This window comes from Sphingobacterium sp. MYb388, from assembly GCF_037479535.1.
GTDB classification, from domain to species: Bacteria; Bacteroidota; Bacteroidia; order Sphingobacteriales; family Sphingobacteriaceae; genus Sphingobacterium; species Sphingobacterium anhuiense.
This window is the reverse complement of sequence record NZ_JBBGYV010000002.1, coordinates 865,071-980,413: the sequence shown is the minus strand read 5'-3', so window position 1 is coordinate 980,413 and position 115,343 is coordinate 865,071. Positions and strand designations below refer to the sequence as shown.

General features: G+C 36.9%; 66 protein-coding genes (2 of these 66 cut by a window edge). 20 read left to right on the top strand and 46 right to left on the bottom strand.

The window, feature by feature from the left end; genetic code table 11:
• From WH188_RS09865 to WH188_RS09840, 6 genes are all read right to left on the bottom strand, one after another.
• Nucleotides 1–1,714 carry the 5' portion of a SusC/RagA family TonB-linked outer membrane protein gene (locus WH188_RS09865; protein WP_237682804.1) on the bottom strand. The gene continues 1,436 nt to the left of window position 1, outside the view, so 1,714 of the gene's 3,150 nt are visible here — the first part of the coding sequence; it begins with the start codon at nt 1,712–1,714; its stop codon lies off the left edge, out of view.
• 12 nt (nt 1,715–1,726) lie between these two features.
• The gene (locus tag WH188_RS09860; protein WP_206368482.1) at nt 1,727–3,190 is read right to left on the bottom strand and encodes an IPT/TIG domain-containing protein; all 1,464 of its coding nucleotides are present in this window, start codon (nt 3,188–3,190) and stop codon (nt 1,727–1,729) included.
• 952 nt (nt 3,191–4,142) lie between these two features.
• Nucleotides 4,143–5,246: a family 43 glycosylhydrolase gene (locus WH188_RS09855; RefSeq protein WP_168127437.1), complete on the bottom strand. Its 1,104-nt coding sequence runs from the start codon at nt 5,244–5,246 to the stop codon at nt 4,143–4,145.
• Nucleotides 5,247–5,345: 99 nt separating this feature from the next.
• Nucleotides 5,346–7,823, bottom strand: a complete 2,478-nt coding sequence (locus tag WH188_RS09850; RefSeq protein ID WP_339423895.1) for a glutaminase family protein — start codon at nt 7,821–7,823, stop codon at nt 5,346–5,348.
• A gap of 99 nt (nt 7,824–7,922) precedes the next feature.
• Complete coding sequence (locus tag WH188_RS09845; protein WP_132770150.1) at nt 7,923–9,767, bottom strand: glycoside hydrolase family 2 protein; 1,845 nt, start codon at nt 9,765–9,767, stop codon at nt 7,923–7,925.
• Between the two features lie 430 nt (nt 9,768–10,197).
• Complete coding sequence (locus WH188_RS09840) at nt 10,198–11,358, bottom strand: aldose epimerase family protein (protein WP_168127435.1); 1,161 nt, start codon at nt 11,356–11,358, stop codon at nt 10,198–10,200.
• Nucleotides 11,359–11,584: 226 nt separating this feature from the next.
• Between WH188_RS09840 and WH188_RS09835 the strand changes: the two genes are divergently transcribed.
• Together WH188_RS09835 and WH188_RS09830 are read left to right on the top strand one after the other, a co-directional pair.
• A complete protein-coding gene (locus tag WH188_RS09835; RefSeq protein ID WP_168127434.1) occupies nt 11,585–14,740 on the top strand; it encodes a ligand-binding sensor domain-containing protein in 3,156 nt (1,051 codons plus the stop codon).
• Complete coding sequence (locus WH188_RS09830; protein ID WP_206368480.1) at nt 14,737–15,513, top strand: response regulator transcription factor; 777 nt, start codon at nt 14,737–14,739, stop codon at nt 15,511–15,513. Before WH188_RS09835 ends, WH188_RS09830 begins: the two co-directional genes overlap by 4 nt.
• 87 nt (nt 15,514–15,600) lie before the next feature.
• Here WH188_RS09830 and WH188_RS09825 read toward each other — a convergent pair whose 3' ends face one another.
• On the bottom strand, nt 15,601–17,073 hold the full coding sequence (locus tag WH188_RS09825; protein WP_168127433.1) for a glycoside hydrolase family 76 protein: 1,473 nt from the start codon (nt 17,071–17,073) through the stop codon (nt 15,601–15,603).
• Between the two features lie 343 nt (nt 17,074–17,416).
• Between WH188_RS09825 and WH188_RS09820 the strand changes: the two genes are divergently transcribed.
• Nucleotides 17,417–19,993 carry a Kelch repeat-containing protein gene (locus WH188_RS09820; RefSeq protein ID WP_168127432.1) on the top strand — a complete coding sequence of 859 codons (2,577 nt, stop codon included), beginning with the start codon at nt 17,417–17,419 and terminating at the stop codon, nt 19,991–19,993.
• A 78-nt stretch (nt 19,994–20,071) separates the two neighbouring features.
• Here WH188_RS09820 and WH188_RS09815 read toward each other — a convergent pair whose 3' ends face one another.
• The gene (locus WH188_RS09815) at nt 20,072–21,412 is read right to left on the bottom strand and encodes a sulfatase-like hydrolase/transferase (protein ID WP_168127431.1); all 1,341 of its coding nucleotides are present in this window, start codon (nt 21,410–21,412) and stop codon (nt 20,072–20,074) included.
• Nucleotides 21,413–22,081: 669 nt separating this feature from the next.
• On the opposite strand from WH188_RS09815, the gene WH188_RS09810 reads away from it, so the two are divergent.
• The 4 genes from WH188_RS09810 to WH188_RS09795 all read left to right on the top strand — a co-directional run bounded on the left by WH188_RS09810 (nt 22,082) and on the right by WH188_RS09795 (nt 27,550).
• A complete protein-coding gene (locus WH188_RS09810) occupies nt 22,082–23,287 on the top strand; it encodes an MFS transporter (RefSeq protein WP_168127430.1) in 1,206 nt (401 codons plus the stop codon).
• Between the two features lie 119 nt (nt 23,288–23,406).
• Nucleotides 23,407–23,826 carry an SRPBCC family protein gene (locus WH188_RS09805; RefSeq protein ID WP_168127429.1) on the top strand — a complete coding sequence of 140 codons (420 nt, stop codon included), beginning with the start codon at nt 23,407–23,409 and terminating at the stop codon, nt 23,824–23,826.
• Between the two features lie 311 nt (nt 23,827–24,137).
• On the top strand, nt 24,138–26,387 hold the full coding sequence (locus WH188_RS09800; protein WP_339423894.1) for a TonB-dependent receptor: 2,250 nt from the start codon (nt 24,138–24,140) through the stop codon (nt 26,385–26,387).
• 2 nt (nt 26,388–26,389) lie between these two features.
• Nucleotides 26,390–27,550, top strand: a complete 1,161-nt coding sequence (locus tag WH188_RS09795) for a PepSY-associated TM helix domain-containing protein (RefSeq protein ID WP_206368478.1) — start codon at nt 26,390–26,392, stop codon at nt 27,548–27,550.
• A gap of 179 nt (nt 27,551–27,729) precedes the next feature.
• On the opposite strand, the gene WH188_RS09790 is transcribed toward WH188_RS09795, so the two are convergent.
• From WH188_RS09790 to WH188_RS09780, 3 genes are read right to left on the bottom strand one after another with little or no spacing between them, the layout of a single operon-like run.
• Nucleotides 27,730–29,154, bottom strand: a complete 1,425-nt coding sequence (locus tag WH188_RS09790; RefSeq protein ID WP_168127427.1) for an L-dopachrome tautomerase-related protein — start codon at nt 29,152–29,154, stop codon at nt 27,730–27,732.
• A 21-nt stretch (nt 29,155–29,175) separates the two neighbouring features.
• Entirely contained in the window at nt 29,176–30,009 is an 834-nt protein-coding gene (locus tag WH188_RS09785) for an acetolactate decarboxylase (RefSeq protein ID WP_168127426.1), read from the bottom strand.
• A complete protein-coding gene (locus WH188_RS09780) occupies nt 30,009–30,992 on the bottom strand; it encodes a polysaccharide deacetylase family protein (protein ID WP_168127425.1) in 984 nt (327 codons plus the stop codon). The genes WH188_RS09785 and WH188_RS09780 overlap by 1 nt, the downstream gene beginning before the upstream one ends.
• Before the next feature lie 90 nt (nt 30,993–31,082).
• Between WH188_RS09780 and WH188_RS09775 the strand changes: the two genes are divergently transcribed.
• From WH188_RS09775 to WH188_RS09750, 6 genes are all read left to right on the top strand, one after another.
• Nucleotides 31,083–31,919, top strand: a complete 837-nt coding sequence (locus tag WH188_RS09775; RefSeq protein ID WP_168127424.1) for an AraC family transcriptional regulator — start codon at nt 31,083–31,085, stop codon at nt 31,917–31,919.
• A 536-nt stretch (nt 31,920–32,455) separates the two neighbouring features.
• On the top strand, nt 32,456–33,433 hold the full coding sequence (locus WH188_RS09770) for an L-histidine N(alpha)-methyltransferase (protein ID WP_168127423.1): 978 nt from the start codon (nt 32,456–32,458) through the stop codon (nt 33,431–33,433).
• 7 nt (nt 33,434–33,440) lie between these two features.
• The gene (gene egtB / locus WH188_RS09765) at nt 33,441–34,631 is read left to right on the top strand and encodes an ergothioneine biosynthesis protein EgtB (RefSeq protein ID WP_317166833.1); all 1,191 of its coding nucleotides are present in this window, start codon (nt 33,441–33,443) and stop codon (nt 34,629–34,631) included.
• 260 nt (nt 34,632–34,891) lie between these two features.
• Nucleotides 34,892–35,983, top strand: a complete 1,092-nt coding sequence (locus tag WH188_RS09760) for a zinc-binding dehydrogenase (RefSeq protein ID WP_168127422.1) — start codon at nt 34,892–34,894, stop codon at nt 35,981–35,983.
• Between the two features lie 6 nt (nt 35,984–35,989).
• On the top strand, nt 35,990–37,243 hold the full coding sequence (locus WH188_RS09755; RefSeq protein ID WP_237682802.1) for an MFS transporter: 1,254 nt from the start codon (nt 35,990–35,992) through the stop codon (nt 37,241–37,243).
• Between the two features lie 144 nt (nt 37,244–37,387).
• A complete protein-coding gene (locus tag WH188_RS09750; protein WP_339423893.1) occupies nt 37,388–38,386 on the top strand; it encodes a metallophosphoesterase family protein in 999 nt (332 codons plus the stop codon).
• A 345-nt stretch (nt 38,387–38,731) separates the two neighbouring features.
• Here WH188_RS09750 and WH188_RS09745 read toward each other — a convergent pair whose 3' ends face one another.
• Nucleotides 38,732–40,513 (bottom strand): RagB/SusD family nutrient uptake outer membrane protein, encoded by a 1,782-nt coding sequence (locus WH188_RS09745; protein ID WP_132842113.1) that lies wholly within the window; start codon nt 40,511–40,513, stop codon nt 38,732–38,734.
• Between the two features lie 5 nt (nt 40,514–40,518).
• Nucleotides 40,519–43,728, bottom strand: a complete 3,210-nt coding sequence (locus tag WH188_RS09740; protein ID WP_206368476.1) for a SusC/RagA family TonB-linked outer membrane protein — start codon at nt 43,726–43,728, stop codon at nt 40,519–40,521.
• 1,055 nt (nt 43,729–44,783) lie between these two features.
• Here WH188_RS09740 and WH188_RS09735 point away from each other — a divergent pair.
• The gene (locus WH188_RS09735; protein WP_168127420.1) at nt 44,784–45,500 is read left to right on the top strand and encodes a helix-turn-helix domain-containing protein; all 717 of its coding nucleotides are present in this window, start codon (nt 44,784–44,786) and stop codon (nt 45,498–45,500) included.
• 124 nt (nt 45,501–45,624) lie between these two features.
• On the opposite strand, the gene WH188_RS09730 is transcribed toward WH188_RS09735, so the two are convergent.
• Together WH188_RS09730 and WH188_RS09725 are read right to left on the bottom strand one after the other, a co-directional pair.
• Nucleotides 45,625–48,531 (bottom strand): glycoside hydrolase family 2 protein, encoded by a 2,907-nt coding sequence (locus WH188_RS09730; RefSeq protein WP_168127419.1) that lies wholly within the window; start codon nt 48,529–48,531, stop codon nt 45,625–45,627.
• 253 nt (nt 48,532–48,784) lie between these two features.
• Nucleotides 48,785–50,452: a glycoside hydrolase family protein gene (locus WH188_RS09725; protein ID WP_339423892.1), complete on the bottom strand. Its 1,668-nt coding sequence runs from the start codon at nt 50,450–50,452 to the stop codon at nt 48,785–48,787.
• Between the two features lie 493 nt (nt 50,453–50,945).
• Between WH188_RS09725 and WH188_RS09720 the strand changes: the two genes are divergently transcribed.
• Nucleotides 50,946–54,062 carry a SusC/RagA family TonB-linked outer membrane protein gene (locus WH188_RS09720; RefSeq protein ID WP_132842107.1) on the top strand — a complete coding sequence of 1,039 codons (3,117 nt, stop codon included), beginning with the start codon at nt 50,946–50,948 and terminating at the stop codon, nt 54,060–54,062.
• Between the two features lie 17 nt (nt 54,063–54,079).
• The gene (locus WH188_RS09715) at nt 54,080–55,642 is read left to right on the top strand and encodes a RagB/SusD family nutrient uptake outer membrane protein (protein WP_132770190.1); all 1,563 of its coding nucleotides are present in this window, start codon (nt 54,080–54,082) and stop codon (nt 55,640–55,642) included.
• Nucleotides 55,643–55,902: 260 nt separating this feature from the next.
• On the opposite strand, the gene WH188_RS09710 is transcribed toward WH188_RS09715, so the two are convergent.
• From WH188_RS09710 to WH188_RS09665, 10 genes are all read right to left on the bottom strand, one after another.
• Entirely contained in the window at nt 55,903–58,818 is a 2,916-nt protein-coding gene (locus WH188_RS09710) for a glycoside hydrolase family 2 TIM barrel-domain containing protein (RefSeq protein ID WP_339423891.1), read from the bottom strand.
• Between the two features lie 429 nt (nt 58,819–59,247).
• Entirely contained in the window at nt 59,248–59,934 is a 687-nt protein-coding gene (locus WH188_RS09705; RefSeq protein WP_168127416.1) for a DUF4998 domain-containing protein, read from the bottom strand.
• A gap of 9 nt (nt 59,935–59,943) precedes the next feature.
• Nucleotides 59,944–61,137: a DUF5000 domain-containing lipoprotein gene (locus WH188_RS09700; RefSeq protein WP_168127415.1), complete on the bottom strand. Its 1,194-nt coding sequence runs from the start codon at nt 61,135–61,137 to the stop codon at nt 59,944–59,946.
• 12 nt (nt 61,138–61,149) lie between these two features.
• A complete protein-coding gene (locus WH188_RS09695; protein ID WP_206368474.1) occupies nt 61,150–63,087 on the bottom strand; it encodes a RagB/SusD family nutrient uptake outer membrane protein in 1,938 nt (645 codons plus the stop codon).
• An 11-nt stretch (nt 63,088–63,098) separates the two neighbouring features.
• Nucleotides 63,099–66,269, bottom strand: a complete 3,171-nt coding sequence (locus WH188_RS09690; protein WP_168127414.1) for a SusC/RagA family TonB-linked outer membrane protein — start codon at nt 66,267–66,269, stop codon at nt 63,099–63,101.
• 953 nt (nt 66,270–67,222) lie between these two features.
• Nucleotides 67,223–67,981: an HpcH/HpaI aldolase family protein gene (locus WH188_RS09685; RefSeq protein ID WP_168127413.1), complete on the bottom strand. Its 759-nt coding sequence runs from the start codon at nt 67,979–67,981 to the stop codon at nt 67,223–67,225.
• A gap of 18 nt (nt 67,982–67,999) precedes the next feature.
• Nucleotides 68,000–69,148, bottom strand: a complete 1,149-nt coding sequence (dgoD, locus tag WH188_RS09680; RefSeq protein WP_168127412.1) for a galactonate dehydratase — start codon at nt 69,146–69,148, stop codon at nt 68,000–68,002.
• A 3-nt stretch (nt 69,149–69,151) separates the two neighbouring features.
• A complete protein-coding gene (locus tag WH188_RS09675; protein ID WP_132842080.1) occupies nt 69,152–69,940 on the bottom strand; it encodes an SDR family NAD(P)-dependent oxidoreductase in 789 nt (262 codons plus the stop codon).
• Nucleotides 69,941–70,055: 115 nt separating this feature from the next.
• Nucleotides 70,056–71,366 (bottom strand): sugar porter family MFS transporter, encoded by a 1,311-nt coding sequence (locus tag WH188_RS09670; protein WP_132842078.1) that lies wholly within the window; start codon nt 71,364–71,366, stop codon nt 70,056–70,058.
• A gap of 66 nt (nt 71,367–71,432) precedes the next feature.
• Nucleotides 71,433–72,341: an AraC family transcriptional regulator gene (locus WH188_RS09665; RefSeq protein ID WP_168127411.1), complete on the bottom strand. Its 909-nt coding sequence runs from the start codon at nt 72,339–72,341 to the stop codon at nt 71,433–71,435.
• A gap of 291 nt (nt 72,342–72,632) precedes the next feature.
• Here WH188_RS09665 and WH188_RS09660 point away from each other — a divergent pair, with 291 nt between their 5' ends.
• Nucleotides 72,633–73,544 carry an AraC family transcriptional regulator gene (locus WH188_RS09660; RefSeq protein ID WP_168127410.1) on the top strand — a complete coding sequence of 304 codons (912 nt, stop codon included), beginning with the start codon at nt 72,633–72,635 and terminating at the stop codon, nt 73,542–73,544.
• Between the two features lie 71 nt (nt 73,545–73,615).
• Here the strand turns inward: WH188_RS09660 and WH188_RS09655 are convergent, their stop codons facing one another.
• The 7 genes from WH188_RS09655 to WH188_RS09625 all read right to left on the bottom strand — a co-directional run bounded on the left by WH188_RS09655 (nt 73,616) and on the right by WH188_RS09625 (nt 85,099).
• Nucleotides 73,616–74,455, bottom strand: coding sequence for an SMP-30/gluconolactonase/LRE family protein (locus WH188_RS09655; protein ID WP_168127409.1), 840 nt, complete (start codon nt 74,453–74,455; stop codon nt 73,616–73,618).
• Nucleotides 74,456–74,634: 179 nt separating this feature from the next.
• Entirely contained in the window at nt 74,635–75,423 is a 789-nt protein-coding gene (locus WH188_RS09650) for an SDR family NAD(P)-dependent oxidoreductase (RefSeq protein WP_132842074.1), read from the bottom strand.
• A gap of 8 nt (nt 75,424–75,431) precedes the next feature.
• On the bottom strand, nt 75,432–76,598 hold the full coding sequence (locus tag WH188_RS09645) for a mandelate racemase/muconate lactonizing enzyme family protein (RefSeq protein ID WP_168127408.1): 1,167 nt from the start codon (nt 76,596–76,598) through the stop codon (nt 75,432–75,434).
• Nucleotides 76,599–76,758: 160 nt separating this feature from the next.
• On the bottom strand, nt 76,759–79,659 hold the full coding sequence (locus WH188_RS09640; RefSeq protein ID WP_339423890.1) for a glycoside hydrolase family 2 protein: 2,901 nt from the start codon (nt 79,657–79,659) through the stop codon (nt 76,759–76,761).
• An 86-nt stretch (nt 79,660–79,745) separates the two neighbouring features.
• Entirely contained in the window at nt 79,746–80,453 is a 708-nt protein-coding gene (locus WH188_RS09635; RefSeq protein ID WP_132770214.1) for an RraA family protein, read from the bottom strand.
• 32 nt (nt 80,454–80,485) lie between these two features.
• The gene (locus WH188_RS09630) at nt 80,486–82,117 is read right to left on the bottom strand and encodes a sodium:solute symporter family transporter (protein ID WP_168127406.1); all 1,632 of its coding nucleotides are present in this window, start codon (nt 82,115–82,117) and stop codon (nt 80,486–80,488) included.
• An 18-nt stretch (nt 82,118–82,135) separates the two neighbouring features.
• Nucleotides 82,136–85,099, bottom strand: a complete 2,964-nt coding sequence (locus WH188_RS09625) for a glycoside hydrolase family 2 protein (protein WP_206368472.1) — start codon at nt 85,097–85,099, stop codon at nt 82,136–82,138.
• Nucleotides 85,100–85,343: 244 nt separating this feature from the next.
• On the opposite strand from WH188_RS09625, the gene WH188_RS09620 reads away from it, so the two are divergent.
• Both WH188_RS09620 and WH188_RS09615 read left to right on the top strand, forming a co-directional pair.
• Entirely contained in the window at nt 85,344–86,210 is an 867-nt protein-coding gene (locus tag WH188_RS09620) for an AraC family transcriptional regulator (RefSeq protein ID WP_132770220.1), read from the top strand.
• 130 nt (nt 86,211–86,340) lie between these two features.
• Nucleotides 86,341–88,584: a glycosyl hydrolase family 95 catalytic domain-containing protein gene (locus tag WH188_RS09615; RefSeq protein ID WP_132842070.1), complete on the top strand. Its 2,244-nt coding sequence runs from the start codon at nt 86,341–86,343 to the stop codon at nt 88,582–88,584.
• Between the two features lie 167 nt (nt 88,585–88,751).
• On the opposite strand, the gene WH188_RS09610 is transcribed toward WH188_RS09615, so the two are convergent.
• From WH188_RS09610 to WH188_RS09550, 13 genes are all read right to left on the bottom strand, one after another.
• Nucleotides 88,752–90,779, bottom strand: coding sequence for a GDSL-type esterase/lipase family protein (locus WH188_RS09610; RefSeq protein WP_168127404.1), 2,028 nt, complete (start codon nt 90,777–90,779; stop codon nt 88,752–88,754).
• A 150-nt stretch (nt 90,780–90,929) separates the two neighbouring features.
• Nucleotides 90,930–93,170, bottom strand: a complete 2,241-nt coding sequence (locus WH188_RS09605) for an alpha-L-fucosidase (RefSeq protein ID WP_168127403.1) — start codon at nt 93,168–93,170, stop codon at nt 90,930–90,932.
• Nucleotides 93,171–93,438: 268 nt separating this feature from the next.
• Nucleotides 93,439–95,415 (bottom strand): RagB/SusD family nutrient uptake outer membrane protein, encoded by a 1,977-nt coding sequence (locus WH188_RS09600; protein WP_168127402.1) that lies wholly within the window; start codon nt 95,413–95,415, stop codon nt 93,439–93,441.
• 11 nt (nt 95,416–95,426) lie between these two features.
• Entirely contained in the window at nt 95,427–98,654 is a 3,228-nt protein-coding gene (locus WH188_RS09595) for a SusC/RagA family TonB-linked outer membrane protein (protein ID WP_206368470.1), read from the bottom strand.
• A 283-nt stretch (nt 98,655–98,937) separates the two neighbouring features.
• Complete coding sequence (locus WH188_RS09590; RefSeq protein WP_339423889.1) at nt 98,938–101,736, bottom strand: sugar-binding domain-containing protein; 2,799 nt, start codon at nt 101,734–101,736, stop codon at nt 98,938–98,940.
• A gap of 348 nt (nt 101,737–102,084) precedes the next feature.
• Nucleotides 102,085–102,855 (bottom strand): SDR family NAD(P)-dependent oxidoreductase, encoded by a 771-nt coding sequence (locus WH188_RS09585; RefSeq protein WP_168127401.1) that lies wholly within the window; start codon nt 102,853–102,855, stop codon nt 102,085–102,087.
• An 84-nt stretch (nt 102,856–102,939) separates the two neighbouring features.
• Complete coding sequence (locus WH188_RS09580) at nt 102,940–105,363, bottom strand: glycoside hydrolase family 95 protein (protein ID WP_168127400.1); 2,424 nt, start codon at nt 105,361–105,363, stop codon at nt 102,940–102,942.
• 152 nt (nt 105,364–105,515) lie between these two features.
• Entirely contained in the window at nt 105,516–105,956 is a 441-nt protein-coding gene (locus WH188_RS09575) for an L-rhamnose mutarotase (protein ID WP_237682801.1), read from the bottom strand.
• Nucleotides 105,940–107,580, bottom strand: coding sequence for a sodium:solute symporter (locus tag WH188_RS09570; protein WP_168127399.1), 1,641 nt, complete (start codon nt 107,578–107,580; stop codon nt 105,940–105,942). The genes WH188_RS09575 and WH188_RS09570 overlap by 17 nt, the downstream gene beginning before the upstream one ends.
• A gap of 11 nt (nt 107,581–107,591) precedes the next feature.
• Nucleotides 107,592–108,812: an enolase C-terminal domain-like protein gene (locus WH188_RS09565; RefSeq protein WP_168127398.1), complete on the bottom strand. Its 1,221-nt coding sequence runs from the start codon at nt 108,810–108,812 to the stop codon at nt 107,592–107,594.
• Nucleotides 108,813–109,393: 581 nt separating this feature from the next.
• Entirely contained in the window at nt 109,394–110,410 is a 1,017-nt protein-coding gene (locus WH188_RS09560; protein ID WP_168127397.1) for a zinc-binding alcohol dehydrogenase family protein, read from the bottom strand.
• A gap of 46 nt (nt 110,411–110,456) precedes the next feature.
• Nucleotides 110,457–111,215, bottom strand: a complete 759-nt coding sequence (locus tag WH188_RS09555; RefSeq protein WP_168127396.1) for an SDR family NAD(P)-dependent oxidoreductase — start codon at nt 111,213–111,215, stop codon at nt 110,457–110,459.
• Nucleotides 111,216–111,264: 49 nt separating this feature from the next.
• A complete protein-coding gene (locus tag WH188_RS09550) occupies nt 111,265–112,752 on the bottom strand; it encodes an alpha-L-fucosidase (RefSeq protein ID WP_168127395.1) in 1,488 nt (495 codons plus the stop codon).
• Between the two features lie 189 nt (nt 112,753–112,941).
• On the opposite strand from WH188_RS09550, the gene WH188_RS09545 reads away from it, so the two are divergent.
• Nucleotides 112,942–113,841 (top strand): AraC family transcriptional regulator, encoded by a 900-nt coding sequence (locus tag WH188_RS09545; RefSeq protein WP_168127394.1) that lies wholly within the window; start codon nt 112,942–112,944, stop codon nt 113,839–113,841.
• Nucleotides 113,842–113,911: 70 nt separating this feature from the next.
• On the opposite strand, the gene WH188_RS09540 is transcribed toward WH188_RS09545, so the two are convergent.
• A protein-coding gene (locus WH188_RS09540; RefSeq protein ID WP_168127393.1) for a RagB/SusD family nutrient uptake outer membrane protein crosses the window boundary here: on the bottom strand, nt 113,912–115,343 show its 3' portion. The gene runs 98 nt beyond the window's last position; the window shows 1,432 of its 1,530 coding nt (coding positions 99–1,530); its start codon lies beyond the right edge, outside the window; its stop codon occupies nt 113,912–113,914.

Genomic DNA, 115,343 nt, shown 5'->3' with positions numbered 1-115,343 from the left:
CGAGTGCTTGATTTCTTCTCGATATACCATTCTTAATATCATCACCAATGTTTACGGTTTTTACTAAGGCGTCACGCGTAAAACGGATTACCCCACCTATATTATGATCGCCAATGCTTCGATCATAATTGAACATTAAATCCAGAAATTCACGTCTTTCTCCCTCAGCTCCACTCATTTGAAACATTTCACTGGGATTGGATACATGCGTAAAAATCAGATTTCCATTTTCATCGCGCGCACGTTCAGCACGCCATTGCTCAGGCCATTTACGACGGGATATATTACTTTTATTGTTGGTATCAAAACCGACGATTCCCCTAGCCCGAAGTCCTTTAGTAATGAAATCGAAATTTTGTTCTATAGATACATTTGTCTGGATACTATTGGTCCAATTCTCATTAAAGCCCGTCTGCGTAGCTACTACCCAGGGATTAGTCTGATTCCCTGTACCGATCGCAGGTACGTAACCATTCGAATACATAACAGGTGTACGGATGGGCGAATACCCAAAGAGTACCCCCCAGAAATCATCATCCCCCATTCCTGGGCTGTTTCGTTTATCTAACGATCCTGCAACACCAATTTTAGCTACCGTAGTTTTTGTGATATTAAAATCAGTATTCAAACGATAATTCCAACGTTTGTAATTTGCATTGGTATTATAATCATTACGTAATGTTTCATCGATCTTATACATCCCACCTTCTTCAACATAACTCCCTGAAGCAAAATAGCGCGCTGTGGGGCCACCGCCACTCATATTCAGATTGGCTCTATAGGTCATCGCACCATCTTTGAGTAACAGATCTTGCCAATCTACATTTGGATATAAATCTGGATCCAGTCCTAATCTCAAAATTTCTAATTCTTCAGGTTGATAAATGGGTGCCTGATTACGCGTGATCCGCGATTCGTTTAAGAGATTAGCGTAAGTAACTCCATCTTCAAATTGAGGAGTTATCGTTCGGGTATTATAAATTGTTTCATCTTTAAAATTGATATTAATTTTACCCTCCTTACCTCGTTTAGTCGTAATGAGAATAACTCCATTTGCACCTCTAGAACCATATATTGCAGTAACTGCAGCATCTTTGAGCACGGAGAAGGATTCAATGTCTTCAATATTGATATCGTTGATATTACGTTCAATATTATCAACCAAAACGAGTGCACCTGTGCCACCACCAAAAGTTGAAATACCGCGAATCCAGAATTCAGAAATATTTTTACCCGGTTGTCCAGATTGCATCATGGCCATCACACCCGGTACATTTCCTGCTAATGCATTGGATAAGCTCGAAGTTGGATTGGATTTCAAGTCATTGACATTTACACTGCTTACAGCTCCTGTAGAAGTCAATTGCTTTTGGGCACCAGTTCCTGTGATTACAACTTCATCCAGAACACTTGTTTCTGATTTTTCCAATGCCATATTTATAACAAAGACATCTTTAATCAGCAGGTCTTGTTTAATATATCCGATATAAGAAAATGTTAATCTTTTATAGCGTTCTACTTTGATTTTATACCGACCATTATTATCGGTAACCGTACCTAATCCAGGTGAATCGGTTACAAAAATACTAACCCCTACTAAAGGTTGTTTTTGGGCGTCCGTGACGACACCAGTTACTTCGACGATCTCTTGAGCCAAAAGACTACAGGTGAAGCCGAACAGCAACATGCATATTATTAAGAATTTTTTCATCATTAAAACCACTGATTATTCGTTAATACTTTGATCCATTTCTTCAAGTGCGATTTTACGGATACGGCGATTTGATTGATCTCCTATATAAAATGCACCTTCTGTTTCACTGTAAGCGATACCAGAAGGTCTGTCAAAACGTGCTTCCTGTCTCAGGTCTCCATCTACATAGCCATATGGATTAGCATTGATACTGGAACTGCCCCTTCCTGCAAAAGTCGTCACACTCCCATCGGGTTTCAAGATACGGATAGCATGATTCTGCTGATCTGTGAAATAAAAATCGTATTCATCTGTCTTACCATCAGCGACGTATTTCGGATTTTTAACAAAGACTCCCTGATAAGGATTTCGCAGTCTTGCAGAAGAACCTACCGCATCCTCATAACCAGCTCCTCTAAGTTGACCACAAACCAAATACGGTTGATTAAACTGTTTCTTTTCCCAATTATAATCGACACGAAGGATATAGTGCTGGTTAATGACAACAATGTATGCGTAGTTTCCCGTAGGATGAATCAAAATCTTATATTCCCATTGCGGATCATGCACGACAAATAATTGTTCGTAGCCTTTAACATCAAGACCTTCATTAAAATATTTATTCAGATCGAAACGAAAAAATTGTCCTTTCTCATAACTATTAAAATACATCTCCCCATTAATAGGATGAACAGAGGCACCATTACACTGCCTATAGGTGGTCAGCACCTCCCTATCCTGCCACTGTCTATCACGCGATAATCGATAAGTTGCTCGATCATTTTCTCCGCCGCGGTCTTCTGCGATAATCATATATTTATGATCAACCGTGAAATCAATACTACGGGGACGGTCAAAATCAGAACGTTTTTTTGTTACGGTACTATCTGCAAAATTGATCAAGTAAAGTCCATTGTTATTATCGAATGTCATCCAGAGATGCTTCGGATTCACAGGATCAAATTTCATAAAAGAAGGCTCCCAGAATCCACTTGCCATTTTACTTTGGTCTGCATCCTTAAATTTTCCGTCCCTCCACGGTTCATCCCCCCGCGAGTTTCGGTATCCTATAATGGTAGATACAACCATTTTGCGCTGGTAGTCAAAAGGTTTTGCAGATTTACCAATAGTTTGTTTATTTGGATCTCCGACCCGCACTTCAATGTCCCCATTAAACGCTTGCCTTGGGACCAAGCAGTATAGTGATTCTCCGACGGCACTAATGACTTTTGCTTGCTTTCCTCCAATAAGCACATTTATCTTTGTGGGATCATTTCCAAAATTTTGTCCATAGATAACAAGGCGCTGCCCCATACCTCCCGCTTTTGGACTAAAATCAGATACAACCACAGGTTTAGCTGGATCAAAAGGCAACGCCTCAGTGACATTTTTAATATCATCCTTACAGCCCCCCAATCCAAAAATAAGTACAAGAAATGTCCATAGCATATTGCTTAGGAGACACCTATTGCTGTTAATAAACTGTTTAGTTATCATAAAATATAATTTGGTTAAAATTTATTCTCAGTATTTAAAGTATTATCATCGATACAAATAACATAAGTGAATAATATCACCACAGCTAAATGGTATTAGCTTTTTAAATTAAAAAAAGGACCTCAATACGGTCTCCACTTTTTAACGATATATAAACTGCTACATTTTTAATTTACTTCTTGTAATTTAGATCTTTTAAAAAACCAGGTGAAGACATTTATAACTGCTATACCAGTATAGAACTATATGATAATGGTCAAAAAAATAGTAGCTATAATTTTATAAAAATCGCTATTTCCCTAACCTCAGAATACATGTGGTTTCAAATAAAGTCTCTAATTATATTAGAAGGTTTAATGCTATAATTGATTAATCAAAATTAATCAATACAAAAAACATGACACTACCAATTCATCTCAACAGTCTGCTAATTAGTATCATAAATAAACAAAACGACATGTTGAATATATTTTCAAACAAGATTTCCGAGGATAAAAACTTGGTTAAAAAAAAGAATAAATGAATAAAGACCATCCAAAGGAAGTAAGTTTATCGATTTTTACACAAAAAAGAATTCTATAAAAGGCAGTAAAGAATAGCTTCTCGTACATGAGAATATATACATCAGATAAACACAAAACCGCTCTTTAACGGTCTCAAAAGAGCAGTTGAAATTGTGAGTATGTACGAAACAAAATGGGTAGATTTATCAATTGCGAGTTCGTCTTAATCTGCATCCATCACCTGGTCAAAACAACTCATTACTTCAGTAAAATTGAATTTATCAAATTTTACCAAAAAGTGTAATTATTAATTTTAAAATTAACTCAACTGATCTTCAAGTGAATATAACGAGACAAAAAACTAGATATGAAAGGAGCTTAACAGCTAGTGATTGTTAAGTGCTAGTATTACGAACTCTATAGATTAAAAATTTAGATAGTGCTGTCGACTATTGTACTGCTCTAAAAAATGGTGCTTCCTTAGTTAAATGGCTACTGGTATTATTTTCTACTATAGGCCAGTCGGCGACCCATTTAATTTGATCTAAGAGCAGAACGCGTCTGTTACCTCCTGAAGATACACGGCTTTGCTTTGGGTTTATTCCATGATACAGCATCCAATCAATGCCATTCTCATCGGTCATGATACGAGAATTATGCCCTGTACCTACAAAGTTGTCATTACCCTCTAGCAACAGCGTGCCAGCACCCCTCATTTTCAAATCTCGCCCCTCTCTATCAAAATATGGGCCTTGCAATACTTTTGCACGCCCCACCATAATATGATAAGTACTCTTGGCTCCTTCACAGCAAGAACCCTTTGAACCAAATAAATAATAATACCCTCTACGTTTATGAATCATAACAGCTTCAAAATCTCCTGCGGCCACTTTAAACTTTTTCTGTAAACTGGAAATAGCTAATCCATTATCTGTCAACGGTATTCCATATGTACCTTGCGTATCAGCATCACTAAAACTTCCCCAGAACAGATAATTAATGCCTTTATCGGAGAAGAAATGGGGATCTATAGAATTGGGAACTTGAATTTCTTGACTATCGAATAATTTACCTTGATCTAAAAATGGACCAATAGGTTGATCTGCAACCGCGACACCTATTCCTGGATTGGAATCTCCCCAAGTGGAAAATGCATAGTACAGCAAATATTTGTTCTTTAGCTTGATAACATCAGGTGCCCAGATTCCTCCAGCCATTTTCCATGATGGCTTCTGTTGAAAGGCTGTCCCTATCCATTTCCAATGAACAAGGTCTTTAGATTGTAATATAGATACGAGACGTTCTCCGTGTTCATCTCCCCAATTATCAGCAGTACCATACGCATAGAAATAGGCTGACTTCGGATCTTTAAGTACTGTTGGATCCGCAAGTATGGGCTCAAATACTGGATTCAAATACGTGTTAGATCCAGTAGTAGCATCACTGCCACCGGTCAGATTGCTCTTCCGCAATCCTAAACTACTACACGAAATCGAAAAATAAACAGTACATATAAGTACTAAAAAACGACCGGTTACATTTAATTGATACATGATAAATGAATAATATGTCCGTAGGTTGAGCCTGCATTAAAAAAAGGGCCTTGTTGCATACAGGTATACACAAGGCCCTACAAACCAACCTATCTAAATCTACTTTACTTTTTCCATTTTTTCTGACAGCATTTTGATAAAATAACCACCTACTACAGATCTAGCTTTAAAACCTGAGCGTTTAGGTTTATCTGTATAGATCCAATCTGACATGGGTACACGATCTACTGTCTCATTCATAAAACGATATACTGGGCTAATGAATTTTTCAAAGGTTTCTTTGTCATCGGCCATTGTTGCAGTCCAAGAAATCCAATCAGTTTTTGTATACTGTTGACGGTTATCCAATGGAAGACCATAAATGTTCTGCTTTGTGAGATAGTATTTGATCTCAGTTGTACGAATATCTTCATCAAAAATTTTCATTTTTAATATTTTGTCCCAGACCATGTTGTATTTTTGACTCCACGTACCAGATTGATCAAAGGTAAGTTTATAATGATCACCGTCTTGTGCCATTGTCTTCCATTTCTTAGCCATTGATTTTGCTTGATTGAAATACTTATCAGCGGTTTGCTGATCACCCATCATCTCCGCTAAATAACCATAAGAAGCAATTCCTAAAATCGCTTTAATCGATAAGTTGGCATTATGAGCAAAATGCCCTGCAAAGTCATCTGTACATAACTGATTTTCTGGATCAAGTCCTTTCTCTACCAAATAATCTACCCAGGTAGATAAGACTTTCCAATGTTTCTTTGCATAAGCAGCATTGCCTTCTGCTTTAGCAATAGCATAAGTTAATATTAACATATTGCCAGACTCTTCTACTGGCATATCTCCGCCATAGGTTTGCCCATTTGCTATCGGATAGGTACCCACGTCATGTGCCGCAAAAGGTTTTGTCCACTTATTGCTTTCACTGTAATAGAAAATAAAATTCATAAGACCTTTTGCCAGTTCAGGATTATAGTATAGAAATAATGGTGCTGAGGGATAAGTAATATCGACGGTGCCAATAGATCCATTGCTATCATTTTCCTTCGATAACAAAAGTAAATCACCATTTGGTGCTTTTACCAATTTATGTGCAGCTATCGCTTGACGATACGCAAGTGCGCATAATGCTGCATATTCTTTACCACCAGCCTTGATCGCGCTTTGCATCAATTGGGCATCAAATTGATCTGAGGCTTTTATTAATTTGCTATATTCTTTATTTGCTAAATCAAATTGCTTTTCAATGGTACTTTGGCCATCTCTATTCCAATAAGGACGTAAGTTTTCGTTAAAATACTGAATCGCATATAAATCGTCGTAACCTAAAAGTATCTTATCACTATATTTGGACGTTACGGAGAATGACTGACGCAGGGCCAGTTGCTTCCCTGAAACAGAGCTTTGAATAACGTGATTTGATTTTAAGAATTGTTTCCTTAAATCATGGCTATCACCAATCATTGCTTTGGTATTTTTTTGATCTCCAGCCATATAAAAATATCCCCAATCAATACGCAAGTCATCACCTTTATTACCCAGTATCTGTTGATTCTTACTTCCTGTTTTTACGTATTGTAAGGATCCATTTTTAAATTCACTACTTTCAGATTCTTGTAATGGCGAATTTAATGCCCAGTTTGGAGATGCTTCAAGATAGAATTCGATTTGATGTTTTTTACCATCTTTTGATTCAACTTGATAAGATAAATAATTGACAGGTCGTGTCAGTAAATCCAAATTATCCAAAAACATAGGAGCAGTAAAACTTACTTTCACTTTTACCGGCCCACAGTCAAAAACATAATGAGTTTGTGTTGCTTGCACATCAACGCTTTCTTGCTTTGCTTCCTGATCAAAATGATTACTCCCCTCTCTTTCTAAAAATAAGCCAAAATCAAAAAAGCCATTTGCAACTCTGTTGTGGCAGTAACCTCCAATGATATTTTTCCCTTTCCGAAGGGTTTTAACAACTTCATCTGAGAGTTTGACGCGATTATTTTTACCGGTTCTATTTCCGGTATTAACGACTTCTATTCCATTAACATATAAAATTGCATCATCATCATGGGTAAATTCAATATAAACAGACTGTCCCGCTAAATCTTTTTCTAAGTTGATAATCCTTCTAACCCATATCTTAGGCTCTTGCCAATCTGTTTTCGCATGAGATTCTTTATCTTTTGTACCAAATGGCGCAATCCCTGTTTTCCAGTTCGCTTCATCAAATGCCAAGGTATTCCATCCGGCAGAAGGTTCCTTCTCTGTGTATGGCGCTTTCCAGTGATCATCTTCTCCCATTCGTGCGATAGGTTCTAATTCTATTTCCTCTTTACCTAAAAAACGATAGGCTTTACCATCTACTTTTATGACGCCAAGCAACGGAAAAGTTTTTCCGGTCCAATGCCGCACAACATCACCATAAAGTTCATCACTATACGACCACGCACTGGTATTGGGGTCAATGGTGACTAGAGGAAAAGCAGGTGCGCGCAAATTATTTTTGACTGGATTATGTTGCGCCGACGAAAAAAGCGATTGACACAACAGAACAGCTATAGCGACATATTTTAATTTCATTATGAATATATTGATGGATTACTTAAATAAATTTTCAATTTATTATCTTCATGAATCAGGTTACTCCACTTGCACAAAAGTAGAGCAACCTAATACACACTAACGTTTAATTAAAAACTCAAATAAAGGTTTGTGAATTGCCTTCAGTTCACTTTCAGGCATTTTTATTACTTTTCGATCGTAGGTCATTAGTCCATTTGTTTCAACTTCCACATCTGTGGTTTGCGTATAAACTGCCGCTGATAATCCCATTGGAATCAAACGGTTTAGATCATGAATAAGTCTTTTATAACGATCCAATAACTCCGTTTTATTTTTAAAACTTTGATAACCCCAGTTGTCTTTTTGTTGCCAAGAATGCCCCTCAACCGGTAAGCCTAAACCTCCAAATTCACCTAATGCTAAAACCTGATTTGCACCAAATAAAGAAGGATCAGGCATAGCAGCATCTGGATAATTATGAATGTCAAGAATATGTCCAGTTTCCATGAAATTCCCTCCACTGGCACTGTTCACTAAACGAGATGGATCATTTGCAATTGTCCATTCTGTAATTTCCTTAGTTTTAAACTGTCCCCAAGCCTCATTGAAAGGCACCCAGATGACGATGCTTGGGAAATTATGCAAAACTTCCATTATCGCCTTCCATTCTTTACGATAATACTGTTCTGATATTGCCGAACGCGTCTTGTCACGATCACCTCCTGAAATTTTTCCGGGTTGCATATCCCAATTATTTCCACCAAGATCACCGCTTGGCATATCTTGCCAAACTAACATACCGATACTATCGCAATGACGGTACCAACGTGCAGGTTCAACCTTAATATGTTTCCTGATCATGTTGAAACCCATTTCCTTAGTTTTGATCACATCAAATTTCAACGCTTCATCTGAAGGAGCTGTATGCAGACCATCGGGCCACCAGCCTTGATCCAATGGACCATACTGAAATGTAAACTTATTATTAAGCATTAATCGTTGAATACCATCTTTATCTTGCTGCATCGATATCTTACGCATCGCAAAATAACTTTTAGCCTGATCAATTACTTTACCCTTACGTAACAATTGAATTTCCAGATCGTACAATTTAGGATTAGAAGGAGACCACTCCTCTGCATTTGGAACAGCAATCTTAAAAGCCACATTTGGCTCACCTAATTGCTCCTGCAGAATACGACTGCCATCCACAGCTTTCACCTTGATCTGATCGCCAGGCTGACCTCCGGATACCAAAGCTTCAAAGGTTAAGCTTCCCTCATCCAATTGCGGAGTTTGCTTAGTACTTACAATATGACTTTGAGAAACGCTCTCTAGCCAAACTGTTTGCCATATACCTGTCACAGGTGTATACCAGATTCCATTAGGATGCTTTACTTGTTTACCGCGTGGCTGTGGCCCATCATCGGTAGGATCCCATACCCGAATAGCAATATCCTGCTTCGATCCCTTTTTAAGAAATTTTGAGATATCCATCGTAAAGGGATCGAATCCCCCTTCGTGCCTACCGACCAGTTGGTTATTGATAAATACATCACATTGCCAATCTACGGCACCGAAATGAAGTAAAATCTTATTTTTTTGAACTGCTTTATCTAAAGTAATGCTATTACTATACCACAACGCTTTATCTTTTCCCACTTCTTTCCCTACGCCAGACAAAGATGATTCAACAGCAAATGGTACCAAAATATTACCTTCCCATTGCGTTGGAATAGCCTGAGCATCGACAGGTGTAATGGCATATTTCCAAAGTCCATTCAAATTTTGCCAATTGTTCGATCGGACGAGCTGTGGTCTCGGATATTCTGGATGTGGCTTTTCAACATTTACTTGTTCCCCCCAAGAAGTTAAAATATGCGAACCTGCGGGCTTCCAATCTTGAGCAAAGTTCATCTGTATGGTCATTAATAAACCTGCAAACAATAAAGTTCTCTTCATAATAAAAAAACGTATAATCATTAATATCTATATCACTATATTTAAAGATGGGACGACTACAAACCATGAACTTAGGCTCCCATCAAAATCAATTCAATTCTTATTTTGTAATCTCAATATTTTCCACACGAACCTAAAATGCTGTGATCAGTATCATTCTCTTTTAACCCCAAAACGATCATATTTTCTAAGATTAAACCATAATTCCTCGAAATAATTATTGAATGATTATTAGGTCGTTGTGCTTAATTACTGGTTACTCAAATTTATGATTTAACAAGCTACTTTAACTTGCTAATTTTCTCAAAAATGTGCGCATTTGTATCATTTAATTAAGCTTAGCAAAGGATTCTAAATTATTATTAAAGAAAAGCCCATTACCTAAATAAGAAATGGGCTTGATTATATTTGGATAATATGAAAATAACAATTACAGAACTGAGAATCGATATAGTGATTTAGTTTTATAGATCTGACCAGGAACTAATACGGTTGTTGGAAAATTCGGTTGATTAGGGGAATCTGGATAATGTTGTGGTTCTAAACAAAATGCAGTTCTAAAAGAGTCTTTTTTACCATTTTTCAATTGGACCTTTTCACTCATAAAATTACCACTGTAAAATTGAATCCCCGGTTCCTGCGTCAAGATATCCAGGACAATTCCGGATTGATCACCCACAATATGAGCAGCTTTATACCAATCACCTTCTCTTTTTTTATTTAAGACAAAATTATGATCATATCCCTTACCATAAGACAGTTGACGATCATTAGCATCAATATCTTTACCAATTGCCTTAGCGGTCGTGAAATCAAAAGCTGATCCGCCTACTTTCTCAAGTTTTCCAGTTGGAATCAATGTACTATCAACAGGCGTGAATTCATCGGCAAATAACTGAAGCTGGTGATTCAATATTGAACCACTACCTTCTCCGTTTAAATTAAAATAAGCATGATTTGTTAGATTTACAACCGTTTTTTTATCCGATTGCGCCTCATATCCAATTGTTAGTTCATTTTGGTCATTTAAACCATATGTAACTTCCATCGCAATATTTCCTGGAAAACCTTCAGCTCTATCTGGCAAGGTATATGCAAATGTAATCGATGAATCGCTCTTCATTTTCAAGGTCCAATTGGCAAAATGAACGCCATTAAACCCACCGTGTAGTGTATTGACACCATTATTAATAGGTAGTTGGTAAGTTTGTCCATCAAGTTGAAACATTCCCTTTGCTATACGGTTTCCAAAAGGACCGACAATCGTTCCAAAATAGGGCTCTGCCGGGTTGTTGTAATCGGTAGCTTTTGTAAATCCCAAAACCACATCCCTTAAATTACCTTGTTTATCCGGAACCCACAAACCAACTATGCGTGCACCAAAATTTGTAAAGTATGCATGCACACCCCGTTTATTTTTCAATTCAAATAACTGGACATCATGATCATTTATTTTAGCATCAAATGCAGCGCTATCCATATAGGAAATCATTCCAGATTGATCCTTATTTTCTGTGACATTCTTTTGCTGACATCCTAATCCAACGACAAGGATACTAACAATACCCATACACTCCATTTTTCTTTTCATTTTTAATTTATTTTAGGTCCCTTATAAAGGTTCATAATTTTGATCATATTGATCAACTTAAGCGATTTAGTTGACAGATAAATGAAATAATTGAACTTAAAAGTTACGATTTACTTTTTAATTTTTTATCTTCAACCTTACAAGTACTAAAATCCTAAATTTAGAAAATATTGATTAGCAGAATTGTTTCATAATACTGCTCTTTTGTATCAATTACCAATTAGACATGATAAAAATTAAATTGTTGCTTCTTTATTTTGCTTATCTTTTATTTTCTGCTCATATCCATGCACAACCTTATTATTTTAACCATTATCAAATAAATGAAGGACTTTCTAACAACGCAGTTATCTGCAGTATGCAAGATAGCTACGGATTTCTATGGTTTGGTACCAAAGATGGATTGAATCGCTTTGATGGAAATTCTTTCAAACACTTTACAAGTAAAGAAGATCATCGAAGTTTAGGAAGTAATTCTATTATATCTTTAAAAGAAGACTATCAAAAAAAAATGTGGATCGGTACAGATCAAGGGATCTACTCTTATGATCCCATTCATGAAAATTTTGAAATATTAGATGAGAAATTTAGAAGCACAGAAGTTCCTGTTATTACGACAGATGGAAAGCACAACCTATGGTTTATATCCAATGGAATGCTTTACCTGCACAACCTTACAAATAAAGTAACAAGACAACTTACAAAATCAAATCTGTACATCACATCACTATGCAGCACAAAATCCGGAAAACTCTATTTTGGAACTCCAGAGGGTATTATTTACCTCGTTAACGAAAAGTATCAGATTACTCCATTTCTTGATTTCACAAAATCATTTGAAAAAAAAGATTGGTATAGCATTGAAAAAATAGTAGAAACAAAGCAGGGACAACTCCTAATTGGGACTTCCAAAGCGGGTGTATTCTCTTACGAAAAGAGCACTGGAACACTTACTTCCATTCTTGGTCAAAAACAGTTGAAACAATTTTTATATGTAAGGGATATTCTTCAACCGAATGACCATGAATATTGGTTTGCAACAGAATCTGGCTTGTTTGTTTATCAAATCACCACTAAAAGTTTTCTCCATTTACGTAAGGAGAATCATAATAAATGGGGTATTTCCGACGATGCAATTTACAACATATTACAAGACAAAGATCAGGGCATCTGGTTAGGTACTTATTTTGGTGGACTAAATTACTATCATGCACATAACAGCATCATCGAAAAAATTTTACCGGGCGACCAACCAACAAACCTACAAGGATCGGTTGTAAGGGCCATTAAAAAAGACAAAGAAGGTAATATTTGGATGGGTACCGAGAACGGCGGAATATCAAAATGGAACCTCTCAACCAATAAGATCCAAAGTTTTACGAGTCAAAATAGCTCATTAGCTAATAATAATATTCATGGATTACTAGCCATTAAAGACAAATTACTAGTCGGTGCTTTTGTAAATGGACTCGATATATTCGATTTAAAACGTTTACAGGTGACACAACATTTGGATAGAAATAGTTATCATAATTCAGAACTTGAAAGTAATTTCATATTCCACCTCTATCAAACAAAAAAAGGTGATATTTTAGCCGCTTCTACACGAGGATTGTACCGCTTTAATTTGGATACCAAACAATTTTTCTTAATAAAAAATGTACCGGCTTATATTTTTTACACCTGTATATTAGAGGACTTCCGGGGTAATTTGTGGATTGGTACGTGGCGTGATGGTTTAATTTGTTACAATCCAGAGACCAATTATTTTAAACATTATAAGCAGCAGACACATGATCAACATGCGCTACCCAATAATCGAATTAACAGTTTATTTGAAGATTCAAAAAAAAGATTGTGGATTGCAACTGAAGGAGGAATGGTAAAAAAAGAATTTGAAAATAACAGCTTTAGCTCTATAAGTATAAAAGACGGAATGCCCAGCAACGTTATTCTCTCTTTTTTAGAAGACAAAGAAAATAATATCTGGGTGGCTACTTCCAAAGGTCTTGTTAGGTATAACCCCGTCAACCACAAAATACGGACATTCAATATGGAATCGGGTTTACCAACATTACAGTTCAATTACAACTCTTCCTTTGATGATAACAACAATAATTTCTACTTTGGGACTATCAATGGTTTGATCCGATTTAAGCCAGAACAATTAAATCAAATCAAATACAATGCAAAAACACCTATTTTTATTACAGATTTAACTGTCAATAATCGAGAAGTGAGTCAAACTGATGAATCAACCATTCTCAAAAAATCAATTCTCTTTACCGAAAGTATTAAACTTAAGCACGATGAATCCTCATTTAGCTTAGATTTTGCTGCATTACATTATCAAGCTCCTCATTCTGTACGCTATAGTTATAAAATGTTAGGAATAGATGAAAAATGGAACCCTATCAATGGTATCCCCCGCGCATACTTTACCAAACTGGCGCCAGGAAATTACACATTCATAATTAAAGCTGAAGATCCAAATGGCACTGCGATTCCACAAATCAAGACCTTGAAAATAGAAGTATTACCGCCAATATGGGCAAGTCTTCCTGCATATCTTATCTATGGATTTATTATTATCGGGCTTATCGCATTTATAATTCATCATTTTAATGAAGCAATAAAACAGCGGAATCGTCAACATATCTTAACAATCCAAAACTTAAGAGATCAAGATTTATACCGTTCAAAAATCAATTTTTATACTGATGTTGCTCATGAAATCCGAACTCCGTTAACATTAATAAAGGCCCCTTTAGAAAAATTGATGGATAGAGTCGAACGCAGTCCGGCAGTAGATAAATTACTGCTAACGATGGAAAACAATACCAATAAACTTATTGAATTAAGCAATCAATTACTGGATTTCAGAAAGGTAGAAGCCGAAGGGTTTAAATTAAACTTTGCTCCGCATAACATAAGCCATATTTTACAAGAAATTATCAATAATTTTGCCATAACCTTAATTGCTCAAAATCGTGTTTTAACACTAGATATCAGTCAGAGCATTATCGCTTTAATAGATCTGGACGCTTTCGAAAAAATCTGTTATAATCTGCTTAATAATGCATTAAAATATGCTGATCATCGAATAGAAATAACATTAAAAACTGATGAAAACACAAAAACATGTGTATTGATCATAAAGAACGACGGGGCAATAATTCCGCCAACAGAACAGCAAAATATTTTTGAACCTTTTAATCGCTTAAAAAGAAGCAAAAGTATTTCAGGTAGTGGATTAGGTTTAGCCCTTACTAGATCATTGACCTTAAAACATCAAGGGACATTAATATATGAAGTAGACGAATCCTCCTTCAACGTATTTAAACTCATACTTCCTCTAAATCAAAGCTCACTATCATCATGAAAAATGCAAAAGCCAATATCCTCTTAATCGACGATCATCAAGAATTACTTGAATTTATTGCAGATGATCTCTGTGAAGAATATCATGTTCAAACCTGCAACAATGGTATAGAAGCATTGAAATTGATGGAATCGGATAATTTTGATTTAATTATTAGCGATGTCATGATGCCGGAAATGGATGGCTACGAATTGTGCCAACATATTAAAGAAAATATGGCATCCTCCCATATTCCGGTAATTTTACTTACGGCGAAAAATAGTATTGAATCTAAAATCCAAGGCTTAGAATTTGGCGCTGATGCTTATATTGAAAAACCATTTTCACCGGCATTTTTAAGAGCACAAATTGCCAGTCTTTTAAAAAACAGATTAAAAGTAAAAGCTTTTTTTGTTAGTAACCCTTTATCACAGATACAGAGCATTGGGCAAAATCAAAGCGATCAAGAATTTCTTCAAAAAGTGGATGAAATTATTCAGAATCATTTAGATGATCCGAAATTCAATGTTGACCGTATGGCTGATATTTTGTGTATGAGCCGACCAACACTCTATCGAAAAATTAATGTTGTTTCGAGCCTATCTCCTAATGAATTGATTAACCTGACCCGGTTGCGAAAAGCCGCAGAATTACTAGCACAACGAAAATTCAAAATCTATGAAATATCCAACTTACTAGGCTATAGCTCGGCCACGCATTTTTCACGGAACTTTCAAAAACAATTTGGAGTAAGCCCTTCTGAATTTTTAGAACAACAAAAACTACACTCCTAAAATAACTAAAAGACCCCATGCTAAATACATGAGGTCTTTAAAATCAATCTTTAATTTTTGGCTAAAATCACAACCTGCTATTTAGGTTTATTTCGATTTGTCTAATTCGTATTGCGATAAAATAGCATATTGCGCGGCATATGTAAACATGAACATACCTTCCAGATTATTTTTATTTTGATCGGTTTCCCATCCCTTTAATAAATCTGTTGGTAAAAACCCATCCTTCAAGAAATGGTCATATCCATAATCAAGATTCTTTTGAAAAGACTCCATGTAACTTCCTACTTTTCTATAATTAGGATAAATATTAAAGAATCCCCGAAGTAGGATACCGTTAAACCAATTGTTGAATCCGGAGGATTCGTAAGTGTAATATGCCGGAATCTGCTTTCCCAATTTTGCAAAATACTCGAAACTAGCATGAGATAATGACTGTGCATCTTCCCTATATTTTTTTGATTTTGTTACGCGATATAGATCTGCAGCTCCAGAAATCATCGTCCCGCTATTATAGGAAAATGAGGGACCTACAGCAGTTTTCAAAAATGTATTAGCACGGTATCTCGTTCCATGGACAGTTTCATATGCGATAGTACAATCTGGGGAACAATCTCCCATCATATCTGTATAGACACCTTGATTGTTTAAAAGATAACGTTTTTGCCAATCGTAAACTTTTTGTGCAAAATTCAAATAATAATCACCTTTATTGATCATTTTGGAACGGCGTGATTGTTTATCTTTTTTATCGACATAGCGATGCTCGATCTGATCAGATTTATGCTTATAGATTTCGTGCAGCCATACCAATGGGCTAACCATTGGACCGTTGCTACAAGCATGCTTGGTCACATAACCTGGGCCCCAGGGAATACCGCCATGCTCTTTATTTCTGTCATCTAGTGTACTATCCCAACCATCAAGAACATAGGCCGTCAAATACTCAGCCTTTTCTAAAAAGACTTGATCATTCGTTAGGTGATAGGCGTCTAATAATTCACGTACAAGCCACATTTGGTCATCGTAAACATTCAGTATCCCAATAACATTCGCTTTCCCCTTTTCTCGAACACGGTCTACAGCATAGACTGCCCACTCTTTTTCTTGTGTAAAGGAAGTCAGCGTAAAAGTGCCTAGATAATAATCAGCATTATTAAATAGTTTCTTTAACAAATCGACATAACGCTTATAATGTTGATTAAACAATAATACATTGCCATTTTCCTTTTGAAGTTTAAGACTTGTTAAAATTGCATTAACAGCTTCTATCGAAGCTGTATACATCCAAACACTCCCCCTTTCAGAAGATAGTTCTTTGGTATCCGGGTTGTAAAATCTAGCCATGGTCATCTCATCACCTGAAAAATAGGTGGCAATGGATTTATCAACAAGCTGAATGGAACGCACTAAATTCTGATTTTGTAGATCTAAAACAATCTTACCATCCCTGCCATTTCGAATCGTGGCATGGGTAGGCGTTAAAAAACAAAACTGTACAAACAGTAATAGTGGAATAGCATGAATAAAAATGCTTTGTAGCTTTCTTAAAAATTTCATAAGAAGAATCTGGTTTATAATTAGTCAGAATTTTGCCCATGATTAAGGCATTAAATTCTGGAACAAGATAAGTAGAGTCGATTAATTTTAGGGTTAAAAAGGGGTTAATAGGCAAAAATAAAACAATAACCCGGTTTTATTTTAATACTATTGCGTGTTAAAAATCAGAAAACATGTAACAACGTCTTTATTTCATTTGATTAATTTTTTGTATACTTTTAAGGTATTAAGATGTTGAAAAATTAGTTACTAACCATTAAATCATCTACGAAGGTTTATACGCTCGCCTTTTAAAGGGAATGATGCGTCCATACTTCTGGATTTAAGTTTTTGATTGCCCTGTATGAAATTCTATTATATATATTTTGCTATTTACTTATTCCTGCCGACGCTATCCTTTTCACAAGGACTTAAATTTAACGGAGGTCATCACGCAATCGATAAACGTACTTCTTATGAAGTTTTTGGAGAAAACACAATTTCATTTGAAGGACTATTTGATATTGACTTTCAACTTGCAATCTATGGCACCAACTCACTGGGGAATATCCTTAGAGTTCAAAACAAGGAAAATAATACCATCTATAACCTGTTTTATGACGAAGAAAAAGATCAGTGCATCTTCAGACTAAATGAAGAAGGAAAAAGTAGTTTGATCATAGCCAAGATAGATCGTCGATTATTGGACAACAACAGCTGGTTTCCGGTTAAATTAACCTTTAATCTAACACAAGGAATTTTTAAACTTCAAATAAAAAACAAAGTTTTCGCATCCAAAAAAATTAAGCTCCCTAACCCCTATTTTCCAATCATTACTTTCGGAAAAAGTGATTACCTGATCGATGTCCCAAATATGGGAATTAAAAACCTATCCATTGGAAATAAAAACACCAAATATGTGTTCCCCTTGAGGGAAAATGAAGGTAATATCGTTCATGATTTTGAAGGAAATAACTATGGTTTAGTAAGCAATCCCGAATGGTTGATCAATGATTCTTACAGATGGCAATTAGTACAGACCTTCAATTCGTCAATTCAAGCAGGCTCTAATTACAATGAAAGCAGAAAAGAAATTTATTATTTCAATCGCGATTCTATATTTATTCATAATATCAAAACGAATGACACTCGGAAAGTTGCTTTTCAAAAAAAATGCCCTGTCGATCTGATCCAAGCAAGCAATTTTCTCGATGTAAAAGCAAATAAGCTTTATGTTTATGAATTGTATCATAATTATCCCTATGAGGGCCCCACCGTCGCCAGTCTTAATCTAGATAGTTTTACATGGACTATTGAAAGCTATGATCGTGTCCAAAAGGAACTGCATCACCATGGATTCTTTTTTGATCAACAAGCAAAGCAATACTACATCTTCGGAGGATATGGAAACATGTCCTATAGTGACAAATTCTATCAATATACCGTTGATTCTACCAAATGGCAAAAACTTGAAGATTTTACCGGAGATAAGCTCTTCCCACGATATTTTCTATCTGCGGGCTATATGGAAAACAATCGTACAGCATATATTTTTGGAGGAATGGGAAATGAGTCTGGAGAGCACATTGTTGGAAGAAAATACTATTATGATCTACACAAAATTAACTTAGATACTAAAAAGGTGACAAAAATGTGGGATATTCAATGGAAAGATAAGCATGTGGTACCTGCACGCGGTATTGTATTCCCAGATCAGTCACACTTTTATGCCTTATGTTATCCCGAGCATCTCACCCGATCAGCAATCAAGCTTTATCGGTTTTCAATCCAAGATGGAAGCTATGAAATATTAGGTGATTCTGTAGCCATATATTCGGACAAGATTTCAACACGGGCACAGCTTTATTATGACCATCAACTTGGACGTCTACTCGCTTTAGTACAAGAGTCAAATGATGATGTTAAGTCAACATTAAAAATCTATTCCCTAAACTCCCCTCCTATCTCAGAAACAGAATTAAGCAATTATCCAAAAAAAAATAATAAAATTAAATATCTGATTTTTGTATTATTCGGAGGAACTGTTGCAATAGGAGCTTACATCATGCTCAAAAGGATCTCTAATAAAAAAACAGGGCGACATATGATCTTACCAGTACCTGCAGGTGTAGCTGATAGCAATAAAGAACATTTGTTGATCAAGACTAAAAAATTAGCACCCATCGATAAATTAAAACCAAGTAATAACGAACCCGCTGTCTGGAAAAATAACTTACGAGCCAATGCAATCTATTTATTTGGAGAATTTACGGTATTAGATCGCAATCAAAAAGATATATCCCATTTATTTAGTACACGACTGAAACAAGTTTTTTGTTTGATTTTAACCCACGCAGGTGAAGCCGGGATTTCATCAGCATTATTAAGTCATCTGGTATGGCCAGACAAATCTGAAGATAAAGTCAAAAATTCAAGAGGCGTTACAATCAACCATTTAAGAAAAGCATTAAGTGAATTGGATGGGATAGAATTACGCTATGAGAAAGGGCGTTTTAAAATTGAACAACATGCCGATTTCTATTGCGACTATACGAGATGTATGAAACTCACTTCGTCTATTAACAACACTGAAAACAGAGATGAGTTAATTCATCTATTACGAAGGGGAAAGTTCTTACAGGGTACCAATCAACCTATTTTCGACTCAACTAAGGCTGATCTAGAGAAAAATATAACACCTCTTTTAATCACTGAAATCTATCAATGTATGGAGAAACATGCCTATAACGATAGCATAGCATTGGCTGAAGTTATTTTTCTATTTGACCCTCTCAATGAAAATGCGTTATTTATCGAAATTAAAGCAATGATTGCTTTAAACATGCTCCAAGAAGCTCGCATACGTTTTCAAAACTTTGCTAGCGAATACAGGAAAATCATGGGGGAAGACCTCCCTTTCAACTTTGAAGATATAGCCTAATTTACATCTTAAGGGTTTAAACCTCCAATCAAATGGACCTTATCATTTGATTGGAGATTCTCTTGAGTTGCTGAAAAACTATTCCTTTTCATCGAAAGAATTAAATACCCTTTTTAGTTCCGTCAGTTTTTCAGGATATTCATGAATCAAATTTGTTCTTTCACTCGGATCCCAGGCAATATTAAACAATTCCTCTACCGTCTCCTCCGTTTTCCCTGAGATTAAATTTGTTCGTTGTTTAATAATACGATATTTCCAATCACCAACTTTCACAGCTTCTGGTTTACCATAATTAACCAAAAAAATTGGTCTATGGACATAGTTTAAATCAGTCTCTTTACCTTCCAGTAAATTACGTATTGATTGTCCATCCAGTTTTCTGTCTGGTAAAGAAGATCCCGTCCAAGAAGCAATAGTTGGTAAAATATCTAAATTACTGATAGAAGAGCGAATAACTTTTCCTTCCGGGATAATTCCCTTTCCGAAAACAATAAAAGGAACTCGGGCACCGCCTTCATAAGTCAGCGCTTTCGAACCTTTAAATACGCCAGCAGTTCCAACATGCCAATTTTTCGTCTCGCCGTCATCTGACATACGAGCAGGATACTCAATCCAAGGTCCATTATCACTAGAAAACATCAAGATGGTATTTTTATCCAGACCTTTAGCCTCTAATGCGTGCCATAATTGGGCAATATACTGATCCAACTCATACAAGACCGCCCCAAGAGGACCTGCTTTTTGTGCACTGGCATAAGGATTTTTCTTGTTTGAAAATGCCAATGGAAGATGTGGGAAATTATGTGCATAATACAAAAAGAAAGGTTTGTCTTTTTTTTGCTTATTGATAAAATGTAGTGCTTCACGGTGATAATGCTGACTTAGATCCGAATCATCAGGAGCAAATACTTCAGGACTGCGATTTCTAAAAAGTTTAATAACAGTATCTGTTTTCACATAAGGTGCACGGTAATCATGACTATAGAGCATACCATAAAAGAAATCAAATCCTTGTGCATTGGGTAGCGATTCTGCTTTATCACCAAGATGCCATTTTCCTACCAAAGCTGTCTGATAGCCCTTCTGCTTTAACATTTCAGCGATCGTTACCTCAGCATCAGGTAGACCTAATTCCGAGCCAGGACCGATCGGTTGAGGCAAGTTATAACGAGAAGCATAACGTCCGGTCAATAATGACGCACGGGATGGCGTACATGAAGGAGTGGAAACGACATAGTTTGTAGCCCGTACACCTTTACTCGCTATCGAATCCAAAAAAGGTGTTTGAATATTCGGACTACCATAAGATCCCAAATCCGAATACCCCATATCATCCGTCAATATAAAAATAATATTAGGAGGTTGTTTTTGAGCATATAATAAGGAACAAAAACTTATACCCGTTAACAATAACAACATTCTTTTTTTACACGACACGATACTCATAATAGTAATTTCTTTTTTTAAATTAATCAATTAGGATTTATAAAAATTAAAAACTGTTGCATGTTTATTAAAACCTTTGCAGGGACTACATTTTCGATCTTCCAATATTAAATAAATGGCATAATCAATTTCAGAACTGCAGGATTGATTTATAATTGCAGACCAATATAATTAATAAATTGTGCGACCTACAATAAAAAATCTAGTAAAATACGAAAACGATTTCATTCCATCAATTTCAATAACATCATTTAAATGTAAAACATAGCAGTAAAAATAACATTAAACCGTTATGAGATTATAAAAAAAATCATGTAACATCAGCAAGACAGTAAATGAAAAATAAAACATAACCAACTCATTACAAATACTATAATAAAAAAACAAAATTTATTTTCGGAAATTAAATAATCAAAGAATTATGTAAAATCTAAAATTATATACCATCCACGTTCTGTAAATATTAAAAAACAAGTATTCATCTTTATTGAATTTTATACCTTTGCCACATGAGTACATTCAAAAAATAGGTTACATATGTCATATGTAACTTTTGCGACATTTCAGATATCCTCAAGAACATTCGCTAGCTAAAGAAATCCTATTTACGTCTATCTCATTTGTTTTCAATAAACAATACACATGCAAGAAAATACTTTAAATTCACGAAAATCATTTGCTCCGACACTAATTGCATTCGCATTGGTTCCAATTTCGGGCTTAGCAACAGACATTTACCTACCATCCATGCCACAGATGGCAACAGAGCTAGGACTGGCAGAAAGTAAGATTCAACTCACCTTATCCCTGTTTTTAATTAGTTATGGTATTTCACAATTCTTTGCCGGTGCCCTTGTTGATGCATGGGGAAGATATCGGATTACCTTAATTTCCCTTTTTCTATTTACAATCAGCTTTTTTATTACAGCCACAACTGATAATATTATTGTCATTTATATGATGCGCATACTGCAGGGAATACTATCCGCTTTTGTTGTAGTATCAAAACGCGCCTATTTCGTTGATGTGTACGAAGGTGAAGAGCGAAAACGATACCTGAGTGCCATCACTATCGTTTGGTCATTAGCGCCAATTATTGCTCCTTTCATTGGCGGATATTTACAGGCACAATTTGGATGGCGCTCTAATTTTATGTTATTAGCAGCTTACAGCATTGTGCTCTTCATATTAGAACTCATTTTTTCCGGTGAAACAATCCGTCAGAAAAATCCACTTCAATTTGAATATTTAGTCACTGAATTTAAGACCATGCTTCAAACGAAAGACTTTACGTTTGGAGTGCTCATGTGTGGAATAAGCTATGGTTTAGTTATGTTCTACAATCTAAGTGGACCATTTTTCATTGAACACAATTTAGGTTATAGCTCCATTACGACCGGATACATTTCCTTATTAATGGGACTTGCATGGATGTCCGGGGGATTTATCGGTCGTGCACTAATCAAGAAAGCGCTATTGCCAAAATTAAGATATGCTAATTATTTACAAATTGCTTTCATTATTTTAATGATTATAATATCTCCGTATATCACAAATCTCTTTACATTATCACTATTCGCCTTCTTGATCCACGTTACCGCAGGATTTATATTTAATAATTATTTCGGTTACTGCTTAGGTCGTTTTCCTTTATCAGCAGGAATTGCAGGTGGCTTAGCAGGTGGTATAACTTACCTCGTCACTTCTGCATTAAGTTATATTGTCGTGAGTCTCGTTAACCCAGAAACACAGACTGAGATAGGTATTGGTTATGCAGTATTTGCTGTTTTGGGTTTCGTTACCCTAATGATAATTAAGGCGAAAAAAGCGTACAAACAATGGACGTAATCACTAATTTTAGATTATTCTAAAAACAAATTGGCGAAATTATACGTTTTACCTTAACATTTTAGACAACTTAAAATAAGCTTTTGTTTCAACTTTTTTAAATATTTCACCAAGGTATCATGATTACATCTTCAATAGTAATACAAAAAAAAGCATCAATTATCTGGGAGGTACTGACCGATAAGAATCAATTCAAGCAATGGTATTTTGACATTCCTGATTTTGCTCTAGAGAAGGGGTTAACATTTCATTTTTATGAGCCTGGTGGTAAAAATAAATTTTTACATGAGTGTACAATACTTGAAATTATTCCTAATAAAAAATTAGTTCATACCTGGACTCACCCCACCTTTAGTCAGGGTGTAACAACAGTCAGTTGGTTGCTCCAGGAAAATGAAGGACTAACAACTGTTACTTTACATCATGAAGGTATCGAAAACCTTCATGATGCAGGCCCCGAATTTGCTTCAGAAAACTATCAAACCGGATGGGATCAGATTCTCAGCAATCTCAAAAAGTTTGTTAACGAAAAAGATTAATAAATTTCCCAAAAGCGGGTATATTTTACAAAAAGCAATTGTAATCTAATTCATAAACTTTTTAGAGCAGTAAACTCACAATAAGACCTGTAGAGTTTATGTCTAGTAACTAATTACTGCTAAAAAAAATCAAATAATAATTTCACTCGAATTAAATAGATTGTATATTTGCCTATTGTTTAGAACAAATCTAAATCAACATAAGAATATTACAGATGCCTATTTCATTCCCTTCCATCTCTAATAGATGGAAATTTCTAATTCTAATAATACCATTACAGGTATTCGTTTTCATTTGTCAAGCACAACAAATGACTATAAAAGTCAAAACAGAAAAAGATCTTCCAATTGCTGGAGCGACGGTACGTTTAAATCAACAACTATTAGGAAGTACAGATACAGCTGGTGTGTTGATCACAACAAATGAAAAAATAGCAAATCAAAAAATATCAGTCTCCGCGATAGGATTTAAAGAAAAAATCATCAGTTTATCCAATAAACCCAGCAATAATTTAATCAGCGTCACTTTATTGGCAAGTACAAATGTATTGGATGAAATCGTTGTTACGGCCGGAAGAAAGCCAGAAAGTATTTCAACGATACCATCCTCTATCACAATCTTGAATCAACAAGATATACAAGCACAAACCAACATTACGAACAATTTAGCTACGGTACTTGGTAATGCAATTCCGGGTTTGGGTACCTCGACCAATAAAGCTACAAATTCTGGACAGACCCTTCGTGGACGTGCCGTACTTGTTTTGATAGATGGAATCCCGCAATCAACACCGCTTATGAATGGAGCACGTGACCTACGCACCATCGACCCTAGTGTGATTGAACGTATCGAAGTAATAAAAGGTGCTACTTCAATCTACGGAAATGGTTCAGGTGGAGGTATTATCAATTATATTACCAAGAAAAACAAGGACGGTAAAAAGATTAGTGGTCAGACCATTTTGGGAACATCAATAAATCCATTTGACCCTAAGGAAACCTTAAGTTACAAACTTTCACAACAGCTTTCAGGACAGGTAAATAAATGGAGTTACACCGTTTCGGGTTCGGCAGACTACACCGGTTTACAAAGAGATTCCGATGGTTTACCTCTTGGACAAACTGATGGTCTTTCCAATTCCTATCAGTACAATGGCTTTATTAAAATAGGTTATCAAATTGATTCAAGCAGTACATTGACTGGATTTTATAACTATTATGGAAGTACACAACGTGCCAAATATATCAGTAAAAACGGCATCTATGGTCAGTCGCCTACAATTGGAGTTAGAGGAGAAGAACCAGGCAAACCCGCAGGTACACCTTACAATCACAATGCGATGTTAACCTATTCAAAAAGTAATCTTTTTCATTCAACCCAATTGGATGTAACAGCTTATTTAAATTCCTTCAGTTCAATGAACAGATACGTTGCCAGTGGAACGGCGTGGTATGGTCCAGGACAAACCATGATCAACTCTGAGAAAAAAGGATTGCGCTTAAATCTGAATACTCCATTTCAGCTTTTTTCTATTCCAACTGAAGTAACTTACGGTTTAGATTTATTAAAAGATGTAACCTATCAAGATTTAACAGATGGACGTGTATACATACCAAAAATGAATATGGTTAATTTTGCCCCCTATGCGCAAGTAAAAGCCGACCTCATTGAAAATTTGATCTTTAAAGCTGGGCTTCGGTATGAAAATGCAACCGTTAAAGTCAACGATTACAATACCATAGCTACTGGTCCGAATGGAGAAGGAAGTATATTGGTAAGCGGAGGAAATATTCCATATAAAGCGACAATGTTCAATGCAGGATTACGCTATACTAAATACGATTATTTCAACCCTTTCGTTAGTTTTTCGCAAGCATTTGCGATCAATGAATTAGGTCGTATTTTACGCCGTGCTAAAGAAAACACAATCGGTAATTTAGAAACAGACCCGATCATTACCAATAACTATGAAGCTGGTTTTTCAAGCCGTTTTAGTATCTTCAATATTTCAGCCTCTTACTACATCAGTACTTCGGATTTAGGTGTTAATTTAGTAGATGTAGGCGGTTTTTTAATGCCTCAGCGTGAACCTGAAGAAGTAAAAGGATATGAAGTTACTCTTGATGCGCAACTGAGTCAAAAATTAAGCGTCGGTGGAAGCTATGCATATGTAGAAGGAAAAGCAAAAATGGATGATGGTAGCAAAATTTATCTTAATGGATCTCGGATTGCACCACCTAAAGCAACAGGTTTTTTAAGTTATAAACCAAACCAACAGTTAAATCTGCAATTGTTTTGGATACACACTGGAGCAAGAGATCGATTTGCGCTCAATGACAAAGGAAAATATAACAATAGTGAAGGCCCAATCAGTAATGTAGACCTCTTCAATTTATCAGGTAACTACAATCTGAATAAAAATTGGAAAATAGGCTTCGGAATAGAAAATATATTCAACACATCTTACTACCCTACAGTTAGTCAATACCGTGCATTGGATGCCGAGTACGTAAAAGGTAGTGGTACTGTCACTTCATTAAACCTTCATTATCAATTTTAAGAATGATTAAGGCAGGTTTATTATGGCTACATAAATGGCTAGGCCTCTTTACAGGCCTAGTTGTTTTTATTGTTAGTTTATCGGGTTGCTTTTATGTATTCTATGATGAGCTTAAACTAATAGTCTATCCTCAAAAATACTACACTCAAGATTCAGTTGGAGAAAATAATAAGTTACTCCCACTAACACAGCTGATTGATATTGCTCAAAACGCTTTACCTAAAGGTGAAAAAATAAGTAGAACAGATCTGTACCTCTCACCAGACAGAACTTGGATATTTCGTGCGCTAAAAACGGATGAACATGCTTTTGGTAATAATCAATATTATATTTACCATAAACGAGTTTTTATTAATCCTTATTCGGGTAAAGTACAAGCGGTAGAAAACTCCAAAACAGAATTTTTTCAGATCGTCTTACAACTTCATATGAACTTACTATTGGGCGCCATGGTAGGACATTGGGTAGTAGGAATTTCGGTCATCATATTCATAATAATTTTAATAACAGGAGTGATCCTATGGTGGCCTAAAAAATGGACCATCAAAAAATTAAAAAGACAGCTTTGGTTTGATTTTAAAGTTAAATGGAAACGATTAAACTATGACCTGCATCAAATCTTAGGACTTTATAGTGTCATTTTCGCCTTATTAATTGCATGTACAGGTATTGCATTTACATTTCCCGCATTTAAAACTTTTTATGTAAAATCGCTCAATGGTTTCGATAGCACAAAAGAAATTGAACAACAGGAAAAGTTCGAATATGTACCACAGAATCAGTCTAAAATATTAGATAATGCGCTCAATTTCACCATATCAAAACACCCAAATGCAGATATGATGTCGATTCGTTTACGTAAATCTCCAACAGATCCACAAGATATTCAAGTGCGGTTCATTAAAGATCGTACCGGCGAATTTATTTGGTATTATTTTAACAGAGGAAATGGTCAGATTGAAAAAATAAAACAATCAGAAAATGCTCCCATAGGGGATAAAATTGGCGCGATGAACTATGATCTTCATGTGGGTAATTATGGAGGTATAGCCACTAAAGTTTTACATTTTTTCATCGCTTCAATATGCGCATCACTTCCTATTACAGGAACAATCATTTGGTTAAACAAGAAGAAAAAGAAAACCAAAAAAAGAATTAAATAATTTCAATTATATAATAACATAAAAAGAAAAGCCATCCTAATAGATGGCTTTCCTTTTTTAATAAGAATTTATTTTTTGTCTTTTCTATTTTCAATATTTAATAACAATTTTACCAATTGCAGTACCACTTTCTAGAAGCCTATGCGCTTTCATATTGTTCTAATTATTACTACTAACTACTATTTTTTTTTAAATCTATAAATGAAATAAGGAGCGACTCCACTATCTTTACCACCTGTAAAGGCTGGCGCTGTATTCAATTGATTTATCGAAATATACATCCAGTCATCAGGCCCCTGATAAACATTATCTGGCCATAAAAGTTTATCATCATCCTGTATTATATGACTCAATTTACCTTTCTTGTCCATTTTAGTGATCGCATGCTCCTGTAGATTCGTAAAATAATGATTCCCCTCCCAATCTGTAAGAGCTCCGTCACTGAATGGTTTATCCCCGACCTTAATAATCTGATCAAATACCAATTGACCAGGCTGGTGTCCCCGTAATACTTTTGTCGGGATACTGTACCATCCCGTGCCATTCATAGCTCCGTAAAATAAAGTTTCACGATCATCCGATAAGGTGATAGGATCGATACCCACTCGCGCAGGTTTTCCTCCAAAATGAACTACCTTCCCGTCAATAACCATATCTTTATCCTCGGCATCAAACGAAAAGTGCTTACTAAATCTTGTTGCCTTCTTAGTTTTTAAATTTAAGACGATGATACCTGGATCGGCAATATCTGCTAAATAGGCAAAACCATGCTTTTCGTCAATGGTCACATCCTGAGCAAATGTCCCCTTAGGAGCAATACGACTTGGCAACGTTATTTTCTCTATAACTTTATTTTGCTGTATATCAAATGCCCATAGTCTGGTCTTCCCAAGTTTCAACCCCATATCAACAACCCAAAGCCTATTCTGTTTGTCAAAAATGAGACCCAACATCGCATCAAAAGTTGTATCACTTGCTTTAGCACCATTCTTTTGCATTTTAAGATTAGGATAAGGAACTGCCTTACCATCCACAATCTCCACCAATTGTAATTGCTGACTACCCAATGGATGAATCGTTGAGAAAATGCGTCCTTCAGCAGATACAGCCACATCACCAGGGCGAACGTCCAATTGGGCGACAGCTTCCAGCTCTCTCTTATGTTCTTGATCATTTCCAAAATAACTGGCAGTTCCATCAATCCAATCTTTTCTTGGAGGAGCAAAAAAATCAATGTCCAATGTGCCGTCTTCCAAACATTCAAACTCATGAGGTATATTACCTGGTATAATAAGCACCTCTCCTGCTTTAACAATATAATCTTTGTTCTGCATAGTCACTTTAACACTTCCCTTCGTAATATAAGTCGTTTGTTCATTCGAATGCTGGTGCAAAGGAACTTTCGCTCCTTTATCCATTTTGAACAAGGCTAGCATACCTTGTTCACCAAACACATATTTCCGGTAAAGTCTGTCAGCTAATTTTTCCCAGCCCAAATCATCAAATTTAATATGCTGAATTTCCTTTGGCAGTTGAGCGACAGCAAAATTCATTACTGCAAATGTAAACAGTACAAGTACAATGGACTTTTTTAATAAAAACATAATATAAAAATTTATAATTATTTAATAAGCGCTTTGAGAAGCGCGACCTGTATTCCATTCTTTTTGAAACCTTGGACTTGACTCAGGAAAGAGTAATTCATACCCCACTTTAGTGTCCACACTGACTTTTATTTTTGTTGTACCAGACCTTCCCGATATAACATGTCCACCAACAGATCGGTCATCAGAAATAAAGTGCAGATGAAAAGGAGTTAGATCAATATTATCCATGAATGTAGGATTATAAAATCCCACCAGTGTACCCGATATACCCGAAACATGATAGACCGGTCGTGTTTCCATTAACTTGGCAAGACCGGTAGTATCATTTTCAGCAAGCTTTAGGGCTCCTCCCAATTGAATTTCTGCCATTAGTCCATGTATCTGAATACCGAAAGGCTTGTTAAAAGAAGGTAATCGCTTAACGATCTCTTCCTGCATCCGTGCTAGTGTTAGATCACCATCCATTTCAAATACCATATCAGGCGTGAATTGTGCAACAGCGGCGAAAGGTACCTTCCTATCATCTTCAGCTTGAACAACTTGACCGGTAGGGATAACACGGTAATATATACCATCCAAAGCAACCATTTCACCATCCAAGTGATTGAATGTACCTAATCCAAAATCCCCCTTCTCTCTTAGCTTACCAACAGCTAAATCTCCTGTATAAACACCATGGCGCATAGCATCCATGACAGAATAATGAAATACAGTCTCCGTCGACTGCGCCCAGACGTCAAAGTTAAATCCACTGATCAGAATCGATAAAATTAGAATGGTATACTTTTTCATCAAAGCATAATTCAATGATAGATCATGGATCAGCAAAACATTAGTTTTTATAGTTTTCATTATTGATTATTATATTTTCGTTCGGAATCATCTCTTGGTGTTTTAGGATCATGGAGCACCATCTTCGCAATGTCATCCTTACGCATAAAAACAACCCCATCTTTATCTTTGACATATGTAATAAAATCATCCATTGCTTTTACAACAGCTGGAGTTCCCCCAATACGATCATGAAAACTTATACTCATCATTCTTCTTTTTGATTTACCCTCCTCATACAGTTGATCGAACTCCATCTTTAACTGCGAAAGAAACATTTCTGGAGTCCAATGATTGCCTGCTATATTGACAATATCATTGTTACGAAGCGTGTAAGGCATGACCACAAAGTCCTTTCCATTCACGGTTGTTAAAAAAGGTTCATCACGGCTCAAGTCATCGATATGATAAAGAAACCCCAATTCTTGTAAAATCTTTAAAGTATTAGGACTTCTACGTAACCAATTTGCATTATATCCAACGGCTCTTTGTCCCGTAATACGCTCCACAGTATCTACACCTCTTTTAACAAAATCTAGTTCCTCATTATAATCTTTATTCCATTGGTCATCCCATGAAATTCCATGGGCAGCTATCTCATGTCCATCTGCAGCAATTGCCTTGGCGACTTCGGGATATTTCGATGCGGCTGTCCCAACGACATGAGAAGTCACTTTGATATCGTATTTTTTCCAAAGATTTAGCATGCGATAAACGCCTTCTACAGCCCCGTACCTATACCAACTTTCAGCAGGTAAATCGGGGTTTCCCACCGGTAAGGGATTGCCTGAAAATGGACTTTCAGCTCCAGCCGGCTGTCCCCCTGTTTCAAATTGCATGGAAACAGATATCACCAGCTGAGCGCCATTTGGCCATTGCTTGGTACTAGAAATAGAATCAGAAACTGAAGATTGCACATCAGAACTTTGTCCATTATTTTTGCAAGAAGCAAAGACGAGTATAATTGCTAAAATAGCAACAATAGAAATTGATGATTTATACATAGTAATTATTTGTTTTTACAAAAATATTATGAAGCAAGCGCTTAAATCTGTAATTTTTCATCGTATGTTTGTACAAATCAATTACTATGTATGCAAAGGTTTAATAGCTATTACTCATTAAATGTATTTGCTCTGGAGCTGGATAAATGGGATTTCCCAGAACATAAGCACAATTTTTATGAAATTATTTTCGTTGAAAAGGGAACCGGTGATCATATCCTAAATGATGCTCGTATGTCCTATGAGGCCGGAGATGTTTTTATCTTAAGGCCTGAAGATGGACATTATTTTGAAATAAAAGAATTTACAAAATTCATCTTTCTAAAATTTAATGAGCAATTATTTACAGAAAAGTTGGCAGGAAGCAAAACAGCCAAATGGTTAGAAACGACCCAAACTTTACTTCAGACAGCCTCAACAATAAATGGAAACATAGTAAAAGATGAGGTTGACAAAATTCATCTCCACTATTTGTTTCAAATTCTATTGCGTGAGTTTTCAAACAATTGTGCCTATAGTAGAGAGTTGCTTCTGGAACTGTTTGGTGGTGTCATGATGCTGTTGGCCAGAGCGCAGTCTACAGTCCAATTTGGACTAGAATGCCCCTCTAATACTGAAATAGATAAATTAAGCCAAATACTGAGTTTTACCCGGATGCATGCCTTGAATCCTGAAAAGATGAAAATTGACAATATAGCATCCCAATTTAATATGTCTCCAAACTACATCAGTATCTATGTCAAAAAGCATAGTGGCCAATCCATTCAGCAACATATCATCCAGACCAAAATAAAAACAGCTAGTCAACTATTAAAAAATGGTCGGTACAACATTAATGAAATTGCGCTAAAACTTGGATTTTCCGATGCAAGTCACTTCAATAAAATTTACAAGAAATATACAGGAGCAAGTCCTAAACAAAAGTAAAGACAATTGCTTTAAACGGTATAAGATATTGCATTATATAATTCATCAATGAAAACTGTTTACAAAATATCCTCTCTCTTGAATATAATAGCATGGACGCTAATGTCTCTCGTTATTATTGGAAGCGCATATCATGATATGAGGCACCTTATTCTCAATAGCTCAGTAGGAATAATGGTCCTGATTATACCCATTTTCACCTATAAAAAAAGACAGAATATCCTAAGACTATGGGAATATTCTGATAAATCAAACAGTCAATCCTGGAAAAACTTTTCAATACTAAACATCATAGAGTCTTTTTTCGTTTTATTAATTGGATTTGCTGGTTTATCGGCTGTAATATCAAGAGCATTTGGAGAAAATTATCCAGTCTTTGGATAGCAGTATAAAAGTTAAAAAATCTTTCACAATTCCGCAATAAAGAGTTATTTATTTTCATACTATAACAATAATAGATACAAGTAACATGCTCCCTCAAACAAACAACTACTAGCCTTTAACTGTTATCTTTCAAGAACAGTTAAACAAGAAAGATGAACAGCAGTCTCCGCAACGAAAAAGAAACAATAACTAATCATAAATTCCAAAAAGAGGTATTGGATGATTTAAAAAGTAATCCGAAGAGATTATCCTCTAAATATTTTTATGATAGCAAAGGAGATCATCTCTTCCAAAAAATCATGGCACTGGAAGATTATTATCTGACAAAATGTGAACTTGACATCTTCAAAAATCAGACAGCTGAAATTGCTAATTTAATAAGCACAGATGGCAAACCATTTGATCTGATAGAATTGGGAGCAGGCGATGCAATGAAATCCACCTTTTTACTGCAACACCTTGTTCGTAGAGAAGCAAACTTTACTTACATGCCGATCGACATATCTGGTAATATCCTTTCAGTTTTAAAAACAAATCTTAACGATGCAATTCCAGCTTTAAATATCATCTGCCTCAAAGGTGAATATTTTGAGATGATCGAAAAAGCAATGACAATATCGTCAAATCGCAAAGTAATATTATTTTTAGGGAGCAATATTGGTAATATGGAAATTGCGGATGCTGAACAGTTCTGCTCCAAATTGAAGAGTAAACTAAATCCTGGAGACAATGTATTAATAGGTTTTGATTTAAAAAAGCATCCTAAAACGATACTTCGTGCTTATGATGATCCAACAGGTATAACTGCAAAATTCAATCTTAATCTTCTCCTTCGCATTAATCATGAACTCGGGGCTAATTTCAACATAAATCAATTTGAACATTATCAAACCTACGATCCCTTAAATGGCGCATGTAAAAGTTATCTCATTAGCCTAACAGAACAGCAAGTGACACTCGGCGAGGAGCAGATCTCATTTGTGAAAAATGAACCCATTTACATGGAGATATCACAAAAATTCTCACCTTCTGACATCCGAGATCTCGCCAATAGCTCAGGTTTTAACTTTGTCAGCGAACTATACGATTCGAAAAAATGGTTTATGGATGTAATATGGGAAATCAAGTAAAAAAACGATGATGAATACAAAACATACAATAACCGATCACATTACAGATTTAGAAGAACAATATTGGACTATTCGAAATCACTCTGTACATATATGCGCACCTTTAGCCATTGAAGATTATGTTGTGCAGCCAATAGTAGATGTCAGTCCTCCAAAGTGGCACTTAGGGCATACAACTTGGTTTTTTGAAACATTTTTATTGATCCCTTACTTTCCTGAATATCAAGTTTTCGACTCACAGTATAATTATGTCTTTAACAGTTATTATGAAACTGTAGGCGCGCGGGTCATCCGAACCGATCGTGGAAATTTAAGCCGTCCATCCGTATCTGATATTTACAAGTATAGAGCTTACGTAGATGAGCAAATGCAGTTATTTTTTAAGCAGAAACGACATCACTTACAGGAAGTATTAACTTTGCTCGAACTGGGACTTAACCATGAACAGCAACATCAGGAATTACTGATTTCAGATATCAAATATATTTTGGGCCACAATCCGCTTTTCCCATGCTACAATAGCGATCCAGAACCTTCAAAATCAGAATTCGTAAATAAAGAAATGATTACCTTTCCAGCCGGAATATACGAAATCGGATTCGAAGGAAAGGGGTTCTGTTTCGATAATGAACTTGGGAGACATCACGTCTATTTACAAGAATTCGAAATTGCTACACAAGTTGTCAGCAACGGGGAATACTTAGAATTTATAGAAAACGGAGGGTATCAAGACTTTCGCCATTGGCATGCTGAAGGTTGGGACTGGGTAAAAGAAAATGATGCTCATGCACCACTATATTGGTATAAAATTGACAATCAATGGATGCACTATACATTATCAGGTCTAAAAATATTGGATCTCAATGAAGCACTCAATCATATCAACTATTTTGAAGCGGTTGCTTATGCAAATTGGAAAGGAATGCGTTTACCAACAGAGGCCGAATGGGAAATCGCGGCTGATAACATGCATTGGGGCGACCGATGGGAATGGACAGGAAGTGCCTATCTGCCTTATCCAGGTTTCAAAAAAGAAGCTGGTGCGGTAGGCGAATATAATGGAAAGTTCATGGTCAATCAAATGGTTTTACGAGGTGCTTCGGAAGCTACGTCAAAAGGACATAGTAGAAAGACATATCGAAATTTCTTTCATACACAGCACCAGTGGCAATTTACGGGTATTCGACTAGCACGATGATATCGATCACAACGAAATCAGCCCTATAATATCAAAAAATACGATAATAAATAACGGTGACATGGATTATCAAGCCGTGGCTAATAATTTGAAAAGAACGTAACTGATAACAACTTATGTGACCAAACAAATTTTATAAAAAACCAAATCATGTACCTTAATTTCCATAAATTAATATAAATTTAACATTTAAAAGATATAGTATTTATAAACAATGTTTAGCATTGTAAAACATTTTATGTTATATTTACAATACAATTATGGCTAAGCAAGGAAAATTCTTGGTTTTTGAAAAACCTAAATCTCCTCTTCAATCAGTATCGAGTACGATACCAAATCTGGAAGAAGGAGAAATACTCGTCAAAATAAATTACGCTACACTTTGTGGCAGTGATCTTCATACTTATTGCGGTCTACGTCAAGAACCTTGCCCAACTATACTTGGACATGAGATAGTGGGGACAATAATGGAGACAAATTCAAATTCAGTTTTAACAGATGCTTCCGGACAGGAACTCAAAGAAGGAGATGTTATCACCTGGACCGTATTTGCTAGTGATCCCGAAACAGCTAGTTATAATGCAGAAACACCTCAAAAAAATGAAAATCTATACAAATATGGACACAGACAAATTACAGATCGTGACAGTTTTCATGGAGGATTAGCGTCACACATTATATTAAGACCACATACTTCCATTCGTATTCTTCCAAAAGAATTACCTGCACCTATTGCAGCAACGATCAATTGTGCCATTGCTACATCAGCTGGAGCTATTCGGTTAGCTGGAACCATCAAAGGTAAAAAAACACTTATTTCCGGAATGGGTTTATTGGGTCTCGTATGTGTAGCGATGTGTAAAGAAGCAGGTGCATCCGAAATTATAGTAACAGATATTGATGACAAACGCTTAGCGCTTGCTAAAAAATTCGGCGCTAACGAAACTCTAAATTCTAAGGTAACTACACTTGATGAATTAGCAATTGTTAAAGTAGGAAATGGGATTGATCGCTTTATTGACATGAGTGGCTCACCAGATGCTATGGAAGCAGGAATAGCACAATTGGGTATAAATGGAGTTGCCGTATTTATTGGAGCAGTGTTTAAACAGCGTAAACTTGAGATCGATGCAGAGCAAATGATCCGACGCATATTAACAATTAAAGGTTTACATAATTATAATTATGAAGATTTTTCTACTGCAGTAGATTTTATTGTACAGAATTTCGAGAAATATCCATTTCTTGATCTTGTTGAAAAAGAATTTTCTTTAGATGAAGTGAATGAAGCTTTCGACTACGCTGTAATAAACAAACCAATACGTGTCGGCATCAATATGGACATCAAATAACAGAAGATGCAGATTCAAAAAAACTTCAGAAAAGAGCAATGGAAGATGCTATTTATCACCATGTTCTGTTATTTATTTTTCTATACAGGTAGACATAATTTTGGCTGGGCGGCAAAAGGAATGTCAGCTGAATTAGGTATAAGTTACCAGCAAATCGGATGGATTAGCTTTTCCATGCTGATGGGGTATGCCATAGGACAATTAATTAACGGTAATCTTGCAGATCGTTTAAGCCCCAAAATCATGATCTTAACAGGTGGTTTTCTATCTATTGTCTGCAACCTGTCTATTAGTTATGCCAATACCTACGCTGTAATACTTATTCTTTGGACGCTGAATGGTTATTTTCAATCTATGGCCTGGGGATCGGGAAGTAAATTAATCTCCAATTGGTGGGATAGCAATGAACGAGGTAAAGCTTTTGGTTTTTATACCATGGCAGCAGGTAGCTCATCTGTGCTTACATTTTTCATGGCGTTACTTTTAGTACAACAAGAACAAAGCTGGCGTACACTTTTTAGATACCCCATACTCTTTCTTCTTTTTGCCTTAGTCTTATTTTTAATTATTGCGAGAAGTCATCCGTCTTTAAAAGGATTTACGCTACAATCAGATAGTGCACAAAACGATTCAACATCAAAATTAGGTTGGAAAGAGTCTTATAAGCTCGTATTCGGAAACAAAAAATTTCTGATCGCATCCTTTGCCATCGGATTTCAAAGTATGGCAAGATATGGACTTATTTTCTGGGTACCGATCCATTTCTTAGGGAATAATTACAAGGAATCAAATGGTAATTTATGGCTTACTTTATTCATTCCTATCGGTATGGCTGTAGGTGCAGTTTCATTTGGTTATATTTCAGATTTATTATTTAATAAAAACAGAAGTAAGTCGATTAGAGCCGGAATGCTGATTAGCAGTGCAATTGCACTGCTAATTTATTTCATTCCTACTCCACATCATATACTTGCTGCAGTATTGATGTTCACTTCTGGATTTTTTGTTTATGGACCTCAAGCTAATTTTTGGACCTTAAGTCCAGATATCTTAGGTACCAAACTCGTCGGTACCGGTATCGGTGTTATGAACATGTTCGCATATGTGTTTGCTGCAATCGGAGAACCCATATTTGGGAAAATTATTGACTACACTGGTGATACATCAAACATCTTTCTTGTAGTAGCTGTAATTTGCGCTTTGTGCGCTACAGTTATATCATTTGTAAAGCCGGCAACACCTGTTAAAAATGATCAGTAAAACACAGCAGTCGGTGCGTAATTAAAATACACGATATGCAATTAAAAATAGATACCCATATAATAAATTCATAATATGGGTATCTATTGCATTTACAGCTAATATTAATAAGCAATTTATCAACCGAATTATATATTGTCAATTATGATAAACAGAAAATCATTCTTAAAAATTGGAGGACTTAGTCTATCAGGACTACTAGTAAATAAAACCATGGGAGCTCCACTAGTTGAAAGTACTGAAGCAAGTACCCTTAAGAATCAAGGAGTTAAATTTGGAGTCATATCAGATCTCCATTATGACCTTATGCATGATAGCGACCGAAGAGCACAATTATTTATTGATGCTATGATCAAAGAGAAGCCCGATTTCATAATTCAATTAGGTGATTTTTGTGTACCTAAACCTCAGAATAAACCCTTACTAGATATTTGGAGTAAATTCGAGGGAGAAAAACATTACGTATTGGGAAATCACGATACCGATGGTGGATTTTCCAAAGAGCAAGCTTTAGCTTTTTGGGGTGCGACAAATCCTTATTATTCATTTGATAAGAACGGTTTTCATTTTGTCGTATTAGATGGCAATGAAAAAAGTGAAACGAAGAAAATAGATGGCTATCCACGCTCTATTACAAAAAAGCAACTTAACTGGCTAAAAAAAGACCTTCAAAACACATCCTTACGCACAGTTATTTTCTGTCATCAAGGACTTGAAAATACATTAGGAGGATTAGATAATGGCATGGAGGTACGTTATCTATTCGAACAGATAAACCAAGAGGCAGGCTTCAACAAAGTAGTACTTGTGTTAACAGGTCACCATCATATGAATTATCACAATGAAATCAATGGGATCCATTATGTTCAGATTAACAGTTCATCATACTATTGGGCAGGAGAAGACTTTAAAAGTACGGCGTTCTCAGATGATTTTTACAAAAAACACGGCATCCTTCGCTATACACTCGTATATGAAGATCCAATTTGGGCAGTAATTGACCTAGATCATAAAAAGAATATTCGTATTCAAGGTACGAAAACCAAAATGGCTGGAGTACCATTAAGCGATGCAGGAATTGATGTTTACAAAGATGTATATCCAATAACTTCCGAAATTGATTCGAGAAAATTGAAATATTGATTTCATAATAAAGGCCTCTTTAGAGGCCTTTATTATGAAATCAATATCATTACCATATCTGGAAACAATTAACATTACCAGAAAAATCATCCACGTAAATATAATTAACTTAGATATTCTCTTCTTAAAAAGATAACTGCAACGGAAGCCATCGATGCTAAAAATATTCCATTGCGATCCAATTTCTTACCTCCTTTAACATCTAAATATACACCACAGGCATGAGTTTTAAAGCGAGCTATTGGTAGCAAAAAATCTCAAAAGAATTATTTGCGTCATCTACTATAATAAAAGTTAGCCCTCGAAAATCAAGGGCTAACCATATTCAAAAAAAATTAACAGCTATTATCTCCAACCTAACGGCTGTATCAAATTTGGATTCAAGACAGTCTGTCCAATTGGAATCGGACGGTAATAATATTTAGGACCATCAACCCACTGACGCGGTTGATTCTTATCTTTAAAAAAGACAATATGACCTGAACTACCGTTACTCAAATAAATATTATTTTCACTTACATAATATCCAGGTAACGCTTTGTATTTTTCAGGTAATGAAGCTTTATCAGATTCTTTCTCTAAGATAACAAGATCGGGTTCGCCATCTCCTGTTACATCAAGTGCTCCAAAGCCAGGCACATAAATACCTTTAGGGTTGACTGCAAATAACTCCCCAACATACCATCTGTTTAGATCATTAAACCTAAAACCTTCAGAGGCTAATTCTATTCTTCGTTCTCTACGAATTTCTAAAACAATTCCTTTATTAGCATGTTTTACATTACTATATTTTGAAGCCATAATAGGATCAATATTACTCTGTGCTTCTGCAAGTTTTAAAGTAGGCATTCCTACCCGTCTTCTTAATACTCCAATAGTTAAATCCAGGTCACCTTGAGTTATTTTCCCAAGTTCTGCTTGCGCTTCTGCATAGTTTAAAAGTACCTCAGCATAACGCATCATTGGAAGATCCGTGTAGTTTAAGTTCCATCCCTTACGCTGATTCGGGTCTCTAGGATAAAATTTAATCTGAAGATATCCACCATAACTTGGTTTCAATACATAAGGAATATTAACATCAGGATTCGTTTTAAAACCAGGCTCCATAATATTCTCTGCTAAACGAGGATCGCGATTTTTAAATATTTCAGTCACCTGTTTTTTATCATAATCAGGTAATGAAGTAAAACGGGAACCATCCTTCATCAAAAATTCCTCCATCAAGTCTTTACTCAATGCCCATTGGTAATCAAATACAGTATGCGTATTATTAGCTACCCCATCCGCTTCGCCATTCTTCCATAAATAAATAATTTCTTTATTAGCTGACAAATCTTTGCTAACAAATAAGTTCCTGTAATCTTCTTCAAGCTTACCTGTATTAGTGATACTAAATCCTCCTTGATCCATTACTTGCTTAGAAGCACTTGCCGATCTTTCCAAAAATTTATGAGCAGTCTCTTCTAAATTAAGATATGTGTGATACTTACGATATGTCCCTTCATAAAGAGCAATACGAGATAGCAAGGTCAATGCGACCCATTTCGTCACTCTAGTATTTGTTCCTCCAGGTTTAATATGCGCGACAGCATATTCTAAATCGGCCATAATAGAATCGACAACTAAAGTCCGGCTATCTTGCTTTTTCATCAGCAAGTCCTCATCCGTATCTTTGATCACCTGGTTGTACCAAGGCACATCACCATAAGTCATCACCATATTATAATATAGGTTTGCTCTAAAAAAACGAGCAATACCTACATAATGATTAATCGAAGCTTGATCTCCCGTCGTGTTTGCAACTCTTTGTAGCATAAAATTGATTCTACGCACGTTATCCCATCCTCCCCATCCACCAGCATTAGCAATTGTTAGATTGCCTCTAACCATTGCATCTGTTGTTGACGATCCACTCATACCCGCAATATTATCCGTAAATCCATCGCTATAATTAGGACCAATCATGCCGTAAAATCCATTCGTATATGTTTCTAAATCCGCAGGAGTCTTAAATGTGCTATTCTCAGTCACACTCGTTTGAGGAAATCGATCCAAAAAATCTTTTTGACAAGAAGTGAGTGCCAATACGACTACACATGCCAAAGAAATAATTATTGTGTTTTTCATAATCATTAAAAATTTAAATTCATACCAAAAGAGTAGGTACGTTGAAATGGATAAATCTGTCCTCCTAATCCTTCTGGATCTAACGAAACTTTAAGATTAGATTTTTCAAATAGATTCTCTCCACTAAAATAAAAATACACTCGTCCAAGACCAGCTTTCTCAACCCATTGCTTAGGTAATGAGTAACCAAAAGTTATGTTCTTAACTCGCAAATAACTCGCATCTTGCATATACTTTTTATTTGGAACAGCTAATGAACGATTAGAAACTTCTGCAGCATAAGCTCGAACCGCAGGGAAATAACCATCTGGATTTTCCGGAGTCCAGTGATCCAGATTTTGTACAGTTACATTAGTCCATGGCTGGGCATAAATTCCCCAAAAGTAAACATGAGCACCACCCGGATACCAATCCTTTTTACCCACTCCCTGAAGGAAAACGCGCAAATTAAATCCTTTCCAATCACCCCCTAAATCTAAACTATACGGATACTGAGTACTCGAGTTTCCGACAATGACACGGTCACCATGATCTTCTAAGGTATTTTTACCAAAATTAATACGCTTATCACCATTTAAATCTTTAAACTTAATATCTCCGATATAAGAGTTATTACCTTGATTACCATTTCCGATATCAACTTGATTTAAAGCGTCCAACTGTGCTTGGTTTTCAAAAACACCATCATATTCCAAACCCCAAATTTCACCAAGCTTCATTCCTGTATAGTAGTCACCCAAATTCCCGGCAGGATTACTAAACTTTGTTATCTCAGCTTTACTATTTGCGATAACAAAAGTGATATTATATTTAAATGGCGAATTAGATAACTCAAATTGATCATTCCAACCCAAACGTAACTCCCAACCTTTGGTTTTAAGATCTGCAGCATTTATCTTTGGTGATGCTGTTCCAAAAACGCCAGGTAGGGTCCTTCCTGCAGAAAGCATACCTTCAGTTTTTCTCACATATGTATCAAAATTTAAATTCAATCGATTATTGATCGCAGCTAGATCTACACCGAAATTCGTCGTAGAAACCTTTTCCCAAGTTAAACTATTTGAAACTTCACCTGGAGCTCCAATTGACATTGGTCTCTCGTTTCCTAATATCTGTCCGATTTTCGACGCCGACATTGTGGGTACAAACGAATAATTTGCAACGCTTTGATTCCCCAATTGACCATATGATCCCCTAAGCTTAAACATATTAAGTACAGGTTTAATCGGTTCAAAAAACTGCTCTTCCGAAATTACCCATCCTGCTGATGCAGAAGGAAAAAAGCCCCAACGATCACCTTTTGGAAATCTTGACGATCCATCATAACGACCATTAAACTCAGCAAGGTATCTTCCCTTGTAATTATAACCCAGCCTGTAAAAAATCCCCTGAACAGCCCAGTCATCTATAGTATGACGCGTCGTCATGGTGCCAGTAGCCAGTTCGACAGTTGGTAAATCTCTTGATAATAGATCATTCCTACGCAACGATGCCCATTCATTTTTTCTATATTCTTGATTGTAACCAAGTAGAGCACTTAAATTATGATCTCCAAATGTTTTATTAAAATTTGAATAAATATTGATAACATCATATCTGTTATTATCATTGCTTTTACTTGCATATGAGGTAGTCGAACCGGCATACTTAATCTCTGTCTCAGGTCCAATTTTATAAGGAATTGGCACATCGTATGAATCAGTATTTCCACTTGTACGCCGCAATGTAACATCAGCATTGATATCCCAAATATTTTTTATTACTGCAGCTTTAGCATTAAATGTTGTTTGAAACTCATTTATATTACGTGTCGTTCGTCCTCCTTCTTGCATACGCCCCAGCAAACCTGCTCCTGCCGACGTCCAACTTCCATCAGGATTTTTAGGCACATCCAAGGAGCTTGTACGATTGACATTCCAAAAGAAGTCACCATCCATAAAAACTGGAGAATTAAAATCTCGAATAGTCAATAAAGTATTATTACCAAAAGAAAGCCAATCATTTACTTGAAAATCAGCTTTACCGCGCACGTTATATCTTTTTAGAACATCTTCACCATATTTTAACATCCCATCCTGTTTATAATATTCGCCTGAAAATAAGTATTGTAGCTTTTCTGCTCTTTTGCCAACACTCATATTAACAGTCGTAGTAGGGGCAGTTTTTTTATATGCTTCATCCATCCAATCCGTCGAACCATAATACATATAATTCAATTTATTGGTAGGATCCAGAATAACATTGGGCAATGACGGATCTTCCTGCATTTTCTTTGCATAGTCTCGAATTGCATCAGGAAACAAATCATAAAGTGGAGCCGCGGCCATACGCTTATATTCCATAACAGTAAGAGGGTCTGTTACAATATCTGGCATTTTACCTACAGTACGGACCGAAGTGTTGATACCTAAATTTACTTGAACATCATCACTTTTAGCTGTTTTAGTAGTGATTAACACAACACCGAATGCGGCTCTTGCACCATAAATAGCAGCTGCGGCTGCATCTTTTAAGACCGTATAAGTTTCGAAATCATTAGGATTTAATCTTGCCAATTCATCTTCCGAATGTGGAACATTATCTACTAAAATCAATGGACCACCTCCATTTATAGATGTAGTGCCCCTAATATTAAAGGTTGCAGCTGCAGTAGGGTTTCCACTAGGATTTGTAATATTTAAATTAGGGATTAATCCTTGCAATGCAGCTCCGATATTGGTGACAGGGCGATTTTCCAATTGCTTGGCAGAAATCTGATCTACAGCACCAGTTAAATTAATCTTTTTTTGTGTTCCAAAACCTACCACAACAGCTTCATCAAGAACTGAAGCATCCTCCTGTAATTCAATACTTAATAAAGAAGTAGCTAAGATTTCTTGTTGTTTATAACCTACCGAAGTAAATACCAGCGTTGATCCTTTTGGAACTTCCATAACAAACTCTCCAGCACTATTCGTTTTAGTACCTATTGATTTCTTTCCTTTAACAAAGACAGATACATCTTGTAAACCTCGTCCTTGATTGATTACTTTACCCCTGACAAGGATTTCTGACTGTACAATATTGTGAAGTGGTGAAGCAAATATTTCATTCTGCTTCACATGCATTAGGGATAGCACTAAACCTAGGGATAATGCTTTTTGGGTAGTTGAAACTCGATACAATGGGCAATAAAATTTACCTTTCCATTTTGAAACGAGGGAAAACTTATTCATATTTGAACAATTAAGGTTAATTAAAATTTTTTTAGACTTTTTGGTTTCCTTACACTTGAAGGAGATGTTAGCGCATCTCCTTTCTTTTTAAGGATGTTGTAACTAGTTATCCATAGGCATTTTTATTTTAGATGATTTAAATAGTGTTATTAAAAATGTCAATTTTCAGCTATTATATTATGATTTATCTGTTTACAAATAGTAAAACAATGAATTAAAAACAACATTAATTCCCCAAATATAAGGCCTCAAGTTTAGCATTACTTAAACTCAATATTAAATTAAAAATTTTTTTATTCATATTAAGTAGACTTGTGAAGAACATTTATATTCTACAATCTTTAAATAATTAGCAAAAAATGGTTTTTATCAGGTTTTATATAGTAAATCACGCTCGGTATAAATAACAGGGTAAGATATAAATGATCAATTTGAAACTTGTCTCAAAAAGAATAATTTGCAATATTATTACCAACAATTATTTAATATAGCTTAACATCAATAATAGATATTATAATTCAAATATCAAAGATAATTTATATAAAAATGACAAAATACACAAATTAAAACGTTTAGAGCAACATGAAAGAAGAAAACAAAAGAGAAATGAAAAAAAATTAAAAGTTTAGCATTAATTAACAAAAAAAAAGGAATAATTAAAAAATAACACTGACTTATGAGAACTTTTAATCATAAAATATTGGATAAACTCGTAATTGACTAAGATAAATTGAAAAATTCGCAGCCTAATTTTTCATTAAATAAATATCTAACTATATCTTCGAAGCAACTAGAATGTAACAACCCTGTGAATTACAATATACGAGACAGGAAATACTTGTGACTACTTAAAACTAATCTTATATTAGCTATGTACATTTATAGAACCTAAAAAACCATCAATATACATGAAGCCCGTATTTGCAAAAGTTTTAGAAGGATTTGAAAACAATATATTTGTAACACGTGAAATAAACCGACCTTTTTTTTCAACAGAATTTCATTTTCATAAAGAATGTCAATTCACATACATTGTCAAAAGCGAAGGTCGTCGCATGATTGGAGATAGTTTAGATACTTTTACCAGTGATGAACTGACTTTCATCGGATCAGATTTACCACATGTCTGGCACAATGACAGTCAAGATTTAAATATTAACCATGCGGCATCTTCGATGGCATTATACTTTGAGCCGGATAAGTTAATTAGTACACTTTCCCTTTTTTTTAACACATCCAAACTCGAGCAGTTCTTTGCCCTATCTCAGAGAGGGCTAATATTTCATGGTAAATTAAAAAATGACCTGAAAAGTATTTTACAAAAAATGATAAGCAGTGAGGGTATCCCAAAAACGATTCTCTTACTTGAGCTTTTCCAAAAAATGTTAAATTCTCAGGAATATAGTTTTCTTTCAAGCCCAGGATATACAAATACTTACATTGCTAAAGACAATGAAAAGATCGATAAAATTTTCCGACATGTATTCGACAATTTTTCTAAAGAAATAAATTTAGAGGAAGTTTCCAAAATAGCGAATATGACCAAACATGCTTTTTGTAGATATTTTAAAACCCGCACGCAAAAAACATTTATTCAGTTTGTCAATGAAGTCCGTATTAGTCAAGCATGTAAACTCATTAATGAAGATAAAAACCAGATTGGAAATATCGCTTATGATTGTGGTTTTAACAGTTTATCCAATTTTAACAAGATTTTTAAAACTACAAAAGGAATTACTCCAAGCGAGTACAAAAATGAGTTGCTGAAATAAAAAATAATGCTTCATTGCTAGTAAATATCGATAAATTGATACTCGAAAAACCATTAATAAATATAAAGTCCAGTCGAAGTTAATCTGTCTGGACTTTATATTCTCATTTATAATTTTATTTCTTTTATTTTTCAAACCGTAACATTACTTTTCCAGTTACACGGTCCCCCCTCTTTAAGGGACGATAGTCAACCTCTGCATGAGAGGATAGAAAACCTTCACGTCCAGCATTATTGTAATCTGCGACCAACATATTAATACTATTTTTATCCGTGCTTATCCAAGCTCTAAAATGTTGTTTACCATTACCTAAGACCTTAACCTTATTCCCATTTAAATTCGACAAATCAGCAGAGTAAATATTTTCTTTCGTTGCCCTAAAGAGGTTCGAACCTGCATCTGTCTGATCAAAAGACCAACCTAAGTGGGGTAAAGCAGATGGTCCTGCCGAAGCAGAAACGGGTAGATCAGGATTAAAAGCGACAGCATGACCAGTCAATGACCCGAGATGATCCTGCGGATACATATTCCAATATCCATGACGTTTCCATTCTAAATTATTAAATTCTTTAGGTATTTCAAATACCAATCCAACCTGCCTTGGTGATACTGCAGTTCTCAATTCAAAATCATAGCTAACCGTTAATACGCCATTTGCTTTAAACACATAAATATATGCTCCTTCAGCTTCTTTGTATGCTCCCTTAACACGTATAGTTAAACTATCTTTCTGTATGTTATAGACCACCGACTGACATACCCAGTTCTCACAAACAGGGTTAAAAGGTTCAAAATTTTGATCTTTACCAACCATTTGAATACCCCTGCCTTCCGAATTGAGCGGCAATAACATCAATGTAGCCCCTTTATTGATCAGATTGTTACCATGGACATCATAAACTTTTAAAAGCCCATCAGACTTATTGATTTCAAACACCTTGTTCTTGTCCTTAACAAGGATAGCTTCATTTTTTTCTTCAAAACTGACAGAACCTTTCTTTTCAACCTCCGCGACCATTACTTTCGGTTTCAAGGAATATAGATATTCATCTATTACAAAACCTAAAGGAGAAATTATTCTCAAATAAATTTCCTGATCCAAGTGTTTTTCATTCTTCAGATCGATATCAAAATGACCTTTACTTCTGGCAGGTAAATTCACTTGCACAACCCCACTATCCTGACCAGAGCGCCATTCAAATCGACAAGCAGACAGATCCGTAAAATTATGACGATTCTCGACATCAAAAGATACTACACCGTCCTTTGATAAATTTCCACGCTGTTCTAATTTTACTGGACTGTATGACTTTTTCATATTCCAATACTCGGGTTTCGCCCTACGCCAGCCATCCAACGGACCCCATGTTCCATATCCGACAACCTTGTTGTTAGGTAAGAAAAAAGTATCATCTATTCCAGCCCAGATTGCACCACCAAGCACACCTTGACTGTTGTACATAGCTGTCCACATTTTATCCAATAACGGTCCCCACATATTTCTTACACCCGGATCTGCCGATAGTTCAAAACGATTGTAAGAATTTACATGGATATATTCGTCAAAAGTTACCGGACGTTTACTATTGCGATACATATCTGGACCAGTTGGACCAGGATAATGATGGTTCGTCACCTCAAGCTCGCCATTATCAGCATCCGGGCCCCATTGACTGAATATGCGGGGACGGGATGGATCCATCTTTTTAATAACTTCACCAGCTTCCTTAAAATACTCTTTATAAAGATTAGACTCATTTCCTAAAGACCACATAATAATAGAAGGATGACTCCTGTCCCGGTTAACCATCTCAATATGTTGATTCACCAGAAGAGGGTACATATCCTCTTTTTTAATAGCAGTCTCATGTGCCCAACAAAATGGAGCCTCAACCTCTACAAACATGCCAAGCTCGTCACAAGCCTCAAGCAATCTCTCATCAGGAGGATAATGCGATGTACGAATATAATTTACATTGGCTTCTCTAAATAACTTAACATCTTTAGCCCAAATATCACCTTCCAAAGATCTTCCTCGCAGTGGCATCACTTCATGTCTATTAACGCCTCTTAACTTGATCGGTTTTCCATTAACCAAAAACTGGTTTCCTCTTACTTCAAGCTCTCTAAAACCAACTCTTCGCTTTGTGCGATGTAAAACACCCGATCCATCACTTAATTCACAAATTAACGTGTACAAATAGGGAGACTCAGATGTCCAATGATGAGGTTTACGAATCTGAAACTTTAGACTACGATTTAAATTTACACCATTTTTCAACTCATCAACTAGATATTCCGACTTTCCTAAATCAACGGATCTTCCCTCTGTGTCCAACAAACTAAGTGCTAGTTTAAGAGTACCTTTGGCTTTAATAGATTCATTTGACAACTGCACATCCGCAGACAAAACCGCATCTGTATAGCTCGCATCAAAATCAGTAACCACATGAAAAGAAGAAATATTTGTCTCTGGGATCGCAAACAAAAATATATCTCGAGTTATACCACCAAGGGCATGTACAGCATAGCGTGATGCGCTCGCTAAGGAATCAGCCAAACTTTCGCTACGTACAGCTATTGTAATCTGGTTAGTGGCACCATAGTGAACAAAATCTGTCACATCGATCTCAAAAGGAGTAAATCCACCTATATGACTTCCTACTTTCTTACCATTAACATAAACCGTACTTTCACTAAAAATCCCATTATTTCTAAGCTTGACACGCTGTCCTTTCCAACTCACAGGGATTTCAAATTGACGAAAATAGCCCGCCTTAGCTCCTTTCTCTACTTCAAAACCTTGCATCACCCATTCGCCCGGAACCTGTATATTCTTACAATCTACAGCTTGCGGAGACTTCCAGAAACTTTCGTTCGGATCAACATCAAATAACCATTTTCCATTCAAATCTATTTTTGTAGATTGGATATGATCAGGAAAAGTCGTTAATCTTGGAACAACAATATCTTGCGGCCATATTATAAGCGGAGAAAGAAATCCAAAGAAAAGGACTAATAATGATTTCATTTATTTAGATTTTAGATATTTACTCATGATAAAAAAATCCCTCCCGGATTACAGATCATGTACGTTTCAAAAATGAATAATAAAAATCGTCTTTTCTGCAACTAAACTAACCCTTTCTTAAACTATAATACCTCATAATATCCCATACAACATCTCTTTCAGTATAAATTATTGAAAATCTATCCACATACACTAAAAATTAAAAAATCCAGCAAGTAAACATTTGCTAGATTTCCTACATCAAAAAATAAGATTAATCAAGTTTCAATTCAAAATTAAATGTTGACTTTTGAATACCTTTTTCCTGAATAACAAGTTTCATTAGATTATTCGCCCCCTTTGTTAATGGAATAATTCCTGCTAATTTAATTTTGCTCATGGCATAAGGATCAAGTGGAGCTATCAGTCCACTAGCGATCAAAGTTTTCTTTTCACCATCAAGAATATATAATTCTAACTTACTTTCCTTAGATTTCACTAGCCCAAAATTATCCACCTGTACTTCGAAAACTTGCTGATCTTTTGTTTTATTCACTATCGGCTTTCTAGCTGATAAAATCGCTTCGTTATACGCCACCCATGGCACTCTGGTATAACCAAAAAGAATCTTTCCCGACTTAGATTTACCAATTAATTTGGGAGCAAATTCATCTTGAGTTAACCCATGCCCACTATTCTCAAATGTAATGATAACCCCATCTTTTGTATTTTCTATTTTAGTTGCACGGCTCCCTTTTCCATAATTAACAAGCTCTGATTTTCCAAATCGCAATGTTTGTAAATCCAATTCCTTAGCAGGATCAAAATTAGGCTCTTTTAACACTTTGACACGGACAAATTTTGTATTTAAAGATGGTAGTTCTGTATTCAGCATTTCCATCAGCATTCCTGCGTTCAATGGAATCGAAATATTTTTTGAACTATGTCGGTCATTCGGTTTATCTTCCAGCTTTAAAACATCAATAACGGCGAAATTTGCCTGATAAGCTCGACCGTACTTATCTTGCAATACTTTAATGCGCTCATACTTAAACCAATCTTCCTTTACACCATCCTGATGAAAAGATATACCAGTGGTATAAGCTTCCCCTGGATCAGTTATCCAATTTACACCATCTTTAGAACGCTGATAAAAAGCAATTCGTCCCAACCAATCATTTACAATAAGATGATACTGAATATGATCGCGCCAAACAACTGGATCTTCGAACTCTCCATCAACAGCTGGATATACGCGTTTATCTGTTATCTGATTATAAGGACTTAAACCTGTTTCACTAAACCAGATACCACCACCTCGGCACACCATCAAATTAGATCCATCCTCACGCTTTGCAAAGGTAAGGTTTGACAAACCTTCGATGATAGGACGATCCCGTTGATCAAATACAAATTTCTCATACTTCCAAGGGCCGTTATAGCTATCAGATATGTAGTAACCATTGATCACATAAATCACATACTTACCATTTTTCGCTCTGAAAATTTCAGGATTATGTCCTTTACCTATAGTATCAACAATTTTGTATGGTCCAATTGAATTATCACTAACCGTATGGTATACAATTGAATTCGGCCATTCCATATGTCCTTTCTCTGAACTTTCAGGCCATCCACATACATAAAGATGAAACTTACCATCGTCGCCTTTTAAGATGTTACCGCCCCAGTACGATCGCTCGCTATCTTCGCTTCCATTATCAATATATCGTTTCCGCACTCCCTCCGCTCCCCAATCACTTCCAGTTATAACTTTTCCTTTAGGCATAGGTAGAAAACGATCTTTAAAGCGAGCACCTTCAATAAGAAGATCCCATTCTTTAGGACGTGGCCTTTCAGTAATTTGACCATAAGATGGGGCAATCATCCACAAGCAAAATAAAGCAGTCGTATACAGTCCAAATTTTCTCGGTTTTTTCATAATCTTAAGTGAAGTAAATAATAGTTATGTAAAGATACTTATGACCAATTTTATATTGCAAAGCCTATTTTACCAAGCTTTGATCCAATATTATCACTTAATATCTTAAATCGAAAAGATTAACTAGACAAAAACTCCAATTATTATCAAAGGAAACTTCATAAAAATATATGACCTAGTAAACAGCCTACTTTACATAAAGTTATTTACCCTATAATGACACTATATTACCCTTATGCGATTGACAAGTTTTAACATATCCCATCATTAAGTTAAAATAGTTTTAATACATGTCAGAAAAGTTTTGGTTATTCTTTTTTTCTCATACTAGTTTTACAGTTCAATATAAATCACGACTATCACGATCAATAAATTTTGATACTAAACAGAAATGTGGATGATATTACGTAGGTAATTTTCATATAATATCATTGCCTATTTAAACAAACGATTGTAAACAATATCCTCAAAACAATAAACTAAAATTAAACCTATGAAAAGAAAGCTAAACGTTAACATTACGGGAAGCATGACTGCATTTGTGCTTTTGTTTGGGACTGTCCCGATAGCAAAAGCAAGCTCATTACATTATGCGCTAATAAATGCACAGCAAACCTCTCAAAACCAACAAATAAAAGGAAAAGTTACTGATGAATCAGGCAAACCTTTAGTTGGAGTAACCATAAAAGTAAAAGGAACGTCAATTGGAACTAAAACCGATTCAGAAGGTAATTTCAACCTGAATGCTACAACCAATCAAACATTGGTTATCACATATGTCGGTTATATTTCAAAAGAAGTTCCTATCGGTACAAACCCTGCTAACCTTACTATTACACTCGACACGGAGGTTAATATGCTGGAGGAAACTGTAGTAGTTGGATTCGGTACACAAAAGAAAGCTACATTAACTGGTGCCGTCAGTGTAATGAAATCTGATGCAATATCCAACAGACCCATTACAAATGCAACCCAAGCACTTTCTGGACAGGTACCAGGTGTATGGGTAAACCAACAGTCTGGACAGCCCGGTCGTGATGGAGCTAACATACGAGTGAGAGGAATCGGTACTATAGGAACAAGTGATGCATTAGTTATTATTGATGGAATAGTGGGATCACTGGGAGCAGTAAATGCAAATGATATTGAGTCTATTTCAGTTCTTAAGGATGCTTCTGCTGCTATTTATGGTTCTCGAGCTGCTAATGGAGTTATACTTGTACAAACGAAGAAAGGTGCTAAAGGCAGAGTTAAAATCGATTTCACTACATCTTTTGGAAAACAGACTGCAACTAAACTTCCTGAGATGATTACAAATTCGGTAGATTATATGAACTTATATAATCAGGCACTTATAAATCAAGGAAGTCCAACATTTTTTAGTAAAGAAACGATTAACGAATACCAAAATGGTAAAGACCCCAATATTTATCCCAACACAGATTGGTTAGATCTGATCATGCGTAATGCTAGCATTCAGACCAATCAATTAGGTATATCTGGCGGGGAAGGAAATACCCAATTTAACTTATCACTGGGTTATACCAATCAGGATGGAATTGTGCAAAATGGAAATGCAAAACTCTACAATCTCAGAGCCAACGTAGATACTAAAGTCAATGATAAATTAGATGTAGGTTTACGATCTGGTATTCGTTACCAAAACAGAAAAGAATCCTTTAATGGTTCAGGTAATTTATTTACGGAACTCTATCGTACACTTCCTTACTATGGAACCTACACCTCAAATGGTGAATATGCTTCTACATGGGTTAATTCAGTCAATGCTCAATTCCGAAATCCACTCGCTATGGTTAATGAAGGAAAGAACCACAGTGCATATGGAAACTTTAATACCAATGTATTTTTAAATTATAAAATACTTGATGGATTAAAATTTAATGTTACAGGAGGTGTTAATTATTCAACAAATGATAATCAGACTTTTGTTCCCAAAACTCTTGTCTATAACCCAAAAACATTAACTGTCACTTCAACAATGAATGCCTCAGGCCCTAATGCGAGCAATAATTGGGATAAGACTCTATATAAAACACTTTTTAGTAGTTTGACTTACAACAAAATCATTGCAGAAAATCATGATTTTACGATAGCGGGAATATACAGTCAAGAGGAAGAAGAATACCGGACTTTATCGGGATCGATAATGGGATTCGTCAACAATACATTAACTGAAATAAATGCCGGGCTTACTACACCACTAACAAATGGAACGACATATGGTTGGGCACTTCGCTCCTATATAGGGCGCTTTAATTATGCATATAAAGAGAAATACTTACTTGAAGGTATTGCACGATACGATGGTTCTTCACGATTCTCTCCAGAAAACAGATGGGGATTCTTTCCATCTATATCTGCCGGATGGAGAATTACACAAGAAGATTTCATGAAAAATCAGACATTGATTGACGAATTAAAGATTCGCGCCTCATGGGGTAAATCTGGTAATGATCGTATGGGGTTCAATGACCAACGAGATTTGTATGCGTATATTCCAACACTTGCTTTTGCTAGATTTTATCCCTTAAGTGACAATATCGCAACAGGAATTGCACAGATGTCCATCGTTGATGAAAATATTAAATGGGAGGTTGGTACAAAAACAAATATTGGATTTGATGCCACTTTATTAAAAAGAAAATTGAATGTGACATTTGACTACTTTGAGGATAAACGCGAGGGTATTTTACGTCAGATCCAACTTCCAAATTTCATAGGAATACGAAATGCCCCTTTCAGAAATTTAGCAACTGTAAGCAACAAGGGATGGGAATTATCTTCTAACTATACTCATAAAATTGGAGAAGTGGATATTAATGCTGGCTTTAATCTGACCCATGTAAAAAATAAGATAGACTACATACCTGATCCACAAATCGGACGAAACGCATTATTACAAGGAGAAGCTATTAATGCATTCTATATGTGGAAGTCTTTAGGTATATTCCAATCGCAGGAAGAAGTAGATTCCAGCCCGAAGCAAAATGCTGTCCCTACTAAACCTGGTGATATTAAATTTGAAGATTTCAGTGGTCCTGAGGGAAAACCTGATGGTATCATCGATGCTCATGACCGACAAGTTGTCGGCAAACCAATACCAACCTGGACGTATGGGGCTAATATTAACGTGAGTTATAAAGGAGTAGATCTGCGTATTAATTTACAAGGTGTTGCAGATGTTGAATCATATGTTGGTAGTGAATTATATTTTCCTTTCCTAAATGGTGCAGGAGTATCAAAAAGATGGGAAGCTGGCAATACATGGACACCAGAAAATCCCAATGCAAAACTACCAAGATTAGTACAATATAGTGCATCCAACAGTCAAAATTATGCAGATAACAGCTTTTGGCTTCAAGACGCCTCGTTTTTAAGAGTTAAGAATATACAATTAGGTTATTCGTTGCCTAGCAGTCTACTTTCTAAACTCAAAATGGGCGGGATTAGAGTGTATATTGATGCACAGAATGTTTTCACGTTCACCAAGTTTGAAGGGCTTGATCCCGAACGAGACTTAGCAAATATGTCTCCTGCACAATATCCAAATGTTAGGATGATTACAGGAGGTATAAATCTAAAATTTTAATCTAAAAAAAGCTTATCATGAACACTAAAAAATATATCTCAATGAGTATAGCTGCTTTAGCTATTCTAACAACCTCGTGCCAAAAAGATTTCCTAAACAAACTCCCGCAGGATTCCATTTCACCAGAAGTCTTTTGGAAAACAGAAGAAGATGCTAAAGCTGCAAACATTGGTTGTTATTCTGCACTTTGGGATGTCACGACAGAAGTATTGCCCTATCTAGATGTACTAACTCCTAACGCATATAGCAATTATCCATGGGAAGGATGGAAAAATATCTCTCTGAGTGCACAGACACCCAATGATCTAGGAGGGATGGGAAATATGTATAATGGTGCTTACGGAGGTATCTCGGCAACAAACAACTTTCTAGCAAATATCGATAAAGTTCAAATGGACGAAGGTCGAAAAGCTACGATGAAAGGAGAAGCATATTTTTTAAGAGCTTATTATTACTCCATTCTTGTTAATTATTGGGGGGGAGTTGTTATGATTTTGGACAACCCTAATCTTGAGCAGATGAATGCAAAAAAAAGCACAAAAGAAGAAGTGTATGCACAGATTGAAAAAGATTTAACGGCAGCAACAGAGATGCTTCCAAATGAAGCTAGTGAAAAAGGTCGTGTCACAAAAGGTTCCGCATATGGTCTTCTGACTCGTATTTACCTTTACCAAGAAAAGTGGGGAAAATCGGCTCAATCAGCATCTCAAGTTATGAAAATGGGTTACACTTTATTTCCGAATTATCGTAGCCTATTTTTAGAAGCAAATGAGAATAACAGCGAAGTAATCTTTGACATCCAATTTTTGCAACCAAGATTTCCAACGAGCTGGGACATTTATTTAGGTATATATGCTCCAACAAATTCGCCAGGATGGAGTTCAATAGAACCTACACAAGATCTGATAGATGAATACGAAATGAAAGATGGGAGTAAATACACAACTACCAATCCAATTGCTGATCCCAAAGATCCTAACAATAATAGAGATCCAAGACTTGATCAGACGATTTTCAGAAAAGGAGTACTTTACAACTCCGTTCCTTATCCTGTAACAGCTGATGGTTGGCCTGGAGTATATACAGGTTATAGTTATAAAAAATACACTGTATACGATAATAATACAAACCTTAGCAATGCAATAGGTGGAACCGGTCTTTCACAAATTAATGGAATTGTGATTAGGTACGCAGATGTTCTACTGATGTATGCAGAAGCACTCAATGAAATTTCGGGTCCAACCAATGATGTATACACAGCGATCAATCAAGTACGAGCTAGGCCTACGGTCAATATGCCTGCTATTCCATCTGGTCTCTCTAAAGAACAGATGCGTGAACGAATCAGACATGAAAGAAGAATTGAATTTGCTGGTGAAGGTCTTTACTATTCAGATATTCGAAGATGGAAAATTGCCGAGGAGATACTAAATAAATCAATCGTATTAAATGGTGGACAAACCAAAGGATCAATTGAAAAGAGAATATTCAGAAAAGAGAAAGACTATTTGATGCCTTTCCCTCAAAAAGATATAGACAATGCTCCAAACATGAAAGATCAACAGAATCCAGGGTATTAAAACCTTGGAGTAATTAGATATCTATATCTCCCCTACTAATTCCTTAAATATGAAGAAAGCACAGTTACAATTGCAGCTGTGCTTTCTTCATTATCATAAAACCCCATTCTCTACTCATTTAAAGGAGCTGAAGATTTATAATAGTACTGGCAAAGACCATAAACCAAGTCAGTAATTATCATGATTTTTCTAGCCAACCTCTAATTATTTAAATCCAATAAATATAAGGTAACTAAAAAGACACCTTATATTTTAATTTTTTACTTCAACTGTAAAAACACTGTTCCTGAATATTTCTTGGTTTTATTGCGAGTACCTTGATAATTACCCCAACTAATCGTCCAATAATCCCATTTATCACTCACGAGCAATTGCTGGCCACCATCTTTATTAACATTCATTTTTGCAGCTTGCTTACCATCACTAATTACATTTAAGGCACCCCCATCTACTAACACGGTATAACTATAAATATTTTCTTTCTTAGCTCGATAAATTCCCGATGCTGACATTTCGGCTTTGTACAATACCGCAGGATCTTTTTTAGTAAGAAAATAGTCCGACATCGAATGAGATACTTCAAAATTTGGTTTGATACCAAAAGATTCAGTGCTGTTATACACTTTTTTAGCCGTGCCCTTTAAAGCTGACATATGTTCCTCAGGATAAGTTGTCCAATAACCCTTGCGATCCCAGCTTATTTTATCCAGATCAGAAGCTACAGGCACACCTACCCCTATATCCCAGGTATAGGCAGGAATACTGTCCGCGCTGTATGATATTTTAATTTGCCCGTTAGGATATAAAGAGGTAACCATCTCAACCGGATACTTATCCACTTCACCTTTGCTACAGATTACAAAGACCTCTTTATTCAATTGATCAAAACTAAAGTTAGCGATACGATAATCACCCGATAATATGGCATCTGTATTTTTGAGTACACCAGCATCTTTAGGTCTATTCACCACTAGAAGAGGATTACCTACAATTACAGCTACATCCTTTACGGATCCCTGATCAATAGCTCCTGTTTTCTTATTGATTTTAAAAGTAAAATCGCCAGATTTTAATGTGAACTGACCACTTTCATCAGCCACTGTCCAGACACCTGTTGATACGATTGCAGGGGCTTTATGTTCACCCTCCATACTGATCAACTCCTCGTCAATCAATGCACCTGTTTTTTCTTTAAACTGAATCTTTACGGATGAAGTAGAAGTCGAGATCGGAACAATCATTTGACCTTTAGCATGGGGTGCCACGTCTGGCATGACAATAGCAACTTCTTTACCATTAATTAAAGCTGTTGCTTTAATACTTTTCAAATTAGTATGATCATAGCGATTATGAAGTGGTAATATGATACTACCTGTTGCTTTTTTAACATCACCGACCAGCACTCTAATCGGTGAATATGCTTTTTTAGTATTCCAGAATTCGGTTTTCTTCCTTCTCCACACATCAACAATTCCCCAAGGACCGTACCCCGTCATACCATCTTTCATCGTAAAAGTTTCATCAATCATTCCCCAGATAGCACCGCCAAGATAGCCTTTCACATCAAAACGATAGGTCCAGGTAGAGTCCATACTCACTCCCCAAAAATCCCTTACATTAGGATCATAAGTGCTCAAATCGGTATTATAACAGTTCACATGTACCCACTCATCGCCAATAATCGGCATTTCCCCTTTCATATTTTTCTCGTACTTGCCTAGATCACTATATTTACCATTATATGCTGGGTAGTGCGATACCAGGATGTCAAAATTTCTTTTCCCTTGATCCAAAGCAGTAGCAGGGAAAGACCAAGAAACGGGTCTGCTCTTATCCACAGATTTTACAAACTCATACGATTTTTGAAAATTAGTACCCCAATTACTTTCATTCCCGATAGACCACATCACAATAGAAGCATGGTTTCTGTCCCGATCTATCATCTCACTTAACTGACCAAGGTAACGATCCGTATAAGCTGAATCACTCTGTGTCTCAAATTTATTGTAGGGTACCACTCGCCAATCCAACACAAAACAAACCGCAGTTTCTTCCTGTACATAGATGCCATATCGATCACAGAACTCAAGAAAGTCTTCAGTTGGAGGATAATGTGAAGTACGGATAAAATTCATATTCGATTCTTTGGTCAGTACAGCATCAACACTATCCTGCGCCCGATTGGTACTACGCCCAAGTGTAGGATGCATATCGTGTCGACAAGCCCCCCGTAGCTTTACGGTTTTGCCGTTCACCAACATTTCATTGTCTTTATTAATTTCGATACTCCGAAAACCAACCAACTGTTCGATCGTTTGTTGGATCTTACCATTTTTTATGACACTTAAGATCATCTTATATAAAAAAGGTGACTCCGCCGTCCAAGAACTTACTTTTGGGACAGCAATACTGTCTTTCCAGAAATTACCGATAGCTTTTAAAGATCTCGGTTTTGCCCAAACTTTTTTTCCAGAAGGATCCATTAACTCATAACGCGCCGTTAAGTCTTTACTTTGAGGTAACTCCATCTGTATACTTAATGTTCCATCCGTATAATTATTAGTAAGCAATGATTTAGCGTATAGATATTGAACAGGACTTTCTGGTAAGATAACGTAATCAACTTTTCGTGTGATCCCGCCTATAGTATGATGTGCATACCCAGAGGCATAAGAAATATCATCCGCACGATCCGTCACTTCCACATGCAACCAGTTGTCCTGACCAGGTTTGATAAATTTAGTTATATCCGCATCCCAAGCGGTAAACCCACCAAAATGCTCACGCACGAGGTTCCCATTAAAATAAACCTTTGCATGATTAAATACACCGTTGAAACGCACAACATGACGTTTACCTTTAGTATTTTCGGTGATGTTTATTTTTTTACGGTATACAAAGGCGGTGTCATGCTTTATTTTAAACCCTTGCATCATGGCCTCACCTGGCACCATAATTTTATTCCAGTTAGCTGAAGCAGTCTTATCAGAAATAGACGTAGCAGATGGGGTAAGATTAATTTCCCATTCACCATCCAGACTTTTCACAGCGCTATCAATACCATCTACCCGAGTAGATTTAGGTGGTAAATGCTGTCGTCCACCTGCCATAAAGTTTTGGGCAACCACATGAGAAGCAAAAAATATCATTAAAATAAATACTGAACAATTTTTCACAATTTGCATTTTTAAGAAGATTATAACTTAACAAACTTATAACTGCAAGATATATCAATGTAAGAGCTGATTCTAAAACAATATTGATCATTAAGTAAACTATCCTACCTCTAAACAATAATTTTAAAAGCAACCACATATTAAAAAATAACACTTATTATAATAACAGTCTTGCCATTATCATGACAAGACTGTTATTAACCTTTCTTCTTAATTTCTAAAAGAAATTTTAAGGATCATAATCTATCTATACTATTATCGCAACAACATAATATCTTTAGTTTGCTTTGTACCATATAAGATTAATAAAACCCAATTGCATTTATTACATATCGCAGCTTAAGAGACCAAAAATTATTAACAATCATTAAATTCTCGTATTTTCACTTATCATACAAAATAATCGAGGCAGTAAATTTGAAACGATAGTTACCTCTTAAATATTTCTTTTTTTGCGACATAGAAAGTATCAATAGCAGTAGTATTGGGCAAGTATGCAGTGTTAATGGTAATGTTAGTCCCTTTTCTATAATCTGTAATAAAGGTTTTTGCAGCTTCAACATCTGTTACTTTCAATATTCTATTTTCTCCATTAGTATCGATGTATTCCACTAGAGTAAAAATAGCAGTCGGATCAACACTAACCCAATCAATTGTCAACACTCCAGTATTGTCATCATAAACTGTCGTCCCCCTATTATAGCCTCTATTAATCAAACCATCTGCATAATTATTTCCATAAACGATACCACTCACATTAACAGGTACAGAACTATTACCTTTTGCATCAAACGTTCTTACTTCAAAACTTATACCTCCTTCATTCAAATTATTCAAAAACAACTCTACAGTGTCAATACCTGTAGATCGAACGATGTCCTTTTCTATTGAACTTTCTTTTCCATTCCAAAAAACCTTATACTTAACAATCTTTGGATCTGATGTAAAAAGCCCCCATAATAACACTCTTTTATTACCCGAAAACACCCGTGCAGAATCCAATATTCCAGGATAATAAATTTCCTTACCTCCTTGGAATGATTTATAATCATCCATTTTTCTACAAGAGGTAAACCAGGCAATTGCCATAATACTCAATATAATATTTCTTTTCATTGATTTATGTTATTTGCTTCCGTAAACTTCAATTTGTGTACCCATAATCGAGAAAGTATTTTCCCAATTTTTAAGATTTTTTATTCGAATATATCTAAATGGAGGTAATCCAGGTTCAAACTCCGTACTCCAGCCCTGCTCTGCATACGCCTTATCTTCAGCAGTTTCCTGACCTGAAGGAAGTCCAGAAGGTTTAACAATGGTATTTAAGGCCAATAACGTCCAATTGTCAAAACTCCCATTGGATGAGGGATTATTTGTTCCCCAAACTTCAAATGTTTTCATACAAGCTCTTCTGTAAAAATTAGTTCCATCTTCAGTTCTAGGGAAGTATATCAATCTACTTAAGGCTTTAGTAACGCCCAAATCAATTGTAATAGTTTGCGGTGTACTTGCAGATTCTGTAGTAAATATACAAGGCCACCGAGCCCCAGTGTAATTACCATCCCACAAATACCTCACAAATGTCCCATACGCTAGGGCCGCATCTCCAGGTAACGGAAACTCAGCAAATTTAGTTCTATCCAACTTGGCCTCGCTATAAGGTGTTATATTTTTATAAACCGTATCAGTAAAATTTCCAAATTTATCCGAAACTGTAAATCCAAAATTGGTTTCGATAGCTTCTTGTCCACGTAATGTTATATTACCCGATGAAGTTTGAGTATAGATTTTTTCTAAACTTTTTATTTGTCCTTGACTTTCCTTAATAATTGGAATAATAACAACAGGTGCTCGATCTTTATTTTCAAATTTTATATTCGGTCCTCCAAAACCTGGTATAATAGCTAAACTTTCAAAAACACGTTGAATAGGTGATTTTAATGGTTTAATGGTCACTTTTACCGGATCAGACTTAATCTCACTACGACTAACAGCATATAAAGTGATCAGATGTTCATTAGTAGAATGAAAACCATCAACCAATAATTGATTCGTATAAAAAGTACTGATTGCTTCTCTCTTTACTCCAGGACGAATTTCATATTCTGCTTTAATATAGAGTAAATCTTCCGAAGAGGGTAAGGTGTAAGTCAACAAAGCAGCCCCACTTTTATTTTCTACTTTTATATTGGTCACCACATCTGGTTTTGCAGTATTATTTTCTATAGGAGCATTTAAAATATCGCTCTGGCAGCCATTCAGCATCATCAATCCTAAATTGATGATGCTGGTGAAAAATATATTTTTAATCTTTTTCATATTATTATAGAATTACCAACCTGGATTTTGCACTAGATTTTCGTTAACTAATAAGTTGTCTTCAGCAATCGGCCATAAATAATCACGAGGAGCGACAAAACGCTGGCTATAAAATGTCAAAACACGGTAGTATAAAGAAGGTGAACTTTGTGATATATCCCATCCTTGCACATTCCCATTTGTTTCTAAAGAAGCTGTTTTCCATCTTCTAACATCCCAAAATCGACTACCTTCCAATGCTAGTTCGATTCCTCGCTCTTGTCTAATGATTTGTCGCAGTCCTTCTTTATTTTGATACTTAGTGGGATTATTAGAATAATTGCTCCAACTTTCTTCGATACTCTTCAAACCTGATCTAGATCTGATTCGGTTTAAATAGGTATACACTTCATCGCTCGGTCCAGACAATTCATTTAGTGCCTCAGCATAAAGTAAATACAAATCTGCCAATCGCATATTAGGCCATGGATAACGTTCATAACTGATACCATTATCAGCACTCCACATAAACTTCCAGTTAATTAATTTTTTACAAAAAAATCCCGATGGAGGAAGGGGTGTTCCAGAGCTCGGACCTCCTAATCTGGACTGTATATTAAAGGTATTTTCATCGGTTCGAGTCAAGCTTCCTTCCTGGTACCAAATGCTGCCGTCGAATGCTAGTGTTGCATAAAAACGATTCTCACGATCAAAGTTCCAACGTGAAGATTGATAATTCAATAGATTATTAAAGCGTTCCTTATTAACTCCTGTACGCAATTCTCCCTTGTCTGCAAATTGCAAGGTTTTATCCTCGGCAATAGGAATCCCATTAGCAGTATAAAACAGATCTGCTAATTTCATTGTTGCTCCCACATCTGCAATTGCACCATTACTACTACCATAACGACCATCAAAATGTCCCACAGTAACCGCTTGTGTATAATTTGTATTGGAATTAGAATTACCCCAGATTAATTCTGAATTTTGCCATTTTTGACTTACAGCATTTCGTAGACCCATCTGATAAGTTGTTGTATCACTTAACTTAAACAGTTCCGAATTAAATTTGTGCAATTTTATTCCAGCTGTTTCACTGATTAAAATTGCTTCTTTACAAGCTTGAACGGCTTTTTCCCATTTGCTCGCGTCATAATCAGCTCTTATCAGCTGCTGACCCTTTTTGTCTTTAAAACTAGTATAATCTGAATTTCCATTAAACAATGGACTCGCTGCTAAGATTAAAACTTTAGCTTTTAACATCAATGCTGCAGGTCTTGTTATCCGCCCCAGTTCATTTACGGTATTAGCAATTGCTATGGGTAGATTAGGCACAGCCAAATCAATGTAATTAACAATAAAGTTTGTTACACTATCTATTGGCATACGACTAAGTTTCATCGTTTCGATCGGCTGATCAATCTCAGGACTTACTTCCATGATGGGAATTGGTCCATAAGCACGCATCAAAATAAAATGATAATAAGCTTTCAAAAATTGTCCCTCAGCTATCCATCTATTTCGTTCATCTAGGTTTATATCGGGCACCTTACTCATATCTTGCATATTTTTTATAAAAATATTACAATCACGTATCGCTTGAAATAAAGGAACACCACCATTCTTTCCATCCCAATTGTTAAAATAAGGATCCACTACGTTTTGATTTCCTCTAGGTAGGTTTGCCGCTAAACTATTAGATCGACTAACTAAAGGCGCGACCATCTCATCGCTTCCTAAAAAAGCCGGATTCGATGCAGTACTTCCCTCATCAGGGATATAAGAGTAACAAGTAAATAAGTACTTTTCTGCTTCACTCCTAAGTGCAAAAGCATTTTCTACTCGAGGTAAATTATCAGGTGCAACATTTAAATATTTTGTGCATCCTGAAATAATCATGATACACATTAAAATCATTACTGACACAAACACTCGCTTGTACTGCATTTTTATATTTAAATTATTTTTCATATCAAATACGTCTATAAGATGACTTTTATTCCAAAATTATACACACGCTGTAAAGGATAACCAAGCCCATTGCCAGCCATTTCGACATCCCAAATCTTAAAACTGCTCATGGTCAATAGGTTTAAAGCACTCCCATATAATCGAAGATTAGATAAACCGATTCTTTTAGCTATTCGTTCCGAGAAATTGTATCCCAATTCAACTTGTTTTAGTCTTAAAAAATCACCACGACGTAACCACCAAGTAGAACTTTGAACATTATTTTGTATCACTTCACTACTTAGACGTGGCCAAAATGCATAAGGATCACGATTATCTTCACTCCAGTGATTTTGAGCAATAACATCTAATAGTCCAGATTGTGAACCACCTACCGTTACAAAAGGAGATATCCCCAATACATCACCTGCATCATTTCGATTAGAGTTGGCATTGATCATAAAAGAAGATCTGCCTGATCCTTGGAAGAAAAAGCTAAAATCAAATTGCTTAACTCCAAAAGACCCGCCAAATCCATAAATGATTTCGGGTACAGTCGGAAGCCCAATAGGAACTATATCAAGATTACTAATTTTACCATCACCATTGATATCACGATATTTGATGTCCCCAGCACCGTATAAACCAAAACTTTGTGTCGGAGAATTTCTAACTTCAACTTCATCGGTAAACAATCGCTCTGCAATCAAACCATAAATTTGATTAACAGGTTTATTAAGACGATCTAAATGAGTTAAACCATCAGGATACATCGGCTGCTCATTGAAAATCAAATTACTAGTTGCGTAAGTGAGATTGCCCATTAGTTTCATCCAAAAATCAGTTCCAAAATAGCGTGTAAAACTAATATTTGCATCTATTCCTTTACTGCTTGCTTTTCCAATATTTGCTCTTGCAGGAGCTTGAAGACCCACTAACGTTGGTATATTAGTCCTCGTCAGGAGGATACTTGAACGCTCCTGCTTGTATGCCTCAATGGTCAAATCGAAGTCTTTAAAAAGTGTTGCTTCTATTCCTATGTTACTTTGCTCAGACTCTTCCCAAGAAATTTCACTATTCGCATATCGAGAGGTACTTATACCCGGTCGAAAATATCCATAATTTTCTCCAAATGTATATCCCTTCTCTCCTGCATTAAGACTAACTTCTGATAAATAAAAGAAACGATCGGCATCCTCACCAATTTGATCGTTACCTATTTTACCATAACTAGCACGAAGTTTTAAGTTATTGATGATTCTTGAATCTGCTAAAAATTTCTCTTTACTGATGATCCATGCACCACTGATTGCAGGAAAGAATCCAAATCGCTTACGATCTGAAAACCTTTCAGATCCATTATATCCGAAAGAAAATTCTGCGGTATATTTATCCTTAAATGAATAATTAGTTTGTGCCATTAAGTTCAGATTTCGCTTTGGAAGTGATAACTGTAAGGAATTTGCATTACCATTAAGGGATGATCGAATCGTACTGATAACCCGGCCTCCAATGGTATGCTTATCTTTAAACGTTCTTCTATAATCAAGCACACCTTCGCCATAAATAATCGTTGAGACATTTTTAGCACCAGGTTCATAAGTTAAATACTCGGTAGGCGGCTGCCCAATCTGAGGTTGTCCCGGTGTGGTTTGATTTAATAAGCTAAGGATATTCTCTCCACCAATTTGTCTGAGTTGATAAAAGAATGGACTATATCCTCTTGCTAAAGTAAAATCAGCATCGCGTTGTGTGTAAGCCATCACCCTGGCGCTAAGTCCTTCAGTGAGCTTTTCTAGACCTTGAAAAATTTCAATTTTCGGAATTAATTGCGACCTATTAAACTGCTGGAAACCTGACACTGAAGTCGCAAATGGATTTGTATATAAAGTGTTTGTCGAATTAGGTGTTAATGCACTACCAAATAATGGGTGTTGGGCATACGGTAAAAAACTTTGATCATAAAGAACTGGAAAAGCTACCGGATTCGCAGAATTTGCAAGCGTAAATATTCTTGCACCTCCTCCCCTTGGTGAATTATTAGAATCAAATACTCCCCTAACACTTATCGTTGCTTTTGTAGTATTTGTAAAGTTGATTGTGATATTGGATAGTAGTGAGTAGGCCTGTGTTTTAACATTACTTTTAAAGTTATTTAACTTAGCTTCTTTTAACAAACCATTATTTTCATCATATGTGAAACTAACAAAATACATCGCTTTTTCATTTCCACCTCTCACGTCTAAATTAGCAGCAAAATTGTGTGTATAATCTTTTATAAGCAAGTCCATCCAATCATTATTAGGATACAATAAAGGATCTTTACCTGCGGCTGTATTTTCAATTTTATTAGGATCATAAGGCGGAGCTCCTAAAATATCTCTGGTTAACACGGCCTCATTTGCTAAACGCATATAGGTAATATTATCAGCTAACTTGTAACTTTTTGTATTCCCAGAAATTCTATTTTCCAATCGAAAGTTAATTTTTGTTTTTCCTAATTCACCATTCTTTGTCGTCAATAACAATACCCCATTCGCACCTCTAGAACCGTATAAGGCAGTTGCGGCAGCATCTTTCAGAACTGAAAAATTTTCAATATTATCTGGATTTAGACGTGCAAGATCTGTAGGAGTACTTTCTATACCATCAATATAGATTAAAGGATCTTGCTTACCTGCACCAAATGTTCCAACTCCTCTAATAAAAAAGTTAGCATTGTCTTGACCTGGTTCCCCAGACCGTTGAAAGGCAATGATACCTGGTACTTTTCCAGCCAAGGCGGTCGTCAAATTGCTGCTCGGCCCCTTCAAATCTTGCGCTCGGATTGAAACAACAGATCCTGTAATTGAAGTTTTTTTAGCTTTTCCAAATGCCACAACAGTCACTTCATCCATAGCTGTTGCATCACTTTTTTCAAGTATAATGTTAAAATCTGTCGTCTCTCCAACAGCTATTTCTTTAGTTGTAAAACCTACATATGAAAATCTCAACTTAGCCAGTTTGGGGTCTGTCACCTTTATTGTAAAGGCCCCCTGTGCATTTGTGATGACTGTTACCTTTTGTCCGATCACAGAAACAGTAACTCCTTGTAATGTTTCATTTAAATCGCTTTTCACGGTACCACTAATACTCAAAGTTTCTTGAGGAAAAACTTTAAATACTAATAGAATATAGAAATACAAGAGTAGTACTCTCTTCATAATTTTAAATTTATAAGTTAATTGATTTGGTTTTAATTATTGGTTTATTTAATTATCATAATTCACTTACCACGATTTATTCATTTACCCCCTTTCTTTTTATAATTTGTGTATAATATTATTACCAATCCCTTTAGTTCCTACTCTTCACACTGAAACAAATCAGCTATCTTCATTTTGTTCAAAACAACCTTGCATAAAAAAAAAAAACACAACAAGATAAAAATCAAATAATTAAAGATTAATATTTACAAAAAAGCATTATTTACGAAGACGTTTAAGATGTAGATTTATGCTAGTTCATTTATAATATAGATGCATCCAAGAATAGAGCTAATCGTATTTTTCATCAGATAGGAGGAGAAGCGCATGTTAATTTTACTAGAAATAAGAGAACACTAAAACTGGCATATAGTCTCCAAGTACCTTTAATGGCATGAAGTATTAAAAGTGAAAATAAATTGGTCAGTCTGTATGGATACATATTTGTAATCTCATAATTGGTTTAAACAAAGATGTTTATTACAAAAATGAAATACTCAAACTTTACTAGCCACATTACATACTATATTACCCCTTATTGAAAAATGAGATATAACACCATATGAAATACTATTAAAATGAAAGAAAAAAACCTAAAGTTGTAGAATTTAACATTAGATTAATGTGAAGCATGAAGCAAAAAAAATGACTCCAAGGGAAATTCGCTTCTAGATTCAATGGCATTACTGTGAGGCAAATAGACTAATAATTCGAACTTTTGTCAATCGAATCTCAATATTGGCACATTGATGAAGAAGGGATAACCTTTAAAAAAGGTTTCTATTTACCCCCACTATTACGATTAGGTTTATCAGAATTATACTGAAAAAAATTTACGAGCAAACCGATCCTCATCCAGTAAGACTGGAATCCTATTAAATAAGAATCGGATATTTAGCCATACTTACATGTTAATCCCTAGAAGTTAACTCCTGTAAAATCGCTTTCGAAGCTTGTTGAATGATGCCGACATCTACCGAATAAGAAATATAATTGACACCTAATTGGATCCACGATTTAGCATCTTTCAAGTTATCCGTAAATACACCGGTTGCTAATCCCTTTGTCCGACATTTATCAATAATAACTTTCATCTTTTCCAGTACCAAAGGATGGTTGATCTGACCGCTCACACCCAAAGCCTGAGACAGATCATAGGGACCTATAAAAATTACATCAACACCTTCCACTTCAATAATTTCATCCACATTTTGAATGGCCTCAGTCCCTTCCAGTTGCAAAATCAAATAGTTATCATTTGCAGATTTAAAGTACTCAAATCGGTCTGTATTGGAATACGCGGCGGCACGTACAAAACGGCAAACCCCACGCATACCCAATGGTGCAAATTTAGCATACTGAACAGCTTGCTTTGCTTCAGAAGCATTTGTGATCTGTGGAACTTGCACTCCCCTTGCACCAATATCTAGTGCTTTTCCAATCTCCGTTGGGCCATTTTCAGCAACACGGATAATAGGAAACGTATTTGATATCTCAGCCGCTCGAACCAAATTTTGCGCGTTTAAAACATCATTAGGTCCATGTTCCAAATCAATGATTATAAAATCAAAACCCGCATATCCCATCGCTTCAATCATCCCCGCATCAGAGGTCTTAGAAAATGGTCCGATCACCACTTCCTTATTTTTCAATTTCTCTTTAAAACTCATAATCTTATTTGCTATAAACTACCATTCGGCTATTGAACCATCCTCATTTCTCCATATTGGATTATGCCAGTCATGACCAATCAAGCTCATCTTTTTAACATAATCTTCATCAACCGTGATACCTAATCCGGGACCACTTGGTATCTTTACCATCCCTCTTTCATATGAAAAAACCTCACTATTCGAGACATAGTCGAGAAGATCGTTAGAAGTGTTGTAATGAATACCTAGACTCTGCTCCTGTATCGCAGCATTGTGAGCCACAGCATCCAATTGCAGACAGGCAGCAAGTGCTATAGGTCCTAGAGGACAATGAGGAGCCACTGCCACATCATAAGCCTCCGCCATAGACGCAATTTTACGGCATTCCGTAATCCCTCCAGCATGAGAAAGGTCAGGCTGGATAATATCAACAGCTCTACTCTCCAATACCCGCTTAAAATCCCAGCGTGAAAAAAGTCTCTCTCCTAGTGCAATAGGAATATGGGTCAATTTTGCCAATTGCTCTATGCCTTCCATATTTTCAGAAAGCAGTGGCTCTTCAATAAATATAGGATTGTACTCTTCCAATTTTTTAACCAATATCTTAGCCATTGGTTTGTGTACCCGACCATGAAAATCAATTCCGACATTGATCTGATGACCAAAGCGCTCTCTTATCAAAGCCATCCGCTCCAAAAGCGCATCGATTTCAGCATAAGAATCCAAATAGCGCATTCTATTGGTGCCATTTATTTTTATAGTTCGAAAACCGAGATCAACCACCTTTTGAATTTCCTCCAAAATAACCTGTGGTTCGTCGCCACCTACCCATGAGTAAACTTCAATCTCGGTACGGCATTTCCCTCCCAACAATTCATAAATTGGTGCATTATAAAATTTACCTTTAATATCCCAAAGTGCTTGATCTATGCCTGCTATTGCACTCATGAGAATAGGTCCCCCACGGTAAAACCCACCTCGATACATCATATTCCAGTGGTCTTCAATATCCATCGGATTTTTACCGATAAGTGTATCCATAAGCTCACGCACTGCGGCACTTACAGTATCTGCCTTACCTTCTAAAACAGGTTCACCCCAGCCGATTATCCCTTCGTCTGTGACGATTTTTAAAAACAACCATCTCGGTGGTACTTTAAAAAGCTCGTATGCTATTATTTTCATACATTAAAATTTATCCGCATGATAAAGACCAGCAGTCAATCCTCCATCAACCATAAATTCACCTCCTGTTATATTAGAACTTGCTTCGCCAGCTAAAAACGCAACCATATGAGCAATATCTAATGGTGTCGAAATTTTACCAGTTGCATGCAATTTAACAACATCAGCCTCGACTTGTGATGGGTTATCCTTATCAGCCAACCAGTTTTGATAGTGGTATGTATCCGTAAACCCTGGACATACACAGTTAACCCTGATTCCATATTTCCCGAGACTTAGCGCCATACTTCTTGTCATGGCATTGACCCCGCCTTTAGCTGCTGCATACATTTCTGTATCGGGCAAAGTTCTGAAAGCATGATTAGAAGATATGTTAATAATTGATCCATGGCTAGCGTGCTTTATCATACTCTGGGCAACATACTTAGTACACAAAAATACACCTCTCAAATCCGTATTAATAACACGATCCCAGTCCTCTATTGTAGCCTCCAAAATTGATTTAAACAACGTAATACCCGCATTGTTGATCAATATATCGATCGATCCAAAAAATTGTTCTGTCTTTGCAATCATATTGATCACACTCTCTTCAGAACAAACATCAGTTTGTACAGCATAAGCCTGATAACCTTTATCAGTCAGTTTTTTTTGTAGATCTTCACCTTCCTGATTGTTAATGGTAGCGATGACGACTTTAGCACCACATGCAGCGAAGTATGTTGCAATACCCTCTCCAATACCTTTCCCTGCCCCCGTGACGATGACGACTTTATCTTTTACTTCGTTCATTAAAATAATGTGTGCTTGTTTATTAATATTTATATAATTCTTTAGCGTCTGAAGGCTAAATACATTTTCAACTCATGGAGTTTAAATTTTCACCAATTAAAACATCTCAATGATGTTAGACCCGATTATTTTTAGTTTCTGGCACATAAAGCCACAGGAATAAGAAATAGATCGCACATAAACCACCGAATATGGTAAATGTCTGAAATGTGGTCAATGTGGCAATCATGACTGGAAAAACATAAGTAATTCCGAAACATGCAACCCACAAAAAGGCAGAAGCAATGGACATGGCCTGTTCTCTTATTCTTAATGGAAAAATTTCAGCAATAATAACCCAGGTAACCGGTGCCAATGTCGCCGCATATGTTCCTATAAAAAGAAGAACAAGTACACTTACAAATTTTTGAGGAATGAAATCACCTTGGAAAGAAAGCCCAATCAAGAGCAATAAAATTGCCATGGTACCTGCACCTATCATCATCAGTTTTTTTCGTCCAACTTTATCGACTGTTCGAATAGCAACCAATGTGAACAACAGATTGACCGAACCAATCAAAATCTGTATTAACAATTGATTTTCAACGTCCATACCAACTTTTTCAAAAATAATTGGTGCATAAAACAAGACCGCATTAGCGCCCGATATTTGCTGAAAAACAGCGATTACGATAGCTATCAGTAACAAAAAAGAATGTGGTTTTTGAAAGATGGAGCGATAGATCGCGCCGATAGAATCTTTTCCCTTCGTATTTTGACTCTGTAAATATTCCAGCTCATTAACCAATTCCTTCTCATCTACGGTATTTTCAAGAATACGTTTACCTTCGGCAAGTCTACCCTTATAAATCAGCCATTTTGGACTCTCCGGAAAGAAAAATGATGCGATCAAAAAAGCGGTTGCAGGAATTGCACCACTTATAAACATCCATCGCCAATTCCCTTCTATTCCTGAAAGAAAATAATTGGACAGATATGCCAACAAAATTCCAATTACAATAGCCATCTGATTTAAGGAAACCATTTTACCACGGATCTTCTGCGGACTTATTTCCGCAATATAAAGTGGTGACAGAATAGAAGCTCCGCCGACACTAAACCCCGCCACAATACGCCAAAAGATAATACTATCAACGGTATTGGCTATTCCCATGAAAATAGATGATACAATAAAAATGAGGGATACTAGAATTAAAGAAGGCTTTCTTCCTAATCGCTGTGCGATTCTTCCAAAAGCCATAGCCCCAAAGATACAACCAACGTACAAACAACTTGCCACCCAGCCCAACTGATCAGGTTCAAGGTTAAAATGTGGCACAATAAAAGGTATAGTCCCCGAAAAGATGGCAATATCAAAGCCAAACAGCAGGCCTCCTAAAGAGGCAATCAAACTATATAATAATACCTTACTTTCTCTAGCATTCATAAACTTGGTTTTAGAATGACTAAATTAGAAAGAGATACAAACTTAAGGATGTATAATTCGTGTGAATTAATGGATTATATTCTCATCCAATTTAACACTGTTACGATAGTGAGAAGGCGATACACCCATATGATCTTTAAAAAGTCTTGAAAAATAATATTGATCCTCAAAACCGAGATCGAATGAAATCTCCGATATCCTACTATCCGAAAACTGCAACATATAACAGGCTTTCTGTACTTTAAGGTGATTTAGATATTCAATCGGAGAATAACCAGTACGCATTTTAAAGAGCTTTGAAAAATGTGAAACAGAAAGATTACTATTAGCAGCAATATCTTTTAAACTAATTTTTGTGCTAAAATTAGTTTTAAGGTATAAGATGGAGCTATTTATAATATCCCCTTTATTCTCCAGTTGCCAATTACTAGAAATCTCACGATGAAGATATCCACTTAAAAAATAAGGTAAAGTCATCGTTAGACATTCCATAATCTCACGACCATATCCTTTTAAAAGTAATGTGTACATCTTCTCAAAAATAGATTTCATTTCTTCTCCAAAGACAAATGAATTTTTGTTAAGCAAAACATTCTTATATATACCATCCACAATATCTCCGGCATTTCTACCATTAAAATGTATCCAGTAAATTGTCCATGGATTATTATGATCCGCTTGGTAGGTATGTGCAGTATTGGCCGGAATTAAAATATATTCATTCGCCTGGATATGGTATAAGTCGTTGCCAATAGAAACTTCTCCTCTCCCATCCACGCAATGGATCAGAATATGTTGCATACATCCTTCTTCTCGTTGGCGATAATGAAACCTTGCTTTTGGAAAATAACCAATATCTGTAATGTAAAAATTACCAGAAATTTTTTCCAAACTATTCTGTTTAACAACAATTGGGGGAACGACAACGCACACCTCGCCATCAAAGCCATCTTTTTTATTTTCAAATTTCTTCATTTCAAATTTATAAAAGAAAATAATCCATGTAAATGAAAATTTACGCTATCTATTCATGTTAAACCAACATTATCTTTGGTAAAGCAAAACGATTATAAGCATATTACCAAAGGTAACAATAATCCCTAATAAATACACCTTTATAACTAGGGCCCCTATTATGATGAAAATATAGATTTAAGCGCTTCAAAATTGCATATTGAAGATTTGAAAATTATTCATAAAATAGCTTGTACCTCTAGTTTAAATTGTAAAGACATGTTATAACCATCGAAAACAATCCGACTAATTATGACTAAAAAAATTTCTATTTCTGAAGGATTTAAAGGAGAAGAAGCGATAGCATTACCATTGGATATTCTACAAATGCAGAAACTGCTACCAGCTAAAAAAAATCTATTTATTACCCATATTGGCTATTATCCTGAAGCTAGGTATCATCTTAGAAACAGAGATCAGGGATGCAACGAACATATTCTCATCTATTGTTCGGAGGGTATGGGATGGGTAACACATGAAAATAGAACAGTACATTTATCAGCGGATACCTATTACCTTATACCTGCAGGCGAGGCACATAGCTACGGAAGTAGAGATAGCAATCCATGGAGCATCTATTGGTTACATTTCAAAGGAGAAGATAGTGGATTAGTTCAATCCTTAAAAGGTAAACCACTTGCATTAAAAAATACAGGTCCACAGAGTAAAAAACACAGCCTGGATCTTTTTCATAATATTTATGAAAATTTGAAATTTGGTTATCATGCAGAGACATTGGATTATATTAGTTTTACACTTCTTTACTTCTTAGCATCCTTAAAGTATCAAGAGCAATATCTTCGTAATAGTCGTCTGAATAGCGAAAATATCATGAATAAGTGCATTGCAATTATGAAAGAAAATTTAGAAAAAAAGCTAACACTTCAGGAATTATCTAACTTGATAGGTTATTCGTCTTCACATCTTACACGACTTTTTACAGAAAAGATGAATAGCTCACCAATGACATATTATAATCGGATCCGACTCGAACAAGCATGTCAATATCTAAAATATTCATCCTATAAAATAAAAGAAATCGCTTTTAAGTTAGGGTATTTTGATCCTTATCATTTTTCAAGAAGTTTTAACAAAGAAATGGGCATTACTCCCAAAATTTATCGTCAGCAATACTACATACCGACCGAGCAAATCAATCAATAAGCATTGATTGATAAAACGAAATACAACTTATCACACTTTCATAGAGTATGATAAGTCGCATTCATTTTTTATTATGAAATTTTATAATGAAACACCGAACCACTATTAGGGTATTTCAAAAGTTGCTGTTCGTCTAGTCCTACTTTTGCCGTTGAAATAAACAAATCTTGATTATTAGATCCGCCAAAAACACAAGAAGTAACATGGGGTGCATCAACATATATTCTATCTAAAAGCTTTCCTGTATTTATATCCCAACAGTATACGCCGTACCCTCCCCAATGGGCAACCCACAAGTTTCCATCAGGACCTATACACATACCATCCGGAGAACCGTATTCCGATGGAATTTTAACCAACACATCATAATGAGCAGTTTCATTAGTATCTTTTGTAAAATCATACCGACGTATTTCATTAGTAAAAGTATCAATAAAATAAGTATAGGGTAATTTCCCGCTCCATACAATTCCATTAGGTATAGAGACCGCATCAAGCATGACATGCAGTTTTTGATCTTTATAACAATATAACTTTCCACGCCCAGAAATGGCATCCATATGCATTGTTCCGATCCAAAAATTACCGTCCGGATCCAGACCACCATCGTTTGTTCGGATCTGACCATTCTCGTGTGGAATATCAATAATAGGTTTTACTATATTTGTAGCTTCTTCCCAAGATGCCAACATCCCCTGCATACCTAAGATAAAACCGTGACGATCATTCAATACAATTTTACTGACATAGTCATCCAAATTCCAGATACTCGTCTGTTCACCACCAAACTTATGTTTATAAATTTGTTTACCTAAGATGTCAACCCAATAGATACTAGCATTACGCTTATCCCATAAAATACTTTCTCCTAATTGACAGGTTGATTTGACCAATAATTGTGCATTTTTCATTAGAATATAATTATGTTTGAGTTTACTAAACTCAGTTTATCACTTAGATGGTGTTATCTTAAATCCGATTAAACGTAAAAGGATTGGATCAGATGAGTAAAACTACCATCTTATCCAATCCTTTACCATATACTAAAATATCATAAAGATGTATAATCTTATGCATTCCAACCGTTCCCTTAGTCTTGCATCAAAGCACTTCTGCCACCATCAATAAGGTAGGTCGTTCCATTCGCAAACGCTGCATAATCGCTCGCTAAAAACACACACCAAGCACCGATTTCCTCAGGGGTTCCTAAACGTTTCACAGGATGAAGCGCAACGGTAGAAGCTCTTGCTTTGTCCGCATCATCGAAAGAATCAAACCATTTTTGATTTCCAGGTGTATCAATAAAACCAGGAGCAATACCTACAGTACGAATATGAGGAGCCCATTCAATAGCCATGGCCTTCACCATAGCCAATAACCCTGCTTTAGCTACATTGTATGGAAAACAACCTTTCATAGAAGAATAAGCATGATTAGATGTCATGATAATAAAAACACCTTGATCAGCTTGATCTAGTAATGGTTTCATTTTTTTTCCCACCTGCCAGTGTGATTCAAGATTAAGATGTTGATTGAGATCCCATTTTTCCTGATCACAGTTTTCAACAGTATCAAACACATTCATTCCTGCATTAGAAACGACCACATCAAGTTTTCCATAACTTTGAACCAACTCATCTGCGAACAGTTGAATCTCTATAGCCTTGGTTAAATCCACCTGATAATAAATTGCATCATCAGTATAGACCTTCATCTGTTGTCGATAGTATTGTACCTGCACTCCATCAGCAGGTTGCTCTGCGCATACAATAACGCGAGCTCCGGCTTGAGCAAATAGGATAGAAGTACCAAGTCCAATACCAGATATCCCTCCCGTGACTAATACAGTCTTCCCTTTTAAATCAATTGATAATGCCATCGTAACTATTAAACGTAAAATCCAGGTCTTGGTTCTAATATTCCTGGATGTTTTTCCATTTCCTCTTCTACCAGATCCACTCCCAGTCCAGGTCTGTCACTTAAAGATAGAACACCATTTTGAACCATATCCGCAATTGGATGATCGATAACAGTATCTCTCCAAGCAACATCGTTAAACATAAATTCCTGTCTAAAGAAGTTAGGAACAGAAGCACATACATGTGCGCTTGCCAATGTCGACAAAGGTCCATTTGGATTGTGTGGCGCTAACAAAACATTATAAGCCTCCATCATCGTTGCCATACGCTTCATTTCGGATGGTCCTCCACAACGGGTAATATCGGGCATCATAATATCACAGATATTTTTTTCTAAAACAGGTCGGATACCATGTCTTGTATAGTGACGTTCACCGACACAAATAGATACGTTTGAAGGAATCCGTTCACGCATAGCTCGTAAAGTATCCGCACTTTCCGGACCTGCAGGTTCTTCATACCAGGTAATATCTAATGCTGATAGACGTTGTGCCATCTTCACTGCAACCCGATAATTCAACATCGCATGTGTCTCGATCATAATATCAAAATCAGGACCAACGGCATCACGTACAGCTTTACTCACATTAAATGCTAAATCCTGTTGCTCCGAAGTCAAGGTTAAATTAGGAGCAAGATCTTCTCCATATAAATAATTAGTATGCGCAAATGGATCAAATTTAAGGCCGGTAAAACCAACTTCTTTTACTTTAAGCGCTTGTGCGGCATAATCTTCGCCATTATGTCCACCACCAGTGAACCAATAATTAGCATAAAGCAAAATATCTTTACGGAAAGCGCCTCCCAACAATTCGTAACAAGGCACTCCTAACACTTTAGCTTTTAAATCCAAGAGCGCCATATCTATTCCACTGATGGCACACATACTAGCACCGTAGGGACCAACCCAATTTAAATCGCGGTAGAGCTTTGTCCATATAAAGTCAGTCCGCATCGGATCTAAACCGATTATACGCTGACCTACATGTTTTGCTGCTTCAAACACCAAAGGACTTCCTGGCCAATTTGTTGCTTCCCCAACACCAGTATGACCTGTATCCGTATAAATTTTTAATAGTGTCCAGTTGTATTTTACTCCCTCTACCAACCAGACTTTTACATCAACTATTTTCATTTGAATATATTATTTATGAGTCTATTTTTTTCAACGACATCCTCAGCTCGTTACACTTTTCTTAATTTTTAAGAACTATAAAACTAGTCCATTTTCATTCATTTAGGCATAAACTCTTCTAAAGAGAGTTTATGCCTATTTTTCTATATAAAGTTACGTATTAATCAATCTGTAAGATCATACTACCTTTTATCACATCACCTTTTTTAAGCGTAATCCGACCGTCTGTAAAGGGACTTCCATAAAAGGGCTCAGAACCGCTATTTGTATAATCAGCAACTAACCATTGAATATGTTCATCCTGTTTCCAGGTACGGGAAGCTTGCTTGCCTGTAGCTAATAGATTCACCTGTTTACGATCAACAGTCGTTAAAGAAGCGGTTATCACCCTAGCCTTTGTAGACCTAAAATCATTTGATCCCATCGTATTTGCATCATCTTTCCAAGCTTTCGCAACCGGCTCGCCATGCGCTTCAACCTCATATACGTTGTTCGCATTTAACTTCGCTACACCATTATTACGACCAATATGATTTTCTGGATAATAAGAGAAATCTCCTTTTCTAGACCATTTAAGTTCATCATAGTGCAAAGGTAGTTCTAACATTAAACCATATTGATAAACAGAAACTTCACCATCCTGATAATTCATCTCATAGTTTGTTTTAAACAGACCTTCTTTTGTAAAAATGAACTGTTGTTTACCTGTACCTTGTTGATACGTCAGATCCAAATCGACAACGATACTATCTTTATCATCCCGAGCCTGTACCTGTGTAGCAAACAAAGTGTATTGCTCATAATGCTTGATCGGGTATATATTATTTTGATACGTCTCCCCTGCTACATTTGGTTTTCCACCATCCTCAGCATTTGCAGCGATAATCGCCACAGATGGTCCTTTGGAAAGGACTTGTTCACCAGAAGTTCTAGCAGCAGTCATTAATCCATAAGTTTTGCTGATGGTATACACAACATCTCCTTGGGTAATATAAACAAATGCCGAATCCTGTTTCAAAGCTAACGCTTTAGCTGTTCCATTTACTGTTACTACTTTTGGCGTTTCAAAAATCTCATGTTCAACCTCAAAACCACGATCATCATTGACGATAATTTCAACCTTATTGAATACACCCGAAGCATTTGGGACAACAAGTTTACCTGCTGAACGAGCTTGCAGATTAGAAGTTACCGGAATTAATTTACCATCAACCATCACTTTTATTTCCACATCTTTTAATGAACGGAAATCATAACGATTTTCAACATCGAAGGTGATATTATTGGAATTACTTTTCAAATTAGAAATACGTACTGGAGAATAGGCTTTTTTCATCCCAAAATATTCTGGTTTTTCTCTTCTCCAGCCATCAATTGGTCCCCAAGGTCCATAACCTACAATTCGTCCATCCGGCATATGGAAAGTATCATCAATACCACTCCAAATTGCTCCGCCCAAATTCCCTTTATGAACATACATCGAGTCAAAATAAGTGACCATTGGTGCATTAAATGCATCTCTTACCCCTGGGTCCGTCAATAGTTCTCTTCTATTATAATCCGATAAATGGGCGTATTCACCAAACAAAGTAGGTCTGCTCATTGTATCTGTAGCCTTTGGTCCATTGATTCCAGGATAGTGATAATTAGCAATATCAGCTTTACTACCAGCATTGTTAAAACTTCCCCAAGTTTGATCATGAAATACAGTAGGTCGGGTTTTATCCAACGCTTTTACGGTCTTATTTACTTCAGCCCATAAGTCACTCCACCTAGACTCATTACCCAATGACCAGAAGATGATAGATGGATGCTTTCTATTACTCACGACATTATCCATATTTGCACGTAGCATTGTAGGCAAAAATTTCGGATCTTGATAATTCCAATGACGCCAGATAGGTGAAGCGTGGTGCTGTATCCAGTTTAGAGCCGATTCACTTTCAACATACAAGCCCAGTTCATCTGCCGCATTTAAAAACTCTTCCGAAGGTGGGTAGTGGGAAGTACGGATATAGTTGAGATTACCCGCTAAAAATACTTCAACATCTTTTCTATCCAAAACTGGATCAGATGCTCTACCCATTAACGGATGTACAGCATGACGGTTTACCCCTTTCAACTTAACCGGACGACCATTAACCAAAAGTTCATTACCTCGAATCTTAATGTCACGGAAACCAACTTTTTGTATATTCGATTGTACCACTTGAGTTCCATTCAACAATGAAGTAGTCAATTCATACAAATACGGACTTTCAGCAGTCCAATGCTTAGGCTTTGATATCTGAATATCCAGATCAAACGGTATTGTCTGATTTCCTGTCGCCGATTTTTTAGCTGTTTTCTTTTCAAAAACAGTTTTACCACTTTTATCTTTTAGCGTATATTGAATAGCTAGATCTTGATTTCCGGATGTGTTATTAGCCACAAGTGCCTGCAAATGAAGTTTAGCATCTTGATATTTAGGATCAAATTTAACCTCCACATCTAAATCAGCAACATGAGTCTCAGGAAGCGCAAATAAAGTCACTTTCCTCAAAATACCGCCAACCGTATGCGCTGCGTACTGGGACACACACGAAAGAATATCACTGATCGTATTGGCACGTACCTCAACAGTCAAGACGTTAGTACCAGACTTCACTGCTTTCGTAACATCCATTTCAAAAGCAACAAAACCTCCTTCATGTTCTCCTATATATTGCCCATTCATTTTCACCACAGCATTTGAACTAACAGCATCAAATTTTAGAGCAATACGTTTACCTTTCCAAGATTCGGGAATAGAAATCTGTTTTTCATAAACCGCTTTTTCACCCGCTTTAACCTCATATCCTTGCATTTCCCATTCACCAGGAACTTTTATAGTCGCAGGTTTTCCATTTTCAACCCGAAAGGACCATACTCCATTTAATGAGATATGCGGTTGATCGATACCTTCCACCTTCGCAGGTAAAGGAGAAAGTATTTTTATGTTAGCACTTTGCTGCGCTAGACCCAAGTGTCCAAACCCCAGTAGCAGCACAACCATTACTGCGTTAATCTTTTTTATATTCATCGGAATAACATTACATCTTGAGCTCACACGCTCGGTTTATGTATAATTTTAGAAAAATCGATCTTTGATGAGTAACAAAAAGCTTATTACATGATACCATAGGTATCAAAAGCTTCCTTAGCACCCATACCCTCTAAAACCTTTTTCAGAACAACTTTTTCACTTCGAGCTTTTTCCAATGCCCGAGTAAAAACTTCGACTTCATGCTCCTTCGGCACCAAACAAACACCATCAATATCTCCGATTAAAATATCTCCATCTTGAATCATAATATTGTTGATGCATATTGGCACTCTCCAATCAATCACCTTACCACGAGGAGCTTGATCCTGTGCATAATTACCCATTGAGAAACAAGGGAAATCTAGTGCTAATATACCATTCGTATCTCTAGAATAGCCATTTACAATAGCACCTGCAGCACCCAGCATTTTTGCTCGTGCACTCATAATCTCGCCCCATAGTGCATAGCTCGGTGATGAACCACTACAAATATAGATTTCATCCTCTTTAAGATCATCCAAAGCTTCCAGCATATAACCAAAGGTTTTAGCTAGAACCGGATTTTTAGATGTTGACTCTCCCAATGAACTTACATCGGCTTCCAATACAGTCATTGCTCTTCCTACAACAAACATATCGTCACGAATGGAACGGATATTTGGTGGTAAAAACTGATGGTACATCCCCATCTTATCCATAATATCACCAATGACTGCTGTAAATAATTCTCTGCGGATCAGCGCGAATAATTCCTTGTCATTGTTCCACTCTACTTGCAAATTTGTCTCCATTTTATATTTTTTATTATTGCTATTATTATTGATTACCAAAGAACGATATACAAGGCGGTCAACACGCCTATAATTAACAAACTAACCACTTTAAACAAATCTGACACCACAAACATTTCCTTCTCCAAGATCAATGCCTGCTGATTTTTTCTTTTCTTATCAAAGACACTAATGACCGTCATCGTGATCACTGTAAAGACAAAAACCACAAGAATACGATTCATAAAAGGCATCTGATCCAACCATACATTTTTAAACAAAATCGAATAAAAGAAAGTCGATAGCGCTCCACCAATAGCGGCGTTAGAAGTTGTCCATTTTGTTAAAATACCCATTAAGAAAATAGCCAGTACACCAGGTGTTATAAAGCCGGTAAATTCTTGAATAAATTGAAACCCTTGATCTAGATTACTTAATAATGGTGCTAATGAAGCTCCAATAAATAGCGAAACTACAACCGAGATTTTACCCAATTTGACTAAAAAAGACTCCTCAATCGGTTTGGTTTGCGTATTTTTATAAATATCCAGCGATACAATTGTAGCAATACTATTCACTTTCCCAGCTAATGAAGCTACAATAGCTGCCGTCAATGCGGCAAAAGCCATTCCTTTAAATCCAGTAGGCAAAATCGATAACAGTAATGGATACGCTTTATCAGGCTTAACGATATCTCCGTCCATCATACCGTTTTGAAATAGCGGATTATTCCCACTCTGATATAGATAAAATGCAGCAATACCTGGTAAAACAACAATCAAAGGCATCAGTAATTTCATAAATGCGGCAAACAACATACCCTGTTGCGCAGTGGCTAGATTTTTAGCTCCTAATGCCCGTTGCGTTATATACTGATTACAACCCCAATAAGAAAGATTCATAATCCACATACCACCTATAAGTACCGACCACCCCGGTAGATCCATGTAAGCATCACCACCATCAGGTTTAGTCAATTGTCCTTTTTCAATAAACAGATGAAAATGAGAAGGCACCTCTGCTTTCAATACTTTCAATCCATTCCACCACCCTGACAATCCTTCAGCATCTGCAACTAAACTAAGCGCAATATAAGTTGTGGTCAAGCCACCGATAATTAACAGGACTACCTGTACTACATCCGTATAACCAATGACTTTCATTCCGCCTAATGCAATAAACCCAGCCAATATGGCCAAAATCCAGATACACCACACAAATGGAATATCCGCAATTGCATGTATTGCCAAAGCTCCCAAATATAGGATCGAAGTGAGATTAACAAAAACATATACCAGCACCCAAAACACAGCCATGATCATACTCACCCGGTTATCAAACCGCTTCCTCAGAAATTCAGGCATCGTATAAATCTTGTTCCTCAGATAAATGGGCAAGAAGAATATCGCGACAATGATCAATCCTAGGGCTGCCATCCATTCGTAAGAAGCAATTGCAATACCCAAGGCAAATCCGGAGCCGGACATCCCAATAAACTGTTCTGCAGATATATTAGAAGCAATGATGGACGCTCCAATCGCCCACCATGCTAATGATCCCTCTGCGAGGAAAAAATCATGACTTAAAGAGCCAGACGTCTCCTTTTTCTTATAGATATAATATCCATATCCACCCACAAGAATGAAGTACAGAACATAAATCAATTGATCAATCCAAGTTAACATATGTAGTTAATTTTATAATTAAAATCTTAAGGTTATAGCACCGTTACATGGAGACGCTTCTAACGTTTTGCAATAGTTCCCCCATGCGATTTCAGGATAATCCCATTTATTATTGACAAACAGTATAACTTGCTCACCTTCCATACGGTCTATTCGACAAGCAACATCACCCTTTGGTGCTATCACAGAAACCCGGGTTGATTTACCAGAAGAAAGTGTATAATAAAAAGTATTCTCTTTCATACTTTTTGCTTTGTTGGTCAAAGGATGCTCACTTCTAGCGCCTTTATCCGACCAGTAATAGTAATTGTGCGTATCCTGGTCCCACCCTTGAGTAGGTTTCTCACCATATGCAGCCTGTTTACTTTTATAAAGATCAGCACTCCCTTCATTTCCGGCAAATTCTCCTTCAGGATAGTAATTCCAATATCCATCTCTTTTCCAATTCAAACGGTCCAGATCATTTGGCATATAATATTTTATACCAACCTCTCTTAGATAGCCGTTAGGTTCTCCAGCAGTACGGTAATTAGTCGTCATTTCTCCTCCAGACTTGATCACAATATCAAAATATACTTGTAATCCTTGATAAGTTCCAGCAATAGCAAGTAACGCAACACCATCTTTAATTTCACATTTCACAGAGGTCTCCTTCCAATCTTTATCGTAAATCAAATATTTGTTCGCGCTTTTTCTAACCTCTGCGCCCGTTAAATGATTCAGGTTTACATCCATATTCAAGAAAGGCCCCTTTTCAATAAACACCTTCCCATTAGTAGTTGCACCTTCAATCAACCCTGTTTCCTTCGAAATAGGTATTTCAAAATTATGTCCCTTGATGATAAAATTTTCTTTATTTTCCACAAGTTTAAGTTTTCCTTTATGTGAAGCTTCAGGCATATCGATAGGTCGTTCACCAAAATAGTATTCGTAAGTATCAACTACACGACCATCCTGATCAATAAAGTTTAAGCGTACCGATCTCCCCTCTTTCCATTCTTCCGCCGGTAATTCAAATTGTCCTTTAGCATGGGGTTCAATGGAAGGCAATCCAATTGTCTTCGTACGTCCTTCATAAGTATATGCTAATTTTACTTCATTAAGATTGGTGTGATCATATCTATTGTATACATCAAATTTTATTTGCTGTTGTGCTGCAAAATTTTTCACAACCTTTCCTTCGTTCAAGATCCGAATAGGAGACTGTGCTTTCTTCGTCGACCAGAATTCAGGTTTGGGCCTTCTCCAGACATCTACAATACCCCATTCTCCATATCCTACAGCATGACCTTGATATCCTTCCGGCTTTGCAGATTTTGCAAATTCATTCCAAAATGGTGTACCTTTTTTCAAGGTTTGAGGAATATTAAAGGTATCATCTACATATCCCCAAATTGCACCACCCAATCCACCTTTGGTCGGAAATAATCTTCCCCACATCATATCCATCGAGATTCCCCAAAATTCTCTGATATTCGGATCATCTCGTAAGGTCTGATACGTGTAACAAGCAGGATGTGCCCATTCATCAAACAAAGCTGGTATACCATGTCCTTCATATCCTTTAGTTGTCTTTCCAAACTGTGTCAGATTACCATTAACATCCTGATAGTGCATACTTAATATTTCATAAATCTTCGCATCACTAGATTGCGATCCTGGATAACTCCAGATAACAGGCCTGGTTTGATCAGCATTTTTAACCAAATCCCAACTTTTTCTGAAATTACTTCCGTAGATAGATTCATTTCCAATAGACCAGATAATAACCGATGGATGTGTTCTAAAAGTATTGACCATTTCGCGGCATTGGCTCAGATATTGATCCGTATGATTAGCATCATTTTGAGTAGAGCCAGGTGCATAATTCTTTTGTCTATAAGTATCAACAAAACAAACAGCTGTTTCTACTTCTACATAAATTCCATAGCGGTTACAGAACTCAACAAATCGTTCTGATGGCGGATAATGTGAAGTTCTTACAAAATTAATATGAGCATCTTTAAACAATTTAACATCCAAACTATCGTAGTAAGGTACACTAACACGACCTAAAGTAGGATGAACATCATGACGATTAGCCCCTCTTAATTTAACAGGTTTCCCATTCACAAACATCTGGTCTTCAATAATCTTAACTTCACGAAATCCGATCGCTTTACTAAACGCATACGTATCATTACCGTCTTTTTTAATTTTAACATCAAGACGATAAAGATTAGGATGTTCAGCATCCCATTTCAAAGGATTAGCTATTGGAAAACTATTGCTATTGTGACCTTTGTTTACCACAAATTGTTGTTCAGACTCGGGAACGAGTTTATTCTTACTATCATATAATGCATAATGAACAGTAACACCTTGCGCCTCTTGCAACGTATAATTTAATTTTAAGACAGCATCTTTAAAATGCTGATCCAAATCTGTTTCAACACCAAAATCATGTATGCTATTTACAGCAGTTGCAAATAGGGTAACATCTCTTAATATCCCTCCAATCGGATGATGTGCATACCCCGAAGCGTAAGATATATCATCCAGTTTATCTTGAACTTCCAGAAAAACTTCATTTTCCTTATCAAAATTAACATAAGGAGTGATATCGGTTTCCCAGCGTGTAAATCCTCCTTTATGCGTTCTGATCACTTTACCATTAATACTTAATGTCGCTTGACTATAGACACCATCAAACCGCAAGACGATCTTTTGCCCTTTAAAGTCTTTTGGAAGCGTAAACTTTCTTTTATAAAAAAATGATTTATCATGTTCTATTCCATACCCTTGCATCACGGCTTCCCCAGGTACTTGTATTGGTGCCCAATCGGATTGCTTATCAAATTGAAACTGCCACTCTCCGTTGAGCGATAGTACAGGACTTTTAACCTGGTTTGTTTTCTTTGGTAACTCATAAGCTAACTCCTGTCCCAAAACACCGAGATGAGAAACAGCCAAAAACAAAAATATCACTACTAATTTCAACATCTTCATTTTAAAAATTGGTTATTATACACATAAAATATTTACTATAAAGGTATATGAAGCGAACACGCGAACATAGAACTCAAAGTTATCGCTCCTGAAGACAACAAACTAAAACTTGATACACATGAAATAAAACTTTTTACACCCATCTTCATAATTTAACATGACAAAATAATCAGTATTGTTTTATTCGAAAAATTATTACTTATATTTGTTTGACAATTATTAATCATCATATCCTATTATGAAAGCACAATTTATTGAACTGTCTCCCCCTAACGAGAAGACAATCCTCATCAAGCAGGTCGATCAGGAGTTTTTGAGTAACCCCTTACATTTCCATGAGTTATGTGAACTCGTCCTAATTTTAGAGAGTTATGGAAAACGTGTCGTTGGCAATCATGTCGATAGCTTTAGTGCTGGAGATCTTGTGCTAATGGGACCAAATATCCCTCACATCTGGCGTAATGACGATATTTTTCTTAATCCCCAACATGATGAACGTGCAAGAGCAATCGTACTCTATTTTCCAGCGGATTTCTTACTACGACTTACAGATGATCAAGCAACCATTAGTGCTATGCAGCAATTCATCAAAAGATCAAAACGAGGATTGAGATTTCATGGACAAACCTTAGAACAAGCTACCGAACTAATCAAAAGTCTAGCACAGAAAAAGAGTTTTTCTAGAATCACAGGATTTCTAAATCTTATTGAATTACTCCATCAGGCAGAAGAATGCGAAAATTTAGCCTCAGAAGGCTATAAACCTACTTTTGGAGAACAAGAAACCAATCGCATTAATAATGTATACATTTATGTTATGCAAAATTTCCGAGAAGAAGTTTCATTAGGAATAGCCGCAGAGTTGGTTAATATGACACCCAATGCCTTTTGTCGTTTTTTCAAACGCCATACCCAAAAATCATTCTCTAAATTTGTTAATGAAATGCGTATCGGACATGCGTGCAAATTGCTGATGAATAAACAACTGTCAATTTCTGAAATCTGCTACCAAAGTGGCTATCAAAATCTAACCAACTTCAATAAATTCTTTAAAACTATTATGAGAAAAAGTCCACGGGAATATCGTAAAGAAATGGACATGTAATTCCCTAATACAGGTATTAATACACGTTGATAAATTATAAAAGGTTAACTTTGCATCAATAATTGATAATAAACATCCAAACAAACTTTAGTGAATTCTTTAACTTTGGCAAGAACCATTAGAGCTTTCAATGAAATCATATTTATTATCATTAATAGCGATAGCTACGCTAACCTATCCGCTATACGCACAACCTTCTAAGCAGGACAATCTTCAATCCGAACATTTAGCAACCCGTTGGGACGAAGCCATCCCTTTAGGAAATGGTATGCTTGGCGCATTAATCTGGCAAAAAGATAATACCTTAAGACTATCTTTAGATCGTGCCGATTTATGGGACGAGCGTAAGGCATTTCAACTTGAACAACATGACTTCAAATGGGTACAGCAAAAACTTCATTCGGGGCAATATACCGAAGTACAAAAATGGGGTGACAATCCTTATGGGGATTATCCCTACCCAACCAAACTTCCTGCCGCAGCTATGTCTTTTGATCTCGCTTCTTTAGGCAAGGTAGTCTCCAATGTACTGGATATAAAAACTGCAACAAACACCGTCCGCTTTGACAACGGAAACACATTTACTTGCTTTATTCATGCAGATAAACCAGTGGGTTATTTTGAGATTACAGGTCAAAATATACAAAATGCCCTTCCCAAATTACTTCCACATCAATATGCGTTGGCTTCTGATAATAGTAACGAAGTGTCCGTAGTCGATGGACAAAGTCTATCACGACTCGGCTATAAACAAGGGAAGTTGACCACATCAACACACAGCCAGCTTATTCACCAGCCGACCTATGAAAATAGGTTTTATGAAGTATTATTGGAGTGGAAAGAAGTCTCGCCCAATAAGCTTATTGGTATGTGGACTGTAGCCAATAATGAAAAAGCAAACTTAAATAAAGAGATCCAATCAAAAACCACCAACAAATTTACAGAAACTCATCTCTCCTGGTGGCATACCTACTGGAAGCAATCAGCGATAAACATACCTGATGCTTTATTACAAAGACAGTACTATTTGGAAATGTATAAACTCGGTGCTGCAGCACGAAAAGGAGCTCCAGCCATTACACTTCAAGCAGTTTGGACTGCAGATAATGGTGGATTACCCCCATGGAAAGGAGATTTTCATAATGATCTCAATACACAGCTCAGCTATTGGCCCACCTATACAGGAAATAGACTTGCTGAAGCCGAAACTTTCACAGACTGGTTATGGAAAATCAGACCTGCCAATTTAGCTTACACCAAACAGTATTTTGGTGTTGAAGGTCTTAACATTCCCGGCGTTCTGACATTAAGTGGAATCCCCATGGGCGGCTGGGTTCAATATGCCCTTTCACCAACAGTAAGCGCTTGGACCGCACACCATTTCTATATGCAATGGAAGTACAGTATGGATAAGAAATTTCTTAAGGAAAGAGCATTACCGTACATTATCGAATCGGCCACTTACCTTCGCAACATTACAGAGGTACGCAATGGAAAACGTTATCTTCCACTTAGCGCAAGTCCTGAATATAATGATAATAGCACAAATGCCTGGTTTAAAGATTGGACCAATTTTGATCTCGCTCTTGCCCATTTTCTATTTGAAGCTGCGGCAGAAGTAAGCGAAGCTAGCGGACAAGTAAACGATGCCAAAGCATGGAGAACTGTAGAAACGCAACTACCAGGTTATGCAAAAAACGAAACAGGATTAATGGTTGCGGTCGATGTTCCTATGGAGCATTCCCATCGTCATATGTCACCCTATTTATCGATTTATCCACTAGGTCTTTTGGATATCAATAAAGCAGAAGATAAAGATCAGATCACAAAATCAATGCGCCATTTAGAAAAATTAGGCACTCGTGCTTGGGTTGGTTATTCCTTCAGCTGGATGGCTTGTTTACATGCCCGTGCAAAAGAGGGGGAACAGGCAGTTCTTAATCTCCAAAAATTTGCAAACAACTTTTGTTCGACCAATTCCTTTCATGTCAACGGGGATCAGAAAGGTGGACAATACTCAGGTTTTACTTACCGGCCGTTTACATTAGAGGGTAATTTTGCATTTGCACAAGGTATCCATGAATTGCTGCTACAGAGCAAACAAGGTTATGTGGAGCTATTCCCAGCAATCCCGATAAGTTGGAAAAACATTTCCTTTACTGATCTCAGAGCTGAAGGTGGTTTCTTAATTAGCGCTTCTAAAACAAACGGTCAACTTGATAAATTGATCATTAAAGCAGAACAAACCGGTACTTTAAGATTACGCTATGAGCAACCATTAAAATCAAAAACTAATAAAATGATCAGTAAAGAAGGAGATACGTATAACATCTCTTTAAAAGCAGGCGAAAAAATAGAACTTCAAAAAATCTAATTAAATATAAAGCTTCCTTAGTATGATATAAACAGAAAAAATTGGAAGTTTTTAAAAAATAAGAGGAGCCCAATAAATATTGGGCTCCCCTTATAAAAAAATGTCCTGTTTAATATTCTATCCCTTAATAGAAATTATATTTTTATAGAACATTAGAGTTCAAAAAATTATTCACCTAATGCCTTTTGAATTATTTTTGACAAACTTTGCGCCCATTTTGTATACCCTCCAGAAAGATGGATGCCGTCAGTGCTATAATCATCCAACGATAAATTACCGTCAGCTTTTATAAACGTATCAGATAGCGGGGCATAGATCCAACTTTGATCTTTAGCCTGAATCGCTAAAAGACGGTGTATATCCTCATATTTTCGTCTTCGGGGATCCGTACTTTCCACGCCTACAGGCAATGGCCCCGTTAAGATCAATTTAGAATTCTTCATATTCGTGCGTATCCATTTTTTTATTTCAAGGATACCTGCTACAATTTCTTCAGCCGTATCACCATCTAAGAAATTATTGACACCTATTGTTACGACAACAACTTTAGGAGCAGCCTCCTTATATTTACCATTGATCAACCTCCAAAGTACATGTTGTGTTCGGTCGCCCGCTATTCCTGCACAATCCCATTTGTATGATGAAAAAACGGATTCAAATGCAGTGTAACCTGGTTTATAAGGAAGATGTGACCTTGTACCTCCAATACCCTGTGTAATGGAATTACCGACAAATAAAATGTCCAAGTGTTGTTTCTTACTGTCCAAAATACGGTTAATATCATCATTTTCTCCCCACCAGCCCATATTTGGACTCCAACCCGCTCCACTCCTATATTCTGAGCCAGCTGCGGCAATAGCTGCAAAGTTTAGCTTACGCCCATCTGCTCTTAGCAGAAAATCTACCAGTGGCGTTGGATCAGCTAAACTGTGCGGATGATGACCCACTGTCGGTTTATGTATAATTTCCAATTTCCCGCCAGCGGCAATATAAGCTTTAGCAAAAGGAAGCGTATTTTCATCAGGCGGTACAATATCATCCACATCACCGATAACATGAATCGTCGGAATTTTTAACGCACCGATTTCAGATGCTCTATCCACAGGTGCATCTTTAAAATCAAGAGCCTGTTGTTCTGTCAGTTTATAATCCTGTTTAAAGATTTCCCAATTCTCCGGACTTCCTTTTCCCGTTCCTTTACCTCCCGGCCAGCTTTTAAAATTTAACACCGGTGCATCAGCATAAATGGCACTAACACGATCGGGATAACGTAGAGCCCAATTGTATATGTATATACCTCCTCGACTCATACCTTCCATAACTGCTTTTTTATTCAGTCCGAATTGCTGTAAGAATTTATAAAAATTATTCCAGATTTGTAGTGACTCCTCATTGCCAAAAAGTTCGGATACATCACAGTAAACGATATGATATCCTCGCTCCAACATCGCAATATCCAATTGAGGTTCATGTCCCCAGAAACGTGCGCGCCATATCCATGGGCTTCCTTTAGCTACGATTTTAGGTTTCACAACTCTCGCTTCTTTACCTTCAAAATCGAACGTTTCAGAAGAAAATCCATAAAAAGACTCACGCTTTCCATTTTCAATTTTAATTTTTGAAGATCCGATTACTGGCGTTTTTATAAGCTCATATAACCGCTTTGCAACAAGACTAGCACCGATAGACGTTAGCCTTTTCTCCTTATCCAGATAGACATCACCTCCATATAAAGCAGGTGACAAATCCACAATTTCACAATTACTTTTAAAAGCCAGAGCCTGCAATTCTGGCTCTTTAGACGATTGAATTTTAGGATCAAAATTATTAGGAGTATGCAACAATACCACTCGAGCACCTTTATTGATTAATGAAGTGATACTTTTCAATAACTTGTCATCACCTTCGGAAAAATCGGCATCCTGATTCAAATCAAGAAAGAGTAAATCACCTTTCTTGACGACAAGATTATTTATACTTTCTAGTATATGATTTTCAATGCGTATTGGAGCATTCACAGCGACATCCTTCCCATTTAATATGACTTGATAATCTTGACCGATCATAGTCGATAACTGTGCAGGAAAGCTATTTTTTTCAGGCATAAACATCGCAAATCCTGTCGTGAATTCCTGTCCAATACAATAAATTTTACCCTTAGATTGAGCAAAAAGTATCGTAATAGTGCTCAGCATAATAAGGATCCCTTTTATACAAATACACAATAGATTTTTAATCATCAGCTGTTAGGTCTAGATAAAAGATTAAGATAAAAAACCAATAAATATCAAGCGTATATTTGATACTTATTGGTTTTTCAAACATAGACATTAAATGTAAATCGGTTATTCAATAAAATCCAGTTCCGCTACAGTAAGCAGTTTTCCTCCTCCAGTTATTTCTGTCGATTCAATTGTGATGTATCGTGCTTGAATATTTTTAGAAAATCGATGTGTGCGCTTTGTCGGATCATTAATTAGATTTCCAAATTCAAATCGTTCAGCATCACTCCAATTCTTTCCGTCATTACTAATTTTTATCACACCTTTAGCCATCATCCCTTTTCCGTTTTCTTTTTGTGGTGTATAACTAAATGCTGTTAAATTATACTGCTGTCCAAGATCGATCGAAATATGTTGTGCCGCGCCATTTTCATTAGATTGCCAATACGTTTTTGGGTCTGCATCGAAAGCCAGCTTCGCATCATGTTTAGCAACCTCACTGCTATTATCGATAATTTTCCACTGCTTTTTAGCTATGCCAATTGTTTCTTCTGCCACCGCACCGACCAATTTATCAGCACTAATTGCTACAGCTTTTATCTGCCCACCTTTTACAGCGATCGGCTGCGTATATACGGGAGACTGTGCTGTAGGCTTACTGCCGTCTAACGTGTAGTGAATTTGAAAATTAGTGTTTAGATTTTTAAGAATATCCTCACCATGGGGCTTCCATCCAAACTCGCTTTTCGAAGGAGCAATAGCAACCATACCATCTACACTTCGATTAAATACCAATTGTGGAGGTCTTCCCTGAGCATAATGTGCGGCAACATTACTGATAATAGGGGTTGCCCTGCTTTCCAATATGCGAATACGAAACTTATCCGATGTCACTTCAGGGAAACGGAGAATACGTTTGTAGCCCACATTAGTCGCATGCGCGATCTCTTTCCATTGACCATCAATCCAAGCATCTAAAGCATGCTTTTCAATACGCTCTCCATTTGTACTTACAGCTTCCTGAATAACAAAGCGGTTTATTTTCACCGGTTTTGCTAATGTGTAGATCAGTTCCGGATTTTTATCCGACAACACGGTAAAAGATTCCATATTGTCATCCAAGGTTTCTTTGCTTCCTTTCGCTCCACGTAAAAGATTCTGACCATAAGTTTCTTTAATACGGCTTCCTACTTCATGCAGCACCTTAACATCTTCCGGTGAAAATTTACCATCTCTATTAGGCGGAATATTCAAAAGAAAAGTTGAATTACCGCCAACCGATCGTTCATAAATATCAAAAACATCATCAGTACTTCTTACCTTTTGATGCGTATCGTCTCTATAGAACCATCCTTCTCGAATTGAAGTATTTGTTTCAGCCTGTTGGTAATGTAGGTATTTAGCTTTTAAAATCTTAGCCCTACTTCCTAAATCTTCATCTGTAAGATCGAGAAAATTCTGAAGCCCTGCGGGATCGTCGTTATAAGGAATTACATTCCATTCTGTACTTCTAGTATTGCCAGATTCATTTCCGCACCATCTGATATCTTCTTTTCCAAAAATTACGGCCTCTGGAGCCAACTTTTTGATCAATTCACGCCACGCATCATAATTGTATTTTTGTCCACCCTTTGTTTTCGGATGTGCACCATCAAACCAGACCTCGTGTACCGGACCATATTCCGTCAATAATTCAAACAGTTGGTTTAAGAAATATTCGTTGTAATCGTCTACCTTAAAATTGAACTTTGTTTTATTTTTAAATGGTCTTCCTTCTACTTCACGGGGAATTGTTCGTTGCGTGTATTCGCTTAAATTACCATAAAGCCCTTCAGGACTTTCAATTTGAAAAAGATCTGCTGGAGATAAATATACCCCCAGTTTTAATCCATACTTCTTACAGGAAGCTGTTAAATCTTTCAAGATATCACCTTTTCCTTCTCTGAATCCAGTAGACATAATACCATGTTTCGTATACCTACTTTGCCAAAGCACAAAACCATCGTGATGCTTCACCGTAATGATTACTTTTTTCATACCCGCGGCTTTCATTGCCTCGCACCATTGGTCGGTGTCCAGATTTTTGAGATCAAAGATCTTCGGGTCTTCCATACCATTTCCCCATTCCATTTTAGTAAATGTATTGGGACCAACATGGATAAAAGCAATAAATTCATTTTTTAAAGCCTGGTATTGATTTGCTGTAGGCACAACATGAACGGCTTTCCTTAATATATCTTCAGGACTATCGGTACTCTTAATTTCGTACGTATTCTTAACAGGTATTTTCTTACTATTCACTTGCGCATGACCATATATAGAGGCAAACCCTAACATAGATGTCAATAGGATAGATTTATTCATAATTCTAATAATTTGATTAACATAGTTATTTAGATTTTGAATAATAGTACTGAGCATTATTCAATGTGCAATTTACTTTGTACTACTGGAAAAGATGAATACTAAATTAACGTATACTAAGCCTATATTACCATTTTAAACTTAAACATCAGACACAAGGAAGCAATTCGTCGCATAATCGTTATACAATAGTTCAAAAAAAAATCTGCTATTTCCATTTTATTTATACAATAAAATGGAAATAGCAGATTAACAACCGGAAATTGATCTATTTTGCTCCAAGCCCTGCTGCTGTTGGCCAGCCAGGATTCTGGTAAATAACTGAATTCGCTACCGAACCATCTGTTGAGGCAAGTTGAAAATGCTGTACCGCGATTGGTGACAAATAGTGCGCTAAAGTAAACCGTACTCCGTTATAAGAAAGCATATTCCGGCGAATTTCATGAGGACGAAGATACATACCCAAACTCGGGTCAGATACAATAGCCTTTGGTTCATCGGCACCGTAAACGAGTTGCTCTGGTTTATACCAACTCTTCATAGGTCCCCATATTTTGAAACCTTCAAAATGATCAGCTTTGCTAACCAATTGATCCATCGAGCGCCAGCGCTTTAAATCCATCAAGCGTAATCCTTCAGCCATCAATTCATTTCTTCGTTCTCTTCTGATATTATATAAGGTCGGAGAAATCAGATTTCCAGCAGAATAAGCACCCCAATCCTTTACCTCCAATCCCATCTGAGTTGCCGCTATTGTTTTCTCAAAATCTACATCAACCATTGCCCGTTGACGGATCTTTTGCCAATAGTTTCTTGCAGTCGCATCGATGCTACCATTTTTTTCATAAGATGCTTCTATGTAATTGAGGTAAGCTTCGGTTGCACGGAAAGTAATACTTCCAGTAAATCCCATACCATTATTCGTCTGTTTGCCATCATATGAAATGCCTTTTCGAATAGTATAACCAGAAATATAACGTCGTTCTGCTGTCGTTTCGCCGATACTTGGATAAGGTTCAATGGGTGTACCATGCGTTCCTGCCCCCAGATTTAAAAGAACATTTTTTTGTCCTGGTTCTTTTAAAAACAGGTTCAATCTACCATCTCTCTCCTTCCGGATATCGGCAATATAATCGTCGCCATGGTATCCAGATCCTGCAGCATATATGGGTAATCCATTTTTCATAAGGAAACTTTCCACCAAGCTCCGCGTTAAACCAACCGCATAGTTACCAAGTTGCGCATACACAGGAACATTATGTGTTACAAGACTTTCACTGTACTGTCTCCATAAAAGAACTTCACTATATCCTGCCATATTTACTGCTCCAAACATCGAAAAGTAAGGGTTTTCGTTATTTGGTGATTCAATAATTCCAGTGTTGGGCACCAGATCGATTTGATCTGCCACCTGCTTAGAGGCATCCATAGCTAGAGAAAGAAAATAGTTAATTTCACCATCGATGCTTCCTGTTGGATAAGTATATGTTTGCGTATACGCTTTCGTTTTTCCTGGCCAATCAGCACCATCAGGAACAAATGCCGTTCCTTTGAAATATTTCAACCAAGTTCCTTCATTTAAAGCAACTCGAGATTTCAATAATAACGCCACATTTTTAGAGATACGTTGCTTCGCACCATCTATTGATGTGCTTTTCAATAATGTAATTGCCGAATCTAGATCCGAGATGATAAACCGGGCAACTTCGGTGCGTGGATCTCGCTTTGCTGCTTCGATCAAAATTTGTGGATCTTTATCATTCATTGCATTTCTAATAATCGGAAAATCACCTAATTCCTGTAATTTCTGAAAATAGATATATGCACGTAAAAAATAGATCTCACCAATGTAATGTTCAATATTTTGTTGATTTCCCACTATTGTTTTAGCCTTCCATTTTGGTAAGACGCTGTTCAGGAAAAAGTTCATCTGATAAATGTTCGAAAACTCCCAAGCACCACCCTCAGTATCCACTCTCCATTCACCGGGAAGATATCGCTTGTTTATATCTGGAGATATCATATTATCCGTTCCAGCATCAATTCCAAATGTGCCGAAACCCCAACCGGAGTGTGATGGAAGAATATTAGGATATTGGCCTATAGCATAACTTGCTAATTGCGATTCTTCATTAAGATATTTTTCTGGGATTATCTGCGAAGGGGGTGTAATATCGAGATAATCATTGCATCCTGCTACCATCCAAAGCGGTAGCACTAAAGTAAGATATTTTAGTAATTTCATGTTTTTTTGAATTAAAATGTAAGACTTAACCCTGCTGCCCACATTTTGGTAAGTGGGTAAACCGTACCACTGGAACCTCCATCTATGGTTTCAGGATCAAACATTGTCGCGACATTTGATTTTTGCCATAAATTTTCACCAGACAAATATATCCTTCCCTTTGAAATACCGATTTTCTTCAGCACATCAGCATTAACCGTATAACCGATCTGAATATTTTTAAGTCGGATATAAGCTGCATTCTGTAGGTACCGTGTTTGAACCTCCTGATTTTTATTCGTACCAAATATTGGACGCGCATAGTAAGCATCAAGGTTTTCACCAAACATATTATCTCCAGTTCTAAAATAATCCATATGTTGGGTTAACCCTGTAGATGCCCAAATATTAGAGGTGGCACCCCAAAAATAATAACCCGGTTGCCATACATCACGTTTGATTACTCCCTGTAAGAACATACTGAAATCGAAATTTTTATAATCAGCCCCAAAATTGAACCCAAAGGCATATCTCGGTGTACTATTTCCGATTACTTTACGATCCCCAGGCTCCGATTCTGTCCAAGACCCAAAATCAATTTTACCATCATTGTTCAAATCTTTGTACATGATATCACCGGCTTCCCATTGACTTCCAATGACAGACTGTCCGCCGTTAGGTAAGCTATTTAAATGACTTTCCATTTCTTCCTTAGACTTGGCAATCCCTATGGTTTCATATCCCCATATTTCACCCAACTTCTGCCCTTCTCTATAGCCTCCGTTAAATGAACCAGTTAGATTTGGATACCTTGTAACCGTAGAAGTATAATCCGACAGTAAAAACTTAACATTATATCCAAAATTGTCCGCAATTTTGTCCCTCCATCCTAATGTTAATTCAAATCCATTCGTTTTTAAATCTGTATTATTCGCTTGAGGCACCGCAGTACCCAAAGTATTGGACAGTTGTGGTGCTGGTCCCACCATATTCAATGTTTTTCTCTGGAAAACATCAAATGAGCCAAATAACCGATTGCTTAATAAAGCAAAATCAACTCCCATATTTAACGTTTTAACCGTTTCCCATGTCAGATTTGCACTCACCAATCCTGCTGCAGATGCCGTATTTGGACGCTGATTATTAAGAAGCCAACTTCCGGATGCAATACCGACGGGCATTACAACATAAGTTGGGTACCAAACATTGGTATTTTGATTTCCTAGTTCACCGTATGAGGCCCTAAGTTTGATCATATCGATGTATGATCTTGTATTCTCCATAAAACTCTCCTTAGCAAGATTCCAGCCTGCAGAAAATGATGGAAAGAATCCCCATCTGCTGTCTGCTCTGAATCGAGAAGATCCATCATAACGCATACTCGCTTCCAGTAAATACTTAGAATCATAATCATAATTAAACCGGCTAAAAAATCCGGCCGATGCCCAATCCTGATACTGACCAGATACTGTAGGTGCCTTTGGCTGTCCACTTGGATCTGTGCCTGAAGTCAAATCAATGACAGGTTGTCCAATAATCATGATACCATCTCGAGAAGCATTTAGGTCACGATAAGCTGCGCTTTCGATTTGGAAACCAGCCATTCCTTTAAAGTTATGCAGGTTCCAATTACGGGTCAACTCAGTGTAGGCATTGATATTATAATAGTTTTCTTTATAAGCGTATTCCGCTACATAAGAAGAATTTTTATAAAGAATCGGATTTCCTGCGACATCATGGTTATAAAGTTGGTTTGAAAAAGTATTATCAAAACGGCTCGTAATCCTGTAAGTTGCAGTCCCGTAGGTTTTCCAGTCTTTAAGGGGTTCGAAAACAAGTTGCACCTGTTGTGTATTGATATCTTTAACGGTCTTATAATCTCCCCCTTCTAACATCCCCATTACCGGTGAGGGTGAATTATAAAGAAATCCATTTGGATCCTTATAAGGTAATGTAGGCCAGCCCTGACGGCCTAGATTGTCATAAAAAGAATTATTAAGATCCGTTGGCTTTTTAAAATCTTCACGAACAAGTCTTCCTATATAATTTAAGTTTAGTTTACTGGATATTTGCGAATTTATCCTTGCTGACATCGAATATCGCTTATAGACATCCGTATTAAGCGCCATTAAACCCTGTTGATCCAATAAATTGGCAGAGACGTAATAGGTTGTCTTATCGCTACCTCCCGCAAGACTTAGGTTATGCTCATGTCCAAAAGATTGATCTTTATACATCAGATCAAAGTAATCCACATTATCATTGCCCTTCATATATCCATCGGCCCATTGTGCAGGATTGGTAGGATTAGGAATAATACTCGTACTAATTTTACCTTCTTGAAATTGCTTGATTCGTTCCAGATGTTCTTGGTCAAAATGGGGGGCGCCGTTTCCGTTGACTTGTGCTTGATTAAAATAATTTGCAAATGAATAAGAGTCCATCGTTTTCAATGTTAATGCAGGCGTACTTATCCGTAAACTATTATTGTAAGAAGCTACAGGGCGACTCCCTTTTTGGCCAGACTTAGTTGTTACAAGTATAACACCAAACGCCGCTCTAGACCCATAGATGGAAGCGGTACTCGCATCCTTAAGGACAGTGACAGTTTCGATATCTTGTGGATTTAAAGCAGTCAATGATCCCTCCGCTCCGTCTATTAAAACTAAAGGAGCTGATGACGATTGTCCTATTGTACCACTTCCGCGAATATTTAAAGAGGGGTTACTTTCCAGAGAACCGTTATTTTGAGAAATATTCAATCCTGGAGCAAGGCCCTGCAGTGCCTGCAGTGCATTCTTAACAGGTCTATTTTCCAATGATTTTTTATCTACAACAGCCACCGATCCAGTCAAATTAGTTCGTTTTTGCTGCCCAAAGCCAACAACTACAACCTCATCAATCATATTATTCTCAGAAGATAATGTAACTGTAAATTGGGTTTCTTTACCAACAGCTATCTCCAGCTTGATGTAATTAATATAAGAAAATTGTAGAATCGTTTCTTGATTTGGTACGTTTAGCTTAAAAGCACCATTTATATCCGTTTGTGTTCCGATTGCAGTTCCTTTTGCCCTAACGCTCACTCCTTCCATAACAACACCTTGTTCATTACGTACTACCCCTTGAACCGATATATTATTTTGTGCTTGAACACTAATTGTTATGGCACAAAAAGCATTAAGTAAGGCTATTTGATGCCATTTCGGGACAGACAGCCGAGTTGCCCAGAGACAACATGTTATTAAATTTACTTTCATTATTGATTTGATATTTGGTTCAAAGCAAAAATAAAAGAGTATAGGTTCGTAAAAATGTAAGAAAGAATTAAAACGATGTAAAAACAGCTCATTACTAATGAGGAATAGGTTTAGAGAAAAGAACGAAATTCCAACTGCTCGATAGTAAATAAGGAAATCAAAAAAAACGATCAAGTAGAAATGCTACTTGATCGTTTTTAAAATTATATTTAAAATAGATTTTATTCATGGACTAAAAGTCAGAAAAATAGTACGATCTATTTTCCCCCTCTATAGCCTTTTTTTAATAAATACTCTTGGGATCTGTTTTCAATTGTTCTTTATCTGTTTTAATCATCAATGCTTTAATCTGCTCCGGATTTTGAATGGCTGTTGGATTAAATTGATTGCTATTCATATAATCCAGCGTAGAGATCAACAATTGCTTTGCTACAAAACGTTCATCCAATTTTTGAGCAAGATCTATTGAAACCAACATTAATTTACCCTGACCAACTTTCGCTTCATAAGCCAATGCCAATTTACGGTTATTAGCAAAGTTATCCACCATCTGAATCACTGATTGACCACCTGACAATGAATCAACGATAATTGTTGTGGAATTGATATTCAGATCCCACCATTGCCAGTTGGTATGCAAGTCTGTTGGAAATTTTTTAAACATCGCATGATTAGGATCGACCAACATTCCCATTGTTCCCGCCTGTTTAGGAAAATGAACCGGGCTCCAGAATACAGGTACAAATTTTCCTTCCAGTCCTTTTATCTTTTTCCAATCCGGATTCAATAAGACCTTCTTACCCTGATTCAGCAGTACAAATGCTTCATTCACATCTCTTGTGTAATGCACATCACCATATGAAACTTTTTCTGATGCAGGATATACCCAGATATCCCATTTATTGGTATATGTAGTACCTTTTAGATCAACTTCCACAGACAATTTTGATGCCGTCGGTACTTCTCCCAAATCAAACTGCAACTGTCCAATGCCCGCATTGTATCCATTGGAAAGATTACCAACAACTGTTCCGCTTTTTAAAACTTTTTCTCCGTCTTTGATGCGCCATACGATTTCCTGGTTTTTAAGTATTTTGCCACCATAATTTGATACCGCGATCTGCGCTTCAAATCGCTCTGAGTTCGTGTACGTGGCCTTTGGAAAATGAAGTAAAGGAACAATCGGCGCATTAAACTGGCTGAAAGTCTTCGCATCAATCACACCCTTACTATCCCAGAAAGCATCAAGCAATCCAACCAAAGCCGTTCCCTGGCCAGGAAAATCATGCAGATCCAACAATTGAAAACCACTGATTCCACCCGTTTTAAGCGCTCTTTCAATTTCTTCTTTATACAGTATTGCTGCTAGTTTTCCTGAAGCAGACGTAAAAGAATCGGCTTGCCCCAACATCCCTTTCTTTTCCAGATCCTTTTTTACCGCCTTAAAATTGATTGGTTCCAATACACCCGTATATTTATCAATCTCTTTCAGATTAGGGTATACTGCGTATTGACCGATTTCATGGGTTACAATTGGAACTTGAAAATTCGCAACCGCTTTTTCATAATTTGTATTAAATGCCGGTGATTTCGAATTAAATACACCCTGTCCCCTTACCCAACCATCTTTCGTATATTGGGTAATCAGAAAATCGTCATTATATTCAGGTCGATCTCCATGTCCACTTTCAAACGTGTAAGATGTATTAGCATACAGATGCCTTTTATCAACCGATTTCAATGAATCGACCAACTTATTTAAGGTTTTCATATCACCCTGCAACTCATTACCCATACTCCACATCATAAAAGAAGGATGATTACCATATTCACGAATCATACGGCTTGCTTCCTGATACAGGAATGCTGTAGTAGGCGCATCTTGTCCAATCGTTAAAGACCATACCGGAAGCTCTACCTGCAAGTACATCCCGATTTCATCCGCAACATCAAATGCTGCCTTAGGTGGGCACCAAGAATGAAATCTGATGTGGTTCAAACCCCATTCCTTTGCCGTCATAAAAACTTTCTCCCATCCCGCTTTATCCATCGGAGGATGTCCGGTTAAAGGAAAAATATTACATTCTAAAGTACCGCGCAGGAAAACAGGCATGCCATTCAATTCAAAAGCATTGCCCCTTGATGCAAATTCGCGCATACCAAAACGCACATTTTCCTTAGATTGATGTTTTTTGGTTTTCAAGAATACCTCGCAAGTATATAGATCAGGAGTAAACTCACTCCAGGTTTTTACATCACCTGCAATCGGATATTCGTATTCCAGTTCTGTTACACCGGGATTCAAAACAAGTTCCTTGTTCGGGTATATTTCATTTTTAGCTTGCTGTCCAATCTGCACATTAAGGGTCCCCTTAATTGCCTTACTATCAAAATTATGTGCCTTAACCTTTACGCGAACTATTTTTCGAACTAAATCAGGAAAAACCTGTATATCGGAAAGGTTAACCTGATCTAATGCCTGCAGACTAATTTCACCGATAACACCATTCCAGATAATCTGTGTATGATCGGTATAAGCATGTCCCATATTATCAGTACTGATATCAAAAAGCTTACGGTTGTCCACTCTGATTGTAATCTGTTGCTCTTTTCCCGCCTTTAAATAAGGTGTTATATCATAAAAATGAGGGGCAATTATACTATTTTCCTCCAATTCTACCTTTTGACCATCTACCCAGACATTTGTTTTCCAGATTGTTCTTTCCAGTTTTAAGATCACCCTCTTCTTGTCCCAAGCCGTGGGTATAGTGATAGCTTTACTATACCAGGCAGAACCTAGATACGCATGTTTACGTGTCAAGTGTGACACTTGTGGTTTTTGAAGAGCGGGCTTTAGCGTATTTGCAGTTCCCAAACCAGCATCATCAGTCGTACCCGGTAAAAGCATGGACTGCTTAAAATATTGTGTCGGCCACCCCTGCTTCTCGCCAATATCCAAAGAATCCAATGCAACCGACCATTTGCCGGAAAGATCCAGTTTCTCCTGCGCATAACCAACAGCACCAAAGGTCAAGCCATTTAAAAGCAGACCATAGCGAAGAAAATTTTTAATTGTTATCATAGTTTTTGCTTATTCCTTATTCAACATCGTGTATTTAACACAATCACAAATTTAGCTAGCAGACAGCGGTATAGACAATAGACAAAATGCTCAAAAACATGTAAAAAAAAAGGAAAGTTCACCGATCCGGTAGATGAACTTTCCTTTTTTTTAATACCACACTGAAAATATAAAAACTTTTTATTGATTTTAATTCAATAATACTATCATTCCAAAAAATAAATATGTAATCGACGATTCTTAACGCACCAATAGATAGCATCAACCTTTATTTTCCGAGCCAGAGTTTCAATTTGAAACCCCAAGGCTATCTCTATTTCCTGCTTCATTAATAAGATTAAGTACACGCTACACATTTCTTCTGTAACCCAGCTCTGCACCACCGCTCACCGGTAAATTAACTCCCGTAATAAAGCGTGCTTTATCAGACAATAGAAATACGCAGGCATCAGCGATCACATCACCATCAGGACAGTAGCCCAATGCATGAATATCTTTCAAAAAATCAAAGACCTTATCGGGATCGGCCTGCTCCTGAGCCCATGTCTTAAGCATTGGCGTCATTACTGCTGCAGGAAGCACAGTATTAACCCTTACTCCATCTTTTGCATAGTCCAGCGCCATTGATTTAGTAAGCGCATTTATGGCACCTTTTGTCGCCGAATAAGCCGCATGATTTTCCTGTCCGATCTCTCCCACCAAACTCCCTGTATGTATGATACAGCCTTTCGACGCTTTTAAATGAGGATAACCATGACGTGTCGTCAACAAGATACTCTTGATATTCACATTCATCAAGAGATCCCACTCATCATCTGTTGTTGTATGCAAAGGTTTTGATGGGGAACCCAATCCGGCATTGTTATGAATAGCATCTAGCTTTCCAAAACGAGCTATTATCTTTTCTACACTCTCCCGTACATCCTGATCTTGAGACACATCACAGCAAATCCCCAGATGCTCACCACCTATTGTTTTTATCGTTTCCGCAACACTCAGCTCGTCCAATCCGATGACAGCGACATACGCCCCCGCAGCAACATACGCTTGTGTGCAGGCCAATCCAATCCCCGCTGTTCCGCCGGTAATCAAGATTACTTTATCCTTCAATTCTTTCATTGAACTCGATCTTTTTATAGCTATTTATTATTAAAAGCCCATAAGCTTTTTCTTGTCAACTTTATGCCAGTACCGTGATCACGACTATAGCAATTTCTGTAAATTAACGCTTTTTCCAGGAGTCAGTTTGACTTCAACTACACGACCCTTATATTTTACTTTACAGGTAGTAGCGTATTTTGCTTTGACAAAAGCAGACTTCAATTTACCTCCTTGCCAATTCATATCCACTTCGACAGCTCCTCGAGCCTTTAAACCTGATACTTCACCGTCACTCCAGCCTTGCGGCAATGCGGGTAACAATTCTATAAAATCTTCATGACTTTGCAAAAGCATTTCAGCCATTCCTGCGATCACACCAAAATTACCATCAATCTGAAAAGGAGGACAAGCGTCAAACATATTATAATATGTTCCACCACCACCATCATATTTTGTATTCATATCTCCAGTTGGCCTCAACTGCTTATTCAACATCGTCAATGCACGATCACCATTATGCAACCTTGCCCACAGTGCAATTTTCCATGCGTAGGTCCATCCCACACCATCATCACCCCGTTTTTCTAAAGATTTCTGTACCGCCTTAGCTAGCTCCGGTGTTTTATTCACCGTTATTTCGTTACCCGGATAAAAGGCAAATAGATGTGACAAATGCCTGTGAGCAGGTTCAACTTCCTCAAATTCATGTGCCCATTCCATTAACCTGCCATCGCTTCCTATAGTTGGTCTTGCCAATTTCCCTTTAGCCACCTGTACTTTTTTCACAAAAGCATCTTGCTCACCTCCCAAAATCGCAGCTGATTTAAGCGTATTTTCAAAAAGGTTAAAAATAACCTGTTGATCATGTGATGGGCCCATACTGATCTGTGCCACAGAACCGTCAGGAGCTTTAAATGAATTTTCAGGAGATGGAGAAGGACCAGAAACTAAAAAGCCAGTTTTAGGGTCAGCGACCAACCAGTCCAAATAAAATAGACAAGCCTCTTTTAAGATCGGATAAGCTTTGGTTAAAAAAGCTTTATCCTTTGTAAAAGCATAATGTTCCCAAATATGTTGCGCTATCCAGGCGCCACCACCAATGTGCATGCCCCAGCTCGCACTTTCTCCAGGAGAAGTATACCCCCATACATTTGTGATCGGGTGCAGGGCCCAACCCGACATTTGATATTGTGTTTTTGCAGTCTTTTGACCCGGGGCCACTAAAGAAGCAATCAGGTCCATCAATGGTCGATGCGATTCCGATAAGTTTGCCACTTCCGCCGGCCAATAATTCATCTGAACATTGATATCCGTATGGTAGTCACCATTCCACGGAGTCTGTATTTTATTAGCCCAGATTCCTTGCAGATTTGCCGGTAATCCACCATCTCGTGATGATGACAACAGGAGATATCGACCATACTGAAAATATAATGGATACAAAACCTGTTCATTCCCAGATTGCACATTACTAGCCATCAAGGTGTTTGTTGCTTGATCATTCTTTACATTTCCTAATCGAAAGTCCACTCGGTCCATATAAGACGAGAAATCTTCTGTATGTCTCTTTTTCAGAAGCGGATATTTTTTAGACACAATCTTAGCCACGATTTGAGCATGCTCTTTTTCAAAATTTGGATTAACAAATGTTGGATATTCCTGCTTATAATTTGTCTTAGCCGTCACAATCAGAGTCAATGCATTTGCCCCAGTAATCTGGATCGCTTTACCTAATGCACTAATTTTTCCGCCTTCCAGCACCGGAGTGACCTGCGCAATATATTTCATTCCATCTCCTCCTCTACCGTTGTCCATCGTTCCTGACATCTGCAGCCTATTGTCAACCACAAGTGTCTCGAACCTTTCCGGTCGATCCAGGTTCAGAGCAACCTGAATTGCTCCGGGACGATCCGCAGTCAAACGAATGACAATAGCCTGATCCGGATGACTAGCAAACACTTCCCTCGTAAACTTGACGCCATTCTGAATAAAAGTTGACCGCGTTATTCCGCTCATCAGATCCAGTTCGCGATAGTAGTTTTGATATGGTTTATCCGATCCAAAATCTAACCGCAGATCACCTAATGTCTGAAAACAACCAAAAGGCACGTTTGCCCCATTTCCGGATCCAGATCCCTTACCCTTCGTTATCTGTGTTTTATTCGTTAGCGCTGTCGCTTCTTTGTATTTTCCTTCAAAGAGCAATTGCCTAATTTTGTTGAGTGCGTTCGGTGCATCAGGATTATCGCCATCATCCATACTACCGCTCCATAACGTCATCTCGTTAAGCTGTATACGTTCATGGTTAACATCGCCAAATACCATAGCTCCAAGTGAACCATTACCTACAGGCAATGCTTTCAGCCATTCGGGATCACTTTCCCATCCATTTGCCGCATCTTTAACAAGTGCATTAGCCGGACTTTCATACCAAATTTTATTCCTTTTTGCATCCTGGGCTTTCAAAGTCGAAATACCAATACAAAAAATTAGTAAACAAGCAGCAAGTTGCTTTGTATTATTCATTGCAATTATTAGTTATGAGTGTCGGTTTTAATTGGTAAAAATGAGCACATGACACTCTGTTTAATGATATATTATATGATTTCGTTTACATAAACGAAATTAAAATCAAATAAATTTTTCGATAGCGAAAATTCTAAGATACAATATGCATTTTAATCCGTGTGGAAAACCTCTTCCATATCTGACCAAGTTGCACCCTTTGCTGCAGCATCCGGTAACGGAATCTGACAGGGATCCGTCTCTTTCCACCAGCGCTGTGTCTCCGGATCATCTCCCATTTTCTTCATATCCAATTCAAAATTATCACCTACATATTCAAAATAACTAAAGAGATAGTTTTTCCCGTCTATTTTTTTTAAGTAAATGGAGTAATTCTGAATATTACATTCTTTTATCATTTTTAACACACTAGGCCATGCCGCTGCATGAAGCTTTTTATACTCCTCTATTTTCTCCTCTTTAAGCCCAGTGACAGATGCATACCGTTTCACCTTTTGAAGTGAACCGTTATCTTTACATCCGACGAAGATTAATGAAACCATCACTAACCCGATTACAAATCGAAGTAATACCTTTTTATTTAAATATTCCATATAATACCACAACAATTAATAACAATAGTCCCGATAATACCCTATAATTTCCAATACCTTTCCAAGCTTTTCCCTTAAGAGGTTCCAGTGGATTTTTCCAGTATAATTCCTTACTTTCGGCTGTATGTTGCACAGGAAAACGATAAGAAAATATGATTTGTATCAACACACAGATTATAAACAGGTAAAAGGCCATCACCATAAAGGGGATCTGGCCTATCCATGTTCCTGGTAAAAGCTTATTCGCGATAAAGACAATCACACCCAATGCAGAACCGATCCATAGTGTCCATTTCGAAGATGCCGCAGAAGCCTTCTTCCAAAAGATTCCTAAAAGAAATACACATGTTATCGGCGGTGCGATATGTGCAATTACATCGTTGATTCCATTAAATATACTTTCGTATTTATCTAACAAAGGAAGAAGAGCTAAAGAAAAAGCCATAGCTACTACTGCCGAGATTTTACCTGCAGTTATAAGCTGCTTATCTGTTGCATGTGGTCTCTTCTGCTTATAGATATCATAGCTGACCATAGTGGAAATAGAATTGAGTGCACCTGATATCTGACTCATTAAACCCGATAGCAAAGCTGCGACCAATACCCCGATCAAACCAGATGGCAACAATTGTGTAATCATCAACGTATAGATACCTTTTGAATTTACATTTCCGGCAACGTCAACACCTAAGCTTGTCAGATCCAACTGCCCCGTTTTAAATAAAGTGTAGGCAAATAATCCAGGAAGAACAAAAATAAAAACCGGCAAGATTTTAATAAACCCACAAAAAAGTGCACCTACGCGGCCATGATTTTCATCCTTAGCACCGAGTACCCGCTGCACAATCGTCTGATCCGCACACCAGTACCAGATACCTAAAATGGGGTAACCTAAGATCACGGCATACCATGGCATACCACTACTGTCCCCATGGGGATGCAACATCGATAATCGTTCAAGCTGACCTTCATCAACCAAAACATCCTTCATCGAAATCCATCCGCCCATCTTATCGTAAGCAGCAAAACTGATAATAAAAGCACCAGCCAAAAGAACAATAGTCTGGATAGATTCCGTTATAACCACGGCCCGTAAACCTCCGAGTATCGTATAGATGCCCGTGATAATACAGATAACGGTAATACTCAAATACATATCAAAACCAAAAAGTGTTTTAAGTACAATCCCCCCTGCCAACATCGAAAATGCGATATGAATCACAATTGCCGATACAATGGATATCATCGTCAGCCATTCACGACTTGCTTTATCATACCTACGTTCCAAGAAATCAGGTAAAGTTGAAACACCTGACTTCAGATAAAACGGTACAAAAAACAAAGCAAGCAGGATAAGGGTAAAAGCTGCCATCCATTCAAAATTACCATTCAACAACCCGGTATCAAATCCGCTCTGTGCCAAACTAACTAAATGGACCGTTGATATATTTGTTGCAAAAAGAGCAAGTCCTATTGCCGGCCATTTCAACGATTTGCCCGCTAAAAAATAGTCACTGGCAGAACCTTTATTTTCGAGTTTCTGACTCACCCCTGCCCATATCCCTACCGCTAAGATGAGTAGTATATAAATGATGGCAATACTTAAGTCTAACGATCCTAACATCAAATTATTAATTAAAGTAAATCACAACTACTTCCTACTTCCATAGGAGTTTTATACACGCCTCCTTCAATCTGTACAGGATGTACAAAATGGGATTTTAAATGCGGAATATGTTCTAAGAATAATGCTTCATGCCCCATGGAAATATGATTAAAAAGCACCAGATGCTGATGTAATTGTCCCATATCGCCCACATGTGGCACTACCGGAATATTATATTTTCGACATAATAAACTTACACTGATAAATTCACTAACACCACCTACCCTGACAGCATCGACCTGCACAAATCCAGCGGCATTTAGCTGTAGATAATTCTTAAATACAATACGATTGGGGACATGTTCACCCATTGCAACCTTAATTGGCGCTATTGCATCTGTTAATGTTTTATGTGCTAAAATATCATCTGGATGTGTAGGCTCTTCAATCCAATAGGGATTCATCGCTTTCAGTTCATCACAGATCGACAGTGCCTGCGGAAGTGTCCATTGCTGATTTGCGTCCAACATAACTGTAGCGGCATCGCCGGCTACCTCCCTTACAATATGAGCACGTTTAATATCACGGAGCGGGTCAGTACTTCCAACCTTCAGCTTCATCGCACTAAAACCATTATCTAAAGCCCTACGGCAATTCTCCCGCACTTGCTCATCCGAGTAGTTAAACCAGCCCACTGAAGTATCGTATCCCGTATAGCCACTATCAATGATACCCATACGGCTATCCTTCGTGACCAAATTCGTTTCTAGCAAAGCAATCGCTTGCTGAGCGGTCAATTCATCTTCTAAATACGATAAATCAAGTGTATTCACAATCTCCTTAGCTGTCAGATCGGTCAACAATTTCCATAGCGGCACACCTCTAGTTTTCGCCCATAGATCGTAACAAGCATTGGTTACTGAAGCCAGTGCCAAATGCACAATTCCTTTATGGGGGCCCAACCATCTAAACTGCTGTTCATTGCTTAGCGCATTGAATATGCGACCAAAGTCGGCCATTGTTTCTTCTATCCCTTTGCCCACTAAGCGTTCAGCATAAAAGGCCGCAGCCTGACATACTAATTCATTACCTGCCCCAATAGTAAAGGCTAATCCAGTACCCACACGGCCTTTGTCATCCATTAATCGGGTTACGGCATAAGAATAAATTGGGTCTTTATGCACAGCATCACTTCCAGCTCCTGTATTCAAAGGAAAGCGTTTATCTTCGATATCAAATCTCGTTATCATCTATTTATTTAAACTGTTATTTTTTAATTATCACTATTTCCGAAGTTTTATTCATGTTCACCATAAACCCTATTTTCCTAAGACACATATTGATTTAAAACCAACCTCCCATCGTCCATGACGATCATCAGTACATATTACCGGTAAGTGCTTCGATTCTTAGTGATATCATTGGTTCTCTACTGATCATAAAATTAACCTAAATAAATAGTTTTGATTGACGGATTATTAATCAGTATTGATACTATATTAACATAAAATACTAGCAAAATCTTATATCTCTGGTCAATTTGTTCAAGCTATTTACCATACGTCTTAATGGACTAAAAATGTAAATAAATAATAATGTGTTTTTGAATATAAGAGCATATCAGCAACTAAAACAAAAATGTGGCACAGAATTGCTCCTGCACCACACACTAACCATCTTAAAAAATAACTTTAAGGATATTATATTTTTAAATAATTTTGAAACAAAAAGTATATATAAAACATTTTTTTGAGTTATTAATAAGGCTAGTTCATTCTGTCATTTATTATAACGACCTAGTTTTCTTCGTCAGCATTTATAATTTTCTAAATTAAAAATCGATAACAGCCTTAATCAGATTTTGGTCTGGTTGATACAACGTTTCAAAGTCATCAATAAGATGATCGAAAGGAATCCGGTGGGTAATGTATCCATCCGTATCAATAAGTCCCGCTTGTATCAACTGGATTACTTTCTTAAAGTCTTGAGCCCGGGCAGAACGGCTTGCTTTTAATGTAATTTCTTTCCGATGAAAATTAGGATCATCAAAAGTAACAGATCCAACAAATAATCCTACAAAAACAATAGTTCCTCCTTGCGCAACGAGGTTAAACGAATTTTCCATAGATACTTTACTACCCGTTGCATCAAACAGCATGGTAGGCAATTCTCCGTTAAAGGCATCCCTGATATCCATTTCTATGGTATCTGACAATAAGATGGTTTCTACTTCAGGAAATTTATGCTTAATAAAATCCAGCCTACCTTGTAACAAATCCACAACCGCAACTTTCACACCCGCCAAGCGCGCAATAGCAGCAACACCCAATCCGATAGGGCCGGCACCGATCACCAAAACTGTGTCATCGTGCAAGATCTGAGCGCGGTCTACAGCATGCGCACCAATCGCCAGAGGTTCGACCAAGGAAATCTGATCGTCATCAAGCCCCTCTGTAAGATGTACATTAGTGGCTTTATACGTGATGTATTCCTGCATTGCACCATCTTCATGAACGCCCAATACGGTTAAGGTGCTCCCACAATTTGTTTTACCCTTGCGCACTGCCTGATCTTCTACCAGATTACGATAAGGCTCAACTGTGCACTTATCTCCAATTTTAAGCCTTTTCACTTCACTTCCTACTGCAACAATTTCGGCAGATACTTCATGCCCCAAAATACGTGGATAAGTAAAAAAAGGTTGCTTACCTTTGTATGCATGGAGGTCGGTACCGCAAATCGACACTTTCTTTATCTTCAACAATACATCATCAGGTTTAAGATCTGATGGCTTTTCTTTCGTAATATATTCGAACCGGCCTGGTTCATGCAATATAATTGCTTTCATGTTTTTCATTAAAAAAATACTTGTTTATGTTCAATTTGACCTTAGGTCAAAAATTAACAGTCGCCCCACCATCAATAGGCAATAAAACCCCGGTGATATAACGTGCTGCTGGAGAGGAGAGAAAAACTGCGGCATTTCCCACGTCTTCAGGTTTTCCAAAACCTTCCATAGCAATCCGATTAATGATCTTCTCTTTTCGCTGCGGATCGTCACCAATTGCTTTAAAAAACATCGGACTCTCTATCCATCCCGGAACTAACGTATTGACCCTTACATTATATTTCGAAAACTCTGTGACCAGATTTTGCATCAGGCCAGTCAAAGCAGTTTTAGAAGTACCGTAAGCCGAGACACGATCCATACCAAACATTCCGGTCATAGACCCAATAAATAAAATAACTCCATCTTTTCTTTCAACCATTTTAGCGGCACACGACCTGCTTAGGCTGAATACACTGAGCACATTGGTCTGTATAATTTTTTCAAATTCAGCATCACTAGTTTCCAGTGCATATTTTTTTAAATGAACACCTGCATTGTTGACTAAAATATCAATTGGCCCTACTGCAGATTCTATACGATCTATCAATCCTGGAATAGCTTCTGTATTGGCTAGATCAAAGACAAAATAATGAACATCCCCTCCTAATTCGAGTTGCGCCTGCTGTAGCGTTTCTTCTCGACGGCCTACAATGACCACTCTCGCACCCGCCTCCAACATTGCTTTTGCTATTCCAAATCCAATACCTGTTCCGCCACCTGTTATCAAGGCTGTCTTGCCTTTTAATGAAAATGCTGTTAACATAGTTGTATTATTTTAATTAATTTAAATTCTTCTAAAACTTATATCATAATCAGTTTCCAACGCCAATTTCACTGACAATGGCTTCTCCCACAGATTCTACAATCTCAAATTTCACGTAACGCGTTTTTACTGAAGCAAAATCCGATATCTTTAAATTGGTGTTTTTCTGCCACTTCCCTTCCGTTATCTTTTTAAAGTTTTGACCATCCAAACTTGTGGAGATCATATATTTAGTTATTATCCCATTATAACCTAACCAGCGTGCCGGTAGATAATACAGCTTCCTTATATCTTTGGCTGTTCCCAGATCAAGGACAAGGGCTCGTGATTTATGAGGTGCAAATTCCCAATAAGTCTGAAAAGGTGAAAACCCGCCGTTATCAGGAATCTCATCACTGCATCCATCGATCATCACGTTCGCTGTGGTCTGGGTCAGCAGCGCTGCGATCGGCGAGCCATCATTAGCTGGAGGTGCTGGCTGGGTAACTGCTTTACCAGCAGTAGCGGTAATACCCACAGGTAAAATGTAACTATTCACGGTTTCGGGCTGTGCCGGTAGCGGTAAACGGGAGGTATCTGGTTTCCATCTTTTTCCAATTTCGACCAAGCGATCGACTACCTCTTTATCAAAAAGACCCTTACGGTTAGGCGCTATATTGAGCATGAAATTGCAATATAGCGGTTCAAGACGCTGTAGCTTATCCAACGTATAGTCCAGACTTTTGACATTCTTAGGTGAATCTGCATGCCAAAACCAGCCGTTGGTCATCGTCAAAGCCATCTGCGAAGCAAACACATTATTTCCAGGAGGAAATACCCCTTTTGGTCCTTCATAATAAATCAAATCCGTTTGAAAATTACTGTTGCCATTATGTTCAGATATAAGGCAATTGGGTTGTAATTTTTTAACATGATCATAGATGCGTTGATACGAAATAAGGGTATGGCCCATTTTCCAATTCCATCCATCGAAGATAATTTGCGGGATCTCTCCATAATTTGTTAAGAGCTCCGTGAGTTGATTCAGTATTAACTGCTCTTCTTTCAGCCCTCCGTTTTCAACACCATTGTGACGGTCCCAAATGGAAAAATATAAACAAGGCTTTATACCCCGACTACGAAATGCATCCACATATTCTTTTACAACATCTTTTTTGTAGGGACTACTTGCGACATCATAATCCGTATACTTAGAGTCCCATAGACAAAATCCGTCATGATGTTTTGTGGTTAAAATAGCATACTTCATACCTGCAGATTTACATGCATCAGCCCATTGATTGCAGTCAAGCTCGGTCGGATTAAATTTCTTAGGATCGTGATTGGGGGAAGCCCATTCTTCATCGGTAAATGTTCCCATATTAAAATGCATCATAACCCCAAATCTCAGATCGACAAAATCTGACTGTAAAGTATACAAACTCTTATTTTCTTGTCCCTGAACATTACCCGACAGCATCGAGATTGTACTTAACAAAAGTCCTAACTTTCCAATCTTCAACTTGGAGTAAAGTCTTTTTTTTCCTATTGATGCCATATTAAAAATAATTATACACTTAAGATTTTATTCTGGTTTATATGATCACTAAGTTAAAGGCTTAAAAAATTAAAAACCAATTGGCAATTCACCAATTTATACGCTATATTAGCATAATTAAAAAACCAAACTTTAATATAGCAGCAATAGAGCATTGCTTCGGGATCATATTAAAGGTAGCTAGATATTATGAAACCAGTTCCAGCTAAAATATTAGAAGGTAAAGAAAATGATGTGTTTGACACCAAAATCGTCAATTCTCCTTATTTCTCAACGCTATTTCATTTTCATGAAGAATGTCAGATAAATTATGTCGTCAAAAGTGAGGGCACCAGAATGATCGGTGACAGCATTGAAAGTTTTAGCCAAGATGATCTCATTTTGGTAGGCTCTAACATTCCCCATGTCTGGCACAATAGGAAAGAATACTTTATCGCTTCTGAGAATGAAAATCAAGCTAAGTCAGTGACCCTATTTTTTCATCCGGATAAGATTCTTAAGATTATTTCCCAATTCGGAAACGTCAAAACACTTGCTGACTTTTTTCAGCTGAGTAAACGATGCATGCGTTTTAGAGGTAAAACCAAATTGCAGATAAAAACCCTATTGATCCAATTAGCAGATGAAGTTGAGGTGCTCGCCCGTTTGAATCTATTAACTAAAATATTGCAAATACTAAGTGAGACTAAAGAATACGACTTACTGACCGGAGCAGGTTATACTAATACCTATCAGCTAAAAGACAATGATCGCATGGACATTATTTTAAAACATATTTTTAATAATTTTGCGAAAGAGATCCATCTAGAAGACGTATCGGAGATGATCTATATGAACAAACAATCTTTCTGCCGTTACTTCAAAAGTAGAACGCAAAAAACCTTTGTAGAATTTGTCAATGAAGTACGTGTCGGACATGCTTGCAAACTACTGACACAGGAAGATTACCGGGTAAATAATCTGGCATATGACTGTGGCTTTAACAGTCTTTCAAATTTCAACAAGTTTTTCAAAAAATTCAAAGGATTAACACCTCGGGAATATCGTGGTAAATATATGTCCTCATCTGTCAGGGGCCATAACTTGTAACATTAATAAGCCCTCTGATACAAGTATCAGAGGGCTTTTCATGGTCATATTGAACATGAGGGTTTAGGGATTACGGCGTGTAATCATCATTTTGTTTCAGTTGTTTATTTTTATCCAATTCATCCTGCGCAAAAGGTAAAACATTATTCTTCTCACCGAATTTCAATTGTACCCCGCCCGGATTTTTAATTTTAGAAAGTACATTTTCCATTTGATTACGACGTTTAAGATCGTAATAACGGTGCCCTTCCAAGGCCAATTCGATCCGTCTCTCATGCAAGATAAAATCACGTAACTTGTCTTTCGTATTGTACACGGCCTCATTTACTTTCGGCATACCTACACTTTTTCTTTCCCGAATTTCATTCAACGCTTTGTAGATGCTTTGATCAGGACCGCTCACTTCATTTTGGGCCTCGGCATACATCAGTAAAACATCTGCGTAACGGGTGTGGATGATATTTTGATCTGTCAGTGGTGTCTTCGTTCTGTTGAACGGCAACATCGACAGGTCTACATATTTTTTCTGAACATAAGTCGTCAATAGCGGATCTGACTCTTCAAATACTGATCCATCCGGATTAATATATTCTTCAGTCGGCACTTTGATCGTAAATTTTAAACGCGGATCCCGATTGCTGTAGGGATCTGATGCCACATAACCTGAACCCATTTCATTGATCATTTTACCATTGGACATTTCATAAGCATCGACCAGATTTTGGTAAGGTGCTATACTGCCATACCAGCCGACTTCGACCAATAAACCCTCACCACCCTGTGGATTGTTGGGTGCGGAATATTTCGTCGAAAATATAATTTCTGGATTGTCCTTTTGCGTAGGTGTGAAAAAGAGATTCTGGTACCCACCTTGATAGATCTGAAATTTACCTCCAGTAATGATATCATTCGCTGTACTTGCTGCCAAAGGCCAATTTTGCTGATAAAGATACACGCGGGTTTTTAAGGCCTGCGCACTCCCTTTTACGGCATGGCCATCTGTATATGCTAAATTGGGCAGATTGGTGATGGCATAATCAAGTTCACTGTGAATAAACTTCAGCACATCTTCTTTCGAACTCTGGACGATTTTACTTTCATCCACAGTCTTTGGCTCAGTCTCATACAGGATCACTCCGCCAAATGCCTGTACCAAGTCGAAGTAAAACATCGCCCTGATAAATCTAACCTCAGCCTTATACACTGCTTTTTGAGCATCGCTGCTTGGCGCCTTATCAATATTATCTAAGAAAAAATTACACCCCGCAATCCCTTCGTAAGGTGTATTGTAAAAAGTACCGGTGACGTTAGTCGAGTTGACGATACCCTGGGTCAAATCTCCAAAGCCATAAAAACTATGGCGATCCAGTGCATTATCCGAATAGGTATCCAACCATAATTTACCCTGGCCATAAAAACCAGACTGCAATCTTCTATATACGCCCGCTACAGCCAACTTCACATCTGTATCGGAAGTCCAAAAGGCTCCTCCGTCAATAGCT

Bases quoted from the DNA above. Each gene is read 5' to 3' on its own strand.
- WH188_RS09860 (WP_206368482.1), bottom strand. From the start codon at position 3,190: ATGATAACTAAACAGTTTATTAACAGCAATAGGTGTCTCCTAAGCAAT.
- WH188_RS09855 (WP_168127437.1), bottom strand. From the start codon at position 5,246: ATGTATCAATTAAATGTAACCGGTCGTTTTTTAGTACTTATATGTACT.
- WH188_RS09850 (WP_339423895.1), bottom strand. From the start codon at position 7,823: ATGAAATTAAAATATGTCGCTATAGCTGTTCTGTTGTGTCAATCGCTT.
- WH188_RS09845 (WP_132770150.1), bottom strand. From the start codon at position 9,767: ATGAAGAGAACTTTATTGTTTGCAGGTTTATTAATGACCATACAGATG.
- WH188_RS09840 (WP_168127435.1), bottom strand. From the start codon at position 11,358: ATGAAAAGAAAAATGGAGTGTATGGGTATTGTTAGTATCCTTGTCGTT.
- WH188_RS09835 (WP_168127434.1), top strand. From the start codon at position 11,585: ATGATAAAAATTAAATTGTTGCTTCTTTATTTTGCTTATCTTTTATTT.
- WH188_RS09830 (WP_206368480.1), top strand. From the start codon at position 14,737: ATGAAAAATGCAAAAGCCAATATCCTCTTAATCGACGATCATCAAGAA.
- WH188_RS09825 (WP_168127433.1), bottom strand. From the start codon at position 17,073: ATGAAATTTTTAAGAAAGCTACAAAGCATTTTTATTCATGCTATTCCA.
- WH188_RS09820 (WP_168127432.1), top strand. From the start codon at position 17,417: ATGAAATTCTATTATATATATTTTGCTATTTACTTATTCCTGCCGACG.
- WH188_RS09815 (WP_168127431.1), bottom strand. From the start codon at position 21,412: ATGTTGTTATTGTTAACGGGTATAAGTTTTTGTTCCTTATTATATGCT.
- WH188_RS09810 (WP_168127430.1), top strand. From the start codon at position 22,082: ATGCAAGAAAATACTTTAAATTCACGAAAATCATTTGCTCCGACACTA.
- WH188_RS09805 (WP_168127429.1), top strand. From the start codon at position 23,407: ATGATTACATCTTCAATAGTAATACAAAAAAAAGCATCAATTATCTGG.
- WH188_RS09800 (WP_339423894.1), top strand. From the start codon at position 24,138: ATGACTATAAAAGTCAAAACAGAAAAAGATCTTCCAATTGCTGGAGCG.
- WH188_RS09795 (WP_206368478.1), top strand. From the start codon at position 26,390: ATGATTAAGGCAGGTTTATTATGGCTACATAAATGGCTAGGCCTCTTT.
- WH188_RS09790 (WP_168127427.1), bottom strand. From the start codon at position 29,154: ATGTTTTTATTAAAAAAGTCCATTGTACTTGTACTGTTTACATTTGCA.
- WH188_RS09785 (WP_168127426.1), bottom strand. From the start codon at position 30,009: ATGAAAACTATAAAAACTAATGTTTTGCTGATCCATGATCTATCATTG.
- WH188_RS09780 (WP_168127425.1), bottom strand. From the start codon at position 30,992: ATGTATAAATCATCAATTTCTATTGTTGCTATTTTAGCAATTATACTC.
- WH188_RS09775 (WP_168127424.1), top strand. From the start codon at position 31,083: ATGCAAAGGTTTAATAGCTATTACTCATTAAATGTATTTGCTCTGGAG.
- WH188_RS09770 (WP_168127423.1), top strand. From the start codon at position 32,456: ATGAACAGCAGTCTCCGCAACGAAAAAGAAACAATAACTAATCATAAA.
- egtB (WP_317166833.1), top strand. From the start codon at position 33,441: ATGATGAATACAAAACATACAATAACCGATCACATTACAGATTTAGAA.
- WH188_RS09760 (WP_168127422.1), top strand. From the start codon at position 34,892: ATGGCTAAGCAAGGAAAATTCTTGGTTTTTGAAAAACCTAAATCTCCT.
- WH188_RS09755 (WP_237682802.1), top strand. From the start codon at position 35,990: ATGCAGATTCAAAAAAACTTCAGAAAAGAGCAATGGAAGATGCTATTT.
- WH188_RS09750 (WP_339423893.1), top strand. From the start codon at position 37,388: ATGATAAACAGAAAATCATTCTTAAAAATTGGAGGACTTAGTCTATCA.
- WH188_RS09745 (WP_132842113.1), bottom strand. From the start codon at position 40,513: ATGAAAAACACAATAATTATTTCTTTGGCATGTGTAGTCGTATTGGCA.
- WH188_RS09740 (WP_206368476.1), bottom strand. From the start codon at position 43,728: ATGAATAAGTTTTCCCTCGTTTCAAAATGGAAAGGTAAATTTTATTGC.
- WH188_RS09735 (WP_168127420.1), top strand. From the start codon at position 44,784: ATGATTGGAGATAGTTTAGATACTTTTACCAGTGATGAACTGACTTTC.
- WH188_RS09730 (WP_168127419.1), bottom strand. From the start codon at position 48,531: ATGAAATCATTATTAGTCCTTTTCTTTGGATTTCTTTCTCCGCTTATA.
- WH188_RS09725 (WP_339423892.1), bottom strand. From the start codon at position 50,452: ATGAAAAAACCGAGAAAATTTGGACTGTATACGACTGCTTTATTTTGC.
- WH188_RS09720 (WP_132842107.1), top strand. From the start codon at position 50,946: ATGAAAAGAAAGCTAAACGTTAACATTACGGGAAGCATGACTGCATTT.
- WH188_RS09715 (WP_132770190.1), top strand. From the start codon at position 54,080: ATGAACACTAAAAAATATATCTCAATGAGTATAGCTGCTTTAGCTATT.
- WH188_RS09705 (WP_168127416.1), bottom strand. From the start codon at position 59,934: ATGAAAAGAAATATTATATTGAGTATTATGGCAATTGCCTGGTTTACC.
- WH188_RS09700 (WP_168127415.1), bottom strand. From the start codon at position 61,137: ATGAAAAAGATTAAAAATATATTTTTCACCAGCATCATCAATTTAGGA.
- WH188_RS09695 (WP_206368474.1), bottom strand. From the start codon at position 63,087: ATGAAAAATAATTTAAATATAAAAATGCAGTACAAGCGAGTGTTTGTG.
- WH188_RS09690 (WP_168127414.1), bottom strand. From the start codon at position 66,269: ATGAAGAGAGTACTACTCTTGTATTTCTATATTCTATTAGTATTTAAA.
- WH188_RS09685 (WP_168127413.1), bottom strand. From the start codon at position 67,981: ATGAGTTTTAAAGAGAAATTGAAAAATAAGGAAGTGGTGATCGGACCA.
- dgoD (WP_168127412.1), bottom strand. From the start codon at position 69,148: ATGAAAATAATAGCATACGAGCTTTTTAAAGTACCACCGAGATGGTTG.
- WH188_RS09675 (WP_132842080.1), bottom strand. From the start codon at position 69,940: ATGAACGAAGTAAAAGATAAAGTCGTCATCGTCACGGGGGCAGGGAAA.
- WH188_RS09670 (WP_132842078.1), bottom strand. From the start codon at position 71,366: ATGAATGCTAGAGAAAGTAAGGTATTATTATATAGTTTGATTGCCTCT.
- WH188_RS09665 (WP_168127411.1), bottom strand. From the start codon at position 72,341: ATGAAGAAATTTGAAAATAAAAAAGATGGCTTTGATGGCGAGGTGTGC.
- WH188_RS09660 (WP_168127410.1), top strand. From the start codon at position 72,633: ATGACTAAAAAAATTTCTATTTCTGAAGGATTTAAAGGAGAAGAAGCG.
- WH188_RS09655 (WP_168127409.1), bottom strand. From the start codon at position 74,455: ATGAAAAATGCACAATTATTGGTCAAATCAACCTGTCAATTAGGAGAA.
- WH188_RS09650 (WP_132842074.1), bottom strand. From the start codon at position 75,423: ATGGCATTATCAATTGATTTAAAAGGGAAGACTGTATTAGTCACGGGA.
- WH188_RS09645 (WP_168127408.1), bottom strand. From the start codon at position 76,598: ATGAAAATAGTTGATGTAAAAGTCTGGTTGGTAGAGGGAGTAAAATAC.
- WH188_RS09640 (WP_339423890.1), bottom strand. From the start codon at position 79,659: ATGAATATAAAAAAGATTAACGCAGTAATGGTTGTGCTGCTACTGGGG.
- WH188_RS09635 (WP_132770214.1), bottom strand. From the start codon at position 80,453: ATGGAGACAAATTTGCAAGTAGAGTGGAACAATGACAAGGAATTATTC.
- WH188_RS09630 (WP_168127406.1), bottom strand. From the start codon at position 82,117: ATGTTAACTTGGATTGATCAATTGATTTATGTTCTGTACTTCATTCTT.
- WH188_RS09625 (WP_206368472.1), bottom strand. From the start codon at position 85,099: ATGTTGAAATTAGTAGTGATATTTTTGTTTTTGGCTGTTTCTCATCTC.
- WH188_RS09620 (WP_132770220.1), top strand. From the start codon at position 85,344: ATGAAAGCACAATTTATTGAACTGTCTCCCCCTAACGAGAAGACAATC.
- WH188_RS09615 (WP_132842070.1), top strand. From the start codon at position 86,341: ATGAAATCATATTTATTATCATTAATAGCGATAGCTACGCTAACCTAT.
- WH188_RS09610 (WP_168127404.1), bottom strand. From the start codon at position 90,779: ATGCTGAGCACTATTACGATACTTTTTGCTCAATCTAAGGGTAAAATT.
- WH188_RS09605 (WP_168127403.1), bottom strand. From the start codon at position 93,170: ATGAATAAATCTATCCTATTGACATCTATGTTAGGGTTTGCCTCTATA.
- WH188_RS09600 (WP_168127402.1), bottom strand. From the start codon at position 95,415: ATGAAATTACTAAAATATCTTACTTTAGTGCTACCGCTTTGGATGGTA.
- WH188_RS09595 (WP_206368470.1), bottom strand. From the start codon at position 98,654: ATGAAAGTAAATTTAATAACATGTTGTCTCTGGGCAACTCGGCTGTCT.
- WH188_RS09590 (WP_339423889.1), bottom strand. From the start codon at position 101,736: ATGATAACAATTAAAAATTTTCTTCGCTATGGTCTGCTTTTAAATGGC.
- WH188_RS09585 (WP_168127401.1), bottom strand. From the start codon at position 102,855: ATGAAAGAATTGAAGGATAAAGTAATCTTGATTACCGGCGGAACAGCG.
- WH188_RS09580 (WP_168127400.1), bottom strand. From the start codon at position 105,363: ATGAATAATACAAAGCAACTTGCTGCTTGTTTACTAATTTTTTGTATT.
- WH188_RS09575 (WP_237682801.1), bottom strand. From the start codon at position 105,956: ATGGAATATTTAAATAAAAAGGTATTACTTCGATTTGTAATCGGGTTA.
- WH188_RS09570 (WP_168127399.1), bottom strand. From the start codon at position 107,580: ATGTTAGGATCGTTAGACTTAAGTATTGCCATCATTTATATACTACTC.
- WH188_RS09565 (WP_168127398.1), bottom strand. From the start codon at position 108,812: ATGATAACGAGATTTGATATCGAAGATAAACGCTTTCCTTTGAATACA.
- WH188_RS09560 (WP_168127397.1), bottom strand. From the start codon at position 110,410: ATGAAAGCAATTATATTGCATGAACCAGGCCGGTTCGAATATATTACG.
- WH188_RS09555 (WP_168127396.1), bottom strand. From the start codon at position 111,215: ATGTTAACAGCATTTTCATTAAAAGGCAAGACAGCCTTGATAACAGGT.
- WH188_RS09550 (WP_168127395.1), bottom strand. From the start codon at position 112,752: ATGGCATCAATAGGAAAAAAAAGACTTTACTCCAAGTTGAAGATTGGA.
- WH188_RS09545 (WP_168127394.1), top strand. From the start codon at position 112,942: ATGAAACCAGTTCCAGCTAAAATATTAGAAGGTAAAGAAAATGATGTG.